We start from the raw sequence: 114,139 nt of genomic DNA on the forward strand, positions 1-114,139 counted from the left end.
GTGGCTCGGTGCCACCAGGTCGCCCCAGCCGCCGTCGGTGCCGACGAGCACGATCCGGGTGCCGGCCTGGCCGATGTACGCGAGCTGGCCCTCGGCGCCGCCGTGCTGCTTGGCGAACGCGCCGATCTGCCGGGCCAGCTTCGCGGCCGTACGGCTCTGCTTCTTGTCCGCGGGCGCCGTGGCCCCGGAGGTGTCTGCGGTGTCTGCGGTCTCTGCCATGGACGGCATGCTACCGGCGAGTAATCAACGGAGGAAGGGATCCACGGCGACGGCGACGAAGAGGAGCGACACATAGGTGATCGACCAGTGGAACAGCCGCATCTCCTTGAGCTTCGCGCCCGTCACCCCGGCCTTGGCCCGGGCGCTCAGCGCGTGCGCCTCCCACAGCCACCAGCCGCCGGCCAGCAGCGCCACCGAGGTGTAGAACCAGCCCGTGTACCCCAGCGGCGTGAGCAGCAGCGAGACCGCCACCATCACCCAGCTGTAGAGGACGATCTGGCGCGCGACGGCCTTGTTGCCCGCCACCACCGGCAGCATCGGCACGCCGACCCGCGCGTAGTCCTCCTTGACCTTCATGGACAGCGGCCAGTAGTGCGGCGGCGTCCAGAAGAAGATGACGAGGAAGAGGATGACGGCGGCCCAGGAGACCTCGTTCTTGACCGCGGACCAGCCGATGAGCACCGGCATGCAGCCGGCGATCCCGCCCCAGACGATGTTCTGCGCGGTGCGCCGCTTCAGCAGCATCGTGTAGACGACCACGTAGAAGAGGAGCGCGCCGAGCGCGAGGGCGGCCGACAGCCAGTTGATCAGCAGCCCGAAGAACAGGGTCGAGATGACCCCGAGCGAGATGCCGAAGACCAGGCATTCGGCCGGGCTCACCATGCCGGTCACCAGCGGGCGTTGCGACGTGCGGTCCATCAGCGCGTCGATGTCGCGGTCGATGTACATGTTCAGCGCGTTGGCGCCGCCCGCGGAGAGGTAGCCGCCGAAGCAGGTGGCGAGCACCAGCCACAGCGACGGCACGCCCTGCTCGGCGAGGAACATCACCGGCACTGTGGTGATCAGCAGAAGTTCGATGATCCGCGGCTTGGTCAAAGCCACGAAAGCCATGGCCCGGGCCCCGAACGGCCGGTGACCGGGGCTCGTCCCGAGCACCCCCGCTGGACGGGATTCGACGGCCGTCACGCACACCCCTGAGAGAGAATCCAGCAAGCTCCGTCACGGCCCCTGCTCAGTGAATGAGGGGCCGGTAAAGGCTTGCGCGTACCACGCCACTGTAGACGTAGCCGTTACCTCGCCCTGCGCGGGGGTCGCCTCGTGTTGGGCCGATCGGACCGACCTGCGCGTCCTCGGCGGCGGATCCCGGGTGAACGGCGGGCAGCGGGACGACGACGCACTGCCTGCACTCGAATAGCCGCACGCCCTGGCGGGGGTAGGCTCGGAATCGCGCCGGTGTCACCGTTCGTCACCGGCAATACAACATGTGGAGAGGAGCCCTGACCAACGGTGAGCACCAAGCCGACCACCCCAGAGCTCGAGTGGACCGAACTGGACCAGCGGGCCGTCGACACCGCCCGCATCCTGGCCGCCGACGCGGTCCAGAAGGTCGGGAACGGACACCCCGGTACGGCGATGAGCCTGGCCCCCGCCGCGTACACGCTTTTCCAGAAGGTCATGCGGCACGACCCCTCGGACCCGGAGTGGGTCGGGCGTGACCGTTTCGTGCTCTCCGCGGGGCACTCGTCCCTGACTCTTTACACCCAGCTCTACCTGGGCGGGTTCGGCCTGGAGCTGGACGACCTCAAGGCGTTCCGCACCTGGGGCTCCAAGACCCCCGGGCACCCGGAGTACGGCCACACGGCCGCCGTCGAGACCACCACCGGCCCGCTGGGCCAGGGCATCGCCAACGCGGTGGGCATGGCCATGGCCGCCCGTTACGAGCGCGGCCTCTTCGACCCGGAGGCCGCCGAGGGCACCTCCCCGTTCGACCACATGGTCTACGCGATCGCCGGCGACGGCTGCCTCCAGGAGGGCATCTCCCACGAGGCGTCCGCGCTGGCCGGCCACCAGAAGCTCGGCAACCTGGTGCTCCTGTGGGACGACAACCACATCTCCATCGAGGGTGACACGGAGACGGCCGTCTCCGAGGACACCATGAAGCGCTACGAGGCGTACGGCTGGCACGTCCAGCGCGTCGAGCAGCAGGAGAACGGCGACCTCGACCCGAAGGCCCTGTTCGCCGCCCTCCAGGCCGCCAAGGCCGAGACCGGGCGCCCGTCCTTCATCGCGGCCCGCTCGATCATCGCCTGGCCCGCCCCGCACGCCCAGGGCACCGAGGCCTCCCACGGCTCGGCCCTCGGCAACGACGAGGTCGCCGCGACCAAGCGCGTGCTCGGCTTCGACCCGGAGCGGACCTTCGAGGTCTCCGACGAGGTCCTCGGCCACACCCGGAGCCTGGTGGACCGGGGCCGTGACGCGCGCGCCGCCTGGGAGAAGGACTTCTCCGCCTGGCGCACCGCCAACCCGGAGCGCGCCGCCGCCTTCGACCGGATCGAGGCCAACGAGCTGCCCGAGGGCTGGGAGGACGAGCTCCCCGTCTTCGAGACCGGCAAGGGCGTCGCCACCCGCGCCGCCTCCGGCAAGGTCCTGGAGGCCCTCGGCGCGGTCATCCCCGAGCTGTGGGGCGGCTCGGCCGACCTGGCCGGCTCCAACAACACGACCATCGACAAGAACTCCTCGTTCCTGCCGGTGGGCAACCCGCTGCCGGAGGCCGACCCGTACGGCCGGACCATCCACTACGGCATCCGCGAGCACGCGATGGCCGCCGTCATGAACGGCATCGCGCTGCACGGCCACACCCGCATCTACGGCGGCACCTTCCTGGTGTTCTCCGACTACATGCGCAACGCCGTCCGCCTCTCCGCGCTGATGCACCTGCCGGTGACGTACGTGTGGACGCACGACTCCATCGGCCTCGGCGAGGACGGCCCGACCCACCAGCCGGTCGAGCACGTCGCCTCGCTGCGCGCCATCCCGGGTCTGAACGTCGTGCGCCCGGCGGACGCGAACGAGACCGCCGTCGCCTGGCGCGAGATCCTCAAGCGCCACACCAAGGTGTACGGCAAGGGCGCCCCGCACGGTCTGGCGCTCACCCGCCAGGGCGTGCCCACCTACGAGCGCAACGAGGACGCCGCCAAGGGCGGGTACGTGCTCTTCGAGGCCGAGGGCGGTCCCGCCCAGGTCGTCCTCATCGGCACCGGCTCCGAGGTGCAGCTGGCCGTCGCCGCGCGCGAGGCCCTGCAGGCCGAGGGCGTCCCGGCGCGCGTCGTCTCGATGCCCTCCGTCGAGTGGTTCGAGGAGCAGGACCAGGAGTACAAGGACAGCGTCCTGCCGCCCTCCGTCAAGGCCCGAGTGGCGGTCGAGGCCGGGATCGGCCTGACCTGGCACCGTTACGTCGGGGACGCGGGCCGGATCGTCTCGCTGGAGCACTTCGGTGCCTCGGCCGACGGCGCCGTCCTGTTCCGCGAGTTCGGCCTGACCGCCGAAGCCGTGACCGCAGCCGCCAAGGCCTCCCTCACCGCCGCCGCGCGCTGAAGACCGGCACCGACCCAGTAGGAGATGTAATTCCCATGGCAGCAGACGCACTCAAGCGCCTCTCCGACGAGGGCGTGGCGATCTGGCTGGACGACCTGTCCCGCAAGCGCATCACGTCCGGCAACCTCGCCGAACTCATCGACCAGCAGCACGTGGTCGGTGTCACCACCAACCCGTCGATCTTCCAGAAGGCGATCAGCAGCGGCGACGGCTACGAGCAGCAGCTCGCGGACCTCGCCGCCCGCAAGGTCACCGTCGACGAGGCCATCCGCATGATCACGACGGCGGACGTCCGTGACGCCGCCGACATCCTGCGCCCGGTCTTCGACGCGACCGAGGGCCAGGACGGCCGCGTGTCGATCGAGGTCGACCCGCGCCTGGCGCACAGCACCGCGGCGACCATCGCCGAGGCCAAGCAGCTCGCCTGGCTGGTGGACCGCCCGAACACCCTCATCAAGATCCCGGCGACCAAGGCCGGCCTGCCGGCGATCACCGAGGTCATCGGCAGGGGCATCAGCGTCAACGTCACGCTGATCTTCTCGCTGGAGCGCTACCGCGCGGTCATGGACGCGTACCTGGCGGGTCTGGAGAAGGCGAAGGCCGCCGGCCTGGACCTCTCCAAGATCCACTCGGTGGCCTCCTTCTTCGTGTCCCGCGTGGACAGCGAGATCGACAAGCGCCTCGACGGCATCGGCACCGACGAGGCCAAGGCCCTGAAGGGCAAGGCGGCCCTCGCCAACGCCCGTCTGGCCTACGAGGCGTACGAAGAGGTGTTCGGCGGCGAGCGCTGGGCGGCCCTGGACAAGGCGCAGGCCAACAAGCAGCGCCCGCTGTGGGCCTCGACCGGCGTCAAGGACCCGGCCTACAAGGACACCCTGTACGTGGTGGACCTGGTCGCGCCCGGCACCGTGAACACCATGCCCGAGGCCACGCTGGAGGCCACCGCCGACCACGGCGAGGTCTCCGGCGACACCATCCGCGGCACCTACGAGCAGTCGCGCGCCGAGCTGGACGCGGTCGCGAAGCTCGGCATCTCGTACGACGATGTGGTGCAGCTGCTCGAAGACGAAGGCGTCGAGAAGTTCGAGGCGTCGTGGAACGACCTGCTGAAGTCGACCGAGGCGGAGCTGACGCGCCTCGCCCCCGCGGAGGACTGAGTATTTTGTCGGTAAACGGAGCGAACCCGCTTCGTGACGCACAGGACCGGCGGCTCCCGCGGATCGCGGGGCCGTCCGGCCTGGTCATTTTCGGCGTTACGGGTGACCTGTCGCGCAAGAAGCTCATGCCCGCCGTCTACGACCTCGCGAACCGCGGCCTGCTGCCCCCGGGCTTCTCGCTGATCGGTTTCGCCCGCCGTGAATGGCAGGACGAGGACTTCGCCCAGGAGGTGTACGAGGCGGTCAAGGAGCACTCGCGCACCCCCTTCCGTGAGGAGGTCTGGCAGCAGCTGGTGCAGGGCTGCCGGTTCGTCCAGGGCGAGTTCGACGACGACGCGGCCTTCGAGACGCTCAAGTCGACCATCGAGGAACTCGACAAGGCCCAGGGCACGGGCGGCAACTTCGCCTTCTACCTCTCGGTGCCGCCGAAGTTCTTCCCCAAGGTGGTCCAGCAGCTCAAGAACCACGGGCTGGCGCAGAAGGAAGGCTCCTGGCGGCGTGCCGTCATCGAGAAGCCCTTCGGGCACGACCTGAAGAGCGCGGAAGAGCTCAACCAGGTCGTCCACGAGGTCTTCCCCCGGGACGAGGTCTTCCGGATCGACCACTACCTGGGCAAGGAGACCGTCCAGAACATCCTGGCGCTCCGCTTCGCCAACACGATGTTCGAGCCGATCTGGAACCGGTCGTACGTCGACCACGTCCAGATCACCATGGCCGAGGACATCGGCATCGGCGGCCGGGCCGGCTACTACGACGGCATCGGCGCGGCCCGCGACGTCATCCAGAACCACCTGCTCCAGCTGCTGGCGCTCACCGCGATGGAGGAGCCCGGCTCCTTCCACCCGAAGGCCCTGGTGGCGGAGAAGCTGAAGGTGCTCAGCGCCGTCCAGATCCCCGAGGACCTCGGCAAGCACACCGTGCGCGGCCAGTACTCGGCGGCCTGGCAGGGCGGCGAGAAGGTCGTCGGGTACCTCGAAGAGGACGGCATCGACCCCAAGTCGAAGACCGACACCTACGCGGCCATCCGCCTGGAGATCAACAACCGCCGCTGGGCGGGCGTCCCCTTCTACCTGCGGACCGGCAAGCGCCTGGGCCGCAGGGTGACCGAGATCGCCGTGGTCTTCAAGCGGGCCCCGTACCTGCCGTTCGAATCGGGTGCGACCGAGGAACTGGGGCAGAACGCCCTGGTCATCCGGGTCCAGCCGGACGAGGGCGTGACGGTCCGCTTCGGCTCGAAGGTGCCGGGCACCTCCATGGAGGTCCGGGACGTCACGATGGACTTCGCCTACGGCGAGTCCTTCACGGAGTCCAGCCCCGAGGCCTACGAGCGGCTCATCCTCGACGTCCTCCTCGGTGACGCGAACCTCTTCCCGCGCCACCAGGAAGTCGAGCTGTCCTGGAACATCCTCGACCCGATCGAGGAGTACTGGGACAAGCACGGCAAGCCCGCGCAGTACGCGGCGGGCACCTGGGGGCCGGTCGAGGCGGACGAGATGCTCGCACGAGACGGACGGAGCTGGCGCCGGCCATGAAGATCGACCTCACGGAGACCACCTCCAGCAGGATCAACGCCGCGTTGGTGCAGGCGCGCCGGGACATCGGCACGCCGGCCATCGGCATGGTCCTCACGCTGGTGATCGTGACCGACGAAGAGAACGCGTACGACGCACTCAAGTCGGCGAACGACGCCTCCCACGAACACCCCTCGCGGATCGTCGTCGTGGTCAAGCGGGTCAGCCGCTCCCCCCGCAGCCGCCGCGACGCCCGTCTCGACGCGGAGATCCGCGTCGGCGCGGACTCCGGCACCGGGGAGACGGTCGTACTGCGCCTGCACGGGGAACTGGTCAACCACGCCCAGTCGGTCGTGCTCCCGCTGCTCCTGCCGGACGCCCCCGTGGTCGTCTGGTGGCCGGAGGGTGCTCCCGCGGACCTGGCGGGCGACCCGCTGGGCGCGCTGGGGCAGCGCCGGATCGCGGACACGTACTCCTCGGAGGACCCCCTCGGGGCCCTCGCCCTGCGGGCGGAGGCGTACGCGCCCGGCGACACGGACCTGTCCTGGACCCGGATCACCCCCTGGCGGTCGATGCTGGCCGCCGCGCTGGACCAGCAGACGGTGTCGGTCGTCTCCGCGACCGTCGAGGGCGAGGACGAGAACCCGAGCTGCGAGCTGCTGGCCATGTGGCTGGCGGACCGCCTCGGGGTCCCGGTCCACCGGGCCCTCTCCGACGGGCCGGGGCTGACCGCCGTACGCCTGGAGACCAAGGACGGCGTGATCGTCCTGGACCGCGCGGACGGTGCGCTGGCGACGCTGTGCATGCCGGGGCAGCCCGACCGTGCGGTGGCGCTCAAGCGCCGCGACACGGCGGAGCTGCTGGCGGAGGAGCTGCGCCGGCTGGACCCGGACAACACGTACGAGGCGTCGCTGAAGTTCGGCGTCGGCCGCCTGGCGGCCACCGCCGGTCCGGCGAAGCCCGCGGGCGGCGGCGCCAAGGCTGACGTCGCGGTCGCGGCCGAGGCCGGAGCCGAAGCCCCCTCCGCGAAGCCGAAGCCGGCCAAGCGGGCGGCGGCGAAGTAACGGCGCGGCCGTCGGCGAGGCGGACGGCGAGGCGGACCGGGCCGGTGGAGCTGGACCCCAGCCCCACCGGCCCGCTCCACCACCCGCCCGGGACCGTGCCCCCTCCGGGACCAGGACCCCGGGCTCGGGGCACCCCCGGCCCCCTTCCACCCCACGGCGGCACGAACTACCCGGGGCGCAGCCCCGGGTTCACCACCCCGTCAGCGGGACCGAAGAGTCAGGGGCGCAGCCCCGGGCCCTGCCACCCCCTCGGCGGGCGGCCCAGGCCGATGCCCCGGACCCACCGCACCATCGGCGTCCCGGGCGCCGGGGCACAGGCCCCGGGTTCACCACCCGTCAACGGGACCGAAGCGTCAGGGGCGCAGCCCCGGGCCCTGCCACCCCCTCGGCGGGCGGCCCAGGCCGACGCCCCGGACCCACCGCACCATCGGCGTCCCGGGCGCCGGGGCACGGGCCCCGGTTCGCTACCCCGCTGGCGGGACCGAGGGGTCTGGGGCGCGGCCCCGGACCCGCCGCACCCTCGACGGCCCCGTCGGGCGGAGCGCCCGTACGGGGGTCCGGGGGCCTGCCCCCGGTTTCGGGAAGGTGCGGGGTGGGGAACGGCTCCGCGCAGCGGCACCCCGCACCGACGCGCACGCACCATTCATCCCAGAACTACCAAGAAGGCGGCAGCACATGGGTATGACGACTCCCCAGGTCGTCGTCCACCGGGACAAGGAGCTGATGGCCCAGGCCGCGGCGGCCCGGCTCATCACGAAGATCGTGGACGCACAGGCGGCCCGCGGCTCGGCCTCCGTGGTCCTGACCGGCGGCCGCAACGGCAACGGCCTGCTCGCGGCGCTCGCCGCCGCCCCCGCCCGGGACGCCGTCGACTGGTCCCGCATCGACCTCTGGTGGGGCGACGAGCGGTACGTCCCCGCCGACGACCCCGAGCGCAACCACGTCCAGGCCTGCGAGGCGCTGCTGGACGCCGTCCCCGTGGACCCGGCCCGCGTGCACGCGATGCCCGCCTCCGACGGTCCGTACGGCGACGACGTCGACGCCGCCGCGGCCGCCTACGCCGCCGAGCTGGCGAAGGCCGCCGGGCCCGAGGACCACGGCCCGGTCCCCACGTTCGACGTGCTGATGCTGGGCGTGGGCCCGGACACCCACGTGGCGTCCCTGTTCCCCGAGCACCCGGCGGCCCGTGAGACGGAGCGCACCGTCGTCGGCGTCCACGGCGCCCCGAAGCCGCCGCCGACCCGCGTCTCGCTCACCCTCCCGGCGATCCGCGCGGCCCGCGAGGTCTGGCTGCTGGCGGCCGGCGAGGACAAGGCGGGGGCGGTGGCCATCGCCCTGGGCGGGGCCGGCGCGGTCCAGGCCCCGGCCGCGGCCGCCCACGGCCGCAGCCGCACCCTGTGGCTGCTGGACCGCGCGGCGGCGGCCAAGCTGCCCGCCGGGCTGTATCCCCCGGCTTCCGCCTGACGGCGGCCGCGCGAAGGGCCCCGCACCGGCGACCGGTGCGGGGCCCTTCGCCGTGCGTCAGCGGCCGCGCAGTTCGCGGTACGCGGTCACCAGCGCCCGCGTCGACGGGTCGAGGCCCTCCACGGCAGAGCCCTCGGTCAGCGCCGGCTCCACGCGCTTGGCGAGGACCTTGCCGAGTTCGACGCCCCACTGGTCGAAGGAGTCGATGTTCCACACCGCGCCCTGCACGAACACCTTGTGCTCGTACAGCGCGATGAGCTGCCCCAGCACCGACGGCGTCAGTTCGGTGGCGAGGATGGTGGTCGTCGGGTGGTTGCCCAGGAAGGTCTTGTGCGGGACGAGCTCCTCGGCGACGCCCTCCGCACGCACCTCGTCGGCGGTCTTGCCGAAGGCCAGGGCCTGCGTCTGGGCGAAGAAGTTCGCCATCAGCAGGTCGTGCTGGGCGGCCAGCGCCGGCGGCAGCTCCGCCACCGGGCGGGCGAAGCCGATGAAGTCGGCCGGGATCATCCGGGTGCCCTGGTGGATCAGCTGGTAGTAGGCGTGCTGTCCGTTGGTGCCGGGCGTGCCCCACACCACCGGGCCGGTCTGCCAGTCCACCGGATTGCCGTCCCGGTCCACGGACTTGCCGTTGGACTCCATGTCCAGCTGCTGCAAGTAGGCGGTGAAACGGGAGAGGTAGTGGCTGTACGGGAGCACGGCGTGCGACTGCGCGTCGAAGAAGGCCCCGTACCAGATGCCCAACAGGCCCAGCAGCAGCGGGGCGTTGCGCTCCGGGGGCGCGGTGCGGAAGTGCTCGTCCATGGCGTGGAAGCCGCCGAGCATCTCGCGGAAGGCGTCCGGGCCGATGGCGATCATCAGGGAGAGGCCGATGGCGGAGTCGAAGGAGTAGCGTCCGCCGACCCAGTCCCAGAAGCCGAACATGTTGGCCGGGTCGATGCCGAACTCGGTGACCTTCTCGGCGTTCGTGGACAGCGCCACGAAGTGCCGTGCCACGGCGGCCTGGTCGCCGCCCAGACCCGCGAGCAGCCATTCCCGTGCCGAGGTGGCGTTGGTGATGGTCTCGATCGTGGTGAAGGTCTTCGACGCGATGATGAACAGCGTCCGCGCCGGGTCGAGGTCGCGCACGGCCTCGTGCAGGTCGGCGCCGTCCACGTTGGACACGAACCGCACGGTCAGGCCGCGGTCGGTGAAGGCGCGCAGTGCCTCGTACGCCATGGCGGGGCCCAGGTCGGAGCCGCCGATGCCGATGTTGACGACGTTCTTGATGCGCTCGCCGGTGAATCCGGTCCACTCCCCCGACCTGACCTGGCGGGAGAAGGCCGCCATCTTGTCGAGGACCTCGTGCACGCCGGGTACGACGTTCTCGCCGTCCACCTCGACGACCGCGTCCAGGGGGGCGCGCAGCGCGGTGTGCAGGACCGCGCGGTTCTCCGTCACGTTGATCTTCTCGCCGCGGAACATCGCGTCCCGCAGCTCCGCCACGCCGGTGGCCGCGGCCAGTTCGCGCAGCAGCCCGAGCGTCTCGTCGGTGACGAGGTGCTTCGAGTAGTCGATGTGCAGGTCCCCGACGCGCAGCGTGTAGCCGGTGCCCCGGTCCGGGTCCGACTCGAACAGCTCCCGCAGATGCGTCTGCCCCAGCGCTTCCCGGTGCTTGCCGAGCGCGTGCCACTCGGGCGTCCGGTTGAGCCTCGTACGGCTGTCTGCGTTCATCTCGGACATCAACCCACTTCTTCCGTCCTGTTGTGCCCCGCCACCGTCCAACCTAAGGGATCGGAAGGGGGACAACGCACACAAAGGGGCCCGGTCCGCGGGATTGGGTCTCCTGCGGGCCGGGCCCCCGAGCCGCTTTCGAGTGCGGCCGGTCGTGTGCGGACGGACCGCTCAGATCTCGCCGCGGAGCTTGGCGAGGGCCTCGGCGAGGATCGCCTCGCCGTCGGCGTCCGTGCGGCGCTCGCGGACGTACGCGAGGTGCGTCTTGTACGGCTCCGTGCGCGGCGGCGCGGGCGGATTGTCCCGGTCCTGGCCGGCCGGGAACCCGCAGCGCGGGCAGTCCCAGGTGTCCGGCACCTGCGCGTCGCTGGCGAAGCTCGGCTGCGTCTCGTGCCCGTTCGAGCACCAGAAGGAGATGCGCAGGCGGGGCGCGGATTCACCGCGCTCGGCCTCGCCCATCGGCCCGGCTCCGACCCGACTTCCACGAATCGCGTTGCCACTTGCCACGGTCGTAACTCCCTGCGTGATGGTGCCGCGGAGCGTGAGGGATGTCCGCTGCGGACGCCCCAGTCTACGTAAGGCCCAACGCGCGTCCAGCAACCGGAGTTACTCGCTCCGGCCGTGGACGCAGGCCCTCATGATAGGCCGGGCGGAACCGGCGGGACGGGCCGAATGGCCAGAACCGTCAGACGGCGGCGGCCTTCATGAGCAGGCCGAGCGCGACGATGCAGGCGAACCACAGCAGGCCGACCACGACCGTGATGCGGTCGAGGTTGCGCTCGGCCACGGAGGAGCCGCCGACCGAGGACTGCATGCCGCCGCCGAACATGTCGGAAAGGCCGCCACCCTTGCCCTTGTGCATCAGCACGAGCAGCATCAGCAGAGCGCTGAAGACGAGCAGGGCGATCGAGAACCCCATAACCACGGCTGATTCCTACTTTCTGGGCTTGCTGGGAGGAAGCGGGGGCCGGCAGGCCGCGCGTACGCGGCCCCCGGCCCCCGCAAGGGTACGACGGATCGGCCCTACCGCATACTCACTGGTCGCGGAAGCGGACGATCTTGACGAACTCGTCCACGTCCAGCGCGGCGCCGCCGATCAGCGCACCGTCGACATCGGGCTGGGCCATGATCGCGGCGATGTTGCCGGCCTTGACCGAGCCGCCGTACTGGATGCGGACCTTGTCGGCCAGCTCCTGGGAGTACAGCTCGGCGAGGCGGCCGCGGATCGCCCCGCAGACCTCCTGCGCGTCCTCGGGGGTGGCGACCTCGCCGGTGCCGATCGCCCAGACCGGCTCGTACGCGATCACGATGGACTCGGCCTGCTCGGCCGGGAGGTCCTTGAGGCCGCCGTCGACCTGGGCCAGCGTGTGCGCGACCTGGTTGCCGGCCTTGCGGACGTCCAGGCCCTCGCCGACGCACAGGATCGGGGTGATCCCGTTGCGGAAGGCGGCCTTCACCTTGGCGTTGCAGATCTCGTCGCCCTCGCCGTGGTACTGGCGGCGCTCGCTGTGGCCGACGGCGACGAAGGTGCAGCTCAGCTTCGACAGCATCGGGCCGGAGATCTCACCGGTGTACGCGCCGGAGTCGTGCGCCGAGATGTCCTGGGCGCCGTACTTGATCTTCAGCTTGTCGCCGTCGACCAGGGTCTGGACCGAGCGCAGGTCGGTGAAGGGCGGGAGCACCGCGACCTCGACGGCGTCGTAGTCCTTGTCGGTGAGCGCGAAGGCGAGCTTCTGGACGTGGGCGATGGCCTCGAGGTGGTTGAGGTTCATCTTCCAGTTGCCCGCCATCAGCGGGGTGCGGCCGTTCACAGTGGTCATGGGGGTTCAGCCCTCCAGGGCGGCGAGGCCGGGGAGCGTCTTGCCCTCGAGGTATTCGAGGCTGGCGCCACCACCGGTGGAAATGTGACCGAAGGCGTTCTCGTCGAAGCCGAGGATGCGGACGGAGGCGGCGCTGTCGCCACCGCCGACCACGGTGAAGGCCCGGCTGTCGAGGAGGGCCTGCGCGATGGCGGCGGTGCCGCCCGCGTAGTCGGGGTGCTCGAAGACGCCCACCGGGCCGTTCCAGAAGACGGTCGCGGCGTCGGCGATCTTCGAAGCGTACAGCTCACGGGTCTTGGGGCCGATGTCCAGGCCCTCCTTGTCCGCGGGGATGGCGTCCGCGGCGACGGTGACGAACTCCGCCGGGGTCTTGCCCTTGAGGTCGGGGAAGTCCGAGGAGGCCAGGATGTCGACGGGCAGGACCAGCTCGACGCCGTTCCGCTCGGCGCGCTCCATGTACTCCTTGACCGTGTCCACCTGGTCCTTCTGGAGCAGGGAGATGCCGACCTCGTAGCCCTTGGCGTGGAGGAAGGTGTAGGCCATGCCGCCGCCGATGAGGATGCGGTCGGCCTTGCCGAGCAGCTCGTCGATGACGGCGAGCTTGTCGGAGACCTTGGCCCCGCCGAGGACGACCACGTAGGGGCGCTGGACGTCGGCGGTGAGCTTCTGCAGGACGCCGACCTCGGTGGCGATGAGGTAGCCGGCCGCGTGCGGGAGGCGCGCGGGCAGGTCGAAGACCGAGGCGTGCTTGCGGTGGACGGCGCCGAAGCCGTCGCCGACGTAGACGTCGGCCAGCTCGGCGAGCTGGTCCGCGAAGGCGCCGCGCTCCGCGTCGTCCTTCGAGGTCTCGCCGGCGTTGAAGCGCAGGTTCTCGATGACGGCGACCCGTCCGTCGGCGAGGGCCGCGACGGTCTCCTTGGCGGAGGCGCCGACGGTGTCGGTGGCGAAGGCCACCTCCGCGTCGAGCAGCTCGCCGAGCCGCTTGGCCGCCGGGGCGAGCGAGAAGGCCGGGTCCGGGGCGCCCTTGGGGCGGCCCAGGTGCGAGGCGACGACCACGCGGGCGCCGGCCTCGGCCAGCTTCGCGATGGTCGGCAGGACGGCGCGGATGCGGCCGTCATCGGTGATCTCACCGTTCGCCAGGGGCACGTTGAGGTCGGCGCGGACGAAGACCCGCTTGCCGGCGACGCCCTCGGCGAGCAGTTCGTCGATCGTCTTCATGTGTTTCCTACTCCTTAGGAGACCTTCACCCGGAGGGCGAGGACGGGAGGACCAGGCAAGCGACAGGGCCCGGACGGCGCCTCATCGCGCCGAACGGACCCTGTGCTCACATCGTGTTGCCTTGCCCTACGTTCTTAGAGCTGACCGCCGACGAAGACGGTCAGGTCGACGAGTCGGTTGGAGTAGCCCCACTCGTTGTCGTACCAGCCGACGACCTTGACCTGCTTGCCCTGGACCATGGTCAGGGAGGAGTCGAAGGTGCAGGAGGCCGGCCAGTTCACGATGTCGGAGGAGACGATCGCGTCCTCGGTGTAGTCGAGGATGCCCTTGAGCTGGCCCTCCGCGGCCTTCTGGAAGGCGGCGTTGATCTCGTCCTTGGTGACCTCGCGGTCGAGCTCCAGGACGAGGTCGGTGACCGAGCCGGTCGGGACCGGGACGCGCATGGCGATGCCGTCGAGCTTGCCCTTGAGCTGCGGCAGGACCAGCGCGGTGGCCTTGGCGGCACCGGTGGAGGTCGGGATGATGTTCTCGGCGGCGGCGCGGGCGCGGCGCAGGTCCGAGTGCGGGAAGTCCAGGATGCGCTGGTCGTTGGTGTAGGCGTGGACCGTCGTCATCATGCCCTTGACGATGCCGAAGTTCTCGTCGAGGACCTTGGCCATCGGCGCCACACAGTTGGTGGTGCAGGAGGCGTTGGAGATCACGTGGTGGTTGGCCGCGTCGTACTTGTCCTGGTTGACGCCCATCACGATGGTGATGTCCTCGTCCTTGGCCGGAGCCGAGATGAGGACCTTCTTCGCGCCGGCCGCGATGTGCTTGGCCGCGTCGGCCTTCTTCGTGAAGATGCCGGTCGACTCGATGACGATGTCGGCGCCCAGCTCGCCCCACGGGAGGTTCGCGGGGTCGCGCTCGGCGAAGGTCTTGAAGGTGTTGCCGGCGACCGTGATGGTGTCGTCGGTGTGGGAGACCTCGGCCTTGAGGCGGCCCAGGATGGTGTCGTACTTGAGCAGGTGCACCAGGGTGGCGTTGTCCGTCAGGTCGTTGACACCGACGATCTCGATGTCCGCTCCCTGCTCGAGAAGAGCCCGGAAGTAGTTACGGCCAATTCGGCCAAAACCATTGATGCCTACGCGGATCGTCACGAACCGATCTCCTCGTTGGTGCGCCGGCCTGTCCCGCCGGCGAGCTGTATGGGATGTCCCCGACCGCTTACGACCCTACCTCTCTGTGAGCTTCGGAGTGACATCGGTCGGGGCCTGACACTCCCCCTGCCCCACGGGGGAGGCCCCGAAGCCCTGTACCAGTGGCCACGGCACGGGACCCCGGGGATTCCGGCCCCCGTCACTCAGGGTGAGCGGGGACCGGGTGGCGGATCAGCGGCCCAGCGACGCGAGCGCCTTGCGGAGCACTGCGGCCCGGTCCGCCGCGGCCGGGACGTGCTCCAGCCCGAAACCGAGCAGGACCGTGTCACGCGTAGTGACCGCCGCGTACGACTTGAAGAGCTCTCCGGACCTGGACCAATCCCCCGGAACGTCCGGACTTCCGGCGGGCGCGCCCTGCGCGGCCCATGCCCCGAGGGAGGTCTCGAACCCCTCGACGGGCTGGTCGGCGCCGCCCACGGACACCCGCGCCTCGTCGGCGAAGACGCCGCGGCCGCCCGATCCGGGGTCGGTCACGTAGGAGAGGGAGACCTCGACCGTCTTCCCCGCGTAGGGGCTCAGATCGAAGGCGGCCTGCTTCCAGCCCCCGGAGGAGCCGGTGAAGCTGTGCCACGCTCCGCTGCTGCCGGAGGCGGTGCAGCCACCGGAGTCCAGGGTGAGGTAGCGGCGCAGGAAGGGGTGGCCGCCCAGGAAGAATCCGGCCTCGCACTCCGCCGGGACTGTGGCGGAGCTCAGCCCGCCCGCTTCCGGAAGTGTGGTCCAGTCGTCCCCGCCGGCCGTACGGGCCTCCAGGACGGCGTGGTCGTAGCCCTCCTCGGTGTTCCAGTTGAGGGCCATCCTCAGCTTCGGCTGGTCGGCGGCGGTGACCCGGGTGAGGTCGATCGTGCGCGTGAGCCGCTTCCAGTCGTCGTCGTCATGGGCGGCCGCGGCCATCCCGCTGCCCGCATAAGGGGCGTACGGGTTCACGACTCCGGCGTACTGGCCCGCCTGAGCGCTCCTGAACTGCGGGAACTGCGCCGCGGGGAGGCTGTCGGAGGTGACGGTGTAGGCACCGGGGGCGCCCAGCGGGTGGCCCGCCGCGTCACCGAGGGAGCCCTTGGTCCCGGCGAGGGCTCCCGCGCCGGTGAAGCCGGTCGCGCCCTTGGCCGGGGTGCGGCCGTAGGCGCCGAGGTAGTACTGGCTGAAGTCGTCGGTCAGGGCCCGCCCGACCTGGGCCCGGCCGCCCGCCAGCTCCCCGGCCTCGACGAGCTTGCCGCCCTCGTTGAGGAACTCGCGGACCGCCAGCTGGGTGGGGCCGCCGGGGGCCGCGGCGCCGGTGTAGTGGACGGCCGTACCGAAGTGGGAGAGCACTCCGAGGCGGTGCGGGGCGCCCTGGGTGGCCACGTCCCAGACGGCCGCGGACTTCCCGCCGGCCCGCAGCGCGTCCACGTAGCTCTGGGCGTGCCGCGCCTTCGCGCCCTCCTCGGCGATCACCAGCACGTCCGCGCGGGGGCGCTGCGCCACGGTGTACGTGAAGCGCTCGCTGGAGACGAGGGCGCCGGAGCGGTCGCGGCCGGTGAACCAGACCTCGACCTCGTCGCCGGGCCTGGTGCCGTCCACCGTGGCCCGGTACTCGTCGAACCAGTTGTTGTCCTCGCCGCCGTAGACGCTGCCGCCCTTCCAGGCCCTGAGCTCGTCGTCGTGCGTACGGCCGCCGTTGACGCGGAAGTTGAGCCGCTTGTCCTCGAGCGCCTTGCGGGCGGTGACGGCGACCGTCTGGTCCTCGCCGCGGGCCGCGTAGGAGGTGGTGAAGGGGTCGGGGGTGAAGTCGGCGGCGCTCGTGCCGACGGAGGACGAGGGCCGGTCCGGGTGGGCGGCGCTCTCGCCGACGCTCAGCGCGAAGGGGACGTTCTTGGCGAATTCCTGCTGGATCAGCTTCTCGTCGTCCGGGAAGTTGAACCCGGAGGCGCAGTCCTCGGGCTTCCAGGCGTCGTCCGGGTCGATCGCGGAGGCCGTCTGGCAGGTGGTCATCTCCGGGGTGAACATCATGACGCCGTTGGCGTTGGCCGCGTGGCCGTCGGCCTCGCCGTTGGTGGTGTACAGCTCGGAGGAGAGCTGCGGGCGGTAGCCGGGGACGGCGGGCTTCTCGGGGGTGCCGGCGAGCGCCCTGTAGGCGACGTCGTCCGGGGTGGGGGTGGCGACCTGCCAGCCCACGCCGTACAGGATCAGCTCGGAGGCCGAGTGGTAGTTGATGGCGTACGCGAAGCCGATGCGCTTCTCGAAGGCGTCGAGGGCCCGGGTCTCGGGCTCGGACTGCGCCCCGGGGCCGCGGAAGGTCTCGCTGGAGGGGTTGGGGGAGGAACCCTCGTTGTCGTAGCCCCACTTGTAGGCGAAGTTGCGGTTGAGGTCGACCCCGTCGGCCGCGGTGGTCCTGCCGTCGCCGTTGTTGTCGCGGAGGTTCTTGCGCCACAGCCGGGCGCTGTCGGAGGTGAAGGTGTGGTCGTACCCGTCGGGGTTGGCGGAGAGCAGGAACCACAGCTCGGTGGAGTCCACCAGCCGGGTGATCCGTTCGTCCTTGCCGTAGTTGTCCAGGGTGTGGTGCATCAGCCGCCGGGTCATCTCGGGGGTGATCCACTCGCGGGCGTGCTGGTTGGACATGTAGAGCACGGACGGCTTGTCGCCGTCCTCGGTCCTCCTGGCGTCCTTGGTGACCTTGAGGGCGAGGATGTCCTTGCCCTGGACGGTCCTGCCGATGGAGACGACCTTGGTGAGCGCCGGGTTCTCCTGCGCGGTCCGCAGGATCTCCTCCCGCAGGCCTCCCTTGCCGCTGTACGGGCGGAAGACCCCGTCCCCGGCGGCCTTGGCGCGGGCCGCCCCCTGGGGGGAGACCTTGCGCTCGGCGAGCCGGATCCCCTGGGCCGCGAGCCGTGCGGCCTGCTCCCCGGTGAGGAAGAGCTCCACCCGGGCGGTCCCGGTCTCGGGGGCGCGCTCGGAGAGTTCGTGGCCGTCCTGGCCGGCGGCGAGGACGAGCGGGACCTGCTCGCGGGTGATGTCGGCGTCGTAGGTCCGTACCTCGTCGGCGGCGGGTGCGGTGCCGGACGCGGGCCGGGGCTGTGCCGCGGCGGGCAGCGCGGCGAGTGTGGTTGCCAGGACGAGTGCGCTTGCGGCGAGGATCGATCTCGCGCGGTGCCTCATGTGCCCCCCTGGGCGTCGTCTGCCACGAAACGTTCGGACGCCAGGCTCACGATCCGGCGATGCCCATGTCAACGGGACAAACCGGGAACGGAACGGGCCCGCACGCGGAGGCGTGCGGGCCGGTCAGGGCGTACGTCCGGGGAGCCGCTGGTCAGCCCGCCATGTTGTCGGCCAGCTCCTCGCTGAGGTCCAGGTTCGATTCGGTGCCCGGGATGCCGAGGTCCTGGGCCCGCTTGTCGGCCATCGCCAGCAGGCGGCGGATCCGGCCCGCGACGGCGTCCTTGGTCAGCGGCGGGTCGGCGAGCGCGCCCAGCTCCTCCAGGGAGGCCTGCTTGTGCTCCATGCGCAGCCGGCCGGCCGCGGCGAGGTGCTCGGGGACCTCCTCGCCGAGGATCTCCAGGGCGCGCTGCACCCGGGCGCCGGCGGCCACCGCGGCCCGCGCGGAGCGGCGCAGGTTGGCGTCGTCGAAGTTGGCGAGGCGGTTGGCGGTGGCGCGCACCTCGCGCCGCATCCGCCGCTCCTCCCAGGCCAGCACCGACTCGTGGGCGCCGAGGCGGGTCAGCAGGGCGCCGATGGCGTCCCCGTCGCGGACCACGACCCGGTCCACGCCGCGCACCTCGCGCGCCTTGGCGGCGATGGAGAGCCTGCGGGCGGCGCCCACCAGGGCCAGGGCGGCCTCCGGGCCGGGGCAGGTGACCTCCAGGGAGGACGACCGCCCGGGCTCGGTGAGGGAGCCGTGGGCCAGGAAGGCACCGCGCCAGGCCGCCTCCGCGTCACAGGTGGCCCCGGAGACCACCTGCGGGGGAAGACCCCGGATGGGGCGGCCGCGGCCGTCCACCAGGCCCGTCTGGCGTGCCAGCTGGTCCCCGCCCGCCACGACGCGCACGACGAAACGGCTGCCGCGGCGCAGTCCGCCGGGGGCCATGACCACCAGATCGGAGGAGTGTCCGAAGATCTCCAGGATGTCCTTGCGCAGCCGTCGCGCGGCGATGCCGGTGTCCAGCTCCGCCTCGATGACGATGCGGCCGCTCACCAGGTGCAGGCCGCCCGCGAACCGCAGGATCGCCGAGACCTCCGCCTTCCTGCAGCAGGTCCGGGTGACGGGGAGGCGTGAGATCTCATCCTTCACCGCGGGCGTCATCGCCATGGGCCGATCCTTCCATGCATCCGAAAAATACGGTCGTACGCGGCGGCCAGCAGCTCCGGATCGTGCTTCGGAGAACCTCCCCCAGCGCCTTCGGCCTGGGAGTTACCCCCACGCCAGGCCACTGGAGCCAGCTCGACCGCGGCACCGAACCGTTTCGCGGCATCGGCGAGGGACTCGCGGTCGGGCACGGCGGCCTCGTCGGCCAGCACCACGTCCAGGGCGAGTTTAGGGGCGTGTCGGGCCAAAACCTCCAAATGACGCTGCGGAGAGAAGCCCTCGGTTTCGCCGGGCTGCGGTGCCAGGTTCAGTGACAGGACCCTGCGGGCCTTCGTCTGCGCCAGCGCGTCGAGCAGTTCCGGCACCAGCAGGTGCGGGATCACGGAGGAGAACCAGGACCCCGGGCCCAGGACCACCCAGTCGGCGTCGAGCACGGCGGCGACGGCCTCCGGCACGGCCGGCGGGTCGGCCGGCACGACCTGCACGGAGAGCACCTCACCGGGGGTGAGGGCCACCGTGGCCTGCCCCCGGACCGTGTCGACCTCGTTCGGGCGCGCCGGGTCGTGTCCCTTGACCAGGGCCTGGAGCTCCAGCGGCACCGCCGACATCGGCAGTACCCGGCCCTGCGCGCCCAGCAGCTTCCCGACCAGGTCCAGGGCCTGGACGGGGTCGCCGAGCTGTTCCCAGAGGGCGACGATCAGCAGGTTGCCGACCGCGTGGCCGTGCAGGTCGCCCTCGGACTGGAAGCGGTGCTGGATGACCCGGGCCCAGGTCTGCCCCCAGTCGTCGTCCCCGCACAGCGCGGCCAGCGCCTTGCGCAGGTCGCCGGGGGGCAGCACGCCCAGCTCCTCCCGGAGCCGTCCGCTGGAGCCGCCGTCGTCGGCGACGGTGACCACCGCCGTGAGCTCGCCGGTGATCCGGCGCAGCGCGGCCAGGGAGGCCGACAGGCCCATGCCGCCGCCGAGGGCGACGACCTTGGGTGCGGCCACCTTCGCCGCCGCGCCGCGGCGGCCGGCGCGGCCCGCGCCGTCCTCGCCCCGGCCGGGGGTGAGGCGGCGCAGGCGGCGCAGCCGCAGGGTCCGACCGGTCACTCGCGCCCCATGTCCCGGTGGACGACGACGGTCTCGACGCCCTCGGACGCGAGGCGGGCTGCGAGCTTCTCGGACATGGCCACGCTGCGGTGCTTGCCGCCGGTGCAGCCGACCGCGATGGTCACGTACCGCTTGCCCTCGCGGCGGTAGCCGGCGGCGATGAGCTGGAGCAGCTCGGTGTAGCGGTCGAGGAACTCCTTGGCGCCGGGCTGGCTGAAGACGTAGCCCGACACCTCCTCGTTGAGGCCGGTGAAGGGGCGCAGCTCGGGCACCCAGTGCGGGTTGGGGATGAAGCGGCAGTCGACGACGAGGTCGGCGTCGACGGGCAGGCCGTACTTGAAGCCGAAGGACATGACGGTGGCCCGCAGCTCGGGCTCCTCGTCGCCCGCGAACTGGGCGTCCATCTTGGCGCGGAGCTCGTGCACGTTCAGGCTGGAGGTGTCGATGACCAGGTCGGCGTCGCCGCGCAGCTCGCGCAGCAGGTCGCGCTCGGCGGCGATGCCGTCGACGATCCGGCCGTCGCCCTGGAGCGGGTGGGGGCGGCGGACCGACTCGAAACGCCGGACCAGCGCGTCGTCGGAGGACTCCAGGAAGACGATGCGGCGGGTGACGCCGCGGGCCTCCAGGTCGGAGAGGGACTCGCGCAGGGCGTCGAAGAACTGGCGGCCGCGGACGTCGACGACGACGGCGATCCGCGCCACGTTGCCCTGGGAGCGGGCGCCGAGCTCCACCATGGTGGGGATCAGCGCCGGCGGGAGGTTGTCCACGACGAACCAGCCGAGGTCCTCCAGACACTTGGCCGCCGTACTGCGGCCGGCTCCGGACATCCCGGAGATGATCACCAGCTCGGGGATGGCCGCCTCGGCGTTGTCGCCGGGCTCCACGGTCGTGCCCGTACTCACCTGTGCTCCGTCTCGGTCGTGCTCGTTCGTGTGTGCGGTCTGTGCGGTCTGTGCGGTCTGTGCGGTCTCGTGCTCGGTCATGGCGCGGTCCCCCGTTCGGGCGATGTCTCCGCAGGTGCGGACACCTCGTCCTCAATGATCTCTCCTGTCGCCGTGTTGACGGCAGGACCGGCGGGAACCGCCCCGGCGAGGGCGGCGGCCACGGTCTCCGCCGTCTTGCGGCCTATGCCCGGGACCTCGCAGATCTGCTCGATTGTCGCCTGTCTCAGCTTCTTCACCGAACCGAAGTGCTTGACGAGGGCCAGCCTGCGGCTCTCCCCGAGGCCCGGTACCTCGTCCAGCGGGCCCGCCTTCAGGCGCTTTCCGCGCTTGTCGCGCTGGTACCGGATGGCGAACCGGTGGGCTTCGTCACGCACCCGCTGGAGCAGGTAGAGGCCTTCGCTGGTGCGGGGCAGCACGACGGGGTCGTCCTCGCCGGGCAGCCAGACCTCCTCCAGCCGTTTGGCGAGCCCGCACACCGCCACGTCGTCGATCCCGAGCTCCTCCAGGGCCCGCTTGGCGGCCGCCACCTGGGGCTGCCCGCCGTCGACGACGACGAGCTGCGGGGGGTACGCGAAACGCCTGGGCCGCCCGTCGTCCTCCGGCTCGCCGTCCTCGGGGGACCACTCCCCCGTCTTCAGCTTCTCCTGGAGGTAGCGGCGGAAGCGCCGGGAGACGACCTCGTGCATGGACCGGACGTCGTCCTGGCCCTCGAAGCCCTTGATCTGGAACCTGCGGTACTCGCTCTTCCTGGCCAGCCCGTCCTCGAACACCACCATCGACGCCACGACGTCCTCCCCCTGGAGGTGGGAGATGTCGAAGCACTCGATGCGCAGGGGCGCGCCGTCCAGCTCCAGGGCCTCGGCGATCTCCTCCAGGGCCCGGGAGCGGGTGGTGAGGTCACTGGCGCGCTTGGTCTTGTGCAGGGCGAGGGACTGCTGGGCGTTGCGGTGGACGGTCTCCATCAGGGACTTCTTGTCCCCGCGCTGCGGGATGCGCAGGCTGACTGCGGAACCGCGCCGGCCGGCGAGCCACTGGCTGAGGGCGGGCGTGTCCTCGGGGAGCGCCGGTACCAGCACCTCCTTGGGGACGGCCTCGCCCTTCTCCTCCCCGTACAGCTGCTGGAGGGCGTGCTCGACGAGCCCGGCGGTGTCCACCGCCTCCACCTTGTCGGTGACCCAGCCGCGCTGGCCGCGGACCCGGCCGCCGCGGACGTGGAAGATCTGCACGGCCGCCTCCAGCTCGTCCTCGGCGACCGCGATGAGGTCGGCGTCGGTGGCGTCGGCGAGCACGACGGCGTTCTTCTCCATCGCGCGGCGCAGGGCGCCTATGTCGTCGCGCAGCCTGGCGGCCTTCTCGTACTCCATCTCCTCGGCGGCCTCGTGCATCTGCTTCTCGAGCCGCGAGAGGTAGGTGCCGGTCCGGCCCGCCATGAAGTCGCAGAAGTCCTCGGCGAGTTCGCGGTGCTCATCGGGGGTGACCCGGCCGACGCAGGGTGCGGAGCACTTGCCGATGTAGCCGAGCAGGCAGGGGCGGCCGATCTGCGCCGACCGCTTGAACACGCCGGCGGAGCAGGTCCGCACCGGGAAGACGCGCAGCATCAGGTCGACGGTCTCGCGAATGGCCCAGGCGTGCCCGTACGGGCCGAAGTAGCGCACGCCCTTCTTCTTGGGCCCGCGCATGACCTGGACCCGGGGGTACACCTCGTTCATGGTCACGGCGAGGGAGGGGTAGCTCTTGTCGTCCCGGTACTTGACGTTGAACCGGGGGTCGTACTCCTTGATCCAGGAGTATTCGAGCTGGAGCGCCTCGACCTCGGTGGACACGACGGTCCACTCGACGGAGGCGGCCGTGGTGACCATGGTGGCGGTACGGGGGTGGAGGCCGGCGATGTCCTGGAAGTAGCTCGCGAGGCGCTGGCGCAGGCTCTTGGCCTTCCCGACGTAGATCACCCGGCGGTGGTCGTCGCGGAACTTGTAGACCCCCGGGGAGTCGGGGATCTGCCCGGGCTCGGGACGGTAGCTGGAAGGGTCGGCCATGCCAACCACCCTACTGGCGGGGGCCGACAACCCCCGGCACCACCGGGCGGCCCGGCTGGTGCGGAACCGGTCCCGCGGGCGTGGGCACGAGCGGGACCGGCGGCGTGCGGGCCGGGCGCGGGGGGGGGCTCCCCCGGCGGCAGCCGGAGGGAGCGGGACGACGGAGGGGCCGGGGGCCGGGCCTGCGGGACGGCTCGCGGGGCCGGATCCGCGGGACGGCTCGCGGGGCCCGGCCTCGCGGGCGCCCGCCTCGCGGGGCCCGGGCGGGTGCCGGGCCCCGCGGGCGGGTGGGACCGGGGGCCGGGGTTACGCCCCGGCGCCGGGGCGGCGCCGCCGCAGCAGGGCTACCGCCCCGGCCGCGCCCAGCGCCAGCGCCCCGGCGGCCACCGCCACCGGCGCCCCGGCGGGCCCGGCGCCGGCGTCCCCGCCCGCGTCGGCGAAGCCCCCGGCCCTGCCCTCCTTCGCGTACGCGGACGCCGGCAGCTTGTCGCCGTACAGCTTCGTCACCCGGGCCCGGTAACCGGCCAGCGTCGTCCCCCGGTCGCCCACGGCCCGCGCGGCGTCCTCGTCCAGCGGCAGCACCCGGTCCTCCCGTGCCACGTACCAGGCGTCGGTCTGGGGCTCGCGGAACACCGTCCCGCCGGGCAGTCTCTCCGCGCCCAGCCGGGCGTAGCGGAACTCGTCGTCGCCGGTGGCGATGTTCACCACCTGCCAGCCGGCCCCGGTCCTCGCGGTCCACAGGGCCGCCTTCTGCCCGTCCGAGGAGACCGCCGCGCTCGCCAGGAACTCCAGACGGGCGACCGGCGCCCCGGCCTTCCCGGCGACGAAGTCGGGCGACAGATAGCGCACGGGGGTCACCTCACCCTCGATCCGGGGCCGGGCCTCGACCTCCGGGATCCTCCCCTCACGGGCGAAGAAGCGGGAGAGCGTCGCCAGGGTGGCGGGCGCGGCGGCGGCCTCGCGGGCGGCCGCCCGGGTCTCGGCGGTGACGCCCTGGGGCTGCGGTACGGGGGCGGCGGAGGCCTGCCCGCCCGTGGCCCACAGGACGGCGGCGGCCGCGAGGACGGTGGCGGAGGCGCGCAGGGTCATGGCGGTCACGCCCCGATCCGGTAGAGGGAGTGGGTCCAGGAGAAGGTGCTGTTGTCCACGTACCAGGCGTGGGAGGCCCAGTTGTAGCGGTCGCTGGAGGGCCAGGGGTCGCCCCAGTAGACCCAGCTGCCGGCGGTGTCGTAGCCGTAGACGACGTGCATGTGGCCCCCGCCGTTGGACCACTGGATGCGGGTCTCGACCGGCCGGTTGGCGTTGATCTCGGTCTGTACGGTCGAGTACTGGAGCCAGCCGTTCACATAGCTGCCGGCGTTGATGCCGGCCCAGCGCAGGGCGGTCTGGACGTTGCCCAGCGTGGCCTGGTTGTTGGGGCACTCGGTGCCCTGCTGACGGTTGAAGGCGGCGTTGCAGAACTGGTTCTGGCTGTAGGCGCGGCCGAACCAGGTGGCGATGGTGTTGCCGCCGGCGGCCCAGCACCAGTTGCTCTTCTGCTGCGCCTGCATGGTGATGTCGAGCCGCTTGTACGCCAGGGCCGTGCTCGCGGTGTCCGCGCCCGTGGTGGCGGCGGTGGCGGTACCGGCGCCGATGCCGACGGGCAGCAGGACGAGGAGCAGGGCGGAGATCATGGCGGCCAGGGACAGCCGCCCGCTTCTGTTGCGCATCGCGTTCCTCCCGAGGTGGGGACTCGAGGTGTGGGGGGGGGAGCGCGTCCGGACGCTGTGGAGGAGCATCAGGGTGTTGTCGCGATCAGGTCAACACGCTTCAATACGCGGTGACATTGCAGTGTGAACGGTGTGGCTGTGGTGTGAACGGTTGCCGCCGTTCCACCAGGTCCCCCGGCACCACCGCCCCGGCCCCCACCCGGCGCGCGTGAACGTTCACAGAGGAGTCGCCATGCGGCCCACCGGCGACCGGCCAGACACGGCAGCGGCGGCGGAACTGGAAGAGCTGCTCGGCGCGGGCCCCTTCCACCTCGCCCTGCGCGCCGCCCTCGCCGCCCGCGGCCTGCCCCTGCAGCGCGTGCGGCACCATCTCGCGGCACGCGGCGTCAAGGTCGGGGTGACCAGCCTCAGTTACTGGCAGCAGGGTGCCCGGCGGCCGCGCCGTCCCGAGTCCCTGCGGGCGGTCTCCGCCCTGGAGGAGATCCTGGAGCTGCCCGCCGGCGCCCTGCTGCGCCTGCTGGCCGACCCCGTCCCCGCCTCCGGCGCCCGCCCGGCCACCCGCTCGTACCGGGCGCTGGTGAGCGTGGGCGCGGCGGTGGAGCAGCTGCTGGCCGGGCTGGAGCTCCCGGCGGACGGCGGCCTGCACTCGCTCGGCCACCACGAGCGGGTCCGCATCGGGCCGGGCGGCGAGCTGCGCACCCGGGAGTCGCAGCAGATCGTCCGTGCCCACCGCGACGGCGTCGACCGCTACCTCGCCGTCCACCACGGCGATCCGGGCTGCGACGCGACGCGGGTGGAGGTGACGGCGTACGAGAACTGCCGTACGGGCCGGGTGCGCTGCCACCGGGAGGCCGGGGTGGTGGTGGCGGAGCTGCTGTTCGACGCGCGGCTGCGGCGCGGGGACACGTACGTCTTCGGCTACGGCATCGAAGACGGCACCGGCGGGCGCAGTACGGAGTACGTACGGGGCTTCAGCTACGCGGGCGGGCAGTACATGCTCCAGGTCTCCTTCGACGAGGCGGCCCTGCCGGTGCGCTGCCGCCGCTTCGCCCGTGCGGGCCCCCGGTCCCCGCGCACCGACCTCGGCGACCTCACGCCGAGCGGGCGCCACCGGGCGGTGCACCTGGTGGAGCAGGGCGTCCGGTGCGGGATCCTGGGGATCGCCTGGGACTGGGAGTAGGCCGCGCGGCCGGTCCGCACCTCCACCCGGGCGTCCCCCGGCGGGGAGCCGCTATCCCGCGATCAGCCTGCCGTTCTCGGCCTTGACGGGGACGGCCGGCAGCGGGTCGGTGGCGGGGCCGCGCAGGACCTTGCCGGTGGTGACGTCGAAACGGCTGCCGTGGCAGGGGCAGTTGCCCTCACCCTCGACGATCTTGTCCAGGACGCAGCCGGCGTGGGTGCACTGGGCGCTGAACGCCTTGTACCGGCCCTCCGCCTGGCAGCTGACGACGACCTTGCGCTCGCGGAACAGCTTCGCGCCGCCGACCGGCACGTCGGCCACCCCGCCCAGCTCGACCGGCTCCTTCGGGACGGCCGGGCTGCCGGCGCCGCTGTTGGTCTCGGTGGAGCACGCGGTGAGCGCCGTCCCCGCGCCCACGGCCCCGGCCAGCGCGGCGGCTCCCTTGAGCACGGTACGGCGGGCGGCGGACTGCGACGCGGACATGCGGTTCTCCTGCACGAGTGACGGGCCCCGGGGCGGGCTCCAACCGACGATACCGGCGCCCGATGGGATACCTTCCCCCGCGTGATCGTCGTCGGTGGAGAAGCCCTGATCGACCTCGTGCCCGTCGAGCGGCCGCCGGGCGCGCTGATGCCCCGGCCCGGTGGCGGGCCCTACAACACCGCCCTGGCGCTGGGCCGGCTGGGCGCCGAGGTCGCCTTCTGCTCCCGGGTGTCCTCGGACGGCTTCGGCGAGAGCCTGCTGGCCGGGCTGCGGGCCGCCGGGGTGGACCTGTCGCTGGTGCAGCGCGGGCCCGAGCCGACCACGCTGGCCGTGCCCTCGCTCGGGCAGGACGGCTCGGCCGTGTACGGCTTCTACGTCGAGGGGACCGCCGACCGGCTCTTCGCGCTGCCGCCCGAGCTGCCCGCGGGGGCGCGGGCCCTCGCGCTCGGCACCTGCTCGCTGGTGCTGGAGCCGGGCGCGTCCGCGTACGAGGCGCTGCTGCGGCGGGAGTCCCGGCGCGGGCTGCTGACCCTGCTGGACCCCAACGTCCGCCCGGCGCTGATCGCGGACCCGGCCGCGTACCGGGAACGGTTCCTGGGCTGGCTGCCGTACGTGTCCGTGCTCAAGCTCTCGGAGGAGGACGCGGACTGGCTGGGCGGCCGGGCCGGGGACTGGCTGGCGGCCGGCCCGTCGGCGGTGGTGCTGACCCGGGGCGCGGCGGGCCTGACGGTGTGGACCTCGGACGGCGCGGAGCACAGCGCGGCGGCCCGCCCGGTCGCCGTGGCCGACACGATCGGCGCGGGCGACACCGTCAACGCGGCGCTGCTGCACCGGCTCGCCGGGGTCCCGGACCCGGGCGCGGCGGACTGGCCGGACGTGCTGGCCTACGCGGCCCGCGCCGCCGCGCTGACCTGCACCCGGGCGGGCGCCGAGCCGCCGTACGCGGCGGAGCTGGAACCCGGCAGCTGACCGGGCTTGCCCGCCCCGGCGCGCGGGAAGGGCGGCCGCACCTCCCCCGTGACGGGGACGGATACCGCCGCCGCTCCCGCCGGCGGCCCACAGGTCCCGGCGACGGCCGGGCCCGGGGCTACGCCTTGCGGGTGCGGGCCGCCGTCTTCTTCGCCGGCGCCGCTGTCTTCTTCGCGGCGGGCGCCGCCGTCTTCTTCGCCGGGGCCGCCTTCTTCGCCCGCCTGGCCGGAGCCGGAGGCGCGCCCGCGTCGGAGATCCGCTCGGCTCCGAGGATGTCGCGCAGGAACTTGCCCGTGTGGCTCGCGCCGACCGACGCGACCTGCTCGGGCGTGCCCTCGGCCACCACCAGGCCGCCGCCGTAACCGCCCTCGGGGCCCATGTCGACGACCCAGTCGGCGGTCTTGATGACGTCGAGGTTGTGCTCGATGACGATCACCGAGTTCCCCTTGTCCACCAGCCCGGACAGCACCTTGATCAGCTTCGAGATGTCCTCGAAGTGCAGACCCGTCGTCGGCTCGTCCAGTACGTAGACCGTCCGGCCCGTCGACCGCTTCTGCAGCTCCGATGCCAGCTTGACGCGCTGCGCCTCACCGCCCGACAGGGTCGGCGCGGACTGGCCGAGGCGGACGTAGCCCAGCCCCACCTCGTTCAGCGTGCGCAGGTGCCGCGCGATCGTCGGGACGGCCTCGAAGAAGTCCAGCGCCTCCTCGATCGGCATGTTCAGGACTTCGGCGATGGACTTGCCCTTGTAGTGGACCTCCAGCGTCTCCCGGTTGTACCGGTCGCCGTGGCACACCTCGCACGGGACGTAGACGTCCGGCAGGAAGTTCATCTCGATCTTGATGGTGCCGTCACCGGAGCAGTTCTCGCACCGGCCGCCCTTGACGTTGAAGGAGAAGCGGCCCGGCAGGTAGCCGCGCACCTTCGCCTCCATGGTCTCCGCGAAGAGCTTGCGCACGTGGTCGAAGACGCCCGTGTACGTCGCCGGGTTGGACCGCGGGGTGCGGCCGATCGGCGACTGGTCGACATGGACGACCTTGTCCACCAGGTCGTCACCCTCGACCCGCGTGTGGCGGCCCGGTACCGACCGGGCGCCGTTCAGCTCGCGCGCCAGGTGCGTGTACAGGATGTCGTTGACCAGGGTCGACTTTCCGGAGCCGGAGACACCGGTGACCGCGGTGAGCACGCCCAGCGGGAAGGACACGTCGATGTCCCGCAGGTTGTTCTCCTTGGCGCCGTGCACGGTGAGCTTCCGGTCGCCGTTCACGGGGCGGCGTACGTCGGGCACGGGGATCGACTTCTTGCCGGACAGGTACTGGCCGGTCATCGAATCGCCGTTCTCCAGCAGCTCCTTCAGCGAGCCGCTGTGCACGACCTTGCCGCCGTGCTCGCCGGCGCCGGGGCCGATGTCCACGACCCAGTCGGCCACCTTGATGGTGTCCTCGTCGTGCTCGACGACGATGAGGGTGTTGCCCATGTCCCGCAGTCGTACCAGCGTCTCGATCAGCCGGTGGTTGTCCCGCTGGTGCAGGCCGATGGACGGCTCGTCCAGCACGTACAGCACGCCGACCAGGCCGGAGCCGATCTGCGTGGCCAGCCGGATGCGCTGGGCCTCGCCGCCCGACAGGGTGCCGGCGGCGCGGTTGAGGGAGAGGTAGTCCAGGCCCACGTCCACGAGGAAGCGCAGCCGCTCGTTGACCTCCTTGAGGACCCGCTCGGCGATCTTCTTGTCGCGGGCGTCCAGCTTCAGCCGGCCCAGGAAGTCGGCGCACTCGCTGATCGACATCGCCGCGACCTCGGCGATGGACCGCTCCATCACCGTCACCGCGAGCACGATCGGCTTGAGGCGGGTGCCCTCACAGGTCGGGCAGGGCACCTCTCGCATGTAGCCCTCGAAGCGCTCGCGGCTGGCGTCGCTCTCGGACTCGGCGTGCCGGCGCTTGACGAAGGGCACGGCGCCCTCGAAGGCCGTCGTGTACGCCCGCTCGCGCCCGTACCGGTTGCGGTAGCGGACCTCGATCTGGGTCTTGTGGCCGTACAGCAGCGCCTTCCGGGCGCGCTGCGGCAGCCCGGCCCACGGGATGTCGGTCCGGAAGCCCAGCTCACCGGCGAGCGCGCCGATCAGCCGCTGGAAGTAGTCCTTGGTGTGGCCGAGCGCCCACGGCGAGACGGCGCCCTCGTCCAGGGACTTGTCCTCGTCCGGGACGATCAGCTCGGGGTCGACCTCCATGCGCGTGCCGATGCCGGTGCACTCGGGGCAGGCGCCGAAGGGCGAGTTGAAGGAGAAGGAGCGCGGCTCCAGCTCCTCGAAGGACAGGTCGTCGTACGGGCAGTAGAGGTGCTCGGAGAACATCCGCTCGCGCTCGGGGTCGTCCTCGGCGAGGTCGACGAAGTCCAGGATCACCATGCCGCCGGAGAGGCCCAGCGCGGTCTCGACGGAGTCGGTGAGCCGGCGCTTGGCGCTGTCCTTGACGGTGAGGCGGTCGACGACCACCTCGATGGTGTGCTTCTCCTGCTTCTTCAGCGTGGGCGGCTCGGAGAGCTGGATGGTCTCCCCGTCCACCCGGGCCCGGCTGTAGCCCTTGGTCTGGAGGTCCGCGAAGAGGTCGACGAACTCGCCCTTGCGCTCGCGGACCAGCGGGGACAGCACCTGGAAGCGGCTGCCCTCGGGGAGGGCGAGGACCTTGTCGACGATCGCCTGCGGCGACTGCCGGGAGATCGGACGGCGGCACTCGGGGCAGTGCGGCTTGCCGATGCGGGCGAAGAGCAGGCGGAGGTAGTCGTAGACCTCGGTGATGGTGCCGACGGTGGAGCGCGGGTTGCGCGAGGTCGACTTCTGGTCGATCGAGACGGCCGGGGAGAGGCCCTCGATGAAGTCGACGTCGGGCTTGTCCATCTGCCCCAGGAACTGCCGGGCGTAGGAGGACAGCGACTCCACGTAGCGGCGCTGGCCCTCGGCGAAGATCGTGTCGAAGGCCAGGGAGGACTTGCCCGAGCCGGAGAGCCCGGTGAAGACGATGAGCGAGTCGCGGGGCAGATCGAGCGAGACGTTCTTCAGGTTGTGCTCGCGAGCGCCACGAACGATGAGACGGTCGGTCACGCCGGTCGCACCTTTCTTGAGAGAGCGGGGGCACGGGCCCCGACTGTCCAGGGTATGGGGGGCGCCTCTGCGATGGGATGGAGTCTGACTCCCGAGCGTATAGCACGCACATTCGATTTACGGCACTCGCAAGCCCGCTTCACCCGATCGTGTGGCGGAGACCCCGCGGCCACTAGGCTCGGATCCATGACTGATCATGTGCACGACCTGGCCTCTGTACGTGAAGCCACGGAACGGCTGCTGAACGCGGTCGCGAAACTGGACAACGCCTCCCTCTCCGAGGAGTCACACCTCCCGGGATGGACCCGCGGCCACATCCTGGCCCACCTGGCACGCAACGCCGACGCCCTCGTCAACGTCTTCGAGGGCCGCCCCATGTACGAGAGCGCCGCCGCCCGCGACGCGGACATCGAGCGCGACGCGGGCCGGCCCCTGGAAGAACACCTGACGGACCTCCGTGATTCCGGGGCCCGCTTCCTCGCCACCACCGGGACCGGCCAGGACTGGCAGCGCACCGTCGAGCTGCGCAACGGCGTCACCGACCTCGCCGCCAACGTGCCCTTCCGCCGCCTCGTCGAGGTCGAGCTCCACCACGTCGACCTGAACATCGGCTACGAGCTCTCCGACCTCCCGGAGGAGTTCACCGACCGGGAGATCGCCTTCCTCGCCGACCGCTGGTCCGGACGCCCCGGCGTCCCGCCGGTCACCCTCACCCTTCCCGACGGCGAGCCCGTCGCCCTCACGGGCGGCACCGAGGGCACCCCGGTGACCCTCAGCGGCCCGAAGGACGAGCTGCTCGGCTGGCTGGCCGGCCGCGACCTCAAGGGCGCCCACCTCACCGTCGAGGCCGGCGACCGCCTGCCCGAGCTCCCCGCGCTCTAGGATTCCGACATGACGTACAGCGGAGCGGTCAAGGTCGGCGGTCCCGCCGACGTGCACGAACTCGCCGACCTGATGATTTCCAAGGTCGCGGTCGGTTCGATGAACAACAACGCGTACCTGCTGCGCTGCCGGGCCACCGGCGAGCAGCTGCTGATCGACGCGGCAGCCGAGGCGGACACGCTGCTGCAGCTGATCGGCGACGACGGCATCGCGTCCGTCGTCACCACCCACCGGCACGGCGACCACTGGGGCGCCCTCCAGGCGGTCGTCGACGCCACGGGCGCGCGGACCTACGCGGGCGCCCACGACGCGGAGGGCATCCCCGTCGCCACGGACGTCCTGGTCGAGGACGGGGACACCATCACCGTCGGGCGGGTCTCCCTGACCGCGCGCCACCTGGCCGGACACACCCCCGGCTCGATCGCGCTGATCTACGACGACCCGCACGGGCACCCGCACGTGTTCACCGGCGACTGCCTCTTCCCGGGCGGCGTGGGCAACACGTGGGGCGACGCGGAGAACTTCGCCCGCCTCATCGACGACGTCCAGCACAAGCTCTTCGAGCAGCTGCCGGACGAGACCTGGGTCTACCCGGGCCACGGGAACGACACCACGCTCGGCTCCGAGCGCCCGCACCTCGCGGAGTGGCGCGAGCGCGGCTGGTGACCCCGCGAGCGCGCCCGTGCCCCTGGACGCGCTCGCCGGCCGAGGTCAATACCGCGGGGGAGGGCACTCCTTCCGGTCGACCTTGACCGAACACCCGTCCTGGAGGCGGGGACTGGGGTAGTTGCTGCACCATGCAACGAGACCCCTCCCCGCCTTCCTCCCCCTCGATGCTGCGGCTGGCCATCGCCTCCCTGGTCGGCACCGCCATCGAGTTCTACGACTTCTTCGTCTACGGCACGGCCGCCGCCCTGGTGCTCGGCCCGCTCTTCTTCCCCTCCTTCTCCCCGCTCGCCGGCACCCTCGCCGCCTTCGGCACGTTCGGAGCCGGCTTCCTCGCCCGCCCGCTCGGCTCCGTCCTCTTCGGCCACATCGGCGACCGCTACGGCCGTCGCCCCGTGCTGCTCGGCTCGCTGCTCCTGACCGGCCTCGCCACGGTGGCCGTCGGCTGCGTGCCCTCCTTCGACGCCATCGGCATCGCCGCGCCCGTCCTGCTGCTCCTGCTGCGCTTCCTCCAGGGACTGGGCCTCGGCGGTGAATGGGGCGGGGCCGTCCTGCTGACCGCCGAGCACGCTCCGGAGCGGCGCCGCGGACTGTGGTCGAGCTTCCCGCAGATGGGCCCGGCCGCCGGCTTCCTGCTGGCCAACGGCCTGACCCTGACACTGTCCTGGACCCTGAGCGACGCCCAGTTCACCGCCTGGGGCTGGCGGGTGCCGTTCTGGGCCGCCGGGCTGCTGGCGCTGGCCGGGCTGTGGCTGCGCCGGTCGGTCGAGGAGACCCCGGAGTTCCGCGCGCTCGCCGCGTCCGGCCGGCAGGCCGACGCCCCGCTCGCCGAGGTGGTCCGCGGCCACTGGCGGCTGCTGCTGCTGACCGGAGGGGCGATGGCGGTCGGGTACGCCGTCTTCTACACGGTCACCACCTGGTCCCTCGCGTACGCCACCGGCCGCGGCGGCGTGGACCGTACGGTGATGCTGGCCATCGTGATGGCGGCGGTCCTGCTCAAGGGGCTGGCCACCCCGGCGCTGGCGGTGCTCGGCGACCGCTGGGGACGCCGGCCGCTGTGCCTGGCCGGCAGCGCGGCGTGCGCGGTGTGGATGTTCCCCTTCGTCGCTCTGCTGGACACGGCGGACCCGCTGCTGATGACGGTGGGCTGCGTCGGCGCGCTGCTCGCGATGGTGACGATGTTCGCCGTGGTCGGCGCCTACCTGCCCGAGCTGTACGCCCCGCGCCTGCGCTGCACGGGCGCGGCCGTCGGCTACAACCTGGGCGGCGTACTGGGCGGTGCGCTGACCCCGCTCGTGGCGACGGCCCTGTCGGACGGCCCGGGCCCGCCGTGGGGCGTGGCGGTGTACCTGACGGCGGTCTCGCTGGTCAGCCTCGGCTGCTTCGCCCTGCTCCCGGAGACCCGGCCGGCCCCGGCCCGGGCGGCGAGGAACGAGCCCGCCGTGGTGTGAGGCACCGGCCGCCGGACCCCTACGGCGGCAGATCGCCGGTATGCCGGACCGGCGCGGTCCGGATGGTGTATCCATATGCACGGAGCGCGCCTCATGCCGGGCCTAACTCCCGCGGCCCGTGCAGGAATTCACCTGAAGGGCCAGGTCTCGCATGTGCTCCGCCGGCGCCCGGCGGAGCACCGAGATGGCGGGTGCAGCGCATGGAGAGGCGGTCGGTGTTCGGCTCATACCGCCAGCAGGCGGCAGCGGACCGCTGGCGGCTACCGGCCAGGCGTGCGTGCGGCCATCAGCCCACTCCCCGGCGCCCTGACCGGGTGCGCCGGCGGACGAGCCGGCCCGGACCGGCCCGACGTGGCGAACGCATCGCTCCGAGGACCACTCATGACGCCCTCACCCGACGACCACTCCGCTCCGGCCGCCCAGGGCGGCGGCGGGCACTTACCGGCGGCGGGCTTCTTCGCCGCGCAGTACGTACCGCACCAGCCGGTGCTCCCGCCCCCTTCCTGGCAGGCTCCGGGGTATCTCGCCGCGGACTTCCATTCCGAGCTGAGGGCCGTGCGGGACTCCCTCGCCACCTTGTCCTCGAAGCTCGACGGGATCCGGGATTCCGCCGACCGGATCACGGACCACGAATCCCGCCTGCGGGCGCTGGAGAGCCGTCGCTGGCCGATCCAGATCGTCACGGTCGTCATCGCCGGACTGGCCGCCGCCGCAGCCGTCGCGGCGCTCTTCCTGAAGAAGTGACCCCGCCCGGCCGCCGTGCGGACGTCTCCGTACGGCGGCCGGGCACCGCCGTTCCGAGCCAGCCCCGCAGAGTGGAGAACCAGCATGTCCACGCCGCCTCCCGGCCCCTTCCCCCAGCCCGCCACCCGTGAGTGGCAGGAGAAATGGGTGGAGGCCGTCCTGGCCACCAAGGGCGTCACCGCGCCCCGCGCCGCACTGGAGACCATCGCGCCGTTCGTCGTCCGCCCGAAGGACTCGCTGACGAACCCCGAGGACGAACCCGACGGCGTCAGGCGGCTGCGGCCCGACCGGTACCGGTGGGTGCGCACCGACGCCGGCCAGATGATGCTGGCCACCGTGAACATGCACGGCGTCGGGGGCGTCGTCTGGGAGCACAACGAGCGCATCAGCTCGGAATGGCATTCCGTGGCGAACCCCGCCCAGCCCCACGGCTCCCCCACCCCCTCCCGCGTCAGGCCGTGGACGCGCCTGACGGAGGACGGCTCCGAGCGGACGTTCACGGCGCTGGAGAGCACCGCGGCCACCCGTGACGCGCTGGTCGCGCGGGTGGACCAGGCCGCGAACTCGCTGGAGAACCACGACGGGATGCGCACGTACGACCTGCTGGAGGACCTGGCGCTCAACGGCCAGGTCGAGCCCTGCATGTACGTCGCCCAGCACTTCGGCCTGGCCGAGGAGCCGCCGGAGCAGCCGGACGGCCGGTCGCGCTACCCGTCGTCGTACTGGGGCTGGATGGCCGTGCGCGGCAACAACCGGACGAAGTACCGCCAGGAGCTCTTCGACGTCTCCTCCTCCGAAGTGCTCACCGGTGTCCCGTTCAAGAAGCTGGGGCAGGACGACAACCGCATCTCGGTCAACCCGAGCTACTGGCTGGCCGCCCTGTCCGAGCTCCTCAACCAGGAGTACGCGGCCGCCGAGCTGGCCGGGAACACGGACAGCCGGGCGCACCGCGCCAAGGCGATCGCCTCGGTGGAGTCCCAGCTGGTGATCGGCTCCTCCGCGCCGGAGCGGCTGTTCCGCATCGTGCAGGGCAGCAACCGCCGCGACCACGTCCACCCGCCGCTCGAGTTCGGGCCCAACGACCGCGGGCGGGCCCTGGGGCGCGGTGTGCTCGGCGCCTACTGCGCGCACGGGCTGCTCGACGACCGGACGGCCGATGTGCTCGCCGGTCTCGCGCCGGTGACCGAGCTCCCGGGCGTGCCCGCCGACGCGACGACGGCGGAGCTGCGCGACATCCGGTCGATGCGGCTGCTGACGGAGCTCTTCCCGGTGCCGTCCGAGACCGCCAAGCGCGCCCAGATCCGGTCCGCCCTGGGCGAGCCCGCGGCGTCCCAGCTCGTCAGCAAGGACATCAACCGGCGGGTCAGGGCGTGGTCCGCGCTGACGTCCGAGTCCTTCGCCGGCCCGTGGAACCCGCGTGTCGCGGAGGTCCTCACGCGGGCGCACGGCCACAAGGGGATCGCCCTTTCGGGGCGCCGGCTGCCGGAGCTGCTGGCCTCGGCCGACACCGACCGGGAGGCGTTCGAGGAGCTCCTCCTCTTCCGCGCCCCCCACTGGCTGGCCTCCTTCGACATCATCGACGCCGACCGGGGTTCCATCGTCGGCCAGCGGGAGGACGACGAGGGCAAGGAGGCGCAGAAGGTCCGCCGTACCGTGTCGAACGTCCTGGAGGCGATGCGCAAGAACCCGGTGGTGGCCGTCGGACTGCTGCGGGAGATCTTCGACGCGATGAACGAGGGGGACCGCAGGCCCGGCCAGGTCGACGCGACGGGGGCCCCGACGAGCGGCACCGCCACCCGGGCCTGGTTCAACCGGACCTTCACGAAGGAGTCCGGCACCCGCGCGTACACCCGGCGGGGCCCGGCCGGCGGTATCGGGCCCGGCCAGCCGGCGGGCGGAGCGGACGCGGCGGCCGGGTCGGCGGCCGGCGATCCGGCGGGTTCCGCCGACGCGCCGGAGGAGACGCCGACGCAGACGCTGCACCGGCTGGTCCAGGAGCTGGAGCGGCAGGTCACCGCGGCCGCCGAGATGGTGGGCGACCTGAACGAGAACGTGAAGGACGTGCGGGAGGCGGCCACGGCGGCGGGCCTGGACCACGCGATGGAGGCGACGGCGGCGAACGAGCTCTCCCTGCGGGTGACGGGGATACTCCGCAGGCTCCGGGAGGTTCCGGAGACGATCGCCGACCTCGGGCCGCTGTAGCGGGGACGTACGGCGAAGGGCCCGGGAGCGTGCTCCCGGGCCCTTCGCCGTACGGTCGCCGGTCAGGCGTCGACGCTCTTGGCCTCCGTGGCGGAGGCCTCGGCCGCCGCCTGCTTCTTCGAGGCGATCAGGCTGGTGATGGTGGTGATCACGAGGACACCGCAGATGACGCCCAGGGAGAGCGGGATGGAGATCTGCGGGACGTGCACCCCGGACTCGTGCAGGGCGTGCAGCACCAGCTTGACGCCGATGAAGCCGAGGATCACGGACAGGCCGTAGCTGAGGTGGACCAGCTTCTTGAGCAGGCCGCCGATCAGGAAGTACAGCTGGCGCAGACCCATGAGGGCGAAGGCGTTGGCGGTGAAGACGATGTACGGGTCCTGGGTGAGGCCGAAGATGGCGGGGATCGAGTCCAGGGCGAAGAGCACGTCCGTGGTGCCGATGGCGAGCATGACGACCATCAGGGGGGTCAGGACACGCTTGCCGTTGTTCTGGATGAAGAGCTTGGTGCCGTGGTAGCGGTCGGCGACGCCGAACTTCTTCTCGATCGACTTGAGGAGGCGGTTCTCCTCGAACTCCTCCTCGTCCTCGTCCTTGCGGGCCTCCTGGATCAGCTTCCAGGCGGTGTAGATCAGGAAGGCGCCGAAGAGGTAGAAGACCCACGAGAAGGTGGTGATGATCGCGGCGCCGGCCGCGATGAAGATCGCGCGGAGGACGAGGGCGATCAGTACGCCCACCAGCAGGACGCGCTGCTGGAGGTGGGAGGGCACGGAGAACTTCGCCATGATCAGGACGAAGACGAAGAGGTTGTCCACGCTCAGGGACTTCTCGGTGATGAAACCGGCGAAGAACTCCTGGGAGGCCTGGCCGTTGCCGAAGAACAGCAGGCCGAGGCCGAAGAGGGCGGCGAGCACGATCCAGACGACGGTCCAGGTGCCCGCTTCCTTGATCGAAACGTCGTGCGGTTTGCGGCCGATGAGGAAATCGGCGCCGATGAGGATGCACAGACCGGCAACGGTCAGCACCCACAGGGTCAACGAAACGTCCACAGTATTCACGCCTCCGGCGGATGGCTCAGCACATGGTCAGCGTCATCGCTGCCGGAGGTCTCTTCCACCCGGCGGCCACAGGCCGCGGGCCGACGCCCCGGGACCGACCGCGCCAGATGAGCACAGTGGTCCGTATTGACGGGAACGCCGCGCAGGAAATAGCAGGAATACTCCCCTCCGCGGGTCCCAGAGTACCCGCGGAGGAGGCAGAAGGTAAAGCGCTCACCAAGAAGGAGTCACCGGCCGGTCATGGAACGCCCATGGACCGCTCATGGGCGGGCCTCCCGCCGCGCCCGCCGCACCCGCTCCAGCGCCTGGTCGAGGACCGTGCTGCCCTGCGGGGGCAGATCCGGCTCGAAGGTCCAGGCGTGCTGGACCCAGGGGTCGGCGAGGTGGCTGTCCGGCACCGGCGACAGCCGCATCAGCGAGCGCCACAGCGGATCCAGCAGCGGCCCGTACGCGGAGGCCTCGTCGCGGTCGGCGACCATCAGCAGGTGCACCCCGACCGCCGGACCCTCGTCGGCCAGGTAGCGCAGCTGGGTGACCGCCCGGTCGTCGAAGCCGTGCGGGAAGTCGTGCACCACCAGCAGCTGCTCGGCCCGGTCCACGTCGGCGGGCAGCTCCTCGGGGGCGCCGGCGCGCAGCGCCATCTGTACGAGGTCCACGCGCCGCGTCAGCCGCGCCAGGGTACGCGCGACCCCCTCGGCGCCGGCGGCGGGCGGCGCCGCGAGCACTCCCGCGCGCACCAGCGGGGCCAGGGAGGCGGCACCCGCCCCGGCGGCGTCGATGACGTGGACGGAGATCCGGTCGGCGGGGTGGACCGCGAGCAGCCGTACGGCGTGCGCGACGGCCATGTCCATGGCGGCGCGGCGCAGCCGGTCGGTGTCCATGGCCATGGCGGTCTCGGAGCCGGTGCGGCCGTTGTCGATCCACAGGCCGCGCTCCAGCGGGAGCCGCATCAGCATCGGGATCCGCAGGCCCGGCATCTCGGGCAGGCTCAGGTTGCCCAGGCGCAGCGCCAGCGGCGCCTCCTCGGGCACGCCCCCGCCGTGCCAGACGGGGTTGTCCCAGCGGGCGTACGCGGCCGGCAGCGCGGGCTCGACCACCTCGGACTCGGCGACGAGCTGGGCCAGGTCCCGGTCGAGGGCCGCCCTGGCCTGCGCGACCAGTTCCTCGCGGCGGGCCCGGGCGGTGTCGCGCGCGGAGTCACCCGCGCCGCCGATGCGGTGGCGCGGGTCGGACAGGGCCTCGTCCAGTTCGCGGTCCAGCCGCGCGTCGGCGAAGTCGACGGCGCCGCGGTAGGCGGCGACGGTCCGGGCCAGGTCCTCGAACATGCCCCAGACCTGGTTGTAGAGCCGCTCGTCCATGGACCAGCCGCTCGCGTCCCCGGCGACGGGGGCCGGGGGCCGGCCGGGTTCGGCGGCGGGCGCGGGCCGGGGGGCCGGCTCGGGGGATTCGGTGCTGGTGCGCCGGCGGCGCGGGTGCGCGTAGTCGATGGTGGGCGGGCCGGCCGCGGTGTCTGCCGGGGTGGCCGACGCGGGGCCGGGGGTGCCCGCGTAGGGGACTCCGGAGACCGGGACGGGCTCCGGCGGCTCGGGGGCGGGCTGCCGGCCGGCGTGCGGCGCGCCCTGGGCCCGCGGGGGCGGGCCGGCGGGCGTACGGTCTCCCGCGCCGGGCCCGGTGGCGTCCCCGAGGGCGGCGGCCGGGGCCGGCCCGGCGGCCTCCCGGAGGGCGGCACCGGCCAGCTCGGCGGCCTCCGGCGCGGCCAGGCCGCCGTCGGTGAGCAGGGCGCCCAGCCCTTCGGCGTACCCCTGGCCGACGGCCCGGACCTTCCAGGCGCCCTGGCGCCGGTAGAGCTCCAGGGCCACCACGGCCGTCTCGGCATTCAGCCCGGTCAGGGTGAAACCGGCGAACTCGGGGCCGCCCGGTGCGGCCACGGCGGTGTGCGCGGCCGGTACGGAGCCGAAGCCCAGCGGCCCGCCGGGCGGCAGGACGAGGAGCAGGCCGATCCGGTGGACCTCCGCGGCCACGGCGTCGAGGTCGACGGCCAGCGTGTGCCGGTCGGCGACCTCCTCCGGCAGCCGTATCCAGGACGGGGCCGGGGCGCCCGGACGGGCCAGCGCCCCGGGGCCCGCGAGGCGGCCCTGCTCGTCGGCCAGGGCCGCCAGGGCGAGCACGGGTGTGCCCGCCGAGACCCTGACCTCGATCCTGTCGTGGGGCACGGGGTGGTTCTGCCCCCGGACCAGTTCGGCCGTCATCGTGCAGCCCCTCCCCCGTGCCTTCTTCTCTTGTTCCGTACTGCTCTTGCCGGTGCGGACCCACAGGCGGGCCCGGTCCTTCGCGTGCGGACCCGAGGGTCCGCACCCGGGGTCCGTTCCCGGGTCCGGTCTTGCGGGTGCGGTCCTACAGGTGCGGCAGGATCGCCGGCATCAGGTCCTGGAAGGTCCGGCCGTTGGCCGGGTTCCCGAGGGCCGTCATCTGCCAGCCGGCACCGGACCGGGACACCTTCGCCATGATCTGCGCGGTGTACTGGCCTCCGCCGTCGAGGGTGTAGCGGGCCAGTTCCTGGCCGTTGGTCTCGTCGACGATGCGGCAGAAGGCGTTCTGGACCTCCTGGAAGGTCTGGCCGGTGAAGGAGTTCACCGTGAAGACGATCGTGTCGATGTGGACCGGGACCCGCTGGAGGTCGACGAGGATGGCCTCGTCGTCCCCGCCCTGGCCCACGCCGCCGACCAGGTTGTCGCCGGTGTGGCGGACCGAGCCGTCGTCGCTCTGCAGGTGCCGGAAGAACACCACGTCCACCGGCTGCTTGTCGGCGAAGAGCACTGCCGACGCGTCCAGGTCGATCTCCCGCGTCCGCGACCCGAACAGGCCGCGGCGCTTGGCAGCCTGCCAGCCGAGACCCATCCGGACCGCGGTCAGCGTGCCGCCGTCCGCCTTCTGCAGACTGATGGCCTGACCCTTGGTCATGTTGACCGTCACGCGCGTTCCCCTCTCCATAGCCCGCCCCTAAAGGCCCGCAGCGTGCACCTGCGGCGTTTCCACACCCTACTGACCGCCCACGGGTCAGGCGAGGCCCGCTTCCCTCATCTGACGAAGCTCCTTCTTGAGCTCGCCCACCTCGTCCCGGATCCGGGCGGCCACCTCGAACTGGAGCTCGGCCGCCGCCGCCCGCATCCGCTCGGTCATCTGCTCGATCAGCGCGGCCAGTTCGGCGGCGGGCCGGTCGGTGGGCGTCGCGGCCGCCACGCCCTTCGCCGCCTTGCCGGCCTTGCCCTTGGCCGCCGCCGCGCCGCCGAGCGCGGGGACCGGTGCCTTGGCGGCCTTGCCGTCCTTGGTCTGGCGGTAGCCGGTGCCGAGGAGCTGCTCGGTGTCCAGCTCCTCGCGGGCGATGGTGGCGACGATGTCGTTGATCTTCTTGCGCAGCGGCTGCGGGTCGATCCCGTGGGCCGTGTTGTACGCGATCTGCTTCTCGCGGCGCCGGTTGGTCTCCTCGATGGCCTTCTCCATCGCCGGGGTCATCTTGTCCGCGTACATGTGGACCTGGCCGGAGACGTTGCGGGCGGCGCGGCCGATGGTCTGGATGAGGGACGTCCCCGAGCGCAGGAAGCCCTCCTTGTCGGCGTCGAGGATCGCCACGAGCGACACCTCGGGCAGGTCGAGGCCCTCGCGGAGCAGGTTGATGCCGACGAGGACGTCGTACTCGCCGGCCCGCAGCTCGCGCAGCAGCTCGATGCGGCGCAGGGTGTCGACGTCGCTGTGCAGGTACCGGACCTGGATGCCCAGCTCCAGGAAGTAGTCGGTGAGGTCCTCGGCCATCTTCTTGGTGAGGGTGGTGACCAGGACCCGCTCGTCCTTCTCCACCCGGGTGCGGATCTCGTGCACCAGGTCGTCGATCTGGCCCTCGGTGGGCTTGACCACGACCTCGGGGTCGACGAGGCCGGTGGGGCGGATGATCTGCTCGACGAAGCCGTCGGAGCGGGAGAGCTCGTACTTGCCGGGGGTGGCCGACAGGTAGACGGTCTGGCCGACCCGCTCCAGGAATTCCTCCCACTTCAGCGGCCGGTTGTCGAGCGCGGACGGCAGCCGGAAGCCGTGGTCGACCAGCGTCCGCTTGCGCGAGGCGTCGCCCTCGTACATGGCGCCGATCTGCGGCACCGTGACGTGCGACTCGTCGATGACGAGGAGGAAGTCCTCGGGGAAGTAGTCGATGAGGGTGTTGGGGGCCGAGCCGCGCTCGCGGTCGTCCATGTGCAGCGAGTAGTTCTCGATGCCGGAGCAGGAGCCGATCTGGCGCATCATCTCCAGGTCGTAGGTGGTGCGCATGCGCAGCCGCTGGGCCTCCAGCATCTTGCCCTGCTTCTCCAGCTCCGCGAGCCGCTCGGCGAGCTCGGCCTCGATGCCGGTGATCGCCTTCTCCATGCGCTCGGGGCCGGCGACGTAGTGGCTGGCGGGGAAGACGTAGAGCGCGCGGTCCTCGCTGATGACCTCGCCGGTCAGCGGGTGCAGGGTGGAGAGCGCCTCGATCTCGTCGCCGAACATCTCGATCCGGACGGCCAGTTCCTCGTAGACGGGGAAGATCTCGATGGTGTCGCCGCGCACCCGGAAGGTGCCGCGGGTGAAGGCCAGGTCGTTGCGGGTGTACTGGATGTCGACGAAGCGGCGCAGCAGCTGGTCCCGGTCGATCTCCTCGCCCACCTTGAGGGAGACCATCCGGTCCACGTACTCCTGCGGGGTGCCGAGGCCGTAGATGCAGGACACGGAGGCGACGACGATCACGTCGCGCCGGGTCAGCAGCGAGTTCGTCGCGGAGTGGCGCAGCCGCTCGACCTCCTCGTTGATCGAGGAGTCCTTCTCGATGTAGGTGTCCGACTGCGGTACGTAGGCCTCGGGCTGGTAGTAGTCGTAGTACGAGACGAAGTACTCGACGGCGTTGTTCGGCAGGAGCTCGCGGAACTCGTTCGCCAGCTGGGCGGCCAGCGTCTTGTTCGGCGCCATCACCAGCGTGGGGCGCTGGAGCCTCTCGATCATCCAGGCCGTGGTCGCGGACTTGCCCGTGCCCGTCGCGCCGAGCAGTACGACGTCCTTCTCACCTGCGCGGATGCGCTTCTCCAGCTCGGCGATGGCCGCCGGCTGGTCACCGCTGGGCTGGTACGGGCTGACGACCTCAAAGGGTGCCACCGTGCGTTCGATCTTCGATACGGGCCGCATGAGTCCACCGTACGACCCCGCACTGACACTCACGCCCTCCCGACGGGGCCATGGCCCCCTCCACAGGTCCGGCGGGCGGAGTGGATCTCCTCCTTTCCGGTCTGTTTGTCGTAGTTCGGTGGCGGCCCGGTGATCTTCGAGCCCATGATCGCGGTGAACGCTCCGCCGTGAAGTGCATCGCCGCAACGTCTGCCGCTCCGCGCCCGTCTGACGCAGGAACAGGGCTCACGACCCGAGGAGAAAGCACATGTACGTCCGACCCGCCACCGCGGCCGCAGCCGCGATCCTGGGCCTCACCCTCACGGTGCTGGGCGGGACGGCCTCCCCGGCCGCCGCCGGCCCCGGCTCCCCCGATGCCGCGCGCGGCGTCCTGGGCCCCGTCGTGTACGCCCACCGGGGCGCGTCCGCCTACGCCCCGGAGAACACCCTCGAAGCGGTCGACCTGGCGAGGCGGCTGGGCTTCGACTGGGTCGAGAACGACGTCCAGCGGACCAGGGACGGCGAGCTGGTGGTGATCCACGACGACACCCTCGCCCGCACCACCGACGTCGAGCAGGTCTTCCCCGACCGCAGGCCCTGGCGGGTCAGGGACTTCACGGCGGAGGAGATCGGGCGGCTGGACGCGGGGAGCTGGTTCGCCCCCCGCTTCGCGGGCGCCCGGGTACCGACCCTGCGCGCGTACCTGGAGCGGGTCGAGGAGAACCGGCAGAAGCTGCTGCTGGAGATCAAGAAGCCGGAGCTCTACCCGGGGATCGAGGAGGAGACGCTGGAGCTCCTGGACGAGACCGGCTGGCTGGACGAGGACCACGTCCCGGACCGCCTGGTGGTACAGAGCTTCAGCGCCGATTCCGTACGCACCGTCCACGAACTGCACCCCGGCCTGGTGACGGCCTTCCTGGGCACCCCGCCCGTGGCCGAGCTGCCGCGCTACGCGCGGTTCACGGACCGGATCAACCCGTGGCACACCACGATCTCCGCGGAATGGGTGACGGCGGTGCACGGCCTGCTGGGGGCCCACGGCAGGGCCATGGAGGTGGACACCTGGATCGTGGACGACGCGGCCACGGCCCGCAAGGTCCGCGACATGGGCGTGGACGGGATCATCACCAACGCGCCCGACGTGGTGCGCAACGCCGCGCTCGGCTTCTGAGGGCCCGGCGCGGCGGTGGCGTGCGCGAGCCCGTCCGCGCTGTCGGTGGCGGGCCGTACGGTGGGGACGTGGACAGCACCGAGCGGCCCCGCGGGCCGCACCTCGAATGGACCGTCGTGCCCAGCGACATCGGTCCCCTGCTCCTGGCCGCGACCCCCGAGGGTCTGGTCCGGGTCGAGTTCCACGCGCGCCCGGACCGGGCCGGCCGGATGATCGGCTCGCTCGTCTCCCGGCTCGGCGCCGACGCGTGGCGGCCGGACCCGGGCGAGGAGGCGCTGCTGGCCGAGCCGATACGCCAGCTGGCCGCCTACTTCGCCGGTTCGCTGCGGCGCTTCGAGCTGCCGCTGGACTGGCGGCTCAGCTCCGGTTTCAACCGGCAGGTGCTGCTGGAGCTCGACCGCTCGGTGCCGTACGGATCGGTCGTCGGGTACGGGGAGCTGGCCGCCCGGGCCGGGCAGCCGGGGGCGGCCCAGGCCGTGGGCAACGCCATGGGCTCGAATCCCCTGCCCGTGGTCGTGCCCTGCCACCGCGTGGTCGAGAACGACGGGGGCATCGGCGGCTTCGGGGGCGGGGTGGAGACCAAGCGGATCCTGCTCGCGCTGGAGGGCGTGCTCCCGCAGCCCCTGTTCTGAGCCGCGCGCGCCGTCACGCGGGTGACAGCGGGTGGCGGCGGGACCCCGGACCGCGATACGCGGTTCCCCCGCGCGCCCGACGGTGGGAAACTGCCGCCGTGACCACTCCTGCCGCACCAGGCCTCATACCGTCCGCCTCCGCCGAACCCCCGCGACGGCGGTGCCGGGCGTGAGCGCCGCTCCCGGAACCTCCGCCGGCACCAAGGCCACGCCCGCGCCCGTCGACGCGGCGGCGCTGCCCCGGCTCCAGCGCCGGACCTCCGCCGTGCTGATGACCAGCCAGATGCTGGGCGGCCTGGGCGTGCCGATCAGCGTCGCCCTGGCCCCCGTACTGGCCACCGAGATCAGCGGCACCGAGGCCCTGTCCGGGGTCGCGTCCACCGCCGCCGTGATCGGCACCGCGCTGTTCTCGCTGCCGCTCGCCGCCCTGATGACCGCGCGCGGGCGCCGGTGGGGGCTGGTGGTGGCGTACGCGATCGGCGCGATCGGCGCGGCCCTGGTCGTCCTGGCCGCCGTCGTCGACAGCTTCCCGCTGCTGCTCGTCGGCATGGCCGCCTTCGGCGCCGCCTCCTGCGCCACCTTCCAGGCCCGCTTCGCCGCCACCGACCTCGCCGCGCCCGACCGGCGGGCCCGGGCGATCTCGCTGGTCGTCTGGGCCTCCACCCTGGGCGCGGTGCTCGGCCCCAACCTCTCTGCCCCCGCCAGCGACAGCTTCGCCGGCACCTCCATACCCCAGACGGCGGGACCCTTCGTATGGGCCGGCGCCGTCTTCGTACTCACCGGCGCCCTGCTCGCCGTGTTCCTGCGGCCGGACCCGCTGCTGACCGCCCGGGCCCTGGCCGGTTCCGGCGAGCAGTCCCGGCAGGCCCGCTCGCTGCGCGCCGGCGTCGCCGCCGTCAAGGCCTCACCGCGGGCCCGGCTCGCGCTGCTCACCGTCGCCGTATCACACACCGCCATGGTGTCGATCATGGTGATGACCCCCGTCGACCTCGGTCACCACGGCGCCGACCTGCGGCTCATCGGCCTGGTGATCAGCGGCCACATCGCGGGCATGTTCGCCTTCTCCCCCGTCATGGGCTGGCTCGCCGACCGGCTCGGCCGGCTGTCCGTCATCGGGCTCACCGCCGGGCTGCTGTCCATCGCCGCCCTGCTCGCCGGCACGGCCGGCGGGAACCACGCCCAGAGCGCGGCCGGCCTCTTCCTGCTCGGACTCGGCTGGTCCGCCGGGATCGTCGTCGGCTCGGCGCTGCTGACCGACTCGGTACCGCAGGCCGCGCGGGCCGCCGTGCAGGGCCTGGGCGACCTGACGATGAACACCGCAGCCGCCGTGGGCGGGGCGGCCGCCGGGCTGATCATGTCCCAGGCCGGCTACGGCTGGCTCAACGCGATCAGCGCGGCCCTGCTGCTGCCGATGGCGGCGCTCGCCCTGTTCACCGCCCGGCGGCATCCGGCACGCACGGAGCCGGGGGGTCTCAGCAGTTGATGTGGTAGGCCTTGCGGAGCGTCTCGTGGACCGTCCAGGTGGTCCGGTCGCCCTTCCTCAGCACACAGGCCGAGCCCGGTCCCACCTCGAAGCCCGCGCCGCCCTCGACCTCGATGGTGGCGCGGCCGCTGACCACCACGAACAGTTCGTCGGCCTCGGTGTCGGTGACCACCCCGGGGGTGATCTGCCAGATCCCCCGGACCTGCGAGCCGTCCGCCGACTCCCAGAACACCTTCCCGGTCACGACCGGGGTGCCGGAGACGATCTGCGCGGGGTCGAGCTCCTCGGGCTCCAGCTCGGCGTCGGGGAGGTCCGCGACGGACACGGCGAAGGAGGCGGGCGCTTCGTGGTGACGGGTGCTCATGGTGCGCCAGCGTAGGGCCGCCGCCCCGCTCACGGGGTGACCAGAGCGTCCAGCCCGGGCGCCTCCGGCGCGTCATTCCGTCGAGCGCGTCAGCGCCGCGGGCCGGAGCGCGGGCGGCTCCACCGGCCCGCTCCCGCCGGCGACGGGCTCGCCGGAGCCCCTTGCCGCAGGTACCGCGACCTCCCCTCCCCGGGCAGCCCGGGGGCAGGCGGCCCCGGGCGCGGGACCCGGCGGCTTTCGGCCAGAGCGGCGCCCACGTCCGCGGCGGGCGGCACGGTGGCCGGCGCGGGGCACCGCATGGTGTGCGGCCCGGTGGAGGGCCCGGTCCGGGAGCGGCCCTTCCGGGCGCGCCGCCCGGACGGGTTCGCGCCGGAGCGGGAGGGGCGCGTTTGGCGGCGTGAGTCCCGTGCCAGGGATGGGGACATGCCACAGCACAGAGCAACTGCACCCCTGTCCGGGGGACCGGTCCTGTCGGAAGAGGTACGCGAGGCGCTCGCCGCCCGCCGGCCCGTCGTCGCCCTGGAGTCGACGATCATCTCGCACGGTCTGCCGCGTCCCAGCAATCTGGAGACGGGTCTGGAGCTGGAGGACCTGGTCCGGGCGGAGGGCGCGGTCCCGGCGACCGTCGCCGTGCTGGACGGGGTGGCCCGGGCGGGCCTCGACAAGGCCGCGCTGGAGCGGATCGCGACGGGCGAGGGCGTGCGCAAGCTGGGCCACCGGGACCTCGCGCCCGCCCTCGCCACGGGCGCCACCGGGGCGACGACGGTGTCGGCTACGGCCTTCCTGGCCGCGCGGGCGGGGCTGCGGGTGTTCGCCACGGGCGGGCTGGGCGGCGTACACCGCGAGTGGACGCTCTCGCAGGACGAGTCGGCGGACCTGTCGCTGCTCGCCCGGACCCGGATCACGGTGGTGTGCGCGGGGGTGAAGTCGATCCTGGACGTGCCGGCCACGCTCCAGCGCCTCGAAACCCTCGGCGTCGGCGTCCTGGGCTACCGGACGGACCGCTTCCCCGGCTTCTACCTGACCGACTCGGGAGAGCCGGTCGACTGGACGGTGCGGGAGCCTGAGGAGGTGGCGGCGGTGATGGCCGCCCAGGACGGCCTCGGCGGACCCGAGGCGGCGCTGATCGTCGCCAATCCGGTGGCGGAGGCGGAGCAGCTGGATCCGGCGCTCCACGACCGGGCCCTGGCCGAGGCCCTGGCCGAGTGCCGCGAGCGGGGTATCACGGGGCAGGCGGTGACCCCGTTCCTGCTGGGGTTCCTGGTGCGCGCGACCGGCGGCGCCTCGCTGGAGGCGAACCTGGCGGCGGTCCGGGGCAACGTGCGGCTCGGCGCCCAAATCGCCCGGGCCTGGGCGGCCCGCGCGTGACGGCCGCCCTGCTGGTGGTCGGCGACGTGGTGACGGACGTGGTGGCGGTGCACCGCGGTCCCCTGGCCCCGGCCACCGACACCACCGCCCGCATCCGCACCCTCCCGGGCGGGGCCGGCGCCAACGCGGCCTGCTGGGCGGCCCGCGCGGGCACCTCGGAGGTACGTCTCCTCGCGCGGGTGGGGTGCGAGTCGGCCGACTGGCACGAGCGGGCCCTGGTCGACGCGGGAGTACGGCCCCTGCTGGTGGTGGACCCGGCGGAGCCGACGGGGACGGTGGTGGCGCTGGTCGGCGGGGACGCGGAGCGGACCTTCCTGACCGACAGCGGGGCCTCGCTGCGGCTGTGCCCCGCCGACTGGGTGCCGGCCCTGCTGGACGGTGCCGGGCACCTGCACCTGTCGGGCTACCTGTTCTTCTCGGACAGCAGCCGGGAGCTGGCCCTGGTCGCGCTGCGGGCCGCCCGGACCCGCGGGGTGCCCGTCAGCGTCGACCCCGCCTCTGCGGGGTTCCTGGCCGGGCTCGGCCCCGAGCGCTTCCTGGCGGCCGTGGCCGGGGCCGGCGTGCTCCTGCCGAACGAGGACGAGGCCCGGCTGCTGGCCGGCGTACGGGACCCGGCCCGGGCTGCGGAGGAGCTCAGCCGCCGGGTGCCGCTGGTGGTGGTCACCCGGGGCCCTGGCGGAGCGCTCGTCGCGGAGGACGGCCGGATCACCGCCGAGGTCGAGGCGGAGCCGGCGGAGGCGGTGGACACCACGGGCGCCGGGGACGCCTTCACCGGCGGCTTCCTGGCGGCCCGGCTCTCGGGGGCCGGCCCGGCGGAATCGGCCCGCGCCGGCTGCCGCGCGGCGGCCGGCGCGGTCACCCGCCTGGGCGGCCGCCCGTAGCGGCCCGGCCCGGGGGCTACGGCTCGGACCGGGACTACCGCACACCCGTCCAGGCCGGGTGCCGCGGGTCGTCCGCGCGGACCAGGACGTCCGCGGCCGTCCCCGGGCCGGTCTCCCTCTCGTAGCGGGCGAACGCCGCCAGCGTCCACCGCTGCGCCTCCTCCGTGCGCCGCGCCAGCGCCCCCTCGGAGAGGCTGATGTGGACGCTCAGGTCGAACGGGAACCAGTGCCCCAGCAGCAGCGGCCCGTGGACCACCAGCACGCCGCCCGGCGGGAGTTCGGCGTACGGGCTGCGGGTCGCCCGGTCCCGGACCGGGTCCCACAGGTCCGGCAGCACCCGCCCGCTGCCGCCGGGATCCGTCGGGCCGAACACCTCCCGCCACAGCGCGCCCGTGTCGTACCAGCCCCCCAGGTACGCGTCCACGTCCTCGCGCCCGAACTCGAACCGCAGCGACGCCGGCCGCAGGAAGTCCCCGGCCGCGACCACGAGCACGGACCGCCCGCGCGAGCGCAGCGCGTCGGCGAGCTCGCCCGCGAGGACCCCGGTACCGGCCGCCGGCGCGCCGTCGATGCCGACGCGTTGCCACGTGCGCTCCTCGGCCGCGGGGCCGCGGGAGTCGTCCAGATGACCGGCGAGCCGCTCGGCCATCCGCTGCCAGGTGATCGCTTCCAGCTTCACCGGCCCATTGTCAGTGGTGCGCCCTAACGTTTTTCACGAGGGATCACCGGTGGACAGGAGCCGGCGGCCCTGTTCTTGGGGAGGGGTCTGTCATGGCTCGGGAGACGACGTATCTGGAGCTGTCGCAGGAGGACGGCGCGGCGCACAAGTTCTACGAGGTGACCGTCGACGGCACCGCCGTCTCGGTGCGCTACGGCCGCATCGGCGCGGCCGGCCAGCTGCAGAGCTCCTCCTTCCCCACGGCGGAGAAGGCCCGCGCGGCCGCCGCCAAGAAGATCGGCGAGAAGGTCCGCAAGGGGTACGCCCCGGCGGTCCGGGGGGCGCGCGCCGCCCGCTCGGTCACCCGGCGGCAGGTGGCCTCGGCGCCGTCGACGGCCCGCGCGGTGGCGCCGGTGCTGTGGCGCTTCCGTACCGGTTCCTCGGCCTTCGGCATCCATGTGGACGAGGACCGCTGCTGGGTCGGCAACCAGGCGGGGGACGTCTACACGGTGAGCCACGGCGGTGAGGTACTGGCCCGCTACTCCCTGCCGGACGGGGTGAAGTGCCTGGTCGCGGACGAGTTCTGGATATACGCGGGCTGTGACGACGGCACGGTGTACGACCTGTCCTCGAAGGTGCCGTTCGGGGCGTACGGGATAGCCGCGGACATGGACATCTACTGGCTCGACATCCACGAGGGCGTGCTCAACGTCTCGGACGCGGGCGGCGGTCTGACGGTCATCGACCACGAGGACGAGCACCAGTGGTCCCGTAAGTCCTCGGGGACCGGCGCCTGGATGGTCCGGGCGGACGAGCGGGCCGTGTACCACGGGCACAGCGGCGGTGTGACGGCATACGCGGCCGACGGCACCGGCCAGTTGTGGCACACGGCGACGCCCGGCGGGGTGCTGTTCGGCTGGCAGGAGGAGCACGCCGTGTACGCGGGCACGGTACGCAACACCGTGCAGCGCCTGTCGAAGGCGACGGGCCGGGTCGAGGCCTCGTACCCGTGCGACGCGGCGGTGTACTCGTGTGCGACCTCTCCGGACGGCCGTCACGTCTTCGCCGGGGACTCGTCCTCCTCGGTGTACTGCTTCGACGCCGACGGGCGGCGGCTGTGGAAGCTGGGCACGGGTGGCGGTTCCGCGCTCTCGATGCAGTACCTGGACGAGCGGCTCTACCTCGTCACCACGGACGGTTCACTGGTGTGCGTGGACGCGAGCGAGGCGGCGATCGCCGCGGCGCAGCAGGGTTCCGTCCCGACCGCGGTGGACGTGAAGTCGGCGGCGGCCCTGCCGGTCTTCACCCCGGCGGCCTCCGCCTCGGCGGTGGCGACGGTCTCGGTGGCCTCGGTCCCGGCCGGCGGTGTGGTGGTGGAGTGCGTCCAGCAGGGAGGGCGGATGCGGGTGCAGGTGGTCTCGGAGGGCTTCGAGCACGGCTGGAACGTGCAGTTCCCGCGCGGTATCCGGGAGCCCGGAGCGCGGTACGTGGTGGACGGCCTGCATGCGGCCGGCGGGGGCTTCTACCGGGTGCGCGGGGAGATACGCCGACTGGTCTGAGCGGCGCACCGGGGGTCCTCGGGGCAGCGGCAGGGTACGGCGTCGAGCGGGGCCGGGGCGGGCACCGACCAGGGGTCGTCCTCGGCCAGGCCGCAGGTCACCTGGAGGACCACGGGCCGGGAGCCGAGGTTGCGGCCGAGGTGTACGTTGTCGGCGCCCGCCGGTTCGACGAAGGTGGCCCCCGTCGGGTGCACTTCCACGGTGCCGTCGGCCAGGAAACGGGTCAGGGTACCGGACTTGACCACCGCCATGAGCGGCACGTGGTGGTAGTGCCATCCCGTGCAGCCGCCGGGCGGTATGACGACCTCCCGGCCGGTGAGGCCCGAGGGCACCGCCGCTCTCGGGGCTCCCGACGCCCTCGGGCGCCGTACCGTCGCCTGTCGTCCACCCATGTGCCCCTCCTTGCCGTCGGCTCACGGTAGACGAACCTCACGAGTTCCAGTCGGATTTAATGAAAGACCAACGACCTTACTCCGCAAGGTGATAGAGGGGCGGACAAGCGGTATCACAACGGCATGAGTCTCGTCGTCTTCGAGTCACAGAAGCCGATCCACTGCGCCGCCTGCCGACGGGGACCGCTACGGCTCCTCGTCCGTGAATCCGGGGTGCCCCGCTGCCTGGACTGCGCCGGCCTCGGCCATCTCGTGTACCTGCCGCGCGGCGACGCGGCGCTCACCCGCCGGGCGCGGGAAGGCAGTTCGCTGCATGCCGTCGTGGTGCGCCGGCACAGGGGCCGCCGCCGCTACGAACGCCAGGGGCTGCTGGTGGAGGACGCCGCGCTGGCCCGCGCCGAGCGCGCCTGCCTGGCCGACGCCGATGCCCGGGCCCGCCGCCGGGAACGCGACCGGCTGCGCCGCGCGGCCGAGGACGTCCGCTTCACCGCGGCCTTCGCCGCCGAGATACGGCGGCTGTTCCCCGGCTGCCCGCCCGACCGCGCGCAGGCGATCGCCGCCCACGCCTCGGTGCGCGGCAGCGGCCGGGTCGGGCGTACCGCCGCCGGCCGGGCACTGGACGAGCAGGCGGTGTCGGTGGCGGTGCGGGCCGCCGTGCGGCACACCGACACCGAGTACGACGCGCTGCTGATGGCGGGGGTGCCACGGTTCGCGGCGCGGGCCCGGCTGGCGGCGCGGATCGACGCCGTCCTGGACGGCTGGCGCGCGGGGAACGTCAGTTGAGCCGGAAGCGGCGGTAGAGGAGTGCTCCGCCGAGCAGCAGGGCGCCGCTGCCGGGCAGCAGGTAGCCGAGCCCGTCGGAGCCGGTGCGGGCCAGGGCCGTGGGGTCCTGTCCCGCAGTGGAGGGGGCGGTCGCGGCGGGCGGGGTCACCGGCCGCGGGGAGACCGGCGGCTGCGCGGCGGGCGGCTGCGCAGGCTTCCCGCCGGGCGGGGTCCCGCCGTTCACGGCGGTGTTCCCGTGGGAGCCGTTGCCGACGCCGACGACGTTCACGGAGTTCCCGCTGACGTTCAGCGGGAGATCGACGGGAAGCTGGAGACCGTTGCCCGACAGCACCCCGGGGGAACCCTTCGCCCCTCCCTCGGCCACCGCGCCTCCCCCGTTCCCCGATCCCGGTTTCGACGGATGGGAGGGCCGCGGGTCCGCGTTCCCGCCACCCGGTGCCGCGTTCGTACAGCCGTTGCCCGCCGCCGGGTTGAGCACACCGACCACGCTCACGGTGTTCCCGCACACGTTCACCGGGGTGTGCAGGGGCAGCTGCACCAGGTTCCCGGAGAGCAGCCCCGGGGAGCGCTCGGTCTGCCCGCCCGCTTCGGCGTCGGCGTGCGCGAGACCGCCCACCCCCGCGACCGCCAGTCCGCCACCCGCGACCATCACCGCGATCAAGCCATTCCGACGAGTGTGACGCATCAGTTTCCTGCTTTCCGGAGGGGTTCCAGGGGCATCGAGCCCGCACCGGAAACAACGTGGTAGACCCGTTCGGGTTATAGCGCCGGTAGGCATTTCACTCCATCGTGTACTGGGTAGTGCCTACTTCATGACTGAACGACCGCTCCTGCTGCTCGACGTCGACGGCCCGCTGAATCCGTTCCGGTCCCTCTTCGCCGGCCTGCGCGGCTATACGAGCCACCGGATGCGCCCGGACGTCTGGCTCTCCTACCGCGACCCGGAGTCCCGCAAGGCCCGGCGCGGTGTCCGGGTGCGCCTCCATCCCTCCCACGGCGCCCGGCTGCGGGCCCTGCCCTTCGACCTCGCCTGGGCCACGGCCTGGACGCACCAGGCCAACACCTTGATCTCCCCGCACATCGGGCTCCCCTGCGACCTGCCCGTGGTGGAGTGGCCGGAGCTCTTCGCCCGGGACCCCGACGGCCTCTCCTGGAAGACCCGCCCGCTGCTCGACTGGGCGGCCGGCCGGCCCTTCGCGTGGGTCGACGACATGATCACCCCGCAGGACCGTGCCTGGGTCTCCTCCCACCACCCGGCTCCGAGCCTCCTGCTGCGCGTCCACCCCCGCCACGGACTGCGCGAACGGGATTTCGCCGCCCTCACCGCCTGGGCGGGGGAGGTCAGCGCAGCAGGGCGGTAACCGGGTCCGGGGACGGGCCGGCGGTGGGCCACCAGTCGGCGGCCTCCGGGCGGGACTCGTAGGCGTACCAGAGGCCCTCACGGCTCAGACGGAGCTGACGGGTGCGGGCGGTGAGGCGGTTGCGCTCGGGGCGGAAGGAACCCTGGCCCGCGGCGAGCAGCGCGGGGCGGGCCCGGTCGAAGGGCCCTGCCGGGGGGTCCCAGGGCTCTTCGAGGACGGTGAGCGCGGGCAGGCCCCCCTGCCGCCATGCCGCGGCGGCGCGGGCCAGGTCCGTGGTGCTGCGGCCGGTCGCCCGGGCCAGGTCGCGGTAGAGGGCGCGGGCGGTGCCGGTGAGGCCGGAGGTGGGGTGCGCCGAGGCCAGCCGGACGGCGTCCTGCCAGAGGGTGAGCCCGGCGATGGGGTCCTCGGCCGTGCCGAGCAGGGCCAGCGCGCGGGCGGCCGCGTCACCGGCGAGCTGCTCCAGCGCCAGCGGATCGGGCGCCGCCGGATCGGCTGGGTAGGCCGGCGGCGGCCCCGCGGCGGCCGGTGCGGGGAGCGGGGCGGGCAGTGGGGGCCGGCTGGTCCGGGCGAGCGCCGCGCGGGCCGGGACGCCGGGGAAGTCCGGTGCGGCACCGGGCTGTTCGCGCGCCGCGTGGGCGGCGTTTCGCCGGGCCAGTTCGTCGAGGAGCTCGCGCTCACCGCGGCCACGCAGGAGCAGCAGGACGAAGGGGTCGGCGTCGAGGAGCCGGGCCGCCCGGTAGCAGAGGGCCGCGGCGTGCTTGCAGGGCGGCCGCACCGTGTCCGGACAGGAGCAGCGCGCCCCGAGCTCCCCCGCGCCGGGCAGCAGGGTGTTCGCGAGGGACTGCGGGACCTCCCGCTCCAGCAGCGCGGCGAGGGCCGAGGGGTCGGCGGCCAGCGCCTCCAGCAGCGCGGACCACTCGGCGTCCGCGAAGGCGGGCAGGGACAGTTCGGTGCGGTAGGGGCGGGCCCGGCTGCCCCGGACGTAGGCCACGATCCGGCCGGGGGTGACCGTCACGGCGTCGACATGGCCTTCGGCGGCGTAGGCCTGACCGCGCTGGAGGCGGGCGGCGTCCTGCGCGCGCTCCTCCAGCGCGGCCACCCAGGCCCGGCCCCACCAGGTCGCGGCCGCCGCCCCGGCGGGCACGGTCTCGAAGGTGCGGCGGCGGTCGTCCCGCGCGGTGATCACGCCGGCCTCCGCAGGGAGACGAGATCGGCCAGCTCACGGTCGGTCAGCTCGGTCAGCGCCGACTCGCCGGAGCCGAGGACGGCATCGGCCAGGGCCCGCTTGCTCTCCAGCAGTTCGGCGATGCGGTCCTCCACGGTGCCTTCGGCGATGATGCGGTGGACCTGGACGGGCTGGGTCTGGCCGATGCGGTAGGCGCGGTCGGTGGCCTGCTCCTCGACGGCCGGGTTCCACCAGCGGTCGTAGTGGATCACGTGTCCGGCGCGGGTCAGGTTGAGGCCGGTGCCCGCGGCCTTGAGGGACAGCAGGAAGACGGGGACCTCGCCGGACTGGAAGCGGTCGACGAGCTCCTCGCGCCGCGGGACGGGGGTACCGCCGTGCAGGAGCTGCGAGGGGATGCCCCGGTCGGTGAGGTGGCGCTCCAGGATCCGGGCCATGGTCACGTACTGGGTGAAGACCAGGACCGAGCCGTCCTCGGCCAGGATCGTGTCCAGCAGCTCGTCCAGCAGGGCGAGTTTGCCCGAGCGGTGCGCGATGCGGGGACCGGCCCCCGGCACGTCCTGCTCCTTCAGGTACTGCGCGGGGTGGTTGCAGATCTGCTTGAGCGAGGCCAGCAACTTCATGATCATGCCGCGCCGCCCGATGCCCTCGCTGCCCTCGATCACGGCCATCGCCTCGTCCACCGCGGCCTGGTACAGGGAGACCTGTTCCCGGGTCAGGGACACCGGGTGGTCGGTCTCCGTCTTGGGGGGAAGCTCGGGCGCGATGCCGGGATCGGACTTCTTGCGGCGCAGCAGGAACGGCCGGACGAGGGCGGCCAGCCGGGCCACCGCCGCCTCGTTGCCCCCGTCCTCCTCCTGCTGGTGCTCGACCGGGCGGGCGTGCCGGGCCCGGAAGGCGGTGAGCGGGCCCAGCAGTCCCGGGGTCGTCCAGTCGAGCAGGGCCCACAGCTCGGAGAGGTTGTTCTCGACCGGCGTCCCGGTGAGGGCCACGCGGGCCGGGGCGGGGATGGTGCGCAGTGCCTTCGCGGTGGCCGAGTGGGGGTTCTTCACGTGCTGGGCCTCGTCCGCGACGACCATGCCCCAGCTGTGCCCGGCCAGCCGGGCGGCCGCCGCGCGCATCGTCCCGTACGTGGTGAGCACGAAGCCCCCGCCCACTCCGTCGAGGCTGCGGCCGGCGCCGTGGAAGCGGCGCACGGGGGTGCCGGGGGCGAACTTCTCGATCTCCCGCTGCCAGTTGCCCAGCAGGGACGCCGGGCAGACCACGAGGGTGGGCTCGGGACGGGCCCGGTGCAGGTGCAGGGCGATCAGCGTGACGGTCTTGCCCAGGCCCATGTCGTCGGCGAGGCAGCCGCCCAGCCCCAGGGAGGTCATCAGGTCCAGCCAGGCCAGCCCGCGCAGCTGGTAGTCCCGCAGGGTCGCCTTCAGGCCCGCGGGCGGCGCGACCGCGGCCGGCTCGCCGGCGAGCCGGTCCCGCAGGGCGGCCAGCGCCCCCACGGGTACCGCGGGTACCGCCTCGCCGTCCACCTCGGCCGTGCCGGTGAGTACGGCGGCCAGCGCGTCCACCGGGTCCAGCAGGCCCAGCTCCCGCTTGCGCGCCCTGCGCACGAGCTCGGGGTCGACCCGCACCCACTGGTCGCGCAGCCGCACCACGGGCCGGTGGGCCTGCGCGAGCGCGTCCATCTCGCCCGGAGTGAGCCGGTCCCCGCCGAGGGCCAGCTCCCAGGAGAAGGAGAACAGGGCGGCCGCGTCGAAGAAGGCGGTGCCGTCGGTCGCGGACCCGGGCGCGGCCGGCCGTACGACGGCGGTCGCGGAGAGCGTACGGGCCAGCTCGCGCGGCCAGTGCACGAGGACCCCGGCGGCGGCCAGGCGGGTCGCGGCGGTGCCGAGCAGGTCCTCCAGCTCGGGATCGGACAGCGCGAGGGCGTCGGGCACCGGCTGGTCGATCAGGCGCAGCAGCGGCGGCCAGACCCTGGCCGCGCGGCGCAGCGCGAGCACGGCGTCGATCCGGGCGCGCGGGCCGAAGCCGGCGCCCGCCGTCCCGGCCCAGAGCTGTCCGGCGTCGGCGATCAGGGTGGGGTCGGCGAGGCTGTGCACCTGGACCACGGCGGCTCCGGCGCGGCGGACGTCCTCCGGCTCGGCCTCGTCGAAGAGGCGGAAGGAGGACAGGTCCAGCCGGAGCGAGATCCCCACCCCGGCGTCGGCACCGGCCGCGACCTGCGCGGCCCACTCCCGTATCCCCGGCACCCGCTGCGGCTCCACGGCGGCGAACGGCCGCCCGGTGGCGAAGGGCGCGGCCGGCGTACGCGGAAGCACATCGGCGACGGCGTCGAGGAAGGCCCGGACCAGGGCCTCCGGCTCGGGCAGCGCGGTCGGCCGGCGTCCGGCGAGCGGGGTGGCGTACCCCTCGTACGGAAGGGCGGCCGCGACGGCGCGCAGGTACCCGACGTCCTCGGCGTCCAGCGGCCCGGCACGCCAGGCGTCGACCCCGTCGGCGGTCAGCCCGGGCAGCAGGCGGCCGCGCGCGGCGAGGGCCAGCGCCTGCGTGGCGGCGGTGCCCCAGGCGCGGGTGGCGGGATGCGCGGCGGGGCTGCCGGCGGCCCGCACCAGCACGGGCAGGGCGGCGGCCACCGACAGCGCCACCGCGGGCACGGTACGCGTGCGGACGCCGTCCCCGTGGGCCCGGACCACCTTCAGCGGATGCGGGGTCCCCAGCTCGGGCAGGGGGTCTCCCTCGGGGCACCAGAACGCCACCCGTCCCTCCCGGGGTACGGCGGCGGGGAGGAACACGGCGGCGCGGCGCAGCAACGACGGCTGCGGCGGCGGCTGCGCGGTCACGGGGTCCCCCTCCCTGGTGCTCGGCTCCGCCCGGTCATGGCGGATCCACTGCACCCGAGTCTAGGCGCGCCCACTGACAACGCCGCTGACCAGCGCATACGCCCGGCCGGAGGGGGGCGCGGTCAGCGCGCCCAGCGGGCCGGCTCTCTGGGCGCGCTGGCGCGGTCAGCGCGCCCAGCGGCCCAGCTCGCCGGCGAAGCCGTACTCGGGCCGGCCCGCCGCGGCGCTGGTGCGCCAGGGGACGCCGTCGTCGTCGAGGCGGAGGGTGCCGGACCCGCCGGGCCCGCTCCACCGCAGTTCGAGGTGCCAGTCACAGTCGCAGCCCGTGGCGGCCGCCGTGACCCGGAGCACGACCGGATCGGTGGCCGAGACGCGCAGCGGGAAGGCCGGCGCGGGGAGCCGGGTGCCGGCGTCGTTGCCCGCGACGGGCCGGGCCAGCGGCCTCGGCGCGTCCAGGTTCACCGCGAAGCCGGCCGGGGTGAGGCCGCCGCCGCAGCCCGGGGACATCTGGTACACGTTCCAGGGCGGCGGGGTCCGCCGTGCGTCCACCCGTACCTCCAGCCCCTGGAGCACCACGGCCCCCTCCCCGGTGCCGTGCAGGGTCACCTCGACGGTCTGGGTCCCGGCGTGCACGGCCCGCTGGGCCCGGGCCCAGGCGGGCGCGTCCGCCTCCACGGGCGGCGCGGGGACGGACTCCGGGGTCCGCCCGGAGAGGTAGGCGTGGTCACAGCCGGCGGCCCACACGTGGGAGCGGACGGCCGCCTTGAGCGGTGTCGCCACCGGCCCGGCCGGCGGGGCCGGCGAAGGCGCCGCCGCGCCGGCACCCGAGCCGGGGCCGGTGCCGGGGTCGGTGCCGGTGCTCCCTGAGGGCACCGGCGCGGGCGTTGACGTCGCCGGGGGTGTGCTCGCCCGCCCGCTCGGCGTGCCCGCCGGCCCGGCCGTCACGGAGGCGGGCCCGGTCGTGGGACCGGCGGCCCCGGCCGGGCCCGCCCCGGGGGTGCGCGGCCCGGGCCCGGCCGCCACCAGGACCGCGACGGCCACCGAGAGCGCCGCCGCCCCGGCCGCGCCCACCGCCACACCCCGCCGCCGGTACCAGCGCCCCGCCCCGGCCGGCGCACCACCCGTGACACCGGCCCCGGGCTCGGACCCGGACCCGCCGGCCTCGACCCCGGACCCCGCCCCCGACCCGGCCCCTGGCTCGGCTCCGGACCCGCCGGCCTCGGCCCCGGACCCCGCCTCCGACGCGGCCCCCGCCCCGGCCCCCGCGACCGCCCCGGCCGCCGGTGCGGCCCGGCCCGCCGACCGGCGTCGCGCGTCCGCCAGCAGCCAGGCGCGGTGCAGGTCCACCGCCTCCTCCCGCGCGGCCCCGCAGGTCCGGGCGAAGCGGTCCACCACGGCGAACTCCGCCGGCACCGCCTCCCCCGCGCAGTACCGGTGCAGTGTCGAAGTGCTCGTGTGCAGCTTGCGCGCGAGCGTTCCGTAACTCAGTCCGGCGCGCTCCTTCAGCTCCCGCATCAGCCGCGCGAATTCCTCGGTCTCCGCCTCGCCCATCAGGCTCCCCCTCCCGTGACTCCGTCCCATGCCGGGGGTGTTCCCGCAGGTGACGGCACGTACAGCCGTTCCAGTGTCCCGGTTCCGCCGCAAACCGTGCCCCTCTGCCCCCCGAGCGGGAAGGCTGTTCGTAGCGGTCGTCCACCGGCCGCACCGCACGACGTACGCAACCGCACCTCTCACGGGGAGACACCGTGTTCCGACGCTCCAGCACCTCGGCCCTCGCCGCCGCCGCCCTCGCGGCGGCCGCCGCCCTCACCCTGACCGCCTCGGGCACCGCCGCGGCCGCCACCGCCCCCGGCTTCCTGAACGGCACCGACCTGCCCCCGCACCCCTCCTCCGCCTGGTACCCGGGCAAGGTCACCAAGGGGCTGCCCGAGAACGCGCCCTTCTGCCTGGAGGGGGTCCTTCCGGCCGCCGGCAGCTGGCACCGCGACTTCGGCACCGAGGTCGACACCGGTGCCGTCCAGATCTCCGTACGCACCGCTTCGGGCGCCGCCGCCGCGAAGCTCGCCGCCACCCTGGAGCGCCGGGTCGCCGCCTGCGCCGCGGACTGGCTGCGCACGAACCCGGGCGGGACGGCGTCCTGGCAGGACTACGGAAAGCTGGCCGTGGAGGAGGGCGCACACGTCTACGGGGTGGGCACCTCGATCCCGGAGTCCGAGCCGGGCGTGCACCTGTACGGGATCGGACGCGACGGCTCCACCGTGACGGTCGTGAAGTGGGGCCAGATGGGGAACCTGCCCGACGCTCCCGTGCCCGCCTTCAAGAAGACGACCACGACGGCCGTGAACAAGCTCAATCCCTGACCGCGGCCGCGGCCGGTCTCGGCGCTTACCGCGCCGCGCCCCGGGTGGGAGCATGGAACGGAGGCTTCCGTACGGGATGGGGCGATGGCCATGCGTACCGGGAACGAGCCGGTGACCGCGCGCAGTCCGCTGCGGCTGCGGTTCTGGCTGAGCCTGTGGGGACTGATCTGGGCCGCCGGCGGGGCGGCCGCCTTCTCGCTGGCCGGCCGTTCCGGGTGGGCGGCCGCCTGCGCGGCGGTCGCGCTGCTGGCCGCCGTCGACCTGGCCGTCGTCGTCCGGCACATCCGTCAGGGCCCGCACTACCAGCCGGGGGCGGACGTGCCCCCGTACGAGCCTCCGCGCGAGCGCTGAGCCGGCCGCGGCTCAGCGCTCGAAGCGGGCCGCTTCGAGGTACTCGGGCTGCGGGTCGAGGGCGGCGGCGAGCCGGAAGTGCCGGCGGGCCTGCTCGGGGCGCCCGGACCGCTCGTGGGTGCGCGCGAGCGCGAAGTGGGCGAAGGCGTTGTCCGGCTCCCGCTCCAGCACCAGCTCGAACTCCAGCTGGGCGGGCCGCAGCTGGGCCGCCGCGAAGAAGGCACGGGCGCGCAGCAGCCGGGCCGCGGTGTTCTCCGGGTGGGCGGCTATGACGGAGTCGAGCAGCCGGACCGCGCCGCGCGGGTCGCGGGCGGCCAGGAGGTGCTCGGCGGCACGGTAGTCGATGACGTGGGTCTCGGGGCTCGCGGAACCCGGAGATCCAGCGGGTCCGGGTCCCGGTCCGGTGGGCGGCGGCGGGGGCGTGGTTTCGGACACGGTGTCTTTCCTTCCCTCTACGGGCGCGTTCAACGCCCTCCGCCGCTGCCCCTATTCCGTGGGGGCCTTGGCCGCGGCCCTGGCCGTCAGCTCTTCCCAGACCTTGCGCACCTGCGGCTCCAGCGCCTCCAGCGGCCCGTCGTTGTCGATCACGAGGGTGGCCACCGCCAGCCGCTGCTCGCGGGTGGCCTGGGCGGCCATCCGGGCGCGGGCCTCCTCCTCGGTCATCCCGCGCAGTGCGGTCAGCCGGGCCAGCTGCGTTTCGGGGGCCGCGTCCACGACCACGACGAGGTCGTACAGGGGCGCGAGGCCGTTCTCCGTGAGGAGCGGTACGTCGTGCACCACGATCGCGCCGGGTCCGGCCGCGCGCTCCAGGTCGGCGGACCGGGCCCCGACGAGGGGGTGCACGATGGCGTTGAGGGTGCGGAGCTTCTCCGGGTCGGCGAAGACGACCGCCCCCAGCCGGGGCCGGTCCAGCCGTCCGTCGGCGGTGAGGACGGAGTCCCCGAAGGCCTCCGCGACGGCCGCGAGTCCGGGTGTGCCCGGCTCGACGACCTCCCGCGCGATCCGGTCGGCGTCCACGACGACCGCCCCGTATCCCGCCAGCAGCCGCGAGACCTCGCTCTTGCCGGCACCGATTCCGCCTGTCAGGCCCACTTTCAGCATGGTCAGCACCCTAGGCGGTGTCCCACCGGCGGGGAACACCGCCCGGGGGGGGGACCACCGCGGCGCGGGCGCCCCTGACAGCCGGGGCCTACGCCTCGCCCTCGCGTTCCGCCAGGAACTTCTCGAACTCGCGGCCGATCTCCTCGGCCGAGGGGATCTCGGCCGGCTCGGCGATCATGTTGCCGCGGGTCTCGGCCCCGGCCGCGGCGTCGTACTGGTGCTCCAGGCCCTGGACGAGGCTGACGAGTTCCTCGTCGCCCTCGCGGATCTGCCGGTCGATCTCCGTCTGGGTCCGGTGGGCCTCGGTGCGCAGGGCGTGCGCGACGGCCGGCAGGACCAGCCCGGTGGCGGCCGTGATGGCCTCCAGCGCGGTCAGGGCCGCGTCGGGGTAGGCGGAGCGGGCGACGTAGTGCGGGACGTGCGCGGCGACGCCGAGTACGTCGTGTCCGGCCTGGGCGAGGCGGAACTCGACCAGCGATTCGGCGCTGCCGGGCACCTGGGCCTCGTCGAAGGGGCTGCGGTGGCCGGGCATCAGGTCGGTCCGGTTGCCGTGCGGGGTGATGCCGACGGGCCGGGTGTGCGGCACGCCCATCGGGATGCCGTGGAAGTTGACCGAGAGCCGGACGCCGAGCCGCTCCACGATCTGCCGGACGGCGGCGGCGAAGCGCTCCCACTCCACGTCCGGCTCCGGGCCGGAGAGCAGCAGGAAGGGCGCGCCGGTGGCGTCCTGGACCAGGCGCACCTCCAGGCGGGGCTCCTCGAAGTCGCTCCAGTGGTCGCGCTGGAAGGTCAACAGCGGGCGGCGTGCCCGGTAGTCCACCAGCCGGTCCGCGTCGAAGCGGGCCACCACCTGGTGGGGCAGGGTGTCGAGGAGCCGCTCGACGATCTGTTCGCCGGTCTCACCCGCGTCGATGTACCCCTCGAAGTGGTAGAGCATGACCAGTCCGGCCGAGTCCTGGGTCAGCGCCAGGTCGGCCACCGCCAGGCCCTTGGCGTCCCATTCGTACAGACCCTGTGGATCAAGCACCGTCACCAGTCCTCCCTCGCGCCGTGTTCCCTGCGGAGAACGTCCGGGGTCGCGCGGCCATTCCCCGTTCGGCCGTGTTAACAGAAACGCAACGCGACGGCGGCCGGACTCACGGTGCCCGGCGGGGCCCGGCGCACGGCCGGGGAACGCGGCGAGGCCCGCCCCCCGAAGGGGACGGGCCTCGTCGTTCAGCTCGGCTCACACCGGAGTGTGATGCGCTGCGATCAGCTCTGGCCGCCGGCCAGCTTCTCGCGGAGCGCGGCCAGGGCCTCGTCCGACGCCAGGGCGCCGGAGGTCTCGTCCGCACCCTCGGAGGAGTACGAACCACCGGAGACGCCCGCACCGGCGTTGCCACCGGCGGCCGGGGCGGCAGCGCCCTCGGCGGCAGCGGCCTCGTCGGCCTCGCGGCTCTTGATGACCTGGGCCTGGTGCTGCTCGAAGCGGACCTGCGCCTCGGCGTACTGGCGCTCCCACGTCTCGCGCTGGGTCTCGTAGCCCTCGAGCCAGTCGTTGGTCTCGGGGTCGAAGCCCTCGGGGTAGATGTAGTTGCCCTGGTCGTCGTAGGACGCGGCCATGCCGTACAGGGTCGGGTCGAACTCGACCGACGCCGGGTCGGCACCGAAGGACTCGTTGGCCTGCTTGAGGGACAGCGAGATCCGGCGACGCTCGAGGTCGATGTCGATGACCTTGACGAAGATCTCGTCGTTGACCTGGACGACCTGCTCCGGGATCTCCACGTGGCGCTCGGCCAGCTCGGAGATGTGGACCAGACCCTCGATGCCCTCGTCCACGCGGACGAACGCACCGAACGGAACCAGCTTGGTGACCTTACCCGGGACGACCTGGCCGATCTGGTGGGTCCGGGCGAACTGCTGCCACGGGTCCTCCTGCGTCGCCTTCAGCGACAGGGAGACGCGCTCGCGGTCCATGTCGACGTCGAGGACCTCGACGGTGACTTCCTGGCCGACCTCGACAACCTCGGACGGGTGGTCGATGTGCTTCCAGGAGAGCTCGGAGACGTGCACGAGACCGTCGACGCCACCCAGGTCCACGAAGGCACCGAAGTTGACGATCGAGGAGACGACGCCGGAGCGGACCTGACCCTTCTGCAGGGTGGTGAGGAACGTCTGGCGAACCTCGGACTGGGTCTGCTCGAGCCAGGCGCGGCGGGACAGGACCACGTTGTTGCGGTTCTTGTCCAGCTCGATGATCTTCGCCTCGAGCTCCTTGCCCACGTAGGGCTGGAGGTCGCGGACGCGGCGCATCTCGACGAGGGAGGCCGGCAGGAAGCCACGGAGGCCGATGTCGAGGATGAGACCACCCTTGACGACCTCGATGACGGTGCCGGTGACGATGCCGTCTTCTTCCTTGATCTTCTCGATCGTGCCCCAGGCACGCTCGTACTGAGCGCGCTTCTTGGACAGGATCAGACGGCCTTCCTTGTCCTCCTTCTGGAGAACCAGGGCCTCGATCTCGTCGCCGACCTTGACGACCTCGTTCGGGTCGACGTCGTGCTTGATCGAGAGCTCGCGGCTCGGGATCACGCCTTCGGTCTTGTAACCGATGTCGAGCAGGACCTCGTCCCGGTCGACCTTCACGATGACGCCGTCGACGATGTCGCCGTCGTTGAAGTACTTGATCGTCTCGTCGATCGCGGCCAGGAAGGCTTCCGCGTTACCGATGTCGTTGACCGCTACCTGCGGAGGGGTGGTGGCGGTGGTCTCGGTGCTGCTCGTCATGTGGGAAAGGGCTCCGGTTACGGACAGAAAGTCGTAGGTACTGCTACGCCGGGAGCCCTTATCGGCACCTGCCGAAGAAGCCGGACAGCCAAAGAAGCCCCTGAATCCCCTGGAAGGGGAAGGGCCTCGAAAACCGAGGGGACATCAACAGATGCAAGCGCAGCCTGCTAGGTCTGAGGAGCACAGGCTCGCAGCGCAACTTGTAGCATACGGGGGCAGCCGGGAAGGGTCAATGCGCGAAGGCGCACACCGCGGGCAGATCACCGCAAAACCGGCGCAATTCGTGGGCGGCGACGCGGTGATGAGCACTCCGTACGACTTTCCGGCCGTCCCGACCACCGAGCCATCCGCAGACTACGACGACGGGCCCCATGAACCAAGAGGACTACGCCCCCGAAGACGCCCGCGGGGCGGGCAGCACCGCCGAGGACGAGGCCGAGGCCACCCGGCGTGACGCGGGCGAGGCGGAGAGCAGCCGCGCCAGCCGCGGCTGGTGGGACCGCAACGCCGACGAGTACCAGAGCGAGCACGGCGCCTTCCTCGGCGACGACCGCTTCGTCTGGGGCCCCGAGGGCCTGGACGAGGCCGACGCCGCCCTGCTGGGGCCCGCCGCCTCCCTCAAGGGCAAGCACGTCCTGGAGATCGGCGCCGGCGCCGCCCAGTGCTCGCGCTGGCTCGCCGCCCAGGGCGCCCGCCCGGTGGCCCTCGACCTCTCCCACCGCCAGCTCCAGCACGCCCTGCGCATCGGCGGGGACGTCCCGCTCGTCGAGGCCGACGCCGGCCGGCTCCCCTTCCGCGACGGCTCCTTCGACCTCGCCTGCTCGGCGTACGGGGCCGTCCCCTTCGTCGCCGACCCGGTGAACGTCATGCGCGAGGTGCGCCGCGTCCTGCGCCCCGGAGGCCGCTGGGTCTTCTCCGTGACCCACCCGATCCGCTGGGCCTTTCCCGACGAGCCCGGCCCCGCGGGTCTCTCCGTCTCCGCCTCCTACTTCGACCGGACCCCGTACGTCGAGCAGGACGAGCGGGGCCGCGCCGTCTACGTCGAGCACCACCGCACCATCGGCGACCGCGTCCGGGACGTGGTCGCGGGCGGCTTCCGGCTGCTGGACCTCGTGGAGCCGCAGTGGCCGGAGTGGAACAGCCAGGAGTGGGGCGGCTGGTCCCCGCTGCGCGGCAACCTGATCCCGGGCACCGCGATCTTCGTCTGCGAGAGGGACTGACCCCTTGATCCGCCAGGCCGCCCTCGACGCCCTCCCCGTGCGGGAGGCCGTGCCCGCGCTCGTCTCGGCACTGGACGAGCGGGGCACGGCCGTGCTGTGCGCCCCGCCCGGTACGGGCAAGACCACCCTCGTGCCGCTCGTCCTGGCCGGGCTGACGGGCGGCGGGCCGCCGCGCCGGGTGGTCGTCGCCGAGCCCCGGCGGATCGCCGCCCGGGCGGCGGCGCGGCGGATGGCGTGGCTGCTGGGCGAGGCCGTCGGGGGCTCGGTGGGCTTCACCGTGCGCGGGGAGCGCGTCGTGGGCCGGGACACGGCCGTCGAGGTGGTGACCACCGGCGTACTGCTCCAGCGCCTCCAGCGCGACCAGGAGCTCGCCGGGGTGGACGTGGTGGTCCTGGACGAGTGCCACGAGCGGCACCTGGACGCCGACACGGTGGCCGCCTTCCTGCTGGACGTACGCGAGACCCTGCGCCCGGAGCTGCGCCTGGTGGCGGCCTCGGCGACGACCGACGCGGCCGGCTGGGCCCGGCTGCTGGGGGACGCGCCGGTGGTGGAGGCCGCCGGGGTCGCGTACCCGGTGGAGACCGTGTGGGCTCCGCCGGCCCGGCCGGTGCGGCCGCCGCACGGGATGAGGGTGGATCCGGCGCAGCTCGCGCACGTGGCCTCGGTGGTGCGCCGGGCGCTGGCGGAACGTTCCGGCGACGTGCTGTGCTTCCTGCCCGGCGTCGGGGAGATCGCCCGCGTCGCCGGGCAGCTGGCCGGGGTGGACGCCGAGGTGCTCCAGGTCCACGGCCGGGCGCCGGCCGCCGTGCAGGACGCGGCGCTGACCGCCTCGGCGCACCGCCGGGTGATCCTCTCGACCGCCGTCGCGGAGTCGAGCCTGACCGTGCCGGGCGTACGGGTGGTCGTGGACTCCGGGCTGGCCCGCGAGCCCCGGGTGGACCACGCCCGGGGGCTGGGCGCGCTGGCGACGGTACGGGCCTCCCGCGCGGCGGGCCGCCAGCGGGCGGGCCGGGCCGGACGCGAGGCGCCGGGGGTGGTGTACCGGTGCTGGGCCGAGGCGGAGGACGGCCGGCTGCCCGCCTTCCCCTCCCCCGAGATCCGGATCGCGGACCTGGCGCCGTTCGCGCTCCAGGCCGCCTGCTGGGGCGACCCGGACGCCGCCGGGCTGGCGCTGCTGGACCCGCCGCCCGCCGGGGCCATGGCCGCCGCCCGGGAGGTACTGGTGGCCGTCGGGGCGGTGGACGCCGCGGGACGGCCGACCCCGCGCGGGCGGCGCACGGCCCGGCTGGGCCTGCACCCGCGGCTGGCGCGTGCGCTGCTGGACGGCGCCGGGGCGCTGGGCGCGCGGCGGGCCGCCGAGGTGGTGGCGCTGCTGAGCGAGGAGCCGCCGCGGGAGTACGGGGACGACCTGGCGGCGGCCTGGCGTGCGGCCCGCCGGGGCGGTGACCCGTACGCGGGCCGCTGGCGCGCGGAGGTGGGCCGCCTGGAGCGCGCGCTGTCCGGCGACGCCGCCGCGCGGGGCGCCTCCCCGGCCGGGGCCCCGGGCGCGGCGACGGCCGGCGACGACCACGCCGCCGCCCTCGTCGCCGCGCTCGCCTTCCCGGAGCGGGTGGCCCGGGCCAGGGGCGCGGGCGCGTTCCTGATGGCCTCGGGGACCGGCGCCGAGCTGGGCGGGGGCTCCGCGCTGCGCGACGCGCCCTGGCTGGCGGTGGCCGTCGCCGACCGGGCCCCGCACGCGGCGTCCGCACGGGTCCGGCTGGCGGCGGTCCTCGACGAGGACACCGCCCGTGCCGCCGCCGGACACCTACTGGCCCGCGGGGAGGAGGTCCGCTGGGAGGACGGGGACGTGGTCGCCCGCTCCGCCGAGCGGCTCGGAGCGATCGAACTGGTGGCGCGCCCGCTGCGCGACCCCGCCCCGGCGCCGGTACGGGCGGCCCTGCTGGACGGGCTGCGCACCGAGGGCCTGGACCTGCTGCGCTGGTCCCCGGACGCGCGGGCGCTGCGGGCCCGGATCGGCTTCCTGCACCGTACGCTCGGCGGCTCCTGGCCCGACGTGGCGGACGACGCGGCACTGCTGGAGCGGGCCGACGACTGGCTGGAGCCCGAGCTGTCGCGGGCCCGGCGCCGTGCCGACCTGGGCCGGATCGACGCCGGACAGGCCCTGAACCGGCTGCTCCCCTGGGCCACGGGGGAGGCCGCGCGGCTGGACGAGCTGGCGCCCGAGCGGATCGAGGTCCCCAGCGGGTCCCGGATCCGTGTCGACTACACGGCCGAGCAGCCGGTGCTCGCGGTCAAGCTCCAGGAACTGTTCGGGCTGGCCGAGACCCCGCGCGTGGCGGGGGTGCCGCTGCTGGTCCACCTGCTGTCGCCGGCGGGCCGGCCGGCCGCCGTCACCGCCGACCTGGCCTCCTTCTGGCGGGGCGGCTACCGCGCCGTCCGCGCCGAGCTGCGCGGCCGCTACCCCCGGCATCCGTGGCCGGAGGACCCGGCGACGGCCGAGCCCACCCGCCACACCAACGCCCGGCTCAGGCGCTGACCGCCCCGTCCCGGGCGCGGCGGCCCCGGGCCTCCAGCCAGAGGGCGCAGGCGAGCAGCGCCAGCCCGCCGGCGGCGAGGCCGGCCGGGGCGTAGGTGTGCAGCGCGAGGACCTTCGTACGGTTGGCGGAGACCAGGTCGAAGGTGTGCTCCGCGTAGTCCTCGCGCATCGTGACGTGTCCGGCGAAGGCGGTGAGCCTGCCGTCCGGGGCTCCCGCCGCGATGCCGCCGCGCATCTCCTGCTGGATGTCCTGCTCGGCGTTGACGGGTGCGCCGGTCACCGGGTCCACCCAGAACCGGGCCGTGACCGTGTACCAGAGGGTGGTGCCGGTGGTCTGCTCGATGGTGGCGGGGTCGATGCCCTCGATCGGCATCTTCTTCGGCATGGACACCTTGGTCCAGGGGACGGTCTGCTCGAAGTAGTAGACGTCCATGCCGCGGTAGGTGCGCGGTCCGAGGTAGTGGACCGGGGAGGAGGTGCGGGTCTGGGCGTCGAAGTAGAGGTAGTCGCGCGGCTCGGTGAAGAAGGGCCACTTGAACTCGATGCCCTCGCGCTCGACCGGGTCCCCGTCGACCATCTCGCCGGTGGCGTGCACCGGGTCCTGGGTGTGGGCGTCGAAGATGTAGCGCTCGGGGATCTGCGAGACCGTCTTGCCGTCGGGCCCGATGATGTGGGAGAGCGTGTCCCAGACGACCACGTCCTTGCCGGCGTCGGCCTCGATCTCCCTCGACGCCTCGACGTTGCCCTTGAGGGTCTGGACGATCGTGACCTTGTCGACCTTCTTGGGCCGCATGCCGCCGGAGTAGTCGAGGAGGGTGGCGTCCCTGGCCTCCAGGACCATCTCCTGGTACTGGCCGGGCGGGACCTTGGCGAGCCGCGGGTACGCGTACCAGCGCAGCAGTGGTGCGAGGGCCGCGCAGAACACGGCCAGGGCAAGGAGGACGAGGCTGGCTCTGCGTCGCACGGCCGGGCCTCCTCTACTTCCCGGGCGCGGCGGGCGCGGTGGTGAGCAGCGGCCGGGGCGAGGTCTCGCCCTCCGGCACCCCGAAGGCGGTGACGGTGAGGACGAGGGCCAGCGCGGCGGCCAGTCCGACGGCGGCGGCGGCGAGTGCGCGCATGGCGGGGCCTCCGGATCTGATGGGGCGTCAGGGAGGCGTACCGTAGCAACGCGGGGGTGAGATGAGAACCGCCGGGAACCGCCGGGGCGCCCGGCGCGGCCACTTCGGCGCCGGGCGCCCCGGTACGGCGGCCCGGGGCCTAACCGGCCGTGCCGGGCGCGGGGGTGACGGCCGGGGTGGGCGCGGGGGCGGGGGCCGATGCCGACGAGGACGGGCGCGGGGTGGGGGTCGGCGTGGGGGCGGGGGTCGGCGTCGGCTTCGTGGACGGGGTCGGCGTGGGCGTCGGGGTGGGCGTCGGCGTCGGGGTCGGGGTCGGGGTGGGCTTCGGCGTCGGGGTGGGGGTTGGCTTCGGCGTCGGCGTGGGGGTGGGCTTCGGCGTCGGCTTCGGCGACGGAGTGGGCGACGGGGCCGGGGTCGGCTTCGGCGACGGGGTCGGAGTCGGCTTCGGGTCCGACGGCCGGCCCGCCGGGGCGCCGGGGACCGTACCGGCGGGTCCCGCGCCGCCGCCCGCGTCCGGGACCTCGTGGACCCCCTGGAGGTAGTACGCGAACCAGGACCGCACCGTCCGCAGGTACTCCGCGGAGTGGTTGTACGACAGTACGGCCCGGTCCAGGTCCGCCCCCGTCCTCAGGTCCCGGCTGCCCGCGCACAGGTACCGTCCGGCCGCCAGCGCGGCGTCGTGGATGTTGTTCGGGTCGCGCCGGCCGTCGCCGTTCGCGTCCTGGCCCCAGGCCGCCCAGGTGGACGGGATGAACTGCATCGGCCCGACGGCCCGGTCGTAGCGGGCGTCGCCGTCGAAGGCCCCGCCGTCGGTGTCGGAGATGTTCGCGAAGCCGTTGCCGTCGAGCACCGGCCCCAGGATGGGCCGCAACGTGGTGCCGGCGGCGTCCACCCGCCCGCCGCGCGCCTGCCCCGATTCGACCTTGCCGATCGCCGCGAGCAGCTGCCAGCGCAGCCCGCACCCGGGATCGTTCCGCGCCACCAGCTGTTCGGCGGCCCGGTACGCGGCGAGCACGCCGGCCGGTATCCCCTGCGCGCCCGGCCCCAAGGGCCGGTCCGCCGCCGGCACCACGGCCGCCGACGGCGAGGGCACGGGCGCGGGCTGCTCCCCGGCGGCGGGCGGCCCCTCCGGCAGGACCACGGCCGGCGGCTCGGGGCTCACCAGCGGCGGGAGTTCGGTGAAGTAGGCGGAGTCACCGCCGGAGCCCGCGGCCGCCGGCTGCCGCGCCGCGGCCTCCTCGCCGGCCGCCGCGATCCGCTGCTGGCCGGCACCCGCCGGGCCCTGCGAGGCCGTCATGGCGGCGGCCACCACCGCCGAGACCAGTGCCGCGGCCGCGCCCCTGCGCAGCCCGCGTCCGCGTATTCGTGCCGCCATGACGGACCCCTCCCCTAGACGTCCGCGTGACCCTACGTCAACTCACTGCACACGGCACGCACCGCGGCTCGGAATTCACCACATCCCCACGTTCCCTCGCAGCACACGCATAATGTCCGGACGCCGAAAGCCCGAGGAGCCCCCGTGCCGTTCACTCTCAGCCATGCGGCCGCCGTACTTCCGGCCATACGCCGGACCGGGCGTGCCCGGGGACCGCTGGTCGCCTCGGCGCTCGTCCTGGGCTCGTTCGCCCCGGACACCTTCTACTTCGCGGACGCCGTCGTGAGCGGCGTCATGGGCTACGGCCGCTTCACGCACACCCTGCTGGGCGTGGCCACCGTGGACGCCGTCCTGACCGCGCTCCTCGCGGCGTGCTGGCTGCTGCTGCGCGAACCCCTCGTCGCGCTCCTGCCGCGGACCTGGCGGGGCAGGACGTACGCCTTCGTACGGGGTGAGAGCTGGCGCGGACGGGGGCTGCCGCGGCTCGCGCTCTGGTTCTACCTCTCGGCGGTGGCCGGCTCGCTCACCCACGTGGTGTGGGACAGCTTCACGCACCTGGACCGCTGGGGGACGAACGTGCTGCCGGGGCTCGGTGACCCCCTCGCCTTCGGCCTGCCCCTCTACTCCTACCTCCAGTACGGCTCCTCCGCGGTGGCCGCCTGCGCGCTGCTCTGGTTCACGGTGAGCGGCCTGCGGCGGCTGCCTGCCACGCCCGCGCCGGCCTCGGTCCCGGTGCTCGGCCGCGCGGAGCGCTGGGGCGCCGCCGCACTGATCACCGGCTGCGCGGCGGCCGGGATCACCCTGCGGGTGATGCGCTTCTTCACCTTCTACGACCGGATCCGCACCCCGCTCGACATCATCCCGACCGTCTGCTTCGGAGCGGGAGCCGGCCTCACCGTCGGGCTGCTGGCGTACGGGACCCTGGTACGGCTGCGCCACCGCCGGGACCGCGACCGGGACCGGCCCCGCCCGGAGCGGGACGCGCGAACGCCCGTCCCCGCCTAGGCAGGGGACGGGCGTTCGGACGCCGCGCGCGGGGTCAGTGCGCGGCGGACTCCCAGTCGCCGCCGACGCCCACGGACACGTCCAGCGGCGCCCGCAGTTCCACGGCGGCGCCCATCTCCCGGCGCACCAGCTCCTCGACCCGCTCCCGCTCGCCGGGGGCGATCTCCAGGACGATTTCGTCATGGACCTGGAGCAGCATCCGCGACTTCAGGCCCGCCTCGGCGAGGGCCTTGTCCACGCGCAGCATGGCGACCTTGACGATGTCGGCGGCGGTGCCCTGGATCGGGGCGTTCAGCGCCATCCGCTCGGCGGCCTCACGGCGCTGGCGGTTGTCGCTGTTCAGGTCCGGCAGGTAGCGGCGGCGGCCGAAGACCGTCGCCGTGTAGCCGGTCGCCCGGGCCTCGTCGACCACCCGCTGGAGGTAGTCGCGGACCCCGCCGAACCGCTCGAAGAAGGTCTCCATCAGCCCGCGCGCCTCGGCCGGCTCGATGTTCAGCTGCTGGGCGAGGCCGAACGCCGACAGCCCGTACGCCAGGCCGTACGACATGGCCTTGATCTTGCGGCGCATCTCGGCGTCGACCTGGGAGCGCTCCACGCCGAACACCTGCGAGGCGACGGTGGTGTGCAGGTCCTCACCGGACAGGAACGCCTCGATCAGGCCCTCGTCCTCGGAGAGGTGCGCCATGACGCGCAGCTCGATCTGGCTGTAGTCGGCCGTCATCAGCGACTCGTAGCCCTCACCGACGACGAAGCCCCGGCGGATCGCGCGGCCCTCGTCCGTGCGCACCGGCACGTTCTGCAGGTTGGGGTCGGTGGAGGACAGGCGCCCGGTCGCGGCGACGGTCTGGCTGAAGCTGGTGTGCACCCGGCCGTCGGCGGCGATCGCCTTGACCAGGCCCTCGACGGTCACCCGCAGCTTGGCCTGCTCCCGGTGCCGCAGCATGATCACCGGCAGCTCGTGGTCGGTCTGCGTGGCCAGCCAGGCCAGCGCGTCGGCGTCCGTGGTGTAGCCGGTCTTCGTCTTCTTCGTCTTCGGCAGGTCCAGCTCGCCGAAGAACACCTCCTGGAGCTGCTTGGGAGAGCCGAGGTTGAACTCGTGGCCGACCGCCGCGTGCGCCTCCTTCACCGCCTGCTGCACGGCGCCCGCGAACTGCTGCTCCATGGCCTCCAAGTGGTCGCGGTCGGCGGCGATGCCCGCCCGCTCCAGCCGGGCCAGCAGCTCTGACGTCGGCAGCTCCATCTCGTGGAGCAGCTCGACCGCGCCGACCTCGGGCAGCTTCGCCGCGAAGGCGTCGCCCAGGTCGAGGACCGCGCGGGCCTGCGCCATCAGCGCGTCCGCCTCGGCGGTCTCGTCGGCACCGAACGCCAGCTGCCCGGCGGCAGCCGGCGGCTGGAGCTCCCGGCCCAGGTACTCCACGGACAGCACGTCCAGCGCGAAGGAACGCCGGCCCGGCTTGACCAGGTAGGCGGCGAGCGCGGTGTCCATGGTGACGCCCGCCAGGGTCCAGCCGTGCTCAGGGAAGACCCGCATCAGGCCCTTCGCGTTGTGCACCACCTTCGGGCGCTCCGCGTCGGCGGCCCAGGCCGCGAAGGCCCGCTCGTCGGCCTCGTCCAGCGAGGACGGCTCGAACCAGGCGGCCGCACCGCCCGCCGAGGCCAGCGCGACCTCGCTGACGCTGCCGGCGCCCAGCATCCAGCTGTCCACGGTGGACACGCCCAGCGGACCGCCCCCGTGCGCCTCCAGCCACGGCGCGAGCTCGCCCGCGCCCAGCACCGACCCGTCCAGCTCCACGCCGGCCGCCGGAGCCGGGGCCTCCTCCGCCCCGGCCGCGCCCGGGTCCACGGCCAGCAGCCGCTCCCGCAGCGAGGCGTTGCGGATCTCCAGCACGTCCAGCACCCCCGTGACCGCGGCCCGGTCGTACGGGGCGCGCACCAGGTCCGCCGGGGTGCTGGGCAGCTCCACGTCCTTGACCATCTCGGTCAGCACCCGGTTGAGCTTCACGGCCTCCAGGTGGTCCCGGAAGTTCTGCCCGGCCTTGCCCTTGACCTCGTCGGCCCGCTCCACCAGCTCGGCGAACGACCCGAACTGCGTGATCCACTTGGCGGCCGTCTTCTCGCCGACGCCCGGGATGCCCGGCAGGTTGTCCGACGGGTCACCGCGCAGCGCCGCGAAGTCAGGGTACTGCTGGGGGGTGAGCCCGTACTTCTCCACGACCTTCTCCGGAGTGAACCGGGTCAGCTCGGAGACGCCCTTCGTCGGGTACAGCACCGTCGTGTGCTCGGAGACCAGCTGGAAGGAGTCCCGGTCGCCCGTGACGATCAGCACGTCGAAGCCGAGGGCCTCGGCCTGCGTCGCCAGCGTCGCGATCACGTCGTCGGCCTCGAAGCCGTCCACCGCGAACCGCGGCACCTTCATCGCGTCGAGCAGCTCGCCGATCAGCTCGACCTGCCCCTTGAACTCGTCGGGGGTCTTCGAGCGGTTCGCCTTGTACTCGGGGAACTCCGTCGTGCGCCACGTCTTGCGGGACACGTCGAACGCCACCGCGAAATGCGTCGGCGCCTCGTCACGCAACGTGTTCGCCAGCATCGACGCGAAGCCGTAGATGGCGTTCGTCGGCTGGCCCGTGGCCGTCGTGAAATTCTCCGCGGGCAGCGCGAAGAACGCCCGGTACGCCAGGGAGTGCCCGTCCATGAGCATCAGGCGGGGGCGGTCCGCTGCGGTCGGCTGGTCGGTCTTCTTCGATGCTGTCTCTGCCACGCCCCCGATCCTAGGCGCCCCCACCGACAAATCCGCCGTCGGCGATGGCGGCCGGGCGTGACAGGATCGGACGTGCACGCGAAGACTGCTCGAAGGGGAGCGACATGGCCACCAAGCCGCCCGCAGGTGATCCGGTACAGGACGCGCCGCACGTCGGTCCCCCGCAGCACGCCGCCGCCGGCCTGCCCGCCATCGCGCACACCCTGAAGGCCGGGTACGAACAGATGGGGCTGCGCCGCACCGCGCGGACCCTCCTCAAGGTCAACCAGAAGAACGGCTTCGACTGCCCCGGCTGCGCCTGGCCCGAGGGCGACGAGCGGCACGCCGCCGAATTCTGCGAGAACGGTGCCAAGGCCGTAGCCGAGGAGGCCACGCTGCGCCGGGTCACCCCGGACTTCTTCGCCGCCCACCCGGTGTCCGAGCTGGCCGCCCGCAGCGGCTACTGGCTCGGCCAGCAGGGCCGCCTCACCCACCCCATGTACCTGCCCGAGGGCGCCGACCGGTACGAGCCCGTCAGCTGGAAGAAGGCCTTCGCGATCATCGCGGAGGAGCTGGGGGCCCTGTCCTCCCCCGACGAGGCCCTCTTCTACACCTCCGGCCGCACCAGCAACGAGGCCGCGTTCCTCTTCCAGCTCTTCGCCCGCGAATTCGGCACCAACAACCTGCCGGACTGCTCCAACATGTGCCACGAGTCCTCCGGCTCCGCGCTGGGCGAGACCATCGGCATCGGCAAGGGCAGCGTCTCCCTCGAGGACCTCCACCGCGCCGACCTGATCATCGTCGCCGGCCAGAACCCGGGCACCAACCACCCCCGCATGCTCTCCGCGCTGGAAAAGGCCAAGGAAGCCGGCGCGAAGATCATCTCGGTGAACCCGCTGCCCGAGGCCGGCATGGAACGCTTCAAGAACCCCCAGAGCCCCCTCGGCATGCTCAAGGGCACCCCCCTCAACGACCTCTTCCTCCAGATCCGCATCGGCGGCGACCAGGCCCTCTTCCGCCTCCTCAACAAGCTCGTCATCGAGACCGACGGGGCCCTCGACGAGGACTTCATCCGCGAGCACACCCACGGCTACGAAGCCCTGGCCACCGCCGCCGCGAACGCCGACTGGGACGAGACCCTCACCGCCACCGGCCTCACCCGCCCCGAGATCGAACGCGCCCTGGCCATGATCCTGGCCTCCGAGCGCACCATCGTCTGCTGGGCCATGGGCCTCACCCAGCACAAGCACTCCGTCGCCACCATCCGGGAGGTCGTCAACCTCCTCCTGCTCCGCGGCGACATCGGCCGCCCCGGCGCCGGCGTCTGCCCCGTCCGCGGCCACTCCAACGTCCAGGGCGACCGCACCATGGGCATCTTCGAACGCCCCGCCCCCGCCTTCCTCGACGCCCTCGACCGCGAATTCGGCATCACCTCGCCCCGCGCGCACGGCTACGACGTGGTCCGTTCCATCGAAGCCCTGCGCGACGGCAAGGCCAAGGTCCTCTTCGCCATGGGCGGCAACTTCGTCGCCGCCACCCCCGACACCGACGTCACCGAAGCCGCGATCCGCCGCGCCTCCCTCACCGTCCACGTCTCCACCAAGCTCAACCGCTCCCACGCGGTCACCGGCCGGCGCGCCCTGATCCTCCCCACCCTCGGCCGCACCGACAAGGACGTCCAGAGGAGCGGCCGCCAGTTCGTCACCGTCGAGGACTCCATGGGCATGGTCCACGCCTCCCGCGGCAACCTCGCCCCCGCCTCCCCCCACCTGCTCTCCGAACCGGCCATCGTCGCCCGCATGGCCCGCGCCGTCCTCGGCACCGCCTCCAGGACCCCCTGGGAGGACTTCGAGAACGACTACGCCGCCATCCGCGACCGCATCGCCCGCGTCGTCCCCGGCTTCGAGGACTTCAACACCCGCGTCGCCCGCCCCGGCGGCTTCCAGCTGCCCCACGCCCCCCGCGACGAACGCCGCTTCCCCACCGCGACCGGCAAGGCCAACTTCACCGCCGCCCCCGTCGAGTACCCCCGCGTGCCGGCCGGCCGGCTGCTCCTGCAGACCCTGCGCAGCCACGACCAGTACAACACCACCATCTACGGCCTCGACGACCGCTACCGCGGCATCACCGGCGGCCGCCGCATCGTCATGGTCAACCCCGAGGACGCCGCCGAGCTCGGCCTCGCCGACGGCTCCTACACCGACCTCGTCGGCGAATGGAAGGACGGCGTCGAGCGCCGCGCCCCCGGCTTCCGCGTCGTCCACTACCCCACCGCACGCGGCTGCGCCGCCGCCTACTACCCCGAGACGAACGTCCTGGTCCCCCTGGACTCCACCGCCGACACCAGCAACACCCCCGCCAGCAAGTCCGTCGTCGTGCGCTTCGAACCGGCCTGATAGAACGGCCCCGACACACTGGTTAACGACCGTTGACGAACGGAGCAGGCCCATGGGCGACGAGCAGCACGCCGTGAAGTTCCCCCAGGAAGTCCTCGACGAGTACGAGGCCCTGGGCATAGACCTGCCCGCCCTGTTCTCGGCGGGCGACCTCGGCCGGCGCATGGAGATCCAGATCCTGGAGGCCTCCGCCGAACGCGTCGTCGCCACCATGCCCGTCAAGGGGAACACCCAGCCCTACGGACTCCTCCACGGCGGCGCCTCCGCCGTCCTGGCCGAAACCCTCGGCTCCGTCGGCGCCATGATGCACGGCGGCATCAACAAGATCGCCGTCGGCGTCGACCTCAACTGCACCCACCACCGCGGCGTGCGCGACGGCCGGGTCACCGGCGTCGCCACCCCGGTCCACCGCGGCCGCTCCACCGCCACCTACGAGATCGTCATCTCCGACGAACAGGACCGCCGCGTCTGCACCGCCCGCCTCACCTGCCTGCTGCGCGACACGGAGTCTTAACAGCCGGGCCCGTACGAGCCGTTGTGCCGTCCGCGGCGCCGGTCTAGCGTTCCCGCATGGGATCCGGACCGGCGCCGCGCGGCGCCACGGCCACATGCCGGGCGACGGCAGCGCGCACCGCCGCCGCGGCCCGTGGCGACGCCCCCGCCACCGTCAGCGCTCCCGTCGCCGCCGCCTGCCGTACCGCCGGGTCCCGGCCGTGAGCGCCGGCATCGGCCCCGTGGAGCCCGGGGAGGGCACGCAGGACGGGCACGTCCCGCGCACGGGGCCGCGTACCCCCCGGGCCGCCGCCTGGATCCGCTCGCGCTACGCCCGCCACCGCAGGGCCGTCCTGGCCGCCGCCGCGGCCGCCGTACTGGCCGCCGCCGCGGCCGCCGTACTGGCCGCGGGCGCCGCGCGGCTGTACGCCGCACGGCCCGACCCGCCCCGCCCGCAGGCCCCGCCCGCCCCCTCCCAGGCCCTGTCCCTGACGTACGGGGAGCCGATGGAGCCGCCGCCGCCCGGCTACGCGTTCGCGTTCACTGTGCGTGTGCGGACCGGGTGGGGACCGGCCATCTCGGTGGAGCGGATCGGCCAGCCCTCGCAGGCGCTGAGCGTGACGATCCGGCCACCGCTTCCGGCCGCGGTCGGCGCGGGAGAAGAACGCGAGCTCCTGCTGCTCATTCGGGCAAAAGACTGCGTGCATGTAGCACGGAATTCCGGGCTGCCCTTTTTGGAGGTGACCCTGAGTAATGGATTCCAGAAAGAGGATCACAGTTACATCCCCGGTGACCGATATGCGCGAGATCTTTCCGTCGCCCTGACCAGGGCATGTCCCGTAGACCGAGACACGGTCCCCACCGGCCCGTCATGAGCAAACACCCCCAGAGTCCTGGCACGACAGGACTCAAACCGCCCCAAGGTCCTGCCGCGTCTCACCATGCGGACAAGACGAACCGGCCTGAATTCCCCCGTTCCACCCCGCGTGAACCGCTATGTATTACGCCGTGGCATAACAAGAGAGTCACATCATTGGCCTCAGCCCTCCATATCCCCCGAAGAGCCGCCTAGAGTCACCGCCAGTTACCGCGACCGCGCCGGATTTCCTCAGTTCGGTTCCCCGCGTTCGACTCGACGCGTCCCACGGGGGGACGCGGCGCCAGGAAAGGACTGATCGTGCGTTCTCGTCAGCTCATCGCCGTGACCGCCGCCCTCGCCGCGGGCGCTCTCACCCTCACCGCCTGCGGATCCCGCGACGACAAGGGCGGAGCCACCGCCGACGGCGGCAACACCACCGTCGTCATCGGCGTCGACGCCCCGCTGACGGGCGACCTCTCCGCCCTCGGCCTCGGCATCAAGAACTCCGCCGACCTCGCCGCCAAGCAGGCCAACGAGAAGAAGTACGTCAAGGGCGTCACCTTCAAGATAGAAGCCCTCGACGACCAGGCCCAGGCCTCCTCCGGCCAGCAGAACGCCACCAAGCTCACCGCCAACAAGGACGTCCTCGGCGTCGTCGGCCCGCTCAACTCCTCGGTCTCCGAGGCCATGCAGAAGGTCTTCGACGACGCGAAGCTGGCCCAGATCTCCCCCGCCAACACCAGCCCGTCCCTGACCCAGGGCCCCAAGTGGGCCGAGGGCCAGAAGACCCGCACCTACAAGAGCTACTTCCGCACCGCCACCACGGACGCCATCCAGGGCCCGTACGCGGCGCAGTACCTCTTCAACAAGGCGGGCAAGAAGAAGGTCTTCATCATCGATGACAAGAAGACCTACGGCGCCGGCCTCGCCGCGACCTTCAAGGGCGAGTTCACCAAGCTCGGCGGCGCCGTCGCCGGCGAGGGCCACATCGACCCCGAGTCCAAGGACTTCTCGGCGATCGTGACCCAGGTCAAGAGCTCCGGCGCCGACGTCGTCTACTACGGCGGCGAGTACCCGGCGGCCGGCCCCCTCAGCAAGCAGATCAAGGCCTCCGGCACCAACATCCCGCTCGTCGGCGGCGACGGCATGAAGGACAAGAAGTACGTCGAGCTCGCCGGCGCCAGCGCCCAGGGCGACCTCTGCACCTCCGTCGGCGCCCCCGTCGAGAGCCTGGCCTCCGCCAAGGAGTTCGTCGACAACTACAAGAAGGCCGGCTACAAGGACGACTACTCCGCCTACGGCGGCTACTCGTACGACTCCGCCTGGGCCGTCATCGAAGCCGTCAAGAAGGTCGTCGACGCCAACAACGGCAAGCTCCCCTCCGACGCCCGCGCCAAGGTCCTCGAGGCCGTCCAGGGCGTCAACTTCGAAGGCGTGACCGGCAAGGTCTCCTTCGACGAGTTCGGCGACGCCACCAACAAGCAGCTCACCGTCTACAAGGTCGACGGCGACGACTTCAAGACCGTCGAGTCCGGCACCCTCGCCGGCTGACCTCCCACCGGCTGACCCCCTAGCCTCACCCCTCACCTGCCGCGCGGGGCGCGCACCATTGCGCCCCGCGCGGTGTCACATCCGTCGAAAGACTCGGAGGACCTGCGGTGCACGAACTGCCGCAACAGCTGGTCAACGGCCTGCTACTGGGATCCATGTACGGGCTCGTCGCCATCGGCTACACGATGGTCTATGGCATCGTCCAGCTCATCAACTTCGCCCACGGCGAGATCTTCATGACCGGCGGGTTCGGAGCCCTCACGGTCTGGCTGATGCTCCCCGGCGGCACCACCATGTGGCTCGCGCTGCCGCTCATGCTCATAGGCGCCATCATCGTCGCCACCCTCATAGCCGTCGGCGCCGAACGCTTCGCCTACCGGCCGCTGCGCAACGCTCCACGCCTCGCCCCGCTCATCACCGCCATCGGCCTCTCCATCGTCCTCCAGCAGGTCGTGTGGGCCTGGTACCCCGACGCGAAGTCCTCCGTCGTCTTCCCCGAAATCCCCGGCGGCCCCTTCCACCTCGGCAGCATCACCATCCAGACCGGTGACGTCTTCCTGCTGCTCGCCGCGCCCATCTCCATGGCCTTCCTCGGCTTCTTCGTCAAGAAGACCCGCACCGGCCGCGGCATGCAGGCCACCGCGCAGGACCCCGACACCGCGAAGCTCATGGGCATCAACACCGACCGCATCATCACGGTCGCCTTCGCCCTCGGCGCCGCCTTCGCCGCCGTCGGAGCCGTCGCGTACGGCCTCAAGTACGGCGAAGTCAACTACCGCATGGGCTTCATCCTCGGCCTCAAGGCCTTCACCGCGGCCGTCCTCGGCGGCATCGGCAACATCTACGGCGCCATGATCGGCGGCATCGTCCTCGGCCTCGCCGAAACCCTGACCACCGCCTACATCGCCGACGTACCGGGCATGCAGCAGCTCGGCGGCCAGTCCTGGGGCAACACCTGGGCGTTCGTACTCCTCATCCTCGTGCTTCTCTTCCGGCCCCAGGGTCTGATGGGCGAGCGCGTGGCGGACAGGGCGTGAGAACCATGACGACCACCACCACAGACACCACGCCGCAGAAGGCCACCAACGGCCGAGCGGGAATCTCCCTCCCCGAGAAGACCGCCCGCGCCCTCGCCACCGCCGGCGGCGCCCTCACGGTCATCTCCTGCTTCCTCGCCTGGACCTGGACCTCCGCCTTCCCCGGTGACCTCACCGTCTACGGGTACCCCGGCGGCCTCCAGTGGCTCGTCCTCGTCGGCGGCGCCCTCACCGCGCTCTTCGGCCTCAGCTCCTACGGCATCAAGGGCCTGCGCTGGCTCGCGCCCGCCGGAACCGACGCCGCGATCAAGCTCTGCGCCCTCGGCACCCTCCTGACCGTGGCCTACACCGTCTGGGCGATCAGCAACACCCTCGGCGGCCTCGTCAACCTGGAGCCCGGCGGCATCGTCGCCCTCGTCACCGCCCTCGCCGCCTACCTCGGCGCCCGCTCCCTCCCCTTCGAGCGCCCCGCCACCGAACCGGCGGACCCCGAAGACACCTGGTGGGAGCAGACCAAGCACAACATCGGCAACAGCTGGGCCGTCACCAAGGCCGCCCACGCCAGCGGCACCGCCAAGCCGGCCCGCGAACTCCCGGCCTACGCCGAGATCCTGCTCATCACCGCCGTCCTCGCCGTCGCCCTCGGCGTCTTCACCTACGGCGTCACGACCCCCTACCAGGAACTCTTCCTCGGCTTCCTGATCACCGCCGGCTTCGGCTTCACCGCCCTCAACAAGGCCGGCCTGGTCGCCCGCTTCACCGCCCTCACCGCCAAGCACCGCAACGTCGCCCTCGTCGGCGCCTTCGTCGCGGCCGCGGCCTTCCCCCTCACCCAGACCGACGACCAGTACGCGACCCTCGGCGTCAACATCCTCATCTTCGCCACCGTCGCCCTCGGCCTGAACATCGTCGTCGGCCTCACCGGCCTCCTCGACCTCGGCTACGTCGCCTTCCTCGGCGTCGGCGCCTACACCGCGGCCCTGGTCTCCGGCTCCCCCAACTCGCCCTTCGGCGTGCACCTGCCCTTCTGGGCCGCACTCCTCGTCGGCGCCCTCGCCTCCATGGTCTTCGGCGTCCTCATCGGCGCCCCGACCCTGCGCCTGCGCGGCGACTACCTCGCCATCGTCACCCTGGGCTTCGGAGAGATCTTCCGCATCTCGATGAACAACCTCGACGGCGTCAGCGGCCCCGACCTCACCAACGGCCCCAACGGCATCGCCGGCATCCCCAACGTCAACCTCTTCGGGTTCGACTTCGGCGCCAGCCACACCATCGCCGGATTCACCGTCGGCCGCTTCGCCAACTACTTCCTGCTGATGCTCCTGGTCACCCTCATCGTGATCATGGTCTTCCGCCGCAGCGCCGAATCCCGCATCGGCCGCGCCTGGGTCGCCATCCGCGAAGACGAAACCGCCGCCGAAGCCATGGGCATCAACGGCTTCCGCGTCAAGCTCATCGCCTTCGCCCTCGGCGCCACCCTCGCCGGCCTCGCCGGAGCCGTACAGGCCCACGTGAACTACACCGTCACCCCGGACCAGTACGTCTTCGCCAACGCCGTCCCCCCGAACTCCGCCTTCCTCCTCGCGGCAGTCGTACTCGGCGGCATGGGCACCATCTCCGGCCCCCTCGTCGGCGGCGCCCTCCTCTTCATGATCCCCAACAAGCTCCAGTTCCTGGGCGAGTACCAGCTCCTCGTCTTCGGCATCGCACTCGTCATCCTGATGCGCCTGCGCCCCGAAGGCCTCATCCCCAACCGGCGCAACCAGCTCGAACTCCACAAGGACCTCGAAGCGCCCACAGTCCTCGGCAAGACAGGGGCCTGATCCATGACCACCACCACGACCGCAACGGCGACCGAAACGGTCCTCGACGCCCGCGGCGTCACGATGCGCTTCGGCGGCCTCACCGCCGTCAAGAACGTCGACCTCACCGTCCGCAGCGGCGAGATCGTCGGCCTCATCGGCCCCAACGGCGCCGGCAAGACCACCTTCTTCAACTGCCTCACCGGCCTCTACATCCCCACCGAGGGCGAAGTCCGGTACAAGGGCACGGTCCTGCCCCCCAAGTCCTACAAGGTCACCGCGGCCGGCATCGCCCGCACCTTCCAGAACATCCGTCTCTTCAACAACATGACGGTCCTGGAAAACGTCCTCGTCGGACGCCACACCCGCACCAAGGAAGGCCTCTGGTCCGCCCTCCTCCGCCTCCCCAGCTTCGGCCGGGAAGAGCAGGCCAGCCGCGAGCGCGCCATGGAACTCCTCGAGTTCATCGGCCTCGACCACAAGGCCGAGCACCTCGCCCGCAACCTCCCCTACGGTGAACAGCGCAAGCTCGAAATCGCCCGCGCCCTCGCCAGCGACCCCGGTCTCATCCTCCTGGACGAGCCCACCGCCGGCATGAACCCGCAGGAGACCCGCGCCGCCGAAGAGCTCATCTTCGCCATCCGGGACAAGGGCATCGCCGTCCTCGTCATCGAGCACGACATGCGTTTCATCTTCAACCTCTGCGACCGCGTCGCCTGCCTCGTCCAGGGCGAAAAGCTCATCGAAGGCACCGCCACCGAGGTCCAGAGCGACGAACGCGTCGTCGCCGCCTACCTCGGCGAGCCCTTCGAAGGCGCCCCCGGCGCCGAAGAAGCCGCCGAGGTCGAAGCCGCCGAAGCCGCCGCCGAGGCCGAGCCCGAGGCCGAGGCCGCCTCCGAAGCCACTGCGGAAGAGGCCGCCGAGGGCAGCACCACCAGCACGGACGGAGAAGCCAAGTGACCGCCCTCCTCGAGGTCGAGGACCTCCGCGTCGCCTACGGCAAGATCGAAGCCGTCAAGGGCATCTCCTTCACCGTCAACGAAGGCGAAATCGTCACCCTCATCGGCACCAACGGCGCCGGCAAGACCACCACCCTGCGCACCCTGTCCGGCCTCATCAAGCCCAAGGGCGGCCAGATCAAGTTCCAGGGCAAGTCGCTGAAGAAGGTCCCGGCGCACGACATCGTCTCGCTCGGACTCGCCCACTCCCCCGAGGGGCGGCACATCTTCCCGCGCATGTCGATCGAGGACAACCTCCTCCTCGGCGCCTTCCTCCGCAACGACAAGGAAGGCATCCAGAAGGACGTCCAGCGCGCCTACGACCTCTTCCCCATCCTGGGAGAGCGCCGCAAGCAGGCCGCCGGCACCCTCTCCGGCGGCGAACAGCAGATGCTCGCCATGGGCCGCGCGCTCATGTCGCAGCCCAAGCTGCTCATGCTCGACGAGCCCTCCATGGGCCTCTCCCCGCTCATGATGCAGAAGATCATGGCGACGATCGCCGAGCTGAAGGCCGCCGGAACCACCATCCTGCTGGTCGAGCAGAACGCCCAGGCCGCGCTGTCGCTGGCCGACCAGGGCCACGTCATGGAGATCGGCAAGATCGTCCTGTCCGGCCCGGGTCGCGAGCTCCTCGTCAACGAGGACGTCCGCAAGGCCTACCTCGGCGAGGACTAGTCCCGCCGGCCCCGTGAAGCCGTGAGGCCCGTCTCCCCTCGGGGGGAGACGGGCCTCACGCGTTCCGGACGCCGGACGCCTTACTTGCCGGCGTTCTGCTTCTTCTCCTCGGCGTCCTCGATGACCGCCTCGGCGACCTGCTGCATGGACATGCGGCGGTCCATGGAGGTCTTCTGGATCCAGCGGAACGCCGCCGGCTCGCTCAGCCCGTACTGCGTCTGCAGGATGCTCTTGGCCCGGTCGACCAGCTTGCGGGTCTCCAGACGCGCGGAGAGGTCCGCGACCTCCTTCTCCAGCGCCTTCAGCTCCGCGAAACGGGACACAGCCATCTCGATCGCCGGGACGACGTCGCTCTTGCTGAACGGCTTCACCAGGTACGCCATGGCCCCGGCGTCCCGCGCCCGCTCCACGAGGTCGCGCTGCGAGAAGGCGGTGAGCATGAGCACGGGGGCGATGGACTCCCCCGCGATCTTCTCGGCGGCGGAGATGCCGTCGAGGACCGGCATCTTCACGTCGAGGATCACCAGGTCGGGCCGGTGCTCCCGCGCGAGCTCGACGGCCGTCTGCCCGTCCCCGGCCTCGCCGACGACGGAGTAGCCCTCCTCTTCGAGCATCTCTTTCAGGTCAAGACGGATGAGCGCCTCGTCCTCGGCGATGACGACGCGGGTCGTCAGCGGCGGAACGTGCGACTGGTCGGCGTCGGGCATGGGCGTCGACTCGTGCTCGGCGGTCACGGAGGCTCCTCTTTGCGGGGCATAACAAGCTCCCCCGAGCCTACCTAGCTGCGGTAAGGTGGACACGCAGCGGGTCGGGGGTAACCTTTGATTCGTTGGGCCCCGGTAGCCCAATTGGCAGCAGGCGATGGATTCAAAACCCATACAGTGTCGGTTCGAGTCCGACCCGGGGCACTTTTCCTTCTTTTCCAAGGTCACGCGAGTATCGCGTGACCTTCACTCGTTTCAGCGAAGCGTATCCAATTGCGGCACGTGAGCGAATTCCGTACGGCAGCGTCGATCACATGTACGACATGGCCACCCGTCGCCACACCCTGCAGCTGCTCGCCCAGGGGCGGAGCCTGAACTCGGTCAGCAAGGAAACCGGGATATCCCGGGCCGCCATCCGGGAATGGCGAATCCGCATCGATCCACTCCCCCGCCTCAATCAGTCGGTGCCGTGTTCCGGACCGGCCGACGATGCCGCCTACGCCTACCTCCTCGGCCTCTACCTCGGTGACGGCTGCATCAGCCCGCACCCCCGCGGTGGGCACTACCTCCGCATCGCGTGCGCGGATGCCTGGCCCGGCCTCATCGAGCTGTGCCGCACAGCGATCCTGGCCGTACGGCCGACGGACAAGGTGTACGTGCTGCAGCGGCAGGGCTGTGTGGCCGTCACCAGTTACGGACGGCACTGGACGTGCCTCTTCCCCCAGCACGCGCCAGGCAGGAAACACGAGCGTCTCATCGCCCTCGAACCCTGGCAGCAGGACATCGTCGACGCGCACCCCTGGGAGTTCATCCGCGGGCTGGTCCACTCCGACGGGTGCCGGACCACCAACTGGACCGTTCGGAACGGCAAGCGGTACGAGTACCCCCGGTACTTCTTCACCAATAGGTCCCAGGACATCACCGGGCTCCTGACCCGCACCCTGGACCGGATCGGCGTCCGGTGGAAACAGGCGAACACGTACAACGTGTCCATCGCCCGGAAGGAATCCGTCGCGCTCATGGACGCCCACGTCGGGCCGAAGTACTGAACCTAGCCTTGAGTCTCCAGTGGGTGGAGACCTCAGGGTGGGGGCATGGACGGCGCGGCGGAGTTGTATTCGATCGGGGAGCTGGCCCGGAGGACCGGGTTGGCGGTGCGGACGATCCGCTTCTATTCCGATGAGGGGGTCGTCGTGCCGGCTTGTCGTAGTAGTGCCGGGTACCGGCTGTACGACGTCGACGCGCTGGTGCGGCTGGAGCTCGTACGGACGCTGCGGGAGCTGGGGGTGGGTCTGCCCAGTGTGCGGCGGGTGCTGGATCGGGAGCTGTCGGTGGCCGAGGTCGCCGCCGTGCAGGCCGATGCGGTGGAGGTGCAGATCCGGGCGTTGCGGTTGCGTCGGGCGGTGTTGCGGCTGGTGGCGGAGCGTGGGTCGGGTCTTGAGGAGGTTCGGTTGATGCACGAGGTGACGCGGGCGTCGGAGCAGGAGCGCCGGCGGTGGGTGGAGTTGTTGGTGGAGGGTGCGGATCCGTCGGTGGCGGCGATGGTGCGGGCCGCCGCGCCGGATCTGCCGGAAGATCCGTCGGTGGAGCAGGTGGCGGCGTGGCTGGAGTTGGCGGGGCTGGTGGGGGATGCCGGGTTTCGGGAGGTGTTCCGGCGGGCTCCGGGGGTGGAGGGGCCGGTTGATCCGCGGGTGGAGCGGTATTGGCGGTTGGTGTGGGTGGTGAACGGGTGGGAGGTGGTGCCGGGGTTGGTGCCTTAGGTTGGGGGGTCGTTGGTGTGGGTGGGAGGTTTGGGTGAGTGAGAAGGCTCGGCGGCTTTTCGAGGCGCTGGATTTGAATCATGACGGGCGGTTGACGCGTGCGGAGGTGATTTCGGCGTTGCGGACGAAGGGGCCGACGTTGGCGGCTCAGGGGGTTATGCCGGTGTGGGGCGTGGGGGACGCGGATGCGTCGTCGGCGTTGTTCGACGCGGCGGACCAGAATGGTGATGCGGTGTTGTCTTTGGAGGAGTTCGAGGCCGTGGTGGATCGCCGCTTCGGGTGGTGATCCGGGTGTGAACGTGGTCGCCGGGCCGTCCCGTGGGGGCGGCCCGGCGGTGTTTTCCGGGGGTGTCAGCGGACGGGGTCGCCGATGTGGTGGATGCGGACGAGGTTGGTCTTGCCGCTGACGCCGGGGGGTGAGCCGGCGGTGATGACGACGATGTCTCCGGGGACGCAGCGTCCGATGCGCAGGAGTTCTTCTTCGACCTGGGCGACCATGGCGTCGGTGGAGTCGACGTGGGGGCCGAGGAAGGTTTCGACGCCCCAGGTGAGGTTGAGTTGGGAGCGGGTGGCGGGGTCGGGGGTGAAGGCGAGGAGGGGGATGGGGCTGCGGTAGCGGGAGAGGCGGCGGACGGTGTCGCCGCTCTGGGTGAAGGCGACGAGGAATTTGGCCTCGAGGAAGTCGCCCATTTCGGCGGCCGCGCGGGCGACGGCTCCGCCTTGGGTGCGGGGCTTGTTGCGGTCGGTGAGGGGTGGGAGTCCCTTGGCGAGGATGTCTTCTTCGGCGGCTTCGACGATGCGGGCCATGGTGCGGACGGTTTCGACGGGGTACTTGCCGACGCTGGTTTCGCCGGAGAGCATGACGGCGTCGGTGCCGTCGATGACGGCGTTGGCGACGTCGGAGGCTTCGGCGCGGGTGGGGCGGCTGTTGTCGATCATCGAGTCGAGCATTTGCGTGGCGACGATGACGGGTTTGGCGTTGCGCTTGGCGAGCTTGATGGCGCGCTTTTGGACGATGGGGACCTGCTCGAGGGGCATTTCGACGCCGAGGTCGCCGCGGGCGACCATGATGCCGTCGAAGGCGGCGACGATGTCGTCGATGTTCTCGACGGCTTGGGGCTTTTCGATTTTGGCGATGACGGGGAGGCGTCGGCCTTCTTCGTCCATGATGCGGTGGACGTCGTCGATGTCGCGGCCGGTGCGGACGAAGGAGAGGGCGATGACGTCGGCGCCGGTGCGCAGGGCCCAGCGGAGGTCTTCGATGTCCTTGTCGGAGAGGGCGGGGACGGAGACGGCGACGCCGGGGAGGTTGAGGCCCTTGTGGTCGGAGACCATGCCGCCTTCGATGACGCGGGTGTGGACGCGGGGGCCGTCGACGGCGGTGACTTCGAGGGTGACGCGTCCGTCGTCGACGAGGATGCGTTCGCCGGTGGTGACGTCTTGGGCGAGGCCGGTGTAGGTGGTGCCGCAGGTGTGGCGGTCGCCCGGGTGCTGTTCGGTGGTGATGGTGAATTCGTCGCCGCGTTCAAGGAGTACGGGGCCTTCGTGGAAGCGGCTGAGGCGAATCTTCGGGCCTTGTAGGTCGGCGAGGATGCCGACGCTGCGGCCGGTTTCGTCGGAGGCCTTGCGTACGCGTTGGTAGCGCTCCTCGTGTTCGGCGTAGGTGCCGTGGCTGAGGTTGAGTCGGGCGATGTCCATTCCGGCTTCGACCAGGGCTTTGATCTGGTCGTATGAGTCGGTGGCGGGGCCCAGGGTACATACGATTTTCGCTCGGCGCATGGGTCGAGGGTATGCCCTACCGGGGGGTAGGAAATGTGGTGCTGGTGTCTCGTCAACGAGCTTTGGGGGAAGGCTTGTTGACATTTATTGAATGTGCGTGGGGGTGCTCTGATGAGCACCCCCACGGGTGTTTTCAGAGCCGCGGCGGGGTCATGGTGAAGCGGGCGTTGACCTGGGCGTGGACGGTCTGGCGCTGCGGTTCGAGGTCGAGGGGCGGGGCGCCGGCGTCGTCGGCGGGGGCGGCGAAGGCCATGGTGCGCATTCCGCTGCCGCCCGGGAGGTAGGGGGTGGCGTCTTCGGCTCCGAGGTCGGCGAGTTCGACGAGGGAGGCGAGGTCGGCGCCGAGGGCGTGGGCGTATTCGCGGGCGCGTTGGACGGCTTCGAGTACGGCTTGGCGGCGGGCTTCGCCGTGGGCGGGTGAGGTGGGGCGCAGGGCCCACCAGGGACCGTCGATCTGGGTGAGTTCGAGGTCGGCGAGGCGGGTGGTGAGTTCGCCGAGGGTCGTGAAGTCGTTGAGTTCGGCGGTGATGTGGACGCGCCCGTGGTAGGCGCGGACGCGTTCGCCGCGGCCGTGGCGGGTGAGTTCGGGGGTGATGGAGAAGGCGCCGGTTTCGAGTTTTTCGACGGGTTCACCGTAGCTTTTGACGAGTTCGAGGACGGTGTTGTTGCGGCGGGTGAGGTCTTCGAGGGCGGTGCGGCGGTCGGTGCCGCGGGCGCTGACGGTGATGCCGATGCGGGCGATTTCGGGATCGACTTCGAGGTGGGCTTCGCCGCGGACGGCGACGCGGGGGACTTCGGGGGTTCCGTAGGGCTGGTGTGTGGTGCGGGTGGGTTCCTGGGTCATGGTTTCACTGTTGCATCCGGGTCCGTTCTGGTGTGGTCATCGGATCGCAACCTGTGGGGGGTGTTGCGGCTTGTTACTCGTGGGTCAGAATCTACGCGCGTTGTTCACGCCTCGATACACGCCTCACAAGGGGAGATGGCCATGGCGTTTGACCGTAGGACTTTCATGGGGGCTTCGGCCGCGACGGGCGCCGCTGTGGCGATGGCGGGGGCCACGAGCTCTCCGGCCGCTGCCGCGGCCGTGCCGTCGAAGGGGGCGAAGACGTACGCGTTCACGGTGATGGGTACGACCGATCTGCACGGGAACGTCTTCAACTGGGACTACTTCACGGACAAGGAGTTCGACGACAAGGCGCACAACGACGTCGGTCTGGCGAAGATCTCGACGCTGGTGGAGCAGGTCCGCGCGGAGAAGGGGCGCGGCAATACGCTTCTGATCGACGCGGGTGACACCATCCAGGGGACACAGCTGTCGTACTACTACGCGAAGGTGGATCCGATCACCGCGCGGCGGGGTCCGGTGCATCCGATGGCGCAGGCGATGAACGCGATCGGGTACGACGCGGCGGCGCTGGGGAACCACGAGTTCAACTACGGCATTCCGGTGCTGCGCAAGTTCGAGGAGCAGTGTGATTTCCCGCTGCTGGGGGCGAACGCGCTGGACGCGAAGACGCTGCGGCCGGCGTTCCCGCCGTACAGCATGCACCGGCTGCGGACCCCGCACGGGCGGGACGTGAAGGTGGCGGTGCTGGGGCTGACGAATCCGGGCATCGCGATCTGGGACAAGGCGAACGTGCAGGGGAAGATGACGTTCCCGGGGCTGGAGGAGCAGGCGGCGAAGTACGTGCCGCGGCTGCGGTCGATGGGTGCGGACGTGGTGATCGTGTCGGCGCATTCGGGGTCGAGCGGCACGTCTTCGTACGGTGACCAGCTGCCGTACGTGGAGAACGCGGCGGGTCTGGTGGCGGAGCAGGTGCCGGGGATCGACGCGATCCTGGTGGGGCACGCGCACACGGAGATCCCGGAGTACCGGGTGCGGAACAAGGCGACCGGCAAGGACGTGGTGCTGTCGGAGCCGCTGAAGTGGGGGCAGCGGCTGACGCTGTTCGACTTCGAGCTTGCGTGGGAGCGTGGCCGCTGGTCGGTGGCGAAGGTGTCGGCGAGGGTGCTGAACTCGAACACGGCCGCCGAGGACCCGAAGATCACGGGATTGCTGTCGGACGAGCACCGCAAGGTGGTCGCGTACGTCAACCAGGTGATCGGGACGTCGACGCAGGCGATGGCGTCGGCCGAGGGGCCGGTGAAGGACGTGCCGATCATCGACCTGATCAACCACGTGCAGGCGGAGACGGTGAAGGCGGCCCTGGCCGGTTCGGAGTGGAGCTCCCTGCCGGTGCTGTCGCAGGCCTCCTGTTTCTCGCGGACGGCGGCGATACCGGCCGGCCAGGTGACGATCAGGGACGCGGCGGGGCTGTACCCGTTCGAGAACACGCTGGAGGCACGGCTGCTCACGGGGGCGCAGCTGAAGGACTACCTGGAGTACTCGGCGCGGTACTTCGTGCGGACGGCCGCGGGTGGTGCGGTGGATCCGGCGAAGCTGACGAACGCGGAGGGCATCCCGGACTACAACTACGACGCGGTGTACGGGCTGACGTACGACATCGACATCGCGCAGCCGGCGGGTTCGCGGATCACGGGGTTGTCGTTCGAGGGGAAGCCGGTGGATCCGGCGGCGCGGTTCGTGTTCGCGGTGAACAATTACCGGGCTTCGGGTGGTGGGGCGTTCCCGCACGTGGCGCAGGCGAAGCAGTTGTGGGCGGACTCGGACGAGATCCGCAACACGATCATCCAGTGGGTGAAGGCGAAGGGCACGGTGGATCCGGCGGGGTTCGCTTCGGTGGACTGGCGGCTGACGCGGGCGGGCGTGCCGGTGTTCTAGGCGTTCTGGTCGTCTCGTGCGGTGTGTGGCCGGGTCCTGCTGTGGCGGGTCCCGGCCGTTCGCGTCAGGGGTGCTCGACGAGGGGGCGGAGTTCCACCCGGGGGCGGGCGGGGGTGCGCTGTTCGAGGCCGAAGGTGGTGAAGGCGGTGCGGTGGGGCTGGGGGTAGGGGTCTTTGCCGGTGAGGGTGTTGAGGATGGCGGCGCTGCGCCAGGCGGCGAGGCCGAGGTCGGGGGTGCCGACGCCGTGGGTGTGGCGTTCTCCGTTCTGGACGAAGACGCTGCCGCTGACGGAGGGGTCGAGGATCATGCGGTAGCGGTCGTCGATGCGGGGGCGGCCGGAGGAGTCCTTGCGCATGTAGGGGTCGAGGCCGGCGAAGAGGCTGGTGAGGGAGCGTTCCTTGTAGCCGGTGGCGAGGACGACGGCGTCGGTGGTGAGGCGGGAGCGGGTGCCCTGCTGGGTGTGTTCGAGGTGGAGTTCGACCTTGGTGGTGGCGACGCGGCCGGCGGTGCGGACGGTGACTCCGGGGGTGAGGACGGTGTCGGGCCAGCCGCCGTGGAGGGTGCGGCGGTAGAGCTCTTCGTGGATGGCGGCGATGGTGGCGGCGTCGATGCCCTTGTGGAGTTGCCATTGGGCGGGGACGAGCCGGTCGCGGACGGGTTCGGGGAGGTCGTGGAAGTAGCGGGTGTAGTCGGGGGTGAAGTGTTCGAGGCCGAGCTTGGAGTACTCCATGGGGGCGAAGGAGGGGGTGCGGGCGAGCCAGGTGAGGCGTTCGCGGCCGGCGGGGCGGGCGCGGAGGAGGTCGAGGAAGACTTCGGCTCCTGACTGGCCGGATCCGATGACGGTGACGTGTTCGGCGCCGAGGATGCGCCGGCGGTTGTCGAGGTAGTCGGCGGAGTGGATGACGGGGACGGTGGGGGCGTCGGCGAGGGGGCGCAGGGGTTCGGGGACGTAGGGGGCGGTGCCGATGCCGAGGACGAGGTTGCGGGTGTGGGTGCGGCCGAGGGCTTCGGCTTCTCCGTCGGCGTCGAGCTGGGTGTAGTCGACTTCGAAGAGGTCGCGTTCGGGGTTCCAGCGGACGGCGTCGACCTGGTGGCCGAAGTGGAGTCCGGGGAGGCGGCCGGCCACCCAGCGGCAGTAGGCGTCGTATTCGGCGCGCTGGATGTGGAACTGCTCGGCGAAGTAGAAGGGGAAGAGCCGTTCCTTGTGCTTGAGGTAGTTGAGGAAGGTCCAGGGGCTGGTGGGGTCGGCGAGGGTGACGAGGTCGGCGAGGAAGGGGACTTGGAGGGTGGCTCCGTCGAGGAGGAGTCCGGGGTGCCATCGGAAGTCGCGGCGCTGGTCGTAGAAGACGGTGGCGAGCGGGTCCGCGCCGCGTTGGGGGAGGCCGTGGGCGAGGGCGGCGAGGGACAGGTTGAAGGGGCCGATGCCGATTCCGACGAGGTCGTGGGGTGCATCGAGCTGGGCGGTCATCGGTGGGTGCTGCCTTCCAGGAGGGCGACGAGGGTGTCCAGGTCCCGCGGGGTGGTGTGGGGGTTGAGCAGGGTCGCCTTGAGCCAGAGGCGGCCGTCGGCGGTGGCGCGGCCGAGGACGGCGGTGCCGTCGTGGAGGAGGGTGCGGCGCAGGGCGGGGAGCTGGTCGTCGTCCGTGGGGGTGGGCCGGAAGAGGACCGTGGTGAGGGTGGGGCGTGCGTGGAGTTCGAAGCCGGGGTGTGCGTCGAGGAGGTCGGCGAGCCGGTGGGCTGTGGCGCAGGTGCGGTCGATGAGCCGGGCGAGGCCGTCGCGGCCGAGTGAGCGGAGGGTGGCGGCGATCTTGAAGGCGTCGGGGCGGCGGGTGGTGCGCAGGGAGCGGCCGAGGAGGTCGGGGAGGCCGGCTTCGGTGTCGTCGGTGGCGTTGAGGTAGTCGGCCTGGTGGGCGAGGGGTGCCAGGTGGGTGGTGTCGGGGACGGCGAGGAGGCCGGCGGCGACGGGTTGCCAGCCGAGTTTGTGCAGGTCGAGGGTGACGGAGCGGGCGCGGTGGAGGCCGGTCAGCTTGGCGCGGTGGCGGGGGCTGAAGGCGAGGGCTCCGCCGTAGGCGGCGTCGACGTGCAACTCGGCGTGGTGGCGTGCGCAGACGTCGGCGAGGGCGTCGAGGGGGTCGATGAGGCCGGCGTCGGTGGTGCCCGCGGTGGCGGTGACGAGGGCGGGGCGGGGGGTGCGGGTGAGGGCGGCGTCGAGGGTGGCGGGGTCGAGGGTGCCGGTGGGGGTGGGGAGGGTGGTGGTGGGTGGGAGGCCGAGGAGCCAGGCGGCGCGGGGGACGGAGTGGTGGGCGTTGGCTCCGTGGAGGACGGCGAGGCCGGGGCCGTGGCGTTCGCGGGCGAGGAGGAGGGCCAGTTGGTTGGCTTCGGTGCCGCCGGTGGTGAGGAGGGCGTCGGGGTGGGGGGTGTCGTAGAACTCGGCGGCGAGGGTGCGGGTGAGGAGGGCTTCGATGGCGGAGGCGGCGGGGGCCTGGTCCCAGGAGTCCAGTGAGGGGTTGAGGGCGCTGACGGCGAGGTCGGCGGCGGCCGCGACGGCGAGCGGGGGGCAGTGCAGGTGGGCGGCGCAGAGGGGGTGGGCGGGGTCGGCGGCGCCCGCGGCGAGGGTGTGGACGAGGGTGGCGAGGGCTTCGTGGTCGCCGGTGCCGTGCGCGGGGAGGAGGCCGGTGTCGCCGAGGGTGGCGTGGACGCGGGCGGTGGTGGTGGCGGGGCCGCCGGCGGGGAGGGGGCCCTTGCGTTCGGCGGCGCCGGTGCGCAGGGCGGTGAGGACGGTGTCGAGGAGGGGGCGGAGGGCGTCGGCGCCGTGGGCTCCGCCGGCGAGCGGGGGCGCGGGTGCGGGCGCGGGCTCGGTCATGGGGGCCTCCGGGGCGGGCGGACCGGCGGATCCGCTGCGCGGGGGCCGGGGGTGGGCGGAACACCCTGCCGGTACAACGATGGAGACCCGAATGGGGTAACCGGTTGGGGGCCGGTCGTTGCCGGCGGCCTGCCGGGCGATGCGGGGGGGCTGCCGGTGGCTGCCCGTCGTGCCGGTGGCCTGCCGGGCGTCGCGGCGGAGGCCTGCCGGGCGTCGCGGCGGGCTGACCGTCGTTGCCGTGGTGTGTCCGGCGTTCGCGGCCGTTCGCCGCGTGCCGCTGTGCTGGGCCGAGTCCTGCCCGTGGGCGCGTCGTTCCCCGGGGTGGGCCCGGGCATGGGTGAGCGCCGCAGTTGCCAGGTCAGAACCAACTGCGGCGCTCGGTACGAAGCCCCTGAGGGGGCGGGCGGGTCAGCTCGTGGCGAGCAGGGTGAGGGTGTCGATCACGCGGTTGGAGAAGCCCCACTCGTTGTCGTACCAGGCGACGACCTTGATGTGGCGGCCCTCGACGCGGGTGAGCTCGGAGTCGAAGATCGAGGAGGCGGGGTTGCCCGTGATGTCGGAGGACACCAGCGGGTCGTCCGAGTACTCGAGTACGCCGGCCAGCGGGCCCTCGGCCGCGGTCCGGTAGGCCTCGAGGACCTGCTCGCGGGTCACGTCGCGGGCGACGGTGGTGTTGAGCTCGACGATCGAGCCCACGGGCACCGGTACGCGGATCGAGTCGCCCGACAGCTTGCCGTCGAGGTTCGGCAGGACGAGGCCGATGGCCTTCGCGGCGCCCGTCGAGGTGGGCACGATGTTGACGCCGGCGGCGCGGGCGCGGCGCGGGTCGCGGTGGGGGCCGTCCTGGAGGTTCTGCTCCTGGGTGTAGGCGTGCACCGTGGTCATGAAGCCGTGCTCGATGCCGGCGAGCTGGTCCAGTACGGCGGCCAGCGGCGCGAGGGCGTTGGTCGTGCAGGAGGCGTTCGAGACGATCGTGTGCGCGGCCGGGTCGTAGGCGTCGGTGTTGACCCCGTAGGCGAGGGTGACGTCGGCGCCGTCGGAGGGGGCGCTGACGAGGACCTTGCGGGCGCCGGCCTTGATGTGGGCGCGGGCGGCCTCGGCGGAGGTGAAGCGGCCGGTGGCCTCGAGGACGATGTCGATGCCGAGGTCGGCCCAGGGCAGCTGTGCCGGTTCCCGTTCGGCGAGGACGGTGATGCGGTGGCCGTCCACGACGAGGACGTTGCCGTCGACGCTGACCGGGCGGCCGAGGCGGCCGGAGGTGGTGTCGTAGGCGAGCAGCCGGGCGAGGGTGGCGGGCTCGGTGAGGTCGTTCACCGCGACGATCTCGAGGTCGCTGTCGCGTTCGAGGAGCGCGCGCAGCACGTTGCGTCCGATGCGGCCGAATCCGTTGATGGCGATGCGAGTCATGTGAGCTGTCCCTTCTGTTCGCGCCATCAGGTTCGCCTTCCGCGTCCGGCGGTGACAGGGGCGTGATCGCCACGGTTCGAAAGGATCTCGCCATCGGGCCTCCGTCCCTTTCGCGGGGGCCGGTCAGGTGCCGTGGGTGAAGGTGCGGCGGTATTCGGTGGGGGTGGTGTCGAGGATGCGCTGGAAGTGCAGGCGCAGGTTGGCGCCGGTGCCGAGGCCGACGTCGGCGGCGATCTGCTCGACGCCGCGTTCGGAGCGTTCGAGGAGTTCGCGGGCGAGGTCGATGCGGGCGCGCATGACCCATTGCATGGGGGTGTAGCCGGTGTCCTCGACGAAGCGGCGGGAGAAGGTCCGGGGGGATACGGCGGCGTGCTGGGCGAGGGCTTCGAGGGTGAGGGGTTCGCCGAGGCGGTGCAGGGCCCATTCGCGGGTGGCGGCGAAGCGTTCGCCGAGCGGTTCGGGGACGCTGCGCGGGACGTACTGGGCCTGGCCGCCGCTGCGGTAGGGGGCGGCGACCAGGCGGCGGGCGGCGTGGTTGGAGGCGGCGATGCCGAGGTCGCGGCGCAGGACGTGCAGGCACAGGTCGATGCCGGAGGCGGCGCCGGCGGAGGTGAGGACGCTGCCCTCGTCTACGAAGAGGACGTTCTCGTCGACGTGGACGAGGGGGTGTTTGGCGGCGAGGGCGCGGGCGTAGTGCCAGTGGGTGGTGGCCCGTTTGCCGTCGAGGAGGCCGGTGGCGGCGAGGGCGAAGGCGCCGGTGGAGATGGCGGCGAGCCGTGCGCCGCGGTGGTGGGCGGCGGTGAGGGCGTCGAGGACGGGGCGGGGCGGGTCGTCGCGGTCGGGGAAGCGGTAGCCGGGGACGAAGACGATGTCGGCCCAGGCGAGTGCGTCGAGGCCGTGGGTGACGTAGTACGAGAGGCCGTCGCCGCCGGTGACGAGTCCGGGTGCCGCTCCGCAGACGCGTACCTCGTACGGCATGCTCGCGCGGGTCGTGAAGACCTGTGCGGGGATGCCGACGTCGAGGGGTTTGGCGCCCTCGAGCACGAGGACGGCGACGCGGTGGAGGGGGGAGGACGGCACGGGACAAAGGGTACGCGGGTGGGCCCGTCGGGCGGCGGCGCGGTGCGGTGGCCGCCCGACGGGAGGGGCCGGGGCGGGGTCAGGCGCCGCGGACCCGCAGGGCGCGGGCGAGGTCGTCGAGCTGGTCGGTGAGGGCGCGGCGCAGCATCGGGATGATCTCGGGGTCCTGGAGGCAGGTGTGGCCGGCCCGGAGGTTGGCCCGGTCGACGGCGTGGGCGGGGAAGGCCCAGCGGCCGGCGGCTTCCGCGATGGCGGGGCCGCGGCGGGCGGCGAGGGCGACGGCGTCGGGGTAGTAGCGGGGTACGTAGTCGCGTACGAGGTCGGCCTGTTCGGGTTGCCAGAAGCCGTGGGCGGTGGCGGTGAAGAGGTAGTTGGACAGGGTGTCGTCGTGGAAGAGGCGCTGCCAGGCGGCGGCCTTGGCTTCGGGGGTGGGCAGGGAGGCGTGGCAGCGGGCGGCGCCCTGCCGGCCGGTGGCGCTGGGGTCGGCGGCGAGGGCGGCGTCGATGGCGGTGGCGTCGGCGGCGCCGAGTACGCAGAGGCGGGCGAGGATGCGCCAGCGCAGTTCGGGGTCGAGTTCGGGGCCGCCGGTGACGGTGCCGTCGGTGAGCCAGGCGGTGAGGGTGCCGGGCTGGGTGGCGCTGTCGATGAGGGCGCGTACGGCGGCGAGGCGCAGGCCGGGGTCGGTGCCGTCCTCGGTGCGGCGCAGGAGGGCGTGGGCGATGCCGGTGAGGGTGGTGAGGGCGGCGGTGCGCTGGTCGGGGGTGGTGTAGGCGTCGGCGATGTGGTGGCGGGCGAAGGCGAGGACGCCCTGGACGACGGCGAGGTCGGTTTCGTCGGGGAGGTGGGCTTCGGCGGTGGCGAGGTAGGCGGCGGGTTCGAGTTCGCCGTCGCGGACCATGTCGCGCAGGGAGCCCCAGACGACGGCGCGGGTGAGGGGGTCGGGGATGCGGGAGAGGTTGCGCAGGGCGGTTTCGAGGGAGGTGTCGTCGAGGCGGATCTTGGCGTAGCCGAGGTCGCCGTCGTTGAGGACGAGGAGGGCGGGGCGGGGGCCGGCGGCGGAGAGGATCTCGTCGGTGGGGACGTCGAGGTCGAGGAGTTCGGTGCGTTCGAGGGTGCCGTCGGCGGTGTGGTCGTAGGTGCCGGCGGTGATGCGGTGGGGGCGGCTGCCGTGGCGGTCGACGGTGAGGGTCCAGCCGCCGGTGCTCTCCTCGATGCGGGGGGTGAGGGTGTCGATGCCGGTGGTGCGCAGCCAGGTGTCGGCCCAGGTGTGGACGTCGCGGTCGGTGTGGGCGGCGAGGGAGTCCACGAAGTCGGCGAGGGAGGCGTTGGCGAATTTGTGGCGGGTGAAGTGGGTGTTGATGCCGGCGAGGAAGTCCTTTTCGCCGAGCCAGGCGACGAGCTGGCGCAGGGCGGAGGCGCCCTTGGCGTAGGAGATGCCGTCGAAGTTGAGGAGGGCGGAGGCGGTGTCGGGGACGTCGTCGGGGCCGGGGGCGACGGGGTGGGTGGAGGGGCGTTGGTCGGCGGCGTAGCCCCAGGGCTTGCGTTCCATGCCGAATTCGGTCCAGGTGCCGGTGAAGCGGGTGGCTTCGGTGAGGGTCTGGTAGCCCATGTATTCGGCGAAGGATTCGTTGAGCCAGATGTCGTCGAACCAGGCGAGGGTGACGAGGTCGCCGAACCACATGTGGGCCATTTCGTGGGCGATGACCATGGCGCGGCGCTGGCGTTCGGTGTCGGTGACGGCGGAGCGGAAGACGAATTCGTCGCGGAAGGTGACGAGCCCGGGGTTCTCCATGGCGCCGGCGTTGAATTCGGGGACGAAGGCCTGGTCGTAGGAGTCGAAGGGGTAGGGCTCGGCGAACTTCTCGTGGTAGCGGTCGAAGCAGGCGGTGGTGACGGAGAGGATCTCGTCGGCGTCGGCGTCGAGGTGGGGGGCGAGGGACTGGCGGCAGTGGATGCCGAAGGGCAGTCCGGCGTGGGTGGTGGTGACGCTGTGCCAGGGGCCCGCGGCGACGGCGGCGAGGTAGGTGGGGATGAGGGGGGTGGTGACGGACTGCCAGAGACCGGCTGCGGCGGTGTCGCCGGTGGCGGGGCGGTCGGTGACGCGGGTGGTGACGCTGTTGGTGAGGACGGTCCAGTGGGTGGGGGCGGCGACGGTGAACTCGAAGACGGCCTTCAGGTCGGGCTGGTCGAAGGCGGGGAAGACCCGCTGGACGTCGTCCAGGAACATCTGGGAGTAGACGTACGTCTCCCCGTCGGCGGGGTCGGTGAAGCGGTGGAGTCCCTCGCCGGTGCGGGAGTAGCGCATGCGGGCGTCGATGCGCAGCTCGTGGGGGCCGGGGGTCAGGCCGGTGAGGGGGAGGCGGTTGCCGGTGAGGGTGGCGGGGTCGAGGGGGGTTCCGTCGAGGGTGGCGGAGTGCAGTGCGTCCGGCTTGAGCTCGATGAAGGTGTCCGCGGCGGTGCGGGCGGTGAACCGGATGACGGTGGCGGATTCGAAGGTCTCGTCGCCGGTGGTGAGGTCGAGGCCGACGACGTAGTGGTGGACGTCGAGGAGCTGGGCTCGGAGCTGCGCTTCGTTGCGCGTCAGTGCGGTCATGGGGCCATGCTGCCGGATGGCCGCGGCGGCTCCCAGGGCAGGCGGGGCCGGGGGGCGGCCGGGCGTCCGCCGGGGCCGGGGGCGGCCGGGCCGGGGGTCGGCCCGGCTGCCGGCCCCGGTGGGTGCTACTCCTCGCCCGCGGCGATGGTCTCGTGGTGGCGGATGACCTCGGCGATGATGAAGTTGAGGAGTTTCTCGGCGAAGGCCGGGTCGAGTTTGGCGCTCTCGGCGAGCTGGCGCAGGCGGGCGATCTGGCTGGCCTCGCGGCCCGGGTCGGCCGGGGGCAGCTGGTGCTTGGCCTTGAGGTGGCCGACCTGCTGGGTGCACTTGAAGCGCTCGGCGAGCATGTGGACCACGGCCGCGTCGATGTTGTCGATGCTGTCGCGCAGGCGGGACAGTTCGGCGGTGACGTTCTCGTCGATCTCGTCGATGTCGCTGTTGTTCATGGTTCCCGAGAATACGTGGCGGGCGTCGCCGTCACCTCTGCCAGTCGGTCCGTGAGACGCGGGGTGCGGCCGGGGGCCCACGGCGGCGGCCGGGCGGGGGCGGGCGGCCCGCCATCGGGGCGGGGCCGGCGGTATCGGCCGGAGCTCCGGGGCCGGTGACGGTACCCGTGGCGGGGCCGGTCACGTGGTGGTGTCCGGGTGTCGCGCTCGTCCTTCCGGCCGGTTCCGTCCGGCCGGAAGGACGAGTGGAGGGGCCGGGACTACAGGGTGGCCGCCGCGGCCTTGATGTCGGCGGCGAAGGTGGACACCTCGGTGTACACGCCGGGGTAGCCGGCCCGGGCGCAGCCCTCGCCCCAGCTGACGATGCCGACCTGGATCCAGGCGTTGCTGCTGTCGCGGCGGAACATGGGGCCGCCGGAGTCGCCCTGGCAGGTGTCGACGCCGCCCTGGGAGTAGCCGGCGCAGATCTCTTCGCTGGGCACGAGGTCGTTGCCGTAGGCGCTCTGGCAGGACGCGTCGGAGACGAAGGGGACCTGGGCCTTCAGGAGGTAGCGCTGCTGGCTGCCGCCTTCGCGTGCGGCACCCCAGCCGGCGACGGTGAAGGTGCCGCTGTCGTAGGCCTTGGTGTCGGCGATCTTGAGGGTGGCCAGGTTGATGGGCTGGGCGAGCTTGATCAGGGCCCAGTCCTTGCCCTTGCCGTTGTAGCCGGGGGCCTGGAGCACCTTGGTGGACCTGACCTTGATCGCGCTGGAGCTGTTGAGGTCGACGACGCCGGCGGTGGCGGTGATGGAGGTGTTGTTGCCGGAGCCGCTGACGCAGTGGGCGGCGGTGAGGACGATCTGCTGGGTGTAGAGGGACCCGCCGCAGCCCATGGAGAGGCGCACCATGAAGGGGAACTCCCCCTGGGCGGCGCGGGTTCCGCCGACGACGGGGGTGGGTGAGGCGTTGGCGCCGGCGGGCTGGAGGCTGACGGCGGCGAGGGTGACGGCGCCGACGGCGAGGGCGCGCTTGACGATCCGGCCAAGGGTGGTCACGGTCAACACACTGCCTTTCGTGGGGGGTTGGGCTGTGCGTGCCATCGGGTGAATGACGCGTCCATGACACAACCGGCGGGACGGCGCCATCAAGACCGCCTTTTCGGACAAGTTCCGGCCCGCCGCCCGGGGGGACGGAACACCATTCATCGGGCGGCCACGAAAAGTTTCCTACCGGCCAGTAGACAGGGGTCCGGTTCTGGCCAACCCTGGTCAGTACATGTCAAGCCGTGACCGAGGAGCGCCCCCCATGCGCAGCACCCGCCGCATCCCCATGTCCCGTACCGCCGCCGCCGGCGTGGCCGTAGCCTCCGCCGTGATGACGCTGCTGCCGGCCACCGCCGCCGAGGCGGCCCCCGCTGCCGCCCCGGCCGCGGTCACCGCCTCCGCACCCGGCGGCAACGCGGCGATCCTCGGCATCGACTACGCCACCTGGCAGCGCGACGTGGCCGCCGTCATCGACGCCGCGCGCCCCGCCATCGAGCAGCGCATCGCCGCCTCCCCGGCCGGCGAGAAGCCCGCGATCGTCCTCGACATCGACAACTCCTCGCTGGAGACGGACTTCCACTGGTTCTGGACCTTCCCCACGCCCGCCATCGAGAAGGTGCGCGCGCTGACCCGGTACGCGGACGACCGGGGCGTGGCGATCTTCTTCGTCACCGCCCGCCCCGGGATCGTGTACTCCCTGACCGAGCACAACCTGAAGGCCGTCGGCTACCCGGTCGACGGGCTGTACGTACGGGACCTGCCGGCGCTGTTCGAGCAGGTCAGCGCGTACAAGACGGCCAAGCGCGCCGAGATCGAGGCGCGCGGCTACACGATCATCGCCAACATCGGGAACAACGAGAGCGACCTCGTCGGCGGCCACGCCGAACGCACCGTCAAGCTGCCGGACTACGGCGGCAAGCTGTCCTGACCTGGGCGGCCCGACCGGCCGCACCGGTTGGCGCCGCGGTCGGCGGACAACATGGTGGGCCGGCCGCGGTTCAACGCGCCGGCGTAGCGGGTAGTCATATGGCAACGCACGAGTGAGACCGCGGGCCCGACCCCTCGCCAGGGGGCCGGGCCCGCGGCCTTTTCGCGCTTGCCGACAAGTCCTAGCCCTTCGGGCCGCCGCCGGGGCAGACCTGCCAGGCGAGGTGGTAGAGGGTGTTGACACTGGCGTCGGTGGAGTCCATGGCCATGAAGCTCGTGGAGGTCTGCGGGTTGGAGGTGCCGGCGTTCACGCGCAGTTCGGTGTTGATGTTGAAGTTCCGCTTTTCACCGCACGGGGCCCAGACGAGGTCGGCGTATTCGGTCTTGTCGCTCGTCTGCCAGTTGTCGTTGAGGGGGCCGGTGAACTGGTGGGTCCGCTGGGACGTCTGCGGCATGCCCTGGAAGTAGTAGCTCGCCCTCTCCTGGCCCCAGGCGCCGGGCTGGAGGAACGCGAATCCGCGGTAGTCGGCCTGCACGATGGCGTAGGTGAAGCCGGACGGGACGTGGACGCGGAGATTGAGCTGGCAGTTCTTGCGGAAGGCGGTCGGCGGGGCGCCCGGCCCGACCTGCGCCATGTAGTCGCTGTAGGTGACGGTGAAGGCCGTGTTGTCGGGGGCGACGGCGACCTGGGCGGTGCCTTCGCGGCAGCCGGAGCCGTTGACGGTGGCGAGTTCGATCACGATCTTGTCGGGCGGGGCGGTGATCGGGCCCCCGGCCACGGCGGGAGTGGACGCGGTGACCAGGGCGGCGGCCGCGGCGCCGGTGAGCAGGACGCGGGTGCGGGTCCGGGAACGGGTGCGGGTGCGGGTGCGGGACAGGGGCTGAGACATCGTTGTCACTCCTGACCTCCGGATCGGTCTCTGGCGCTGGCGTCAGCTGGCGGGGCATTCCTTCCACTCGAAGTGGTAGACGGTGCTGACGCTGCCGTCCGTCGAGTCCATGCTCATGAAGCTCAGCGCCTGCGGGCTCGACGTGCCCGCGTAGACCCGGAGTTCGGTGTTGACGTTGAGATTGCGTTCCTCGCCGCAGGGGGCCCAGACCAGGTCGGCGTACTCGGTCCGGTCGCCGGCCTGCCAGTTGTCGGTGAGGGGGCCGTTGAACTGGTGGGTGGTGCGGGCCGTCTGGGGCTCGCCCTGGAAGTAGTAGTTGGCGCGCTCCTGCCCGTAGGCCCCGCGCTGGAGGTGGGCGAAGCCGCGGTAGTCGGCGCGGGCGATGGCGTACGTGTACCCCTGGGGGACGTGGATCCGCAGGGCCAGCTGGCAGTTCTTGCGGAACTCGGTGCCGCCGGAGCCGCCTCCGGTCTGCGCGAGGTAGTTGCTGTACGTGACGGTGAAGGCCGTGTTGTCGGAGGCTGCGGCGACGTTGGCGGTGCCCTGGGGGCAGCCCGAGCCGTTGACGCCGACGACGTCGACGGTGACGCGGCCGGGCGGCGGGACGTAGGACGGGCCGGCATGGGCCTGGGCGGGCAGGGCCACGGCCGACACCACCGCGACGGCGGCACCGACGGCCATTCTGCGGAGCGGCATGTTCGGTTCTCCCTTTCAGGGGGACGGGAACGTCTGCCGGATTCGGCGTGCACATGCCATCACGCCGGCACCGGGCGGGGAGGACGGGATACGGCCAAGGCCGCCGTCGCCCGCACCGCGCCCCTTTCCTGGCCGGAACGGGCCCGGCCCGGCCCGTGTCCGGGCCCGCCCATCAGCGCGCCTGCGAACGGGCCGCTCCGCCACGGCCCCGCATGATGGCCCTTTCGGTACACCACCCACCCGGGCCCCGACCGGCCCACCGCGCGGGGCGCCCCTGGCACCGGCCGCCGCCGCGCGCGTTCCGGCTCCCCGGACCCGGGGCTCAATCCCGAACCCCCGAACCCGTACGGTCACCCGCGCCCGCGCCTCAAAGTCGCCGTACGGGAGGGCCGTTCGCAGCTCGGGGAACGAGCGAAGGGAGGGGGCGCGGCAGGCCCCCGCACGGCCGGACCACACCACAACGCCCCGTCAGGCCGCGCCGGGGGCCGGACGGGACCGGCCCACGCGGAAGCCCCCGGACAGGTCCGAACCCGCGCAGGGCTGGACCGCACGGGCCGGACCATCCGGAGCCGGCTGACCGAAGCCGGCTGACCGGGGCCTGATACGGCCAGACCCCCGCCCAGCCGAACCTCGCGACGGGCGCAGGCGGACGGCGAGCCGGACCACGCCCGGCAAGGCAGCCGGAGGCCGCACGGATGGACCCTCGCGGGGCCGGCCCCGGCAACCGCCGAGGCTGACGTCCGGACGGGCGGGACCAGATCCCGCAGGGGCCGGCCCCTCGAACCGCCGGCCCGCGCAGGGCCACGCTGCCCCTGGGGCCCGGCGGCCCCGGCGGCCCCGGGGAATCGCGGGACCCCCGGGGCCGGGAGCGTCGACGCCCGGGTCGCGGCGGGTCCACTCGGCGCCGGGAGCCCGGGCCCCGCGGCCAGGAGCCCTCCGCAGCCGCCGCCGGGCGCTGCCCCCGGACACCGGAAGCCCGAGACCCGTCGTCGGAGGCCCTCCCCCGGCTCAGGCCGCGCCGCGTGCGTTCCCTCACCGGGAGGGTCGACGCCCGGCCCCGGCGCGGGCCGGTCGGCGCGACACCCGGCACCGCCCCCACAGGCCCTCCACCATGCACCCCCGGGGCCAGCGCCACCCGGCCTACCGGGCTCCGTACACCGGGAGCGGTGGCTGCGATGCCGCCAGGAGTTTCGCCGCCGCCTCGCCCGCTTCCGACGGGGTCCAGCGGGCGCCGCGGTCGGTGGTGGGGCCCGGGCGCCAGCCCTCCATCACCGTGATCCGGCCGCCCTCCGCCTCGAACACCCGCCCCGTGACCCCCGCGGAGGCGTCCGAGCCGAGCCACACCACCAGCGGGGACACGTTCTCCGGGGCCATCGCGTCGAAGGCGCCTTCCCCCGGCGCCGCCATCGACTCGGCGAAGGTCTCCTCGGTCATCCGGGTCCGCGCCGCCGGGGCGATGGCGTTGACCTGGACCCCGTACCGGGCCATCTCGGCCGCCGCCACCAGGGTCAGGCCGAGGACGCCCGCCTTGGCCGCGCTGTAGTTGCCCTGGCCGACGGAGCCCAGCAGCCCCGCGCCCGAGGAGGTGTTGACCACCCGGGCGGCCCGCTGCCGCCCGGCCTTCGCCTCGGCCCGCCACCACGCGGCCGCCGACCGCAGCGGCAGGAAGTGTCCCTTCAGGTGCACCCGCATCACCGCGTCCCAGTCGGCCTCCCCCCAGGTTGACGAGCATCCGGTCCCGCAGGAACCCGGCGTTGTTGACCAGGGTGTCCAGCCCGCCGAAGGAGGAGACGGCGCAGTCCACCAGCGAGGCCGCGCCCCCCTCCGACGCGATGTCCCCGCCGTGCGCCACCGCCTGCCCGCCCAGCGCCCGGATCTCCTCCGCGACCAGCGTCGCCGGGCTGTCGGGCCCGGGCCGCCCGTCGACGTCCACGCCGAGGTCGTTGACGACCACCCGTGCGCCCTCCGCCGCGAAGGCCAGGGCGTGGGCCCGGCCCAGTCCCCGTCCCGCGCCCGTCACGATCACCACGCGTCCCTGCGCGATGCCCATCTCAGCTCGCCTCCCCGACCGTCGCCTTGTTGACCGTCGCCGCGTCCAGGAACGCCGGGCGCTCCCCGCCCCCGTGCACCAGCAGGCTCGCGCCGCTCACGTACGCCGCCCGGTCCGAGGCCAGGAACACCGCCGCCTCCCCCACGTCGGAGGGTTCGGCCAGCCGGCCCAGCGGCACGGTGGCGCCGACCGCCGCGATGCCCGCCTCGTCCCCGTAGTGCAGGTGCGCCAGCTCGGTCCGCACCATGCCCAGGACCAGCGAGTTGACCCGTACCCGGGGCGCCCATTCCACCGCCATCGAGCGGGCCAGGCTCTCCAGGCCCGCCTTGGCCGCGCCGTAGGCGGCCGTACCGGGCGAGGGGCGGGTCCCGCTGACGCTGCCGATCATGACGACCGAGCCCCGGCTCTCGCGCAGCCACGGGTAGGCGGCGAGCGAGGCCGTCATCGGGGCCACCAGATTGAGCTCGACGACCCGCGCGTGCCGCTCGGCCCCGCCCTCGCCCCCGCCCCCGCCCTCGTCCAGCAGCCGGTACGGGGTGCCGCCCGCGTTGTTCACCAGGCAGTCGAGCCGCCCGTACCGGCCGGCGACCGCGTCGAAGAACTCCCGTACGGCGGCCCCGTCGCGCAGGTCCACGGCGGTGAAGGCGGCCTGCCGCCCGTCCGCCACGACCGGTTCCCGCGGCTCCCGCCGGGCGCAGACGACGACCTCCGCCCCGGCCGTGAGGAACGAGCGCGCGATCCCGGCGCCCACGCCCCGGGTTCCGCCGGTGACGACCACGACCCTCCCCTTGAGCTCCATCGGCTGCTACCTTCCTCGCCTAACAAATGTTTGGTGGAAAGGTAGCTGATCCGCTCATGGGTGTCTCCACCTCCGGCCCCGCCAAGGGCATCGCACTCGTCACGGCCGACTTCCCGCCCGTCAACGCGCTCCCGGTCCAGGGCTGGTACGACCTCGCCGACGCCCTGCGCGCGGCGGGCCGCGACCCCGCGGTGCGCTGCGTGGTCCTGGCTGCCGAGGGCAGGGGCTTCAACGCCGGGGTCGACATCAAGGAGATGCAGCGCGACACGGGGCACGGCGCCCTCGTCGGCGCCAACCGCGGCTGCTACGAGGCCTTCGCCGCCGTGTACGAGTGCGAGGTGCCGGTGGTCGCCGCCGTGAACGGCTTCTGTCTGGGCGGCGGCATCGGCCTCGTCGGCAACGCCGACGCGATCGTGGCGGCCCAGGACGCCGTCTTCGGCCTGCCCGAGCTCGACCGGGGCGCCCTCGGGGCCGCCACCCACCTGGCCCGGCTCGTCCCGCAGCACCTGATGCGGGCCCTGTACTACACCTCGCGCACCGTCACCGCCGCCGAACTGCACGCGCACGGCTCCGTCTGGAAGGTGGTGCCGCCCGAGCGGCTGCGGGACGCCGCCCTGGAGCTGGCGGCCGAGATCGCGAAGAAGGACGGCTACCTGATCCGCCTGGCCAAGGCCGCCATCAACGGCATCGACCCGGTGGACGTGCGCCGCAGCTACCGCTTCGAGCAGGGCTTCACCTTCGAGGCCAACCTCAGCGGGGTCGCCGACCGGGTCCGCGACACGTTCGGGAAGGGCTCCGCCCCCGGGAAGGAATGGGGAGACACCGCATGACGGACAAGAGCATGACCCTCGAAGAGGTCGTCGGGCAGCTGCGCAGCGGGATGACCCTCGGCATCGGCGGCTGGGGCTCCCGGCGCAAGCCGATGGCCCTGGTGCGGGCACTGCTCCGCTCGGAGGTCACCGATCTCACCGTGGTCTCGTACGGGGGCCCCGATGTCGGGCTGCTGGCCGCCGCCGGCCGGATCCGCAGACTGGTGGCCCCCTTCGCCACCCTCGACTCCATCGCCCTGGAGCCGAACTTCCGGGCCGCCCGCGAGCACGGGACCCTCGCCCTCACCGAGTACGACGAGGCCATGTTCATGTGGGGGCTGCACGCCGCCGCGAACCGGCTCCCGTTCATGCCCGTGCGGGCCGGCCTCGGCTCCGACGTGATGCGGGTCAACCCCGAACTGCGGACCGTCACCTCCCCGTACGCCGACGGCGAGGAGTTCGTCGCCGTCCCCGCCCTGCGCATGGACGCGGCCCTGGTCCACCTCAACCGCGCCGACCGGCTCGGCAACGCCCAGTACCTGGGCCCGGACCCCTACTTCGACGACCTCTTCTGCGAGGCCGCCGACACCGCGTACGTCTCCTGCGAGCAGCTCGTCGAGGGCGCGGAGCTGGCCAAGGCGGGGCCGCCGCAGTCCCTCCTCGTCAGCCGGCACTCCGTCACCGGGGTCGTCGAGGCCCCGAACGGCGCGCACTTCACCTCCTGCGTGCCGGACTACGACCGCGACGAGGCCTTCCAGAAGCTGTACGCGTCCACCCCCTGGCCCGAGTTCGCCGCCCGCTTCCTGGCCGGCGCGAGCGAGCACGACTACCGGACCGCCGTCCGGACCTGGCACGAGGAGCAGCAGTGACCGCCGCGACCGCCACCCGACCGGAGTACTGCGTCATCGCCTGCGCCGAGGCCTGGCGGGACGACGGCGAGGTGCTGGCCAGCCCGATGGGGCTGATCCCCTCCTTCGGCGCCCGGCTCGCCAAGCGCACCTTCGCCCCCGACCTGCTGCTCACCGACGGCGAGGCCATGCTGGTCGGCCTGGACGGTACGGCCGAGGGCTGGCTGCCGTACCGCCGCCACCTGACGATGGTCACCGGCGGACGGCGGCACGTGATGATGGGCGCCAGCCAGATCGACCGGTACGGCAACCAGAACATCTCCTGCATCGGCGACTGGGAGCGGCCCTCCCGCCAGCTCCTCGGGGTGCGCGGCGCGCCCGTGAACACCCTGAACAACCCGGTGAGCTACTGGATCCCGAGGCACTCCCCCCGGGTGTTCGTCGAGCGCGTCGACATGGTGTGCGGGGTGGGCCACGACCGTGCGGAGGCGGCCGGGGTGACCCGCTTCCACCGGCTGCCCCGGGTGGTCAGCGACCTCGGGGTGTTCGACTTCGCCGGCCCGGGCCGCTCGATGCGGCTGGTGTCGCTGCACCCGGGCGTCACGGTCGGGCAGGTCCGCGCGGCGACCGGGTTCGAGCTGGCGGTCGCGGACGGGGTCCCGTACACGCGGGAGCCGAGCGCCGGAGAACTGCGGCTGATCCGCGAGGTGATCGACCCCCGGGGCCTGCGCGACCGGGAGGTCCGGGTCTGAGGCGTCGGGGACGGGGACGGGGAGTGGCGGAAGGGCGGTGACGGGGACGGTGGAGACGGCGTTGACCCGGCTGGTCGGGGTCCGGTACCCGATCGTGCAGACGGGCATGGGCTGGGTGGCCGGGCCGCGGCTGGTGTCGGCGGCGGCGAACGCGGGGGCACTCGGCATCCTGGCCTCGGCGACGATGACGGTCCCGCGGCTGCGGGCGGCCGTGCGGGAGGTCCGGTCGCGTACGGACGCGCCGTTCGGGGTGAACCTGCGGGCGGACGCCGGGGACGCGGCCGAGCGGGTGCGGCTGGTCATCGACGAGGGGGTGCGGGTGGCCTCGTTCGCGCTCGCCCCTTCCCGGGAGCTGATCGCGCGGCTGAAAGATGCCGGGGTGGTGGTGATCCCCTCGGTCGGGGCGCGCCGGCACGCCGAGAAGGTCGCGGCCTGGGGTGCGGACGCGGTGATCGTGCAGGGCGGGGAGGGCGGCGGGCACACGGGGGACGTGGCCACGACGGTGCTGCTGCCGCAGGTGGTCGACGCGGTGGACATCCCGGTGGTGGCGGCGGGCGGCTTCCGTGACGGCCGTGGGCTGGTGGCGGCCCTGGCCTACGGGGCGGCGGGCATCGCGATGGGTACGCGTTTCCTGCTGACCTCCGATTCCACCGTCCCGGACGCCGTGAAGGCCGAGTACCTGAAGGCCACGGTCAAGGACGTCACCGTCACCACGGCCGTGGACGGGCTGCCGCACCGGATGCTGCGCACCGAGCTGGTGGCGTCCCTGGAGCGGTCCGGCCGTGCCGGGGCGCTGGCCAGGGCGGTCCGGCACGCGGCGGGTTTCCGGAGGCTGTCGGGCCTGAGCTGGACGCGACTGGTGCGCGACGGCCTGGCGATGAAGCACGGCAAGGACCTGTCCTGGAGCCAGGTCCTGCTGGCGGCGAACACTCCGATGCTCCTGAAGGCGTCCATGGTCGAGGGCCGTACGGACCTCGGTGTCATGGCATCGGGCCAGGTCGCGGGGGTGATCGAGGATCTGCCGTCCTGTGCGGAACTCGTCTCCGGCGTCATGGCCGAAGCACAGCAGGTACTCGAAGCACTGCACTCGCTCCGCACCCTGCCACCACCAGGGTGATCCCCTTCTCCGTTACGGGAGTCGCACGATGAGCCGTGCCCGAACCCGCCTGGCCACCGCGGCGGTCGTCGCCGCCCTCGCCCTCGGGGCCCTGCCCGCCTCCGCGTACGCGGCGCCGGCGGACGGCGCCGCCTCCGCCGGGCACCCGCACCACCGTCCGGCGCAGCACCGGGACCCGCTGGCGGAAACGATCCGTCAGATCCCCCTCCAGGGCGCCGTCAACGTCCGGGACGTCGGCGGCTACCGCACCTACACCGGCGGTCAGGTCCGCCAGGGGCTGGTGTACCGCTCCGACGCGCTGAGCAGGCTGACGGCGGCCGACGTCACCGCCGTCGCGGGTCTCGGCCTCACGAAGGTCGTCGACTTCCGCATCCCGCTGGAGCTCCAGTACGACGGCGCCGACCGGCTGCCGTCCGGGCTCTCCGTCACCTCCCGTCCGATCAGCGACCTGGGGCTGTACGGCACCCTGGTCGGTGCGATCACCGCGGGTGACCCCGTCAAGCAGGAGCAGATGCTCGGCGGCGGGCGCGCCGAGGCGTACATGCGGGACATCTACCGCACCTTCGTGACCAGTCCCGAGAACCGGACGCAGCTGGCGACGACGCTGCGGGAGATCGCGGACGGGAGCCAGGGCCCGCTGCTGTACCACTGCACCTCCGGCAAGGACCGGACGGGCTGGCTGAGTTACGTCCTGCTGCGCGCGCTGGCCGTGCCGCAGGAGACGGCCGAGCGCGACTACCTGGCCTCGAACACCTTCCGGGCGGCGTACGACGCCCAGCTGCGCGCGGTGCTCAAGCAGTCGGGGCGGATGCAGAACCCGGACCTGCTGATCCCGCTCCAGGAGGTCCGCCAGGACTACCTGGACGCGGCGACGGGACAGCTGGAGGCCGACTACGGGAGCTTCTACGGCTACCTGACGGAGGGGCTGGGCCTGGACTTGCGGACGCTGGTGAAGCTCCAGGACAAACTGGTCCGGTAGCCGCCCGGCAACCCTCCGGCAGCCGTCCGGGGCCGGACGTGCCGACGCCGGGCGGCACGTGCTGCGTGCCGCCCGGCGTCCTTGCCGTCGTGCCGGGGGTCAGACCGCCCGGCGGCGGCCCTGGCCGCCGGTGCCGACGCGGCTGCGCGCGGAGGCCGCGGCTGCGCCGCCGGAGACCGAGCCGCCGGAGCGGCGTCCCTGGGCGGGGGCACCGCCGGTGCCCTGGCCGCCGCCCTGGCCGCGGCGGGCCTGGCCCGAGCCGGAGGCGGTGGCCTGCCCGGAGGCGGCGCCGCCGGATCGCCGGCCGCGACCGCCGGCCGCGGGGGCGGAGCCGGTGGCGGAGCCGCCGCGGGGACCGCCGGAGCGGCGGCGCGAGGAACCGGATCCGGAGCCCGAGCCGGTGCGCTTGGGCTGCGGGGGCTGCGGCACCTCCAGTACGACGGGGATGCCGGAGGGCTCGCGGGCGCCGGTGAGGCGGGACAGTTCCGCGTCGGAGGACTTGACCTGCGCGGTGCGCGGGCTGATCCCGGCGTCCGACATCAGGCGGGTCATGTCCCGCTTCTGCTCGGGCAGGACCAGGGTGACGACGCTGCCGGACTCGCCGGCGCGGGCGGTGCGGCCACCGCGGTGCAGGTAGTCCTTGTGGTCGGTCGGCGGGTCCACGTTGACGACGAGGTCGAGGTCGTCGATGTGGATGCCGCGCGCGGCGACGTTGGTGGCGATCAGCGCGGTGACCTCGCCGGTCTTGAACCAGTCCAGGGTCCGGTTGCGCTGCGGCTGGGAGCGCCCGCCGTGCAGGCCGGAGGCGCGGACGCCGTCGGCGAGCAGTCGCTTGACCATGCGGTCGACCCCGCGCTTGGTGTCCACGAACATGATCACCCGGCCGTCGCGGGCCGCTATGCGGGTCACCACGGCCTTCTTGTCGGTCTCGTCCATGACGTACAGGACGTGGTGCTCCATGGTGGTGACCGCGCCGGCCGACGGGTCGACGGAGTGGCCGACCGGATCGGTCAGGAACATCTTGACGAGCTTGTCGATGTTCTTGTCGAGGGTCGCCGAGAACAGCATGGTCTGGCCGCCGGGCTCGACCTGCTTGAGCAGGGCGGTGACCTGCGGCATGAAGCCCATGTCGGTCATCTGGTCGGCCTCGTCGAGGACGGTGACGGAGACCTGCGAGAGGTCGGCGTCGCCGCGGTCGATGAGGTCCTTGAGGCGGCCGGGGGTGGCGACGAGCACCTCGGCGCCGCGGCGCAGGGCGCCGGACTGCCGGTTGATCGACATGCCGCCGACGACGGTCGCGATGCGCAGGTTGACGGCCGTGGCGTACGGGCTCAGGGCGTCGGTGACCTGCTGGGCCAGCTCGCGGGTCGGTACGAGGACCATCGCGAGCGGCGCCTTGGGCTCCGCGCGGCGGCCGGCGGTGCGGGCGAGCAGGGCCAGGCCGAAGGCGAGCGTCTTGCCGGAGCCGGTGCGGCCGCGGCCGAGCAGGTCGCGGCCGGCGAGCGAGTTCGGCAGGGTGGCGGCCTGGATCGGGAACGGCTCGGTCACACCCTGGGCGGCGAGGGTCTTCAGCAGCGCCTCGGGCATGTCCATGTCCTCGAACGCGGCGACCGGCGGGAGGGCCGGGGCCTGCGGTTCGGGCATGGTGAATTCCTGGGGCCGGGCGACGGGTGCGGACTTCTGCCGTCCCGCGCCAGCCTTCGGACGTCCCTGGGCCGCACCTCGGCCCCGAGTGGGGCGGCGGCTGGGTCGTGCGGAGCTGGAGCTGGTCATGCGGAAAAGCCCTCCTGAAACCGGCAGGTCGAACAAACGGTGGAGACAGCAGACAAGCCGGGGCCCGCACCGTGCGGTGCGGACCCCGGCATGCTGAAGAACTTAGGCGGGGAGGATGTTCTCCGCCTGGGGGCCCTTCTGGCCCTGGGTGACGTCGAACGTCACGCGCTGACCCTCGGTCAGCTCACGGAAGCCCTGGGTGGCGATGTTCGAGTAGTGGGCGAAGACGTCCGGGCCGCCACCGTCCTGCTCGATGAAGCCGAAGCCCTTTTCCGAGTTGAACCACTTCACGGTACCGTTAGCCATTTGGATCTCCTGAATAGGCGGCAAGGGCCCCATCCGGGAGATTCCGGGAAAAACAATAAAAGCGCCTGCGGAGCAATCCCGTCAGGCGCACATAATGTTCATGGGTACCACAACTGCAACGGCTCCAAAGCTAGCACACCTCCGGCCCGCCCCGCTGCGACCTGCGCCACTCGAACCGCGGCGCGGCCGCGGCGGGGCCCGCCCCGAGCCGGATCACGACCGGATCGAGGCCTGGTCAGAGCCGGATTCGGGGCCGGGTCAGAGCGGGATCGGGGCCGAGACAGTGCGGGGTCAGAGCCGGGGTCAGAGCCGCTCGATGATCGTCACGTTCGCCTGCCCGCCGCCCTCGCACATGGTCTGGAGCCCGTAGCGGCCGCCCGTGCGTTCCAGCTCGTGCAGCAGCGTCGTCATCAGCTTCGCGCCCGTCGCCCCCAGTGGATGACCCAGGGCGATGGCGCCTCCGTTGACGTTGACCCGGTCCGGGTCGGCGCCCGTCTCCTTCAGCCAGGCCAGCACCACCGGCGCGAAGGCCTCGTTGATCTCGACCAGGTCGATCTCGTCCAGGGTGAGGCCGGTCTTCTTCAGGGCGTACGCGGTCGCCGGGATCGGGGCCGACAGCATGCGGACGGGGTCCTCGCCGCGGACCGACAGGTGGTGGACGCGGGCGCGGGGCGTGAGGCCGTGCTCGGCGACCGCCCGTTCGGAGGCGATCAGCAGGGCGGCGGCGCCGTCCGAGACCTGGGAGGAGACGGCCGCGGTGATGGTGCCGCCCTCGACGACCGGCTTCAGGGCGGCCATCTTCTCCAGGGTGGTGTCCCGGCGCGGGCCCTCGTCCACCCGGACCTCCCCGTAGGCGACGGTCTCCCGCCGGAAGCGGCCCTCGTCGATGGCGCGGACCGCCCGCCGGTGGGAGCGCAGGGCGAACTCCTCCATGTCCCGCCGCGTGATCCCCCACTTCTCGGCGATGAGCTGCGCCCCGTGGAACTGGTTGACCGGTGCGTCCCCGTACCGGGCGCGCCAGCCGCGCGATCCCGCGTAGGGGCCCTCGGTGAGGCCCAGCGGCTCGGCGGCCTGGCGGGAGGCGAAGGCGATGGGGATCATCGACATGTTCTGGGTGCCGCCCGCGACGACCAGGTCCTGGGTCCCGGACAGGACGCCCTGCGCGGCGAAGTGCACGGCCTGCTGCGAGGACCCGCACTGCCGGTCCACCGTCACCCCGGGCACCTCTTCCGGGAGGCCCGCCGCCAGCCATGCCGTGCGGGCGATGTCGCCGGCCTGCGGCCCGACGGTGTCCAGGCAGCCGAAGACGACGTCCTCCACGGCGGCCGGGTCGACCCCGGACCGCTCGACCAGCGCCTTCAGGACGTGCGCGCCCAGGTCGGCGGGGTGCACGGCGGACAGGCCGCCGCCGCGCCGCCCCACGGGGGTGCGTACGGCGTCGACTATGTAGGCCTCGGGCATGGCGGGCTCCTCCGGGTCAGGGGCGTACGGCGATCCCGTCCAGCACCATCGACAGGTACTGGCGGGCGATCTCCTCGGGGCTGTGCCGGCCGCCCGGCCGGTACCAGGACGCCGCGACCCACACCGTGTCGCGGACGAAGCGGTAGGTGAGGCGGATGTCGAGGTCGGCACGGAAGACCTGGGCGTCGACCCCCCGCTCCAGCGTCCCGAGCCACGCCTTCTCGAACTTGACCTGCGAGTCGGAGAGGTAGTGGAAGCGGGGCTGCGCGGAGAGGGTGCGGGCCTCCTTCTGGTAGATCGCGACGGCGGCGCGGTGCCGGTCGATCTCCCGGAAGGACTCGGTGACGAGGGCCTCGATGGTCTCCCTGGGGCCGAGGCCGGCGGCGAGGACGGTGTCGTACCCCGCCCACAGCTCGGTCAGGAAGGCCGAGAGGATCTCGTCGAGCATCGATTCCTTGGAATCGAAGTGGTAGTAGAGGCTGCCGGCGAGCATCCCGGCGGCGTCGGCGATCTTGCGGACGGTGGTGGCGTTGTAGC

The 114,139-nt window shown here is 72.6% G+C and carries 96 protein-coding genes, 1 tRNA gene and 1 pseudogene (2 of these 98 cut by a window edge); 44 read left to right on the top strand and 54 right to left on the bottom strand.

What is annotated here, in order from left to right; translation table 11 throughout:
- Both ACZ51S_RS26130 and ACZ51S_RS26135 read right to left on the bottom strand, forming a co-directional pair.
- Positions 1-219 carry the 5' portion of a hypothetical protein gene (locus tag ACZ51S_RS26130; RefSeq protein ID WP_468478721.1) on the bottom strand. The gene continues 150 nt to the left of window position 1, outside the view, so the window shows 219 of its 369 coding nt (coding positions 1-219); its start codon is at positions 217-219; its stop codon lies off the left edge, out of view.
- Between the two features lie 24 nt (positions 220-243).
- On the bottom strand, positions 244-1,191 hold the full coding sequence (locus ACZ51S_RS26135; protein WP_468478729.1) for a heme o synthase: 948 nt from the start codon (positions 1,189-1,191) through the stop codon (positions 244-246).
- 315 nt (positions 1,192-1,506) lie between these two features.
- Between ACZ51S_RS26135 and tkt the strand changes: the two genes are divergently transcribed.
- From tkt to pgl, 5 genes are all read left to right on the top strand, one after another.
- Positions 1,507-3,594: a transketolase gene (tkt, locus tag ACZ51S_RS26140; RefSeq protein WP_468962111.1), complete on the top strand. Its 2,088-nt coding sequence runs from the start codon at positions 1,507-1,509 to the stop codon at positions 3,592-3,594.
- A gap of 35 nt (positions 3,595-3,629) precedes the next feature.
- Positions 3,630-4,751, top strand: coding sequence for a transaldolase (tal, locus tag ACZ51S_RS26145; protein WP_468803169.1), 1,122 nt, complete (start codon positions 3,630-3,632; stop codon positions 4,749-4,751).
- Between the two features lie 2 nt (positions 4,752-4,753).
- Positions 4,754-6,283: a glucose-6-phosphate dehydrogenase gene (zwf, locus tag ACZ51S_RS26150; protein ID WP_388945578.1), complete on the top strand. Its 1,530-nt coding sequence runs from the start codon at positions 4,754-4,756 to the stop codon at positions 6,281-6,283.
- Positions 6,280-7,326: a glucose-6-phosphate dehydrogenase assembly protein OpcA gene (gene opcA, locus ACZ51S_RS26155; RefSeq protein ID WP_388945572.1), complete on the top strand. Its 1,047-nt coding sequence runs from the start codon at positions 6,280-6,282 to the stop codon at positions 7,324-7,326. Before zwf ends, opcA begins: the two co-directional genes overlap by 4 nt.
- Before the next feature lie 681 nt (positions 7,327-8,007).
- Positions 8,008-8,790 carry a 6-phosphogluconolactonase gene (gene pgl, locus ACZ51S_RS26160; RefSeq protein WP_468962113.1) on the top strand — a complete coding sequence of 261 codons (783 nt, stop codon included), beginning with the start codon at positions 8,008-8,010 and terminating at the stop codon, positions 8,788-8,790.
- A gap of 57 nt (positions 8,791-8,847) precedes the next feature.
- On the opposite strand, the gene pgi is transcribed toward pgl, so the two are convergent.
- The 13 genes from pgi to ACZ51S_RS26225 form a co-directional block, all read right to left on the bottom strand.
- Positions 8,848-10,500, bottom strand: a complete 1,653-nt coding sequence (gene pgi, locus ACZ51S_RS26165) for a glucose-6-phosphate isomerase (protein WP_468478731.1) — start codon at positions 10,498-10,500, stop codon at positions 8,848-8,850.
- 171 nt (positions 10,501-10,671) lie between these two features.
- Positions 10,672-11,007, bottom strand: a complete 336-nt coding sequence (locus tag ACZ51S_RS26170) for an RNA polymerase-binding protein RbpA (protein WP_007263454.1) — start codon at positions 11,005-11,007, stop codon at positions 10,672-10,674.
- A gap of 178 nt (positions 11,008-11,185) precedes the next feature.
- Positions 11,186-11,419, bottom strand: a complete 234-nt coding sequence (secG, locus tag ACZ51S_RS26175) for a preprotein translocase subunit SecG (protein ID WP_388935080.1) — start codon at positions 11,417-11,419, stop codon at positions 11,186-11,188.
- A gap of 115 nt (positions 11,420-11,534) precedes the next feature.
- Positions 11,535-12,311, bottom strand: coding sequence for a triose-phosphate isomerase (gene tpiA, locus ACZ51S_RS26180; RefSeq protein ID WP_468478732.1), 777 nt, complete (start codon positions 12,309-12,311; stop codon positions 11,535-11,537).
- A gap of 15 nt (positions 12,312-12,326) precedes the next feature.
- Positions 12,327-13,538, bottom strand: coding sequence for a phosphoglycerate kinase (locus tag ACZ51S_RS26185; protein ID WP_468478724.1), 1,212 nt, complete (start codon positions 13,536-13,538; stop codon positions 12,327-12,329).
- A 134-nt stretch (positions 13,539-13,672) separates the two neighbouring features.
- A complete protein-coding gene (gap, locus tag ACZ51S_RS26190) occupies positions 13,673-14,677 on the bottom strand; it encodes a type I glyceraldehyde-3-phosphate dehydrogenase (protein ID WP_388935085.1) in 1,005 nt (334 codons plus the stop codon).
- A gap of 231 nt (positions 14,678-14,908) precedes the next feature.
- Positions 14,909-17,869, bottom strand: coding sequence for a M14 family metallopeptidase (locus ACZ51S_RS26195; RefSeq protein ID WP_468478725.1), 2,961 nt, complete (start codon positions 17,867-17,869; stop codon positions 14,909-14,911).
- A 151-nt stretch (positions 17,870-18,020) separates the two neighbouring features.
- Positions 18,021-19,016 (bottom strand): DNA-binding protein WhiA, encoded by a 996-nt coding sequence (whiA, locus tag ACZ51S_RS26200; RefSeq protein ID WP_030237199.1) that lies wholly within the window; start codon positions 19,014-19,016, stop codon positions 18,021-18,023.
- A complete protein-coding gene (locus ACZ51S_RS26205) occupies positions 19,007-20,104 on the bottom strand; it encodes a gluconeogenesis factor YvcK family protein (protein WP_468803168.1) in 1,098 nt (365 codons plus the stop codon). Before ACZ51S_RS26205 ends, whiA begins: the two co-directional genes overlap by 10 nt.
- The gene (rapZ, locus tag ACZ51S_RS26210) at positions 20,101-21,087 is read right to left on the bottom strand and encodes an RNase adapter RapZ (protein WP_468962115.1); all 987 of its coding nucleotides are present in this window, start codon (positions 21,085-21,087) and stop codon (positions 20,101-20,103) included. Before rapZ ends, ACZ51S_RS26205 begins: the two co-directional genes overlap by 4 nt.
- Entirely contained in the window at positions 21,084-23,084 is a 2,001-nt protein-coding gene (gene uvrC / locus ACZ51S_RS26215; protein ID WP_468477667.1) for an excinuclease ABC subunit UvrC, read from the bottom strand. Before uvrC ends, rapZ begins: the two co-directional genes overlap by 4 nt.
- A gap of 306 nt (positions 23,085-23,390) precedes the next feature.
- Entirely contained in the window at positions 23,391-24,173 is a 783-nt protein-coding gene (locus ACZ51S_RS26220; RefSeq protein ID WP_468962148.1) for a hypothetical protein, read from the bottom strand.
- 5 nt (positions 24,174-24,178) lie between these two features.
- Positions 24,179-24,793, bottom strand: a complete 615-nt coding sequence (locus ACZ51S_RS26225) for a papain-like cysteine protease family protein (protein ID WP_468477668.1) — start codon at positions 24,791-24,793, stop codon at positions 24,179-24,181.
- Positions 24,794-25,025: 232 nt separating this feature from the next.
- Between ACZ51S_RS26225 and ACZ51S_RS26230 the strand changes: the two genes are divergently transcribed.
- Positions 25,026-25,973, top strand: a complete 948-nt coding sequence (locus ACZ51S_RS26230; RefSeq protein WP_468803167.1) for a hypothetical protein — start codon at positions 25,026-25,028, stop codon at positions 25,971-25,973.
- Positions 25,974-26,024: 51 nt separating this feature from the next.
- Here ACZ51S_RS26230 and ACZ51S_RS26235 read toward each other — a convergent pair whose 3' ends face one another.
- Positions 26,025-26,456 (bottom strand): Rieske (2Fe-2S) protein, encoded by a 432-nt coding sequence (locus ACZ51S_RS26235; protein ID WP_468803166.1) that lies wholly within the window; start codon positions 26,454-26,456, stop codon positions 26,025-26,027.
- 81 nt (positions 26,457-26,537) lie between these two features.
- Here ACZ51S_RS26235 and ACZ51S_RS26240 point away from each other — a divergent pair, with 81 nt between their 5' ends.
- Entirely contained in the window at positions 26,538-27,425 is an 888-nt protein-coding gene (locus ACZ51S_RS26240; protein WP_468803165.1) for a carbohydrate kinase family protein, read from the top strand.
- Between the two features lie 118 nt (positions 27,426-27,543).
- On the opposite strand, the gene uvrA is transcribed toward ACZ51S_RS26240, so the two are convergent.
- Entirely contained in the window at positions 27,544-30,525 is a 2,982-nt protein-coding gene (uvrA, locus tag ACZ51S_RS26245; protein ID WP_468477671.1) for an excinuclease ABC subunit UvrA, read from the bottom strand.
- Between the two features lie 186 nt (positions 30,526-30,711).
- On the opposite strand from uvrA, the gene ACZ51S_RS26250 reads away from it, so the two are divergent.
- The 5 genes from ACZ51S_RS26250 to ACZ51S_RS26270 all read left to right on the top strand — a co-directional run bounded on the left by ACZ51S_RS26250 (position 30,712) and on the right by ACZ51S_RS26270 (position 36,470).
- A complete protein-coding gene (locus ACZ51S_RS26250) occupies positions 30,712-31,407 on the top strand; it encodes a maleylpyruvate isomerase family mycothiol-dependent enzyme (RefSeq protein WP_468477672.1) in 696 nt (231 codons plus the stop codon).
- Positions 31,408-31,416: 9 nt separating this feature from the next.
- The gene (locus ACZ51S_RS26255; protein WP_468477673.1) at positions 31,417-32,073 is read left to right on the top strand and encodes an MBL fold metallo-hydrolase; all 657 of its coding nucleotides are present in this window, start codon (positions 31,417-31,419) and stop codon (positions 32,071-32,073) included.
- Positions 32,074-32,204: 131 nt separating this feature from the next.
- Positions 32,205-33,524 carry an MFS transporter gene (locus ACZ51S_RS26260; protein ID WP_468886971.1) on the top strand — a complete coding sequence of 440 codons (1,320 nt, stop codon included), beginning with the start codon at positions 32,205-32,207 and terminating at the stop codon, positions 33,522-33,524.
- Positions 33,525-33,905: 381 nt separating this feature from the next.
- Positions 33,906-34,268, top strand: a complete 363-nt coding sequence (locus tag ACZ51S_RS26265; RefSeq protein ID WP_468477674.1) for a hypothetical protein — start codon at positions 33,906-33,908, stop codon at positions 34,266-34,268.
- 84 nt (positions 34,269-34,352) lie between these two features.
- Complete coding sequence (locus ACZ51S_RS26270; protein WP_468803164.1) at positions 34,353-36,470, top strand: hypothetical protein; 2,118 nt, start codon at positions 34,353-34,355, stop codon at positions 36,468-36,470.
- A 62-nt stretch (positions 36,471-36,532) separates the two neighbouring features.
- On the opposite strand, the gene ACZ51S_RS26275 is transcribed toward ACZ51S_RS26270, so the two are convergent.
- The 4 genes from ACZ51S_RS26275 to uvrB form a co-directional block, all read right to left on the bottom strand.
- Entirely contained in the window at positions 36,533-37,519 is a 987-nt protein-coding gene (locus ACZ51S_RS26275; protein WP_468803163.1) for a TerC/Alx family metal homeostasis membrane protein, read from the bottom strand.
- 269 nt (positions 37,520-37,788) lie between these two features.
- Positions 37,789-39,777, bottom strand: coding sequence for a TerD family protein (locus tag ACZ51S_RS26280; protein ID WP_468803162.1), 1,989 nt, complete (start codon positions 39,775-39,777; stop codon positions 37,789-37,791).
- Positions 39,778-39,922: 145 nt separating this feature from the next.
- Entirely contained in the window at positions 39,923-40,501 is a 579-nt protein-coding gene (locus ACZ51S_RS26285) for a TerD family protein (RefSeq protein ID WP_388935127.1), read from the bottom strand.
- Between the two features lie 84 nt (positions 40,502-40,585).
- Complete coding sequence (gene uvrB, locus ACZ51S_RS26290; RefSeq protein WP_388935130.1) at positions 40,586-42,730, bottom strand: excinuclease ABC subunit UvrB; 2,145 nt, start codon at positions 42,728-42,730, stop codon at positions 40,586-40,588.
- 247 nt (positions 42,731-42,977) lie between these two features.
- Here uvrB and ACZ51S_RS26295 point away from each other — a divergent pair, with 247 nt between their 5' ends.
- The 3 genes from ACZ51S_RS26295 (at position 42,978) to ACZ51S_RS26305 (ending at position 45,995) form a co-directional block, all read left to right on the top strand.
- The gene (locus ACZ51S_RS26295) at positions 42,978-43,880 is read left to right on the top strand and encodes a glycerophosphodiester phosphodiesterase (protein ID WP_388935133.1); all 903 of its coding nucleotides are present in this window, start codon (positions 42,978-42,980) and stop codon (positions 43,878-43,880) included.
- Between the two features lie 68 nt (positions 43,881-43,948).
- Complete coding sequence (locus tag ACZ51S_RS26300) at positions 43,949-44,512, top strand: methylated-DNA--[protein]-cysteine S-methyltransferase (RefSeq protein WP_468803160.1); 564 nt, start codon at positions 43,949-43,951, stop codon at positions 44,510-44,512.
- 271 nt (positions 44,513-44,783) lie between these two features.
- On the top strand, positions 44,784-45,995 hold the full coding sequence (locus ACZ51S_RS26305) for an MFS transporter (protein ID WP_468477726.1): 1,212 nt from the start codon (positions 44,784-44,786) through the stop codon (positions 45,993-45,995).
- Here ACZ51S_RS26305 and ACZ51S_RS26310 read toward each other — a convergent pair.
- Positions 45,985-46,359: a cupin domain-containing protein gene (locus ACZ51S_RS26310; protein ID WP_468962117.1), complete on the bottom strand. Its 375-nt coding sequence runs from the start codon at positions 46,357-46,359 to the stop codon at positions 45,985-45,987. The genes ACZ51S_RS26305 and ACZ51S_RS26310 overlap by 11 nt on opposite strands.
- Before the next feature lie 423 nt (positions 46,360-46,782).
- Here ACZ51S_RS26310 and ACZ51S_RS26315 point away from each other — a divergent pair, with 423 nt between their 5' ends.
- Both ACZ51S_RS26315 and ACZ51S_RS26320 read left to right on the top strand, forming a co-directional pair.
- Complete coding sequence (locus tag ACZ51S_RS26315) at positions 46,783-47,727, top strand: pseudouridine-5'-phosphate glycosidase (protein WP_468962119.1); 945 nt, start codon at positions 46,783-46,785, stop codon at positions 47,725-47,727.
- Positions 47,724-48,608 carry a carbohydrate kinase family protein gene (locus ACZ51S_RS26320; RefSeq protein WP_468477682.1) on the top strand — a complete coding sequence of 295 codons (885 nt, stop codon included), beginning with the start codon at positions 47,724-47,726 and terminating at the stop codon, positions 48,606-48,608. The genes ACZ51S_RS26315 and ACZ51S_RS26320 overlap by 4 nt, the downstream gene beginning before the upstream one ends.
- 34 nt (positions 48,609-48,642) lie before the next feature.
- Here the strand turns inward: ACZ51S_RS26320 and ACZ51S_RS26325 are convergent, their stop codons facing one another.
- Positions 48,643-49,287: a nucleoside/nucleotide kinase family protein gene (locus ACZ51S_RS26325; RefSeq protein WP_468477683.1), complete on the bottom strand. Its 645-nt coding sequence runs from the start codon at positions 49,285-49,287 to the stop codon at positions 48,643-48,645.
- Positions 49,288-49,379: 92 nt separating this feature from the next.
- Between ACZ51S_RS26325 and ACZ51S_RS26330 the strand changes: the two genes are divergently transcribed.
- The gene (locus ACZ51S_RS26330) at positions 49,380-50,825 is read left to right on the top strand and encodes a WGR domain-containing protein (protein ID WP_468803158.1); all 1,446 of its coding nucleotides are present in this window, start codon (positions 49,380-49,382) and stop codon (positions 50,823-50,825) included.
- On the opposite strand, the gene ACZ51S_RS26335 is transcribed toward ACZ51S_RS26330, so the two are convergent.
- Positions 50,789-51,217 (bottom strand): cupin domain-containing protein, encoded by a 429-nt coding sequence (locus ACZ51S_RS26335; protein WP_468477685.1) that lies wholly within the window; start codon positions 51,215-51,217, stop codon positions 50,789-50,791. The genes ACZ51S_RS26330 and ACZ51S_RS26335 overlap by 37 nt on opposite strands.
- 123 nt (positions 51,218-51,340) lie before the next feature.
- Between ACZ51S_RS26335 and ACZ51S_RS26340 the strand changes: the two genes are divergently transcribed.
- Entirely contained in the window at positions 51,341-52,000 is a 660-nt protein-coding gene (locus ACZ51S_RS26340; RefSeq protein ID WP_468477686.1) for a DUF2293 domain-containing protein, read from the top strand.
- Here the strand turns inward: ACZ51S_RS26340 and ACZ51S_RS26345 are convergent.
- The gene (locus tag ACZ51S_RS26345; protein ID WP_468962123.1) at positions 51,993-52,685 is read right to left on the bottom strand and encodes a chaplin; all 693 of its coding nucleotides are present in this window, start codon (positions 52,683-52,685) and stop codon (positions 51,993-51,995) included. The two genes, ACZ51S_RS26340 and ACZ51S_RS26345, sit on opposite strands and share 8 nt — an antisense overlap.
- A gap of 127 nt (positions 52,686-52,812) precedes the next feature.
- On the opposite strand from ACZ51S_RS26345, the gene ACZ51S_RS26350 reads away from it, so the two are divergent.
- Entirely contained in the window at positions 52,813-53,361 is a 549-nt protein-coding gene (locus ACZ51S_RS26350) for a hypothetical protein (protein ID WP_468803156.1), read from the top strand.
- Here the strand turns inward: ACZ51S_RS26350 and ACZ51S_RS26355 are convergent.
- From ACZ51S_RS26355 to ACZ51S_RS26365, 3 genes are all read right to left on the bottom strand, one after another.
- On the bottom strand, positions 53,342-54,547 hold the full coding sequence (locus tag ACZ51S_RS26355; RefSeq protein WP_468962124.1) for an SWIM zinc finger family protein: 1,206 nt from the start codon (positions 54,545-54,547) through the stop codon (positions 53,342-53,344). The two genes, ACZ51S_RS26350 and ACZ51S_RS26355, sit on opposite strands and share 20 nt — an antisense overlap.
- Positions 54,544-57,381 carry a DEAD/DEAH box helicase gene (locus tag ACZ51S_RS26360; RefSeq protein WP_468962126.1) on the bottom strand — a complete coding sequence of 946 codons (2,838 nt, stop codon included), beginning with the start codon at positions 57,379-57,381 and terminating at the stop codon, positions 54,544-54,546. Before ACZ51S_RS26360 ends, ACZ51S_RS26355 begins: the two co-directional genes overlap by 4 nt.
- Positions 57,382-57,546: 165 nt before the next feature.
- A complete protein-coding gene (locus ACZ51S_RS26365) occupies positions 57,547-58,932 on the bottom strand; it encodes a helix-turn-helix domain-containing protein (protein ID WP_468962128.1) in 1,386 nt (461 codons plus the stop codon).
- 194 nt (positions 58,933-59,126) lie between these two features.
- Between ACZ51S_RS26365 and ACZ51S_RS26370 the strand changes: the two genes are divergently transcribed.
- Both ACZ51S_RS26370 and ACZ51S_RS26375 read left to right on the top strand, forming a co-directional pair.
- Positions 59,127-59,741 (top strand): hypothetical protein, encoded by a 615-nt coding sequence (locus tag ACZ51S_RS26370; RefSeq protein WP_468803152.1) that lies wholly within the window; start codon positions 59,127-59,129, stop codon positions 59,739-59,741.
- Positions 59,742-59,831: 90 nt separating this feature from the next.
- Positions 59,832-60,092, top strand: a complete 261-nt coding sequence (locus ACZ51S_RS26375; RefSeq protein ID WP_388936174.1) for a DUF6343 family protein — start codon at positions 59,832-59,834, stop codon at positions 60,090-60,092.
- A gap of 12 nt (positions 60,093-60,104) precedes the next feature.
- Here the strand turns inward: ACZ51S_RS26375 and ACZ51S_RS26380 are convergent, their stop codons facing one another.
- The 4 genes from ACZ51S_RS26380 to rpsA form a co-directional block, all read right to left on the bottom strand.
- Positions 60,105-60,437, bottom strand: coding sequence for a tetratricopeptide repeat protein (locus ACZ51S_RS26380; RefSeq protein WP_388936176.1), 333 nt, complete (start codon positions 60,435-60,437; stop codon positions 60,105-60,107).
- Between the two features lie 141 nt (positions 60,438-60,578).
- On the bottom strand, positions 60,579-61,193 hold the full coding sequence (gene coaE / locus ACZ51S_RS26385; protein ID WP_468477692.1) for a dephospho-CoA kinase: 615 nt from the start codon (positions 61,191-61,193) through the stop codon (positions 60,579-60,581).
- An 88-nt stretch (positions 61,194-61,281) separates the two neighbouring features.
- On the bottom strand, positions 61,282-62,220 hold the full coding sequence (locus ACZ51S_RS26390; protein ID WP_468803151.1) for a PAC2 family protein: 939 nt from the start codon (positions 62,218-62,220) through the stop codon (positions 61,282-61,284).
- 224 nt (positions 62,221-62,444) lie between these two features.
- Positions 62,445-63,959: a 30S ribosomal protein S1 gene (rpsA, locus tag ACZ51S_RS26395; RefSeq protein WP_007263497.1), complete on the bottom strand. Its 1,515-nt coding sequence runs from the start codon at positions 63,957-63,959 to the stop codon at positions 62,445-62,447.
- Positions 63,960-64,330: 371 nt separating this feature from the next.
- Here rpsA and ACZ51S_RS26400 point away from each other — a divergent pair, with 371 nt between their 5' ends.
- Positions 64,331-65,179: a class I SAM-dependent methyltransferase gene (locus ACZ51S_RS26400; RefSeq protein WP_388935180.1), complete on the top strand. Its 849-nt coding sequence runs from the start codon at positions 64,331-64,333 to the stop codon at positions 65,177-65,179.
- Positions 65,180-65,183: 4 nt separating this feature from the next.
- Positions 65,184-67,715 (top strand): ATP-dependent helicase HrpB, encoded by a 2,532-nt coding sequence (hrpB, locus tag ACZ51S_RS26405; protein WP_468962130.1) that lies wholly within the window; start codon positions 65,184-65,186, stop codon positions 67,713-67,715.
- Here the strand turns inward: hrpB and pgfA are convergent.
- The 3 genes from pgfA to ACZ51S_RS26420 form a co-directional block, all read right to left on the bottom strand.
- Entirely contained in the window at positions 67,705-68,679 is a 975-nt protein-coding gene (gene pgfA / locus ACZ51S_RS26410) for a cell envelope lipid trafficking protein PgfA (RefSeq protein ID WP_468477695.1), read from the bottom strand. The two genes, hrpB and pgfA, sit on opposite strands and share 11 nt — an antisense overlap.
- A gap of 13 nt (positions 68,680-68,692) precedes the next feature.
- The gene (locus ACZ51S_RS26415; RefSeq protein ID WP_388935184.1) at positions 68,693-68,833 is read right to left on the bottom strand and encodes an SPW_0924 family protein; all 141 of its coding nucleotides are present in this window, start codon (positions 68,831-68,833) and stop codon (positions 68,693-68,695) included.
- A 139-nt stretch (positions 68,834-68,972) separates the two neighbouring features.
- Positions 68,973-70,208: a lytic transglycosylase domain-containing protein gene (locus tag ACZ51S_RS26420; protein WP_468962133.1), complete on the bottom strand. Its 1,236-nt coding sequence runs from the start codon at positions 70,206-70,208 to the stop codon at positions 68,973-68,975.
- A 144-nt stretch (positions 70,209-70,352) separates the two neighbouring features.
- Here ACZ51S_RS26420 and ACZ51S_RS26425 point away from each other — a divergent pair, with 144 nt between their 5' ends.
- Entirely contained in the window at positions 70,353-71,213 is an 861-nt protein-coding gene (locus ACZ51S_RS26425; RefSeq protein WP_468477697.1) for a DUF4184 family protein, read from the top strand.
- A gap of 34 nt (positions 71,214-71,247) precedes the next feature.
- Here ACZ51S_RS26425 and polA read toward each other — a convergent pair whose 3' ends face one another.
- Positions 71,248-73,971 (bottom strand): DNA polymerase I, encoded by a 2,724-nt coding sequence (polA, locus tag ACZ51S_RS26430; RefSeq protein WP_468962135.1) that lies wholly within the window; start codon positions 73,969-73,971, stop codon positions 71,248-71,250.
- A gap of 104 nt (positions 73,972-74,075) precedes the next feature.
- Between polA and ACZ51S_RS26435 the strand changes: the two genes are divergently transcribed.
- The 8 genes from ACZ51S_RS26435 to ACZ51S_RS26470 all read left to right on the top strand — a co-directional run bounded on the left by ACZ51S_RS26435 (position 74,076) and on the right by ACZ51S_RS26470 (position 83,760).
- Complete coding sequence (locus ACZ51S_RS26435; protein WP_468887006.1) at positions 74,076-76,346, top strand: FdhF/YdeP family oxidoreductase; 2,271 nt, start codon at positions 74,076-74,078, stop codon at positions 76,344-76,346.
- A 52-nt stretch (positions 76,347-76,398) separates the two neighbouring features.
- Positions 76,399-76,860: a PaaI family thioesterase gene (locus ACZ51S_RS26440; protein WP_388935200.1), complete on the top strand. Its 462-nt coding sequence runs from the start codon at positions 76,399-76,401 to the stop codon at positions 76,858-76,860.
- Between the two features lie 199 nt (positions 76,861-77,059).
- Positions 77,060-77,713 carry a Tat pathway signal sequence domain protein gene (locus ACZ51S_RS26445; protein WP_468962137.1) on the top strand — a complete coding sequence of 218 codons (654 nt, stop codon included), beginning with the start codon at positions 77,060-77,062 and terminating at the stop codon, positions 77,711-77,713.
- Between the two features lie 302 nt (positions 77,714-78,015).
- Positions 78,016-79,248, top strand: coding sequence for a branched-chain amino acid ABC transporter substrate-binding protein (locus ACZ51S_RS26450; protein ID WP_388935205.1), 1,233 nt, complete (start codon positions 78,016-78,018; stop codon positions 79,246-79,248).
- 107 nt (positions 79,249-79,355) lie between these two features.
- A complete protein-coding gene (locus tag ACZ51S_RS26455) occupies positions 79,356-80,285 on the top strand; it encodes a branched-chain amino acid ABC transporter permease (RefSeq protein WP_388935209.1) in 930 nt (309 codons plus the stop codon).
- A 5-nt stretch (positions 80,286-80,290) separates the two neighbouring features.
- Positions 80,291-82,108, top strand: coding sequence for a branched-chain amino acid ABC transporter permease (locus ACZ51S_RS26460; protein ID WP_468477700.1), 1,818 nt, complete (start codon positions 80,291-80,293; stop codon positions 82,106-82,108).
- A 3-nt stretch (positions 82,109-82,111) separates the two neighbouring features.
- Positions 82,112-83,047, top strand: coding sequence for an ABC transporter ATP-binding protein (locus ACZ51S_RS26465; RefSeq protein ID WP_468477701.1), 936 nt, complete (start codon positions 82,112-82,114; stop codon positions 83,045-83,047).
- A complete protein-coding gene (locus tag ACZ51S_RS26470; protein ID WP_385763406.1) occupies positions 83,044-83,760 on the top strand; it encodes an ABC transporter ATP-binding protein in 717 nt (238 codons plus the stop codon). The genes ACZ51S_RS26465 and ACZ51S_RS26470 overlap by 4 nt, the downstream gene beginning before the upstream one ends.
- An 80-nt stretch (positions 83,761-83,840) precedes the next feature.
- Here the strand turns inward: ACZ51S_RS26470 and ACZ51S_RS26475 are convergent, their stop codons facing one another.
- Positions 83,841-84,467, bottom strand: a complete 627-nt coding sequence (locus tag ACZ51S_RS26475) for an ANTAR domain-containing response regulator (protein ID WP_388936181.1) — start codon at positions 84,465-84,467, stop codon at positions 83,841-83,843.
- Between the two features lie 126 nt (positions 84,468-84,593).
- Between ACZ51S_RS26475 and ACZ51S_RS26480 the strand changes: the two genes are divergently transcribed.
- The 4 genes from ACZ51S_RS26480 (at position 84,594) to ACZ51S_RS26495 (ending at position 86,510) form a co-directional block, all read left to right on the top strand.
- Positions 84,594-84,668: transfer RNA gene (locus ACZ51S_RS26480), tRNA-Leu, on the top strand.
- A 110-nt stretch (positions 84,669-84,778) separates the two neighbouring features.
- Entirely contained in the window at positions 84,779-85,513 is a 735-nt protein-coding gene (locus ACZ51S_RS26485; protein ID WP_468477702.1) for a transcriptional regulator, read from the top strand.
- 45 nt (positions 85,514-85,558) lie between these two features.
- Positions 85,559-86,224 carry a MerR family transcriptional regulator gene (locus tag ACZ51S_RS26490; protein WP_468962139.1) on the top strand — a complete coding sequence of 222 codons (666 nt, stop codon included), beginning with the start codon at positions 85,559-85,561 and terminating at the stop codon, positions 86,222-86,224.
- A 34-nt stretch (positions 86,225-86,258) separates the two neighbouring features.
- Complete coding sequence (locus tag ACZ51S_RS26495; RefSeq protein ID WP_468477704.1) at positions 86,259-86,510, top strand: EF-hand domain-containing protein; 252 nt, start codon at positions 86,259-86,261, stop codon at positions 86,508-86,510.
- 65 nt (positions 86,511-86,575) lie between these two features.
- On the opposite strand, the gene pyk is transcribed toward ACZ51S_RS26495, so the two are convergent.
- Positions 86,576-88,003, bottom strand: coding sequence for a pyruvate kinase (pyk, locus tag ACZ51S_RS26500; RefSeq protein ID WP_468477705.1), 1,428 nt, complete (start codon positions 88,001-88,003; stop codon positions 86,576-86,578).
- Positions 88,004-88,136: 133 nt separating this feature from the next.
- Entirely contained in the window at positions 88,137-88,847 is a 711-nt protein-coding gene (locus ACZ51S_RS26505) for an SIMPL domain-containing protein (RefSeq protein WP_468962141.1), read from the bottom strand.
- Between the two features lie 141 nt (positions 88,848-88,988).
- Between ACZ51S_RS26505 and ACZ51S_RS26510 the strand changes: the two genes are divergently transcribed.
- Positions 88,989-90,785: a bifunctional metallophosphatase/5'-nucleotidase gene (locus ACZ51S_RS26510; RefSeq protein WP_468477707.1), complete on the top strand. Its 1,797-nt coding sequence runs from the start codon at positions 88,989-88,991 to the stop codon at positions 90,783-90,785.
- Between the two features lie 64 nt (positions 90,786-90,849).
- Here the strand turns inward: ACZ51S_RS26510 and ACZ51S_RS26515 are convergent, their stop codons facing one another.
- From ACZ51S_RS26515 to ACZ51S_RS26545, 7 genes are all read right to left on the bottom strand, one after another.
- Positions 90,850-92,253 (bottom strand): lysine N(6)-hydroxylase/L-ornithine N(5)-oxygenase family protein, encoded by a 1,404-nt coding sequence (locus ACZ51S_RS26515; protein ID WP_468477708.1) that lies wholly within the window; start codon positions 92,251-92,253, stop codon positions 90,850-90,852.
- Complete coding sequence (locus ACZ51S_RS26520) at positions 92,250-93,647, bottom strand: pyridoxal phosphate-dependent decarboxylase family protein (protein WP_468477709.1); 1,398 nt, start codon at positions 93,645-93,647, stop codon at positions 92,250-92,252. Before ACZ51S_RS26520 ends, ACZ51S_RS26515 begins: the two co-directional genes overlap by 4 nt.
- Positions 93,648-94,055: 408 nt before the next feature.
- Positions 94,056-95,054, bottom strand: coding sequence for a type I glyceraldehyde-3-phosphate dehydrogenase (gene gap / locus ACZ51S_RS26525; protein WP_388935235.1), 999 nt, complete (start codon positions 95,052-95,054; stop codon positions 94,056-94,058).
- Between the two features lie 123 nt (positions 95,055-95,177).
- Positions 95,178-96,134, bottom strand: coding sequence for a GlxA family transcriptional regulator (locus ACZ51S_RS26530; protein WP_388935237.1), 957 nt, complete (start codon positions 96,132-96,134; stop codon positions 95,178-95,180).
- A gap of 79 nt (positions 96,135-96,213) precedes the next feature.
- Positions 96,214-98,727, bottom strand: coding sequence for an aminopeptidase N (gene pepN / locus ACZ51S_RS26535; protein ID WP_468803139.1), 2,514 nt, complete (start codon positions 98,725-98,727; stop codon positions 96,214-96,216).
- A 125-nt stretch (positions 98,728-98,852) separates the two neighbouring features.
- Complete coding sequence (locus tag ACZ51S_RS26540) at positions 98,853-99,173, bottom strand: chorismate mutase (protein ID WP_125817182.1); 321 nt, start codon at positions 99,171-99,173, stop codon at positions 98,853-98,855.
- 260 nt (positions 99,174-99,433) lie between these two features.
- Positions 99,434-100,252, bottom strand: coding sequence for a serine protease (locus tag ACZ51S_RS26545; protein ID WP_468477711.1), 819 nt, complete (start codon positions 100,250-100,252; stop codon positions 99,434-99,436).
- Positions 100,253-100,457: 205 nt separating this feature from the next.
- On the opposite strand from ACZ51S_RS26545, the gene ACZ51S_RS26550 reads away from it, so the two are divergent.
- Positions 100,458-101,123 carry an HAD family acid phosphatase gene (locus ACZ51S_RS26550; RefSeq protein ID WP_468477712.1) on the top strand — a complete coding sequence of 222 codons (666 nt, stop codon included), beginning with the start codon at positions 100,458-100,460 and terminating at the stop codon, positions 101,121-101,123.
- Between the two features lie 181 nt (positions 101,124-101,304).
- Here the strand turns inward: ACZ51S_RS26550 and ACZ51S_RS26555 are convergent, their stop codons facing one another.
- The 4 genes and pseudogenes from ACZ51S_RS26555 to ACZ51S_RS26570 all read right to left on the bottom strand — a co-directional run bounded on the left by ACZ51S_RS26555 (position 101,305) and on the right by ACZ51S_RS26570 (position 105,557).
- Complete coding sequence (locus ACZ51S_RS26555) at positions 101,305-102,012, bottom strand: DUF4360 domain-containing protein (RefSeq protein ID WP_468803137.1); 708 nt, start codon at positions 102,010-102,012, stop codon at positions 101,305-101,307.
- A 42-nt stretch (positions 102,013-102,054) separates the two neighbouring features.
- Positions 102,055-102,708: a DUF4360 domain-containing protein gene (locus ACZ51S_RS26560; protein WP_468477714.1), complete on the bottom strand. Its 654-nt coding sequence runs from the start codon at positions 102,706-102,708 to the stop codon at positions 102,055-102,057.
- Positions 102,709-103,848: 1,140 nt separating this feature from the next.
- Positions 103,849-104,758, bottom strand: a pseudogene (locus ACZ51S_RS26565) (SDR family oxidoreductase).
- A 1-nt stretch (position 104,759) separates the two neighbouring features.
- Positions 104,760-105,557 (bottom strand): SDR family oxidoreductase, encoded by a 798-nt coding sequence (locus ACZ51S_RS26570; protein ID WP_468477716.1) that lies wholly within the window; start codon positions 105,555-105,557, stop codon positions 104,760-104,762.
- 56 nt (positions 105,558-105,613) lie between these two features.
- Here ACZ51S_RS26570 and ACZ51S_RS26575 point away from each other — a divergent pair, with 56 nt between their 5' ends.
- Genes ACZ51S_RS26575 through ACZ51S_RS26595 form a run of 5 tightly spaced genes read left to right on the top strand, consistent with a single transcriptional unit; the run spans position 105,614 to position 110,062 of the window.
- Positions 105,614-106,387: an enoyl-CoA hydratase family protein gene (locus ACZ51S_RS26575; protein ID WP_468477717.1), complete on the top strand. Its 774-nt coding sequence runs from the start codon at positions 105,614-105,616 to the stop codon at positions 106,385-106,387.
- Complete coding sequence (locus tag ACZ51S_RS26580; RefSeq protein WP_468477718.1) at positions 106,384-107,235, top strand: CoA transferase subunit A; 852 nt, start codon at positions 106,384-106,386, stop codon at positions 107,233-107,235. The genes ACZ51S_RS26575 and ACZ51S_RS26580 overlap by 4 nt, the downstream gene beginning before the upstream one ends.
- Entirely contained in the window at positions 107,232-107,966 is a 735-nt protein-coding gene (locus ACZ51S_RS26585; RefSeq protein ID WP_468803134.1) for a CoA-transferase subunit beta, read from the top strand. The genes ACZ51S_RS26580 and ACZ51S_RS26585 overlap by 4 nt, the downstream gene beginning before the upstream one ends.
- A 49-nt stretch (positions 107,967-108,015) precedes the next feature.
- Positions 108,016-109,083 (top strand): NAD(P)H-dependent flavin oxidoreductase, encoded by a 1,068-nt coding sequence (locus ACZ51S_RS26590; protein ID WP_388936183.1) that lies wholly within the window; start codon positions 108,016-108,018, stop codon positions 109,081-109,083.
- Between the two features lie 28 nt (positions 109,084-109,111).
- A complete protein-coding gene (locus ACZ51S_RS26595; RefSeq protein ID WP_468477720.1) occupies positions 109,112-110,062 on the top strand; it encodes a tyrosine-protein phosphatase in 951 nt (316 codons plus the stop codon).
- 99 nt (positions 110,063-110,161) lie between these two features.
- Here the strand turns inward: ACZ51S_RS26595 and ACZ51S_RS26600 are convergent, their stop codons facing one another.
- The 4 genes from ACZ51S_RS26600 to ACZ51S_RS26615 all read right to left on the bottom strand — a co-directional run.
- Positions 110,162-111,835, bottom strand: coding sequence for a DEAD/DEAH box helicase (locus ACZ51S_RS26600; RefSeq protein ID WP_468477721.1), 1,674 nt, complete (start codon positions 111,833-111,835; stop codon positions 110,162-110,164).
- 102 nt (positions 111,836-111,937) lie between these two features.
- The gene (locus tag ACZ51S_RS26605; protein ID WP_007263537.1) at positions 111,938-112,141 is read right to left on the bottom strand and encodes a cold-shock protein; all 204 of its coding nucleotides are present in this window, start codon (positions 112,139-112,141) and stop codon (positions 111,938-111,940) included.
- Positions 112,142-112,444: 303 nt separating this feature from the next.
- A complete protein-coding gene (locus tag ACZ51S_RS26610) occupies positions 112,445-113,602 on the bottom strand; it encodes an acetyl-CoA C-acetyltransferase (RefSeq protein ID WP_468477722.1) in 1,158 nt (385 codons plus the stop codon).
- Positions 113,603-113,618: 16 nt separating this feature from the next.
- A protein-coding gene (locus tag ACZ51S_RS26615; protein ID WP_468477723.1) for a TetR family transcriptional regulator crosses the window boundary here: on the bottom strand, positions 113,619-114,139 show its 3' portion. 142 nt of this gene lie beyond the right edge of the window; the window shows 521 of its 663 coding nt (coding positions 143-663); the start codon falls outside the window, past its right edge; its stop codon occupies positions 113,619-113,621.

The sequence above is a fragment of the Streptomyces sp. NPDC034043 genome (assembly GCF_055575675.1).

Bases quoted from the DNA above. Each gene is read 5' to 3' on its own strand.
- ACZ51S_RS26310 (WP_468962117.1), bottom strand. From the start codon at position 46,359: ATGAGCACCCGTCACCACGAAGCGCCCGCCTCCTTCGCCGTGTCCGTC.
- ACZ51S_RS26460 (WP_468477700.1), top strand. From the start codon at position 80,291: ATGACGACCACCACCACAGACACCACGCCGCAGAAGGCCACCAACGGC.
- pepN (WP_468803139.1), bottom strand. From the start codon at position 98,727: ATGACCGCACTGACGCGCAACGAAGCGCAGCTCCGAGCCCAGCTCCTC.
- ACZ51S_RS26420 (WP_468962133.1), bottom strand. From the start codon at position 70,208: ATGGCGGCACGAATACGCGGACGCGGGCTGCGCAGGGGCGCGGCCGCG.
- whiA (WP_030237199.1), bottom strand. From the start codon at position 19,016: ATGGCGATGACGCCCGCGGTGAAGGATGAGATCTCACGCCTCCCCGTC.
- ACZ51S_RS26260 (WP_468886971.1), top strand. From the start codon at position 32,205: ATGCAACGAGACCCCTCCCCGCCTTCCTCCCCCTCGATGCTGCGGCTG.
- ACZ51S_RS26440 (WP_388935200.1), top strand. From the start codon at position 76,399: ATGGGCGACGAGCAGCACGCCGTGAAGTTCCCCCAGGAAGTCCTCGAC.
- secG (WP_388935080.1), bottom strand. From the start codon at position 11,419: ATGGGGTTCTCGATCGCCCTGCTCGTCTTCAGCGCTCTGCTGATGCTG.
- pyk (WP_468477705.1), bottom strand. From the start codon at position 88,003: ATGCGCCGAGCGAAAATCGTATGTACCCTGGGCCCCGCCACCGACTCA.
- ACZ51S_RS26350 (WP_468803156.1), top strand. From the start codon at position 52,813: ATGACTGAACGACCGCTCCTGCTGCTCGACGTCGACGGCCCGCTGAAT.
- ACZ51S_RS26225 (WP_468477668.1), bottom strand. From the start codon at position 24,793: ATGCGCAACAGAAGCGGGCGGCTGTCCCTGGCCGCCATGATCTCCGCC.
- ACZ51S_RS26315 (WP_468962119.1), top strand. From the start codon at position 46,783: ATGCCACAGCACAGAGCAACTGCACCCCTGTCCGGGGGACCGGTCCTG.
- opcA (WP_388945572.1), top strand. From the start codon at position 6,280: ATGAAGATCGACCTCACGGAGACCACCTCCAGCAGGATCAACGCCGCG.
- ACZ51S_RS26595 (WP_468477720.1), top strand. From the start codon at position 109,112: ATGAGCCGTGCCCGAACCCGCCTGGCCACCGCGGCGGTCGTCGCCGCC.
- pgl (WP_468962113.1), top strand. From the start codon at position 8,008: ATGACGACTCCCCAGGTCGTCGTCCACCGGGACAAGGAGCTGATGGCC.
- ACZ51S_RS26465 (WP_468477701.1), top strand. From the start codon at position 82,112: ATGACCACCACCACGACCGCAACGGCGACCGAAACGGTCCTCGACGCC.
- tal (WP_468803169.1), top strand. From the start codon at position 3,630: ATGGCAGCAGACGCACTCAAGCGCCTCTCCGACGAGGGCGTGGCGATC.
- ACZ51S_RS26415 (WP_388935184.1), bottom strand. From the start codon at position 68,833: ATGCGCGCACTCGCCGCCGCCGCCGTCGGACTGGCCGCCGCGCTGGCC.
- ACZ51S_RS26335 (WP_468477685.1), bottom strand. From the start codon at position 51,217: ATGGGTGGACGACAGGCGACGGTACGGCGCCCGAGGGCGTCGGGAGCC.
- rpsA (WP_007263497.1), bottom strand. From the start codon at position 63,959: ATGACGAGCAGCACCGAGACCACCGCCACCACCCCTCCGCAGGTAGCG.
- ACZ51S_RS26435 (WP_468887006.1), top strand. From the start codon at position 74,076: ATGGCCACCAAGCCGCCCGCAGGTGATCCGGTACAGGACGCGCCGCAC.
- ACZ51S_RS26580 (WP_468477718.1), top strand. From the start codon at position 106,384: ATGACGGACAAGAGCATGACCCTCGAAGAGGTCGTCGGGCAGCTGCGC.
- ACZ51S_RS26305 (WP_468477726.1), top strand. From the start codon at position 44,784: ATGACCAGCCAGATGCTGGGCGGCCTGGGCGTGCCGATCAGCGTCGCC.
- ACZ51S_RS26195 (WP_468478725.1), bottom strand. From the start codon at position 17,869: ATGAGGCACCGCGCGAGATCGATCCTCGCCGCAAGCGCACTCGTCCTG.
- ACZ51S_RS26475 (WP_388936181.1), bottom strand. From the start codon at position 84,467: ATGCCCGACGCCGACCAGTCGCACGTTCCGCCGCTGACGACCCGCGTC.
- ACZ51S_RS26505 (WP_468962141.1), bottom strand. From the start codon at position 88,847: ATGACCCAGGAACCCACCCGCACCACACACCAGCCCTACGGAACCCCC.
- ACZ51S_RS26280 (WP_468803162.1), bottom strand. From the start codon at position 39,777: ATGACGGCCGAACTGGTCCGGGGGCAGAACCACCCCGTGCCCCACGAC.
- ACZ51S_RS26610 (WP_468477722.1), bottom strand. From the start codon at position 113,602: ATGCCCGAGGCCTACATAGTCGACGCCGTACGCACCCCCGTGGGGCGG.
- ACZ51S_RS26250 (WP_468477672.1), top strand. From the start codon at position 30,712: ATGACTGATCATGTGCACGACCTGGCCTCTGTACGTGAAGCCACGGAA.
- ACZ51S_RS26270 (WP_468803164.1), top strand. From the start codon at position 34,353: ATGTCCACGCCGCCTCCCGGCCCCTTCCCCCAGCCCGCCACCCGTGAG.
- ACZ51S_RS26485 (WP_468477702.1), top strand. From the start codon at position 84,779: ATGTACGACATGGCCACCCGTCGCCACACCCTGCAGCTGCTCGCCCAG.
- ACZ51S_RS26330 (WP_468803158.1), top strand. From the start codon at position 49,380: ATGGCTCGGGAGACGACGTATCTGGAGCTGTCGCAGGAGGACGGCGCG.
- ACZ51S_RS26230 (WP_468803167.1), top strand. From the start codon at position 25,026: ATGCGGCCCACCGGCGACCGGCCAGACACGGCAGCGGCGGCGGAACTG.
- ACZ51S_RS26520 (WP_468477709.1), bottom strand. From the start codon at position 93,647: ATGACCGAGCCCGCGCCCGCACCCGCGCCCCCGCTCGCCGGCGGAGCC.
- ACZ51S_RS26600 (WP_468477721.1), bottom strand. From the start codon at position 111,835: ATGACCAGCTCCAGCTCCGCACGACCCAGCCGCCGCCCCACTCGGGGC.
- ACZ51S_RS26265 (WP_468477674.1), top strand. From the start codon at position 33,906: ATGACGCCCTCACCCGACGACCACTCCGCTCCGGCCGCCCAGGGCGGC.
- ACZ51S_RS26400 (WP_388935180.1), top strand. From the start codon at position 64,331: ATGAACCAAGAGGACTACGCCCCCGAAGACGCCCGCGGGGCGGGCAGC.
- ACZ51S_RS26255 (WP_468477673.1), top strand. From the start codon at position 31,417: ATGACGTACAGCGGAGCGGTCAAGGTCGGCGGTCCCGCCGACGTGCAC.
- rapZ (WP_468962115.1), bottom strand. From the start codon at position 21,087: ATGACCGAGCACGAGACCGCACAGACCGCACAGACCGCACAGACCGCA.
- ACZ51S_RS26545 (WP_468477711.1), bottom strand. From the start codon at position 100,252: ATGGCACGCACAGCCCAACCCCCCACGAAAGGCAGTGTGTTGACCGTG.
- ACZ51S_RS26490 (WP_468962139.1), top strand. From the start codon at position 85,559: ATGGACGGCGCGGCGGAGTTGTATTCGATCGGGGAGCTGGCCCGGAGG.
- ACZ51S_RS26510 (WP_468477707.1), top strand. From the start codon at position 88,989: ATGGCGTTTGACCGTAGGACTTTCATGGGGGCTTCGGCCGCGACGGGC.
- ACZ51S_RS26375 (WP_388936174.1), top strand. From the start codon at position 59,832: ATGCGTACCGGGAACGAGCCGGTGACCGCGCGCAGTCCGCTGCGGCTG.
- ACZ51S_RS26605 (WP_007263537.1), bottom strand. From the start codon at position 112,141: ATGGCTAACGGTACCGTGAAGTGGTTCAACTCGGAAAAGGGCTTCGGC.
- ACZ51S_RS26345 (WP_468962123.1), bottom strand. From the start codon at position 52,685: ATGCGTCACACTCGTCGGAATGGCTTGATCGCGGTGATGGTCGCGGGT.
- ACZ51S_RS26570 (WP_468477716.1), bottom strand. From the start codon at position 105,557: ATGGAGCTCAAGGGGAGGGTCGTGGTCGTCACCGGCGGAACCCGGGGC.
- coaE (WP_468477692.1), bottom strand. From the start codon at position 61,193: ATGCTGAAAGTGGGCCTGACAGGCGGAATCGGTGCCGGCAAGAGCGAG.
- pgi (WP_468478731.1), bottom strand. From the start codon at position 10,500: ATGAACGCAGACAGCCGTACGAGGCTCAACCGGACGCCCGAGTGGCAC.
- ACZ51S_RS26550 (WP_468477712.1), top strand. From the start codon at position 100,458: ATGCGCAGCACCCGCCGCATCCCCATGTCCCGTACCGCCGCCGCCGGC.
- ACZ51S_RS26365 (WP_468962128.1), bottom strand. From the start codon at position 58,932: ATGGGCGAGGCGGAGACCGAGGAATTCGCGCGGCTGATGCGGGAGCTG.
- ACZ51S_RS26185 (WP_468478724.1), bottom strand. From the start codon at position 13,538: ATGAAGACGATCGACGAACTGCTCGCCGAGGGCGTCGCCGGCAAGCGG.
- ACZ51S_RS26515 (WP_468477708.1), bottom strand. From the start codon at position 92,253: ATGACCGCCCAGCTCGATGCACCCCACGACCTCGTCGGAATCGGCATC.
- ACZ51S_RS26540 (WP_125817182.1), bottom strand. From the start codon at position 99,173: ATGAACAACAGCGACATCGACGAGATCGACGAGAACGTCACCGCCGAA.
- ACZ51S_RS26340 (WP_468477686.1), top strand. From the start codon at position 51,341: ATGAGTCTCGTCGTCTTCGAGTCACAGAAGCCGATCCACTGCGCCGCC.
- uvrC (WP_468477667.1), bottom strand. From the start codon at position 23,084: ATGGCCGACCCTTCCAGCTACCGTCCCGAGCCCGGGCAGATCCCCGAC.
- ACZ51S_RS26220 (WP_468962148.1), bottom strand. From the start codon at position 24,173: ATGACCCTGCGCGCCTCCGCCACCGTCCTCGCGGCCGCCGCCGTCCTG.
- ACZ51S_RS26575 (WP_468477717.1), top strand. From the start codon at position 105,614: ATGGGTGTCTCCACCTCCGGCCCCGCCAAGGGCATCGCACTCGTCACG.
- uvrB (WP_388935130.1), bottom strand. From the start codon at position 42,730: ATGCGGCCCGTATCGAAGATCGAACGCACGGTGGCACCCTTTGAGGTC.
- ACZ51S_RS26555 (WP_468803137.1), bottom strand. From the start codon at position 102,012: ATGTCTCAGCCCCTGTCCCGCACCCGCACCCGCACCCGTTCCCGGACC.
- gap (WP_388935235.1), bottom strand. From the start codon at position 95,054: ATGACTCGCATCGCCATCAACGGATTCGGCCGCATCGGACGCAACGTG.
- ACZ51S_RS26560 (WP_468477714.1), bottom strand. From the start codon at position 102,708: ATGCCGCTCCGCAGAATGGCCGTCGGTGCCGCCGTCGCGGTGGTGTCG.
- ACZ51S_RS26295 (WP_388935133.1), top strand. From the start codon at position 42,978: ATGTACGTCCGACCCGCCACCGCGGCCGCAGCCGCGATCCTGGGCCTC.
- ACZ51S_RS26235 (WP_468803166.1), bottom strand. From the start codon at position 26,456: ATGTCCGCGTCGCAGTCCGCCGCCCGCCGTACCGTGCTCAAGGGAGCC.